Genomic DNA, 115,343 nt, shown 5'->3' with positions numbered 1-115,343 from the left:
TTGTAAGGAAAATGAACTTAAGCCTGACTTCATCACAAGACATCACTATACTATAGAGTTCCCTGAAGCTGATGGTCACTATGATTATTCAGTTCTCATGGACGAGGAAGCAGGATTTGCTAATCTTCAGTCTACACGCGATATCATAGACTCTTTTGACGAATATAAGGGACTTCCTATTCACATCACAGAATTCAGTTCCTCTTATACTCCAAAGGGTGTAATCCATGACACTAACTTAAACGCAGCGCTTATGGCGCGTCAGCTTTCACGTCTTGGAGATATGAACGAGTCTTATTCTTACTGGACTTTTGGTGACGTATTCGAAGAGACCGGCGTTCCATTTTCTCTTTTCCATGGAGGATTTGGACTTGTCGCAGCAGGAAGCATTCCAAAGCCTACATTCTGGACATTCAAGTTCTATACAGATCTTAAGAAGTTAGGAGAGGGCTGCGTATTTAAGAATGATAATGCTGTTATAGAAAAGACTGCAAAGGGATATGCCGGAGTCTTATTTAACGAAAGCTCCGATGAAAGCCTTGATATAAAGCTTAGCCTTGAAGATATTGCTAAGGGCGAGGATGCTGATAATGAATACACTCTGATTCTAAAGACAGTAAGCCCCAAGACTACTAACCCGCTTAAGCTCTGGCATGATCTAGGCGAGCCTGCAACACCGAATAGCGAGCAGACCAAGCTGATAAAATCTGCTGCTTTCCCGCAGGTAACATCAGACAGACTCACAGCAAGCGAAGGCAGTATCTCTTTTGACCAGACTTTAGATCCAGAAACAGTTGTTTATTTCGAGCTTTCTAAGTCTAAAGTTAAGTCCGACAGAGGTTATAGCTACGAAAGAACAATAAATACAAGATAAAAAGAAAGCCACTACCCATACAGATATGTTCCCTCTTACAGGATGTCCGGTAAAAGGTACATATCAAACCTGGATAGTGGTTTTTTCTTTTTTTAGCAACTCGCTTAAATCCGTTGAAGAGATGCAATCCAAGCCGTCACTGTTGTGCATCTAAAAGCAGCCTGATAGTTTTATTTTTTCTTAACAGTAATTGTCGTGGGAGTTATCTCTGTTATTGGATAGCTCATACCGTTTTCGTCAAAATCATATGTAACCACGAAATCAGCAGGAGCATTACTCAGAATGTATTCCTTCTGCTCATCGGTAACCGTCAACGAAACAAACATACCATACTGCATTGTGTCCTCCGATTGATAAAATTCACCGTTGATCACATTATCTTCATAGTATTCTCCTGAACAGTACCAGGTAAATTCATGCTTGTTGCCATCATCGTACTGAAGCTGAACGACTTCCTCTTTTTCAATGCTCACGACATTGTAGCCATTAAAGCAGCTATACTCATCAGGTCTAAGTCTTACCTTCAGGTTGTACTTGTATTCACAAGCATCTCCTTTTCTGGACATATCAGCCTCTGCAGTTACAATGACATCTTCTCCGTCAATCTCATATTCATAATCACTTATGATATAACTCAGCATTGGGCTGTAAAGATTCTGCGTAGCATCTATCTCATCATCGATATCCTGAAAGGAGATATATTCGCCTGTCAGTGAATACTGCATGTATTCAACCTGCTCTCTTGTCATTTTTTTGCCTTCAGCATTGATCTGCCTCTCATACTGAGGGCCATCATACATGCTATAGATAAATTCATTCAGGAATTCCTTTTTCCACCCATCACCATGGACGTATTCTGCATTGAATTCACTCCCTGTGGCAAGGATCTGAACAGCCCATAAAAGATCATCCTCAAGGACAAAGTTTTCAGGATATGAGTATTTGGTTACCCCAAGAGCCTGATAATCAAATTGTCCTGTCGTACCAGACTCACACTGATCTGATGTCTCCTCCTCACTCTGATCTACTGCTTCCTCATTAGTCTGTTCCTCTACAGATTCTGTGTTTTCCTGTACAGCCTCCATTACTACAGGCTGAGCATTATTGTTTTTCCCACACCCCAGCATCAAACAGCTTGCTGCCATTATTGCGAAAAAAGCCCTCTTATTACTTAAGTACATTTTCGTTCTCCTTGAAAATTCAAAGACATCACATAAATCTGGCAGAGATTAGCCTCATCCCAAAGAAGTGGGAAGACTTCGAATTCCTTAAAGCCACATCCAATGTAAAAAAGATTTGTTCTGTCATAATCTTCATACATTCCCATCTTTACCGTCTTAACCTGCATAAATTCAAAGCCCTCAGATCTGGCAACTTCTGAATAATCATAACTTACTTGATTTTGTCTTTCCCATGTATTGCACTACTATTCTGTTCTCAGGATGTACATCTGTTGAATACAGAACAAGAAGAAAAATCCATTCCAGAGGTTTCATAATAATATATACTATATCAGCCTGCCACTTTTTTCTGATCAATTTAGCAATGGGGAATCCATATTTATCATAAAAATTCCTCAATGCTTTGTGAAATCTCGGAGTCTTTTCCTGAATGACCTCTTCAAAAGCATTTGCTATACATAACTGTCTGTTTACGATTACTTCATGGCCATGTCTCACGCCTTTACGAATAGGCTTCACTACTCTCCTATGACCGCCTGCTGCAACAGTACAAAGATAATGCTCGTCATAATATACATTCGGGGGAGCCTGCCTCTGAGACAATACCCAGTCGCTTGTTTCTGTCCAGGCTTTTATGACTGAATCCGGAGCCTGGCCGAATACCACCAGCACCATAATAATTATTCCCAAAAGTGGAAACATAAACGCAATTGCAAATGCAGGCCAAAGCCTTGCGTTTTCAATAATTTTCTGTGAGATGGTCAAGATCGGTTTTTTATTAATCTTACTCATCTCCATCTTCATTGTATTCCATTCATGTATTTTTCTCTGGATAGTTCTTGCAGCAATTAGAATACAACATGTTGGAAGTATTAAAAGATATAAGATCAAACAATCTGACGGATCAAAATTAAAATTGAAAACCTGAATTGTAAGAACAATAAGCTGGATAATTCCAAGATACATTGCAGATATTGAAAACACTACTACCAGCGGTGGCAACTTCTCAATATGAATATATTGAAGTACAAAATATCCAATAAATGCAATTAAGAACACCATAAAAACTGTTAAGCCGGCCTTGCTATATATAGGAGTGTGCCTTTCGCTATTGTGTAATTGCTCTTGCCAATCCGAGTTCGTAACATTTTTTACAAATTCAAGATAAGCCCTTTCATAGATAATCCCAAGAAATAAAACTATGAGATCAACTATATACATACCTTTTATTTCACTGCCATTACTTTCATATGCAAGACCCAAGATTTCCATAATCATAAGTGATAATGGAAGAATAAAAAGTGCTCCCGCAAATGGTGATAATACTATACTTTTCCCAAATGCAACTATTGGATTATCCCGGCCCAATATTAGTAGATAAATAAAAGAAAGTGCAACACTAAAAAATAAAGATGCAGCAACCAAAGACCACATCGGATGCTTTTTTATAAAACTCATTTTTGTTTTTCCCTTTCACATTTTAATTTTCTTCTTCCGCCTTCTGGCTATCGCTAAACGCCATGATTACTATACTTGTTTTTATCCTCTTAACTTCTTTTTTATGACGAAACAATAATTATATGCGATAAAATGCATGACTTTCCCATAGTTAAAGTCCGACAGAGGCTATAGTAACCACAAGACAAAATAAAACCACTATCCTTGCAGATATGAACATCTGGATAGTGGTTTTTACTTTTATCTCTAAATATAACGCGCCATCGCATCTCTCACGAATAAACGCTTTCTTATTTTCCAAATACTCTTACTTAGGGATATAATACAGATGGTTATTCAATTCTCTTCCGCACTTTTCACATTTGATTTTTTTACAAATCCTTGGAACACTGTTGTTATTACGCATTTTCTTTTCAAGAAAGCATGAATCCTCTTCCGCCATTGGCATCATAATAATCCCTTCATGTTTATGCCCACAGTCTATGCACATCCATGAACTGTGTATTGACACGTGATAAGTATCCTCATATACATTAACCGGCTCCCACCTGCAAATCCATCGGTTTTCATGTAATACAAAAGCAAATCCTATCTTTATTTCTCTAATCGCAAATGTATTTCCCATCATATGTCGGATACGGTCATAGAAGCTTTCGTGTATCTCAAGTTTTTGAAGCAGTTCAACATCGCCCAAGAAGTCTTCATAATATCTCGGTGAAATGATATACGTCTTCAAACCATCTATTATAAGTTCCTTATCACAATATTCTGATATATCCATTCGTACACCTATGTCAATAAACCTGAAATCTATTATTTCTTTTAATGCCCTTCAATGTTGTCTGGAAAAGGAGCGTCACCATATACAGTTATAATATAGCTTCCGTCTTTCTTTTCCAGCTCACGATACTTATACTGTGCCGCAAATATACGATCCACATCATCCTCAGACATATCTGAGTTAAATGTGATCTTAGATTCGCACTCTACATGGTTACCTGTTCCGGTAGTATTTCCGGTAAAAGAGTATGTATCTATTATACTTGCATCTTCTATAGATTTCTCTATATATGCAATTAACTCTTTTGTCTGTTTGTCTGTTGCTGCATGATTGGCTATAGCACCGACTATTTCTATTACTATAAAAAGTGCTATAAGAATGATTGGAATTGACACTATCGTAATTCCTATTCGTACTAAAATCTTACTGATTGACGTTTTCATTGCTCTACTTCCTTGTCTCAAAATACTTAATTTTTACAGGTGAAGCATTATCAACCTCTACTATCCAAGTTATATCGATTCTTACTCATTGTTCGCTATATTCTTCTTTTATATAATCGTAAATCTTGTCCGAATCCGATAAAGCTAGGTCTGTAAGACCTTTTTCTCTCAGTAATTCATCAACCTCATCAGCGGCATTCACTAACTGATCTTGAGTTGTATAAATATCTTGTTTCTTTAAATACAGGACATAGTTAACATATGATTTGTACAGCTCAATCTTCTCTTCGCCCATTCCTGTATAGGTCCACCAATTGTAATAATCCATATATTCATTATCATACTGTAAAAAGTGATCTATCAGTGAATCTGTATCCAGATCCTGGCTTTTGGAAATATTATAGGCTCTTACGTCAAGGTAACATTCATCAGGATTAAAAACCGCTCCTCCAATATATGCTACAGCAAAATCACATCTTGTTACCTGTACTAATACTCCTGACATCCATGTACATACGGCATCATTTCCAATATCTAGTAACAAAGGAACAACTTCCTTAAGCTCTTTCTTTGGATACATGTACCTCTTATTGAGCTGCTGTACTGCGTTAAGATCGAATTGAACCACTTTATCAATTCTACTTTCTAAACTTAGTTCTTCAGACCTCGGTTGAACAGTTATCGTCGGAGAGTATAGATTGGGAGATAGAACCTTTCCAAAGAATGAATCTATTTGGTCATCATCAATAATATTAGGAACCGCTTTAACTTTTACATAATAAACATAACGATCATCAAACCTGCTTCCCTTGTCTGCTGATATATCTATGATTCCTCGTATTCCGGGAATGTTTTCAACCTCAATTGCAGCTTGTAAAAATGCAAATGCTCGTGTCTCCTGATTTGAAGCAAGTGCATATTCACTTGAATTATAGCTATAAGATATCTCAGCCTCTTGCATGTTGTTATATGCTGTAATAACGTAAGCTGATGCTATATGTTTTAATGCCTCACTAAGTCCATACGTTTTGGGCTTCAAAAATGAAAGAAAATATGAAGTATCTTTTATTCTAATCTGTCCAAGATTAAGAACTTGCTCTAACTCTTCATCTGTCATTTCGAACATCATATTTGAAAATGCCAAGTAATCTGTTGTAGTAACATCTGTTTTTTCATCGTGAAGCAACTGGGCCATATTATCCCAATTATATGATCCATCTGTATTCTGATAATAAGCCATGACATCTTGCTCAAGTGAAGAATCAAGTTGAGTATTTGAAAAAGTTTCATAATCCGCAAGATCATCTATAAACCATACAGCATCAATAGGACTATGTTCTCCATTTGTTGAAACGCAATGAGAAGTAAAAGCAAAATTTTGCCTTTCATATAGCTCCATAGATAGCTTACCAACCATTATTTTATTACGTTGTAAAAAATAAATGAAAAGTACTAGAGCTAATATTACAGTGATTTCTATAATCCTACGTATGTGCGTTGATTTTGAACGTTCTTTTTTCCTTAAATCCATATATTATCTCGCTAACATAATTATTCTTTATTCATCCATCAATCTACCATTATTGCTTTTTATATTAAGCGAATATCAACTATTGTTATCTTCGCTACTTTTTTGCTTCCTTCGTATAGATCATACTTTTCATTTTTATGAATCATATGATCTGGTGCATATGAAGCAAGGAAAGAAAACTCTATCACATCTGTCTTCTCAAAATTCGGACAAACAAAATCTATGCTCCAAGTCTCTGATTCAGTTGGCAGATCTATGATCGGGCAATAGCGTGTCGCTTCTGGCGGAATATTCTTTCTTCCGTCTTCTGAAATCCACGTTATTCTTGCAATATAATATTGTTTAGACATATCTCTTAATCCTATTAGATATTATTGATTCTTATTTTTTCTCTCATTCTTATACTTTATCTGTCTGACATATAGAAACGCTTCGTCCATACCTATATTTGTCTTTTGGTTCAGGATATCCGACGCGAGTAGATACTCACCAGATGCAACCGTATCCATCACATCTGAGATGTCTACCTTACTATCTCCAAAACTCTGTATTTTTGAAGATTTATCGTAGATATATTTCGAATGCTTTCCCATATTGGTGTAGTAATATAAGGGACTATCCGAATACATACCAAGTATTCCGTGATCAACCATGTATTCTTTTAGTAACTCGTATCCTTTTAAATAAAATGGAATCTTTAGCTTTTTACGATCAGATAAAAGAATTATCAGCATGGAATTGGCATACTGACCACAACTACCCAGATATACCTTTTTTACATCCCCCCAACGATATACCAGCTTTTTCTTTGTTGAAAGGATATGTATGATTCCTTCTGAAGATACTATGATTTTTTCGTTGATAAATACTAATACGAAATAAATACATAGAACTGTATATAAGGAAAACAACATGAGTACCCATTTTAAAATGTTTAGATCATATTTGAGTTCAAAGAATATGCATACCGGTAACAACAAATAAATTATCACCCAAGGTAGTATGTTGTAAATGCTTCTTTTGGTAACTGTGACCTTATCATCCATAAGACATAATCCACCATTCTCACCCGTTATACGGCTCCTCAATCTTGCCGTATTCGTCTTCATTATCTTTACAATAATGCTTTGAGGCAGGTGCCAAAATACATTGGTACCCACCTCATTTTTTTCACTCTGCCATCTCAAAGTGATGGATAATCTCTTTTTACAGATCAAAAGAACCGCAGCACTCGCCATCTTCTATGGTAGCTTTATCGATTTCTTCATAGGTGCTGGCATATAATACAACTACCTGTGTTCCATCATCTACGATTTTATAATATGTGGTCATATAATCATCATCAAGGAATATGTATTCGTCGTATTCATCGCCGTATCTGACTTCAATGCATTCATCTGCATATACCGGATTGAAGCCATTACCAACGATATAGTACTCGTCATATTCATTATCAGCGACTACTTCGATCATATGTAAATCTACTTCTGTATCATCGTACTCGCCTTCATATGCCATAAATAAGATTTCAGCAGCCTCAACAGCTTCTTCCTCATCAGTGATTACTTCAATATCAGCATTGTCTTCATCATCTTCGTCGTCTTCATCATCTTCGTCGTCTTCATCATCTTCGTCGTCTTCATCATCTTCGTCTTCATCTTCGGCATCTTCAAATTCTATTTCTTCATAGTCTACATCTGTATCTTTAAGATCCAGGAACTGCTGGCCTACTTCAAGCCAGTCATCCATATCAACCTCTTCCTCCTCTTCGTCATCAAGGTAGAACCAGTCATCTTCATCCATTTCGTCATTTTCATTTGCATCATACCATGAAGCAAATGTAGTCTTATCTTGTACACCGTCTTCATCAAACTCAGTAAACTCAAAAATTTCATTAAGTGGTGCACCACCCGGACGATAATAGAAGATTCCATGTAAGTCACCATCATCTATTGGCATATCATAAGAGCATCCATCAAAAGTAACATAAACAACATCATCGTCAGCTTTCAAAACATAAAAGTCGACTCTGTCCATTAAGCACAGCTCATCTTCACCATCCCCGTCTACATCTGCATACACATATCTGATTGTCTCTGACTCCCAGAAGTCACCGATAACAGCTTCTTCTCCATCAGAAAAAAGAACTTCTCTATCTCCGCTAAGTACTTCCTCATATAATTGTTCAGCGTTGTCTTCTGATTCCTCTTCTTCAGGTTCTTCGTCCTCAGATTCTTCATCTTCAGAATCCTTATCATCCTCTTTTTCTGAATCTTCTTTATCGTCTTTATTCTCTTCCTCTTTTTCATCCTCATCTTCATCAGACTCGGTCTGCTCTTCGTCCTTATCTTCAGAGTCAAGGCTCATTCCATTACCGCAAGCTGTCATAGATAAAGAGGCTACGATAAGCGCTCCAGTTAATAATTTTCTTAAATACTTATTTTTCATTTTTTGTCTCCTCATTTTTAGTCAAATATATTATAAGTAAAAATACTTTCATTCATAGTAAAGACTTATATCTTCCTTTACTACTCAGCTATCTCGAATTTAATCGTTATGTTAACGCCTGCATCCATAGTTTGGCTTGCAAGCTTTAATTCCTCTCCATTGTGAATTGTAAATGTATATGGTGCGTCTGCATTTAGGTTGATAGTCCCATTTTCATTTTTCTCTATCAGACCGCCTAAAGAGCTAATAACAACTTTATCTGAGCTTATCTTCTCAATTTTCAGCTCATAATTGCCATCAGTGTATATGATATCTTCAATGCCGGCGTTTTCGAATACTTCGGTGATTTCTTCCGGCTCATATCCTTCCATCGCACACCATTCATGATGAGTTACTGTTATTACAGTATTTTCAGAAATGCTAACTCCAGGATCTGATGGATCATCTTCACTGGCTACTTTGGGGCTACTGCAACCTGCAACAATACAGGCCATAAGAAGCATTGCCAAGATAGTAGAAATAAAGCCTGCCTTCTTTTTTGAATTCATGTAAATCCTCCGCTTCATTTAAAATGTCCTCAAAATCATAAATATAAACAAGATCACTCCGATCAAACAAAAGGTAAATAACAAAGTATTAGCTAAAGAAAATCTTTTTGTAACACAAAGAGCCGGGCGCTTCGGATCTATATATAAGTAGCACTTTTGGCCGATTTTATACTTCTTATTTTCAAAAGCTTTATTTTCATAATAATCCAAAAAATTCAATGGCTTTCTGGTAAAACACTGATTATTGTAGTTATACTGATAAACTGGGTGGTATGTATATGTATATACTTCCTTATACTTAAATTCTTTCTTTGGTTTGTATGTGTAACTGTACTTTGAATACCTCGATTCATGCGGAACAGCAACATGCGTAGTAACTTTTTTCCCTTTGATTGCCTCCAAATCTATAAGAGTCGCTTCAATTTTTTCCTTGCATGACAATGATATTGATACTTGCAAAATTATCACCAATACCACAAGTGACACAATTGCAAAAAGCAAAACAATAATTATACCTTTTTCACATATTTGCATTTCCATATAAAAATCCGTCCTTATCTTGGTCATTATATCTCTTTTACATAACTCTTCACTCTAATATCCCTCGAATCGACATTTTTACCCGACGAAATGCACTATTATCGCATATCCATGTATCTTTAAATGCAATAAAAAAGACCTGCCGCATCAACTACGACAGATCTTTCCAAAAGTCATATTTTATTTGATAAAAGAAAATGCTGCGAACTGCAGATGTCCATTACCTTTGAATGTGAAGAACAGATCGTGAACTCCGTCAGGGATCTCAATGTCTGCCAGAGTTTCCTGCCACTCATTGGCATATCCGATGGTAAATGAGCCTAATGGCTTCTCATCATCCCACTTTGTGCGGACTTCAAGTTCTCCTGTTGCATAACCCTTGGTGCATACTGACATCTTCTTTACATTCTTGCAATCAAAGTACTTGAAGCCTGCGGTTGCGCTGTTACGCATATTTGCAATATAGCCGTAATTAGCTACGCGCCATGAGCCGAAGTCAGCGATTACAGGTTCTGTGCCTCTTGGAGCTTCGATCTTGCAATCACCCGGCATCTTGTCGCCGCCTTCCTGAGTAAGTCTTGGGAAGCGGTCATCCATCCAACCTGTCCATGGAACATAGGTCAGATCTGTATCTGTAAACAGGTTACATGCGATATATGTAGGATATGTTCCCTCACTTCTAAGAGGATCAAGTCCGCAGCATGAAGTCATAGGCGCCTGCTCGAAAGTTCCGTCTTCTCTTTCAGTAAGCTTTTCAAAGCAGCCCTGTCTTGAATAGTTGGTTCCATTGGTATGACGATGATAGAAGATGTACCAGTCATCGCCTATCTGAACCATGCTTCCGTGGTTATTAGCACAGTAGAACATTGGCTTATCTGCAGGCTTGTAGCTGTCTATATTGAGGTCTCCGTTACTTACAAGTACGCCCTTATATTCAAATCCTTTAAGAGGATCATCACTTACAGCATAGCCAAGCTCATGGAAGAGCTGTGTTGAGAAGATGAAGAAATACTTGCCATCTTTTTTACGAATAGAAGGTCCTTCAAAGAATGCATGTCCGTCAAAAGATGTATCGTGGCTATAAGGCTCACCGGGAGCTACAAACACAGGTCCTTCCACGATAGTGAGCATGTCTGGTCCCAGTACTGTTCCCATTGCTCCGTGTCTTGACTTATCGCCAACTCCGCAGAATCCTGTATAGAGATAAGTTCTATCACCTTCTGTAAGGACAGCAGGATCAAACTGAGGTTCGTCACCTTCTTTTTCTCCAAGTCTTGTTCCATCCTCATAATGTACGTAGCCAAGGAATTCGTACTTACCTGCAGGCTCGTCGCATACTGCAACTGATACAAGTCCCCATGAGCTGAGAACATAGTAAAGGTAATATCTGCCATCAGGGCCTACTGTTACAGCAGGAGCATAGAGGTTGCCCTGGATATCCTTATTGGCAGGATCCTGGTCTTTGCGATAGATAACTCCTTCATAGCGCCATGCACCAAGATCATCTACAGGTGCTGAATAGCATACATAGTCCAGCATGCAATATACATCTCCATTAAACTTATCATGGGATCCGTATACATACACACGATCTCCAAATACATATGGCTCTCCATCCGGAACATACTCCCATGATGGCATATATGGATTTAACTTCTGTTCGAGATTGTTCATATAACCCTCCGCAAAAAATCGATACCTGATTCAAATATCAACAATTGTTTTAGTATATATTTGCTGGTACCAAAAAGTCTTAATGCTTATAACTTATTCCTTCTAGTGTGCTGGCTCATTCATATTTGATCAAATTACGAAGGAAATGGATTTATATACAAGGAATAAAATCGAAGGCAATGTAATCATTGGCGAGATTTTATGACGATGTAGATAAATTCATAGCCAAGTAATTTGATTAAATATGAACGAGTCAGTACACTAGTATTTTAAAAATATATTGTTTCGAATTCTTATTACTTTATGCGGAGAATATGTCATTATTTGCGGTCAATAACACTATTTCATAATAAAAATATCCTTTATGAACTTCCTGTAACTATTCCTCAAATGAATATCAATACTCTTTCCACAATATATAATTTATATCTTCAAGCCAGGTATTGCCGTTTGCTCTTACAAGATCGAGCCCTGATACGAAGACGCAGTATGCATCTACGATATCCTCCGTGTCATGCCCGGGCTCTATGCAGGTTGCGCAGGAACTAATGACATAAGGCTCGCCGCCTTCCATGCCAAGGTACATCATGATATGTCCTTCCATGTACACAGGAAGCCCTGGCGTCATTTCTGCCATGATGCTCTTTTTCTTGTTCGGAGTCATCACGCTGCACTCTATGCATCCAAGATCTGACCTTTGGGCGATCGCTGTGGCGTTTCTTGGAAGTTCAAATCCATAGCAGCTGTATACCTGACGTATAAATCCTGAACAATCATTAGATGAAAGGGATCCGCCGTAGCCGTAAACGCGCCCCAGAAACTTAAACGCCTGCCTGATAACACTCTCAGAAGTCATAGTCATAAAGCCCACATGAACATCCTTGGAAACAGGTATAAGTGTCTGTTCCATCTGTACATATCCATCTTCGCCGCGGTATGGAATATCGACTATATATGCTCCTATACTACTTCTTCCATTTATTGTCTTACCGCTAGAAGATGCCATTTTAGAATCATCATGTGATATATCATATTCAGATAAACTATCTTCTTCAGATGCACTATTCTTTATAGATCCTTTACCGGCATCATCAAGATTGCTATTAGAAAGCTTTACCCTCGTCCCCATAGGCAGTATCATCCCTGCTGAATATGTAGGAACCGCTGTTTCATCCATAACTATCTCACTGCCTGCTACAACAAGAAACTCCTCAGGCTGACATATACGTAGCCATTGGTCCTTGTCTGTACACATGGCAAGCGTTTCTTTTTTTACCCATCCAAGATAGGACCCATCAAGAACGAAATCCCACTCGCCGTCGCCACTCTCTCCCAGCACGACCACTCCTGTAAATGGCATAACTTCAGCGCTTATAAGGTCATTGAAAAAGATCTCGTCTGGGTCATCCGACACGAACTCATCACTTGGAAGCGTTTTGGCAACAGATCTTTCTATACAAATGGCATACTGCGGCACAACTGTCTCCGGTATATCCACATCTGCCTTCTCTTCTATATCACCATCCATCAACGCCCTGACAACATCCCCAGGAATACTGTCCGGAAGATCATACATGAAGAGCTTATAGTTCCTTGAATCTTCTTCGCTATAGTACTCAACATAAGATGGATTGTTATTGTTATAATCTTCGATCTCCTCTTGTGAAAAGAGCACCTCGCTTCCCCTGTCCCTAATCCAGAACTCAGGCGCAAGCATATCCACATCTGTTCCATCTATTGTCTGAACCAGGTCGCTATTATAGGTCTCACTTTCAAGGACAGTCTCTTTTTCAGAAACATTACTGTTTGCACTGTATACCTGAAATCCTGTAGCACCAAGAACAAGAGCAGCAATAGCACTATAGGCAGCAATATAAGTCTTTTTCCTCATCTTAAGTTCTCCTCCGCATCCTGATGCAATATCCGCATATCATAAAAAATGGAATTCCCGAATAACACCACAAAGAAGTTGAAAACGGCACAGGCTCAGCCATTCCCATCAAAAGTATCGCCGCTGCACCAATGCACAGATACTTCACAGACATGTTTTCTTTTTGGAAAAAGAGAGTTTTTACGCCAACCACGCACCAGTCAATTACAAGTATCATCCAGGTAATAAAACCCAAAAGCCCATGCTTTCTAAAAAGTTCCAAATAAGTATTGTGAGAATGAGGGGCTTTGATATCATGACGCCCTTCATAAATATTGATGATATTTTCCCTGCTAAGAGGTGAGATTCCAAGTAAAAAGCGCCTTAGCGTCTTTGTACACTGTCTGATACATGAAGCCCAGATAAGCGTCCTGTCAGACAGGGTTCCATCATCTTCTCCTATCTTCCTGACCACAAGATCTGAAATTGCAGGAATAGCCCAGTTTCTCCCCATGATCATGGCAATTCCTGTCATGACTATTCTATAAATATACGTTGGCAAAAGAAATGATCTAAGAACTATAACAAATACAGCTATTGAAAATATAAAGACAGCTACTGTTTTGACCACTTTTAGGCCTGTATTGATCAGATCCAGTTTTCTATACAAGGCTATAAGAGTGAAAATACATGCCACGAAGGAAACACCGATAGCCGCTGTTCTGCAGCCTGTAAGTCCAAGACAAAACCATCCTAATAGCAAGCCTATGACAAAGAACCATTTATATTTTTTACCAAAACTAAGAACACCAAACACTGCCACTATGATAAGTGATGCACTGGCGATCCCCATGCTGTTAGCATTGTTAAGGCCGCATAATCTCCCGTTCTTGATGCAGCCCTTAGCCATATCTACCCATGGATCTTCAGACAGCAAAAAGCGACTTGCATGGGCAAGGACATACAAGCACATCAAACTCATACCAGCCGTATATATTCCGGAAAAATAGGTGAAAACTTTTATTGGATCAGGCACGATCTGAATGATGAAATACATTCCAAGAAATATCATAAAGGTGCAAAAAAAGCGTGATGTAAAAAAATCAGCAGAAAGTCCCAGACTAAATATGGTCGAGATCCAGGACAAGACAAAAAACAAGGTAATAAGACAAGTATCAAAATACTGATACAACCGGCCATAGACGATGCCAACGATCATCAATAAAGCCCCTATCGGAGCCATATATAAATAAGGCCTTAAATCTCTTGTGCCCCAGATACCTTCGAAAGAATAGATAAGAACTATAACACCGATAAGCGCAACTACTACGCGCTGTAGTAACTCCCCTTTTCTTATAGCGGTTATCATAATAGAAATCCTTCCCCAACTAAATTGCATCCAAATTCCATTTAACCATAAAATAAGCCGATATGGAAGATGTTTGCTCCATATCGGCTTTAAGCATTCTTATTATGCATTTGTGGATTATAGTTCCAAGAATGCAGTTGTTACGCATTTCCTTGATCACCTTCATGTGATCAAATTCAGTGATTCAATCATTAGTACGGATAAGACTTGATGAGTACAAGCTTACCGCCATCTATAGCATAGCTTTCAGGGAAGCTGAAGTTAGTTCCTCCGATACTGAGGGCTCCGCATGTGCTTATGAATCCGTTTGAATCAACATAAGCATTGAGAAGTGTACCGATGAACTTAGGCTTTCCACTGTGGAAATCAATGATATAGCTGTATCTGTTATAGTCTGACTCAATGGCTGATAACATTACTACGCTTGTTCCGTCGCCATAAACGCTACTGGATATTCCATATACGATGCTCATATCGTAATCTGCTGGTACTTCCACATATGTAGCTCCGCCGCTTTCTGTCACATACCACAAATGAGCATTTTTAAAGCTTTCACTATTTGCAAGGTATTCTGTAGGATTATTGCCCTGTGGGATATTGACTGTAAGAGCGATACCTTCTTTGTCACCGTCATTATCAAAGTCAACAATATACATACCGTAGAGATAATCAGATGATTTCTCTGCTACACTCTTCTTGAACATGTTATAAAGTTCACCTTCACTTACAGCAAAGTTCTTATTGAGTGTATTCTGGGGCTGTGCAGCTACTCCAAGGTCTTCATATGATGAGAAAGTCTTAAGATCGACATCATAAGTTCCGTCAGGCTTTGTAACTTTTCCCATTCCTGTCTTAATTGAAACTTCAAAATCAACATTCACAGAGGTTGGATTAGCCGGTGTTCCATAAATAGTCGTATCATTGACTACTGCATGGATCTTGATAGTATCGCCAACCGGTGAATCGTAATTCTCAATAGTTACCTGTGAAGCATATTCTGTAACAAATACGTGGCAATATGTTGAAACTGCATGCTTAAAGCCTTCTTCTGACATGAGAACCTTTGTTCCATAATCAGGATCGGAATTGCTATAATCCGGAAGTGTGTAATCTGCCGGATCAAATGTAGTTGTATTCACAGATGGAGAAACATCTTCTGTTGTTGATGCTTCTATACTCTCATCAAGAATCGCAATTGCCTGTGGGCCTGAGCCGGTTTCTTTCAAGCCTCGAAGGTCAGTCGCAGACTCTCCGGGTTCTGTTTCCTGTATCATTGCTTCAGTTGCGCTTTGGGATGACTGGATTGATCCCCCCTGGCTGCTATTCATTGAGCCATCGTCTATTTCAGTAGAACATCCGCCCAGTAGCAGAGCTGCTGCCAGTACAGATACTGTCAATAATCTTTTTTTCATCATACTTTTTTCATTAACTCCTTATAGATAACAACTAGATATTTTAACATGAAGGCTGAGAATAATAACTCGAAATAATTACCGAATTTACTACAATAAATTGAATTTTTTTGTAGTAATCTTCTATCACCTCATGCGAATTCTTTCCTATTTGTTGCCATCTTTCACCAAATCAATTGTTTTCGCATTTTAGAGCGATAAAATTAGATTTATTGGGGAGGTAATCCATATATGAAACTACTTTCAGTCAGAAAATCTTTATCGGCAATTCTGCTGGGACTGACTCTTGTGTCAGGTTCGCTTGCAGGTTGCGCACAAAATGCAAAAAACAGTGAGGTATCAAACATGAACAAATCATCAAACGAAGGCATTTCAGAAGTTGCACAGGCTCCTTCAGCACAGGACAGCGTCGCTACAGAAGGGGGAATTGAAGAAGCAATAGATCTTGAAACTTCAAGCGTGGATGATTCCGCAGGAGAAGCTTCAGAAGAAGACTACGCAGACCGCGTTCCTACTGCAGAAATCGGAGACGTTGTACTTCCAAAGTACACTAACCTCAACACTAAGGAAGCCGGAACAATCGAGCGTATCACCTACACAGCCCACGACTATTTTGGTGATGGTGAGCCTGTGGAAAAAGAAGCTAATGTCTATCTTCCATACGGATACGACGAGTCAAAACAGTACAATGTGCTTTATCTCATGCACGGTATCGGCGGTGATGAAGATGAATGGGGAATGACAGGATCTACTTCACGTGTAAAGATCATCATGGACAATCTTGCATACTATGGTGATATAGATTCATTCATAGTTGTTACTCCAAACGGAAGAGCAACTGCTAATCACTCTAAAGACGGTTCTGACTATAACTCTTTCTATAGTTTCGGATCTGAGCTTAGGAACGATCTTATCCCATATATAGAATCACACTACAGCACTTACGCTGAATATGATGAGAACGGATATGACATGTCTGCTTCCAGGGAGCACCGCGCAATGGCTGGTCTTTCAATGGGTGGTATGCAGACTATCAATATCGGTATCGGAGAATGTATAGATCTGTTCGGATATTTTGGAGCTTTCTCAGCTGCACCTACAAGTAATACAGCTTCAGTTACAGCAAATCTCCTTAAGGACAACACATATCCTATTTACTATTTCTATAATATCTGTGGACTTCAGGATACAATAGCTCATTCTGCACACTCTTCTGCAGTCAAGGCACTGCCTGCACTTTGCGATCAGTTCGTTGAAGGCGAGAACTTCATGTGGCAGGAAGTAAAGGGCAACCACGACTTCGGCGTATGGTATCTGGGATTCTATAACTTTGCACAGATAGTGTTTAAGTAAAGGTATCGGGCATTCCTGAGGCTGGTATTAAAAAAATGATTTTCTTGTCATGATAGTTTTATAAAATTCAAGGCATGATATCTGGAATAATATATTCTGGGATTCATAAACTACAGGACGTAGTTACGACATGTTTAGAAGTTCATGGATGAACTTCTATGTCGGGAACTCGCTACGCTCAGACAGATGAATCCCAAGCAGAATATATTATTCCATCTATCAGGCTCTTGAATTTAATAAAACTCTCAAAGACAAGAAAATCATTTTTTTAATGCCAGTCTCAGGAATGTTCAAAGTTTCGGTAAGGTTCTATATTTGAAAGGCATCTAATGATTTATAGATGTATATCTCTTATGACATTTCCATCGAAATCAAGAATTGAGAATATATCGCCATCAAGGATTGCATAGCTATTGGGATTGCCGCCCTTAGGAATGGCTACAGATCCTGGATTTAGATGGTAGTAATATTCTTTAGAATCAGCGGTTTCGTTATTATGGTCGTCTTCTCCAAGCGGTAGCTTCTCGCATACTGGGAGGTGGGTGTGGCCATGAAGGAGTATATCGCCGGACATGATTGGCGGGAGGGTTTCTTCGTTATAGAGGTGACCGTGGGTTGCGAAGATTGTGTGGTTGTTAAGTGCCAAAATTGCATAGTCAGCAAGTACTGGGAATTCAAGAACCATCTGGTCGACTTCTGCTTCACAATTGCCGCGGACAGCCCACACGCGGTCTTTGATCGAATTCATAAGTTCTATTACTTTCTTTGGTTCATAATCTCTTGGAAGGTCATTTCTTGGTCCGTGGTAGAGGATATCTCCAAGGCATATCATGCGCTTTGCGCCTGATGCTTCAAATCTGTCCATCATCTTATCAGCCCAGTAATATGAGCCATGTATATCACTTGCAACAAAATATCTCATAAAAACCTCCTAAAAATTTTTATTTAAAAAAATCAACCCAGAAACTTTAGAATTCATGCGGGTTTCTCGGATTCTCAAATTCTTTTGTCAAAAATAATCTTTTTTATGATAGATGTGATGATTACTCTTTTGTTATTATACCTCATTTTCCACGATTTTTCCGACTAAAAGTCGTCTTTTGTCTCTCACCAACCTCTTCTGAACTTGGGTTCATATCCGTCATCTCTACCATCTCCATTGCATGAGATGACATTGAATCCATTTTTCTTTGCCCAGGCTTTCACATCATATTCCAGTTCAAAATCTTCAACCACCGGTTGGTAATAATCATCGCAGGTGCAATACTCTTCAAATTCATGGTCGAGGTACTTACATAGTTCCTTTTCATAAAACTTATAAATCGCATCTGTCGTAACAAATGGATTCTTTTTTAGCATACTCTTCAGACCATCTGTTTTCCCGGCTTCCTTAGTCGGCTTCAATACCATGTCCGCATCATAGTAGCAGTCCACTGTACCATTCCCTGCATCCCAGACAGAGCATCCTTCCCATCTGAAAGTATGCTCCTGTTTCAGGAACTCCGATAGCCCTTCACTGTCTTTTGCTTTCCACTCTGTCTTGTTTTCTTCCGAATAAAGTACACAGAAGATCTTTGACAGCAGATCCGACATCTTCTTGTTGAAACAGCATTTCTTCTGTATAGCCTTTGACAGTTCCTCAGGCTCACAGCCTTTCTCTGCATCGCTCACAAGCCCGCTCACCAGAAAACAAAGCATCGCAGCAGTAACCGCGTTGTCTGCTTCCATATATCTGTTCAGTTCTTTATAAGCATCATAAGGTTTCTCCAAAAGATACTCGGGTCCGTTTTTATCTATAAGTTTCTTCAAAAGCATGACAATTATCTCTGTCTGATCAGTCATCATTCTGCCTCTTCCTGGCCGGAGCCAAGAAACTCCAGTACTTCCTCATATGTCTTATCGCTCTTTAGGATTGCCTTTACAAGTTCATCCCTTCTGAGCGCATCCCGTTTGTCCAACAGATCACTAAGTCTTGCAAGAGCAGCATCATACTGTTTCTTCGTTCTGCTCACCTGTTCCTGTGCCTTCTCTATCTTAGTTTCAAGTGCATCCATCGATGTCATTCTAGCCATATCATCACCCTCCATCAATCTGCCATCTCAAGCATCTTGCTTATTTCCTGCGCCCTGTATTTTACATTTGCATCAGTAAGTCCAAATGCCTTGAGTATTGTCTTTTGCTTCGCTGTTATTGCATGGTCAAATCTGTATACCCCATCAAGCTGACGGGACATTTCGATTTTATCCAGCTCTCTTATTGCAGCAGGAACTGTCATGTAATTAGGCTTGGTAGCCATTTCCTTCATCTCATCCTTGAGATAGTTGTACATACGGTTTCTTATTATCAGCGCAACAAACTCGATGAAGATCTTAGATGTGGCTGATTCATCAGAACCAATCCTTAAGCAGTGATTGCCAAGGAAAGTCTTGTCTGATAAAAACAGTTTCTCGGATGCATCCCTCCCTTTATAGATTTCCAGCGCTTCCTTTGCTGTCATCTTTTCTGATGTGACAATAACAAAATATCCGCAAAGCTTAAGTTCCAGCTCTATAACAGGCATCTTTTCTTCAAAAAACACAAACTTCCTTGCTGAACTATCTGCTGTGTCCTTATCTTTCTTTCCAGTCTTCTTTGCATTCTCGTCATAGTGCAGTTCAAAGTATGTTTCCATTCCAGGTCCAAAATCCCTGAACTGATTTATATGACTGTTAAGAAAAGCCGTAAGCTGATTTATCTTCTTCTCTACGCCGGTACGTTCATCTGCTTCCAACGATGAACTGTGATACAGATGTATGTATCTTGGCTTTTTATCTGTCCCAAATAGTTTCTTCTCAATGGTCTTCCCATAGACCTGATAAGCAGGTATATTACACGATCTGCTCGTTTCAAATGATCCCTTATTCTCTAGCACCCATTTCTGTACAAGATCAGCCTTGCCTTTAAGCATCATGACAAAACTGTATCCGCTATCTTCAAGCTGATAGATGTTATCCTTACTAAAATATCCTCTGTCTAGAACAAATCCTATCTTCTTATATCCATAGCCCTTAGCCTTTTCCACAGTGCACTGGAACTGTGACATATCATTGATACTGCCGGGGTATATTTCGTAAAAAAGTGGCTCCCGGTTCTTTGTATCATAGGCAATTGCGTAGTTAAAAATATCCGTCTCTACATTTTCCTTTGAATGACCGACTTCTACTATCCTGAGGTCTCCAGCTTCACATATCTTAGATGTTGAATCGTATGAAAAATATATCCTCTCCCGGTGATTCCTTTCCGCATTCCAGTCGTTCTGGAACATGACACTGGTATCTGCATCCATAGTATTGAGGAACTCGCTGACTTTTGAATCACTATATATCCTCATACCTTCAGAAAAGAGAGGATGACTATAGGCATACGCAGGATAATGCTGGGCACGGTTATCTTCCTCAATAATTGAGTATGCCACAAGATCAAGAAACAGCCCCACATCCTTCCACGGAAGATATCTCCCTAGGATCTCAGCGAGCTTATATTCATTAACTATCTTCCTGATAACAACCCATGTACCGATCCGTAGCCCACAACTCCTTGATGATCTGTCCCTTTCTTCTGGGAGCTCAATGTCAGGGAAAAACTTGATGAAGTTTTCATTTGGCTGCATTATACGCTTATCTTCATCAGCAAGCTTTCCTATCGTTTTTCGCTTTACATCTGTATACTGCTTCTCAGTGCTATAGACTCTGTCATACTCAAACTCGACATATGTTGTGTTGCCTTTCGTCCTGAAAGTTATCTTTCCCTTTACCTCAGGCACCTTCACATAAGCATCCAGATACATGTGTTTTCCTCCTGTAGTTTTAGTCGGAATTCCTACTAAATATATTCTACCACAGGAAGCTATTTTCGGCAACAAAAGTCAGGCTCAAACGCGCATTTTTACTGAGTTTTTTCGATTTTCAAAGTGCCTTTTTTGAGGCGGAATCCCTTTTAGTCGGAAATCCTATGGAAATTCAGGTTATAGCGGACGTGCTTTGCATTTACCAATGTAAATGCTTACGCAAAATATGAATTTATCCTATGGCGCTAGGAGCCATGTGATTTTTCGGTCTCCAAAGATCATGGATAAATTAGGAAATGCAGGTAATTTATGAAAAGGTTTTCACAAAGTAAAAGACTTCAGAGTTTTATTCTTGCAGCAATGCTTAGCATGACACTTCTTGGTGGAAGCGTTGTAACAAGTATGGCTCATGAAGGCACAGATAGCATCACAAGTGATGTAAATGAAACATCAGATGAAAACACTGGATCATCTGAAAACTCACCTAATAACTCTACTACAGATGTAACTTCTACTGAAAATGACGATGCATCATCTGAAAATACTGTATCTAACTCTTCTTCTAACGAGAGCACTGTTTCAAATGATGCAGATGAAGTAAATTCAGATGAATCTGATAGTGAGAAGTCAGGTGAAAATAATTCTTCTACTGGCTCTACTGAAAGCGAAGATCAGACATCTGATGACAAAAAAGATAAGGCTTCATCAAACGAAGAATCTAACATCAGCACTTCATCAAGTGTTGATGTATCAAAGGCTGGCGAAGCTTCCTGGGATTTTACAAGCACAGGAATAAACGCTGCAATTGAGTACTCTGCAACTGCTAAGACTCTTTTCTATAATAATCTTTACATTGATGCCAGCGCCAATGGTGCTAAGTACAATGGAACAACTTCCAACGGCGCTAACGGCTGGGGACAGTTCAATGCGGGTACTGTTATTTATTTTGCAGTTCCTGCAAAATCAGTTGTCACTATTCTTTCATATTATTCTAATGAAAGCGAAATGACCTTAACTAATGGCGAAGAAGTATTAAAGCCTGAGATCACAGGTGATAAAAACCCTTTCACCTTCACATATGAATATAGTGGTGACGAGGCTGTAATCCTTAAACTTACTATCAATGAAGACAGCAGATATTTAAGAAGTCTTACAGTATCCAAAAAGGCTGAAGAAGTTGAAGAGCCTACAAATAACGGATACCTTGGCTATTTCTCTTTTCCTGTAGAGCACAAGTCATGGGACTTCACTGATTATGATAAGGCTAACCACACAAGTTATCAGAAAAATGCCGGAACATATGACGATCTCTACATCGACGCTACAGCAGGTAAGTTCAACCCTAGAGAAAACGGCGGCAAGGACGATGCTCAGGTAAACGACAAAACTCTTATCGTAGTTCCTTTCAACAGAGCAGGAACTCTTACAGTAAGCTATGTAGGCGACGGATCTTCTTTCCTTGCAGATGGAGAAACTACTCTCTCATCAGGTGACACTTACGAATACACAGGCTCAGGATATGGCTACGTAACTCTTCTTGCAAAGGGTCAGTTATATCTCTACAGCATTGAAATAACATATCCTGCATCAGCACTTGATGACAGAGGCAATGGCGAGATCCATGTATGGGATTTCGGTGGCAAGGCATCAGGCATAGAGGATTCTACTAATGAGATCACTATGAGCGATATCACCAGCATCAATTCTATCGGTGACTATACAGACAGCAATGGTAATGTTAAGGCATCAAGCGTAACATCAAACACATCTGTATCTTTTGGCGACCTTACTCTTCATATGGGCAAAGGCGACAGATTCTATACAGCAGAAAGTGTTGCAGGCAAGACATATCAGGCTACTTCCAAGAAAGGTATCTACACTTTCGAGGATGGCTACACATCAGCAGGTTATTACTATGGTAATGGTAAGACTTCTATGAAAAAAGGAGCTCCTACCGCAAGATATATCACTATTTCAAACGTTGAAGAAGGCGATACTTTCACACTCTATATGGGCGTAAAGTTCTCATCTTCTGCTACAAATACTCAGGAGACAGCTCACTTCAAGTCAGAAAACGGAAAGCAGGATGAGAGCTTCACTCTTACTTCAGGAGCTCCTGGCGTATATACATTCACTGCAACAGAGAATGGTACATACACTATTTATACAGAAAATACAAATGGCGGTAAGCCTGACTTCTACAGAATCGTTAAGGGCAAGGGAAGTGCAAATGTTCTTAAGGGAACAATAAGCTTTGACAACTGCGACGCTCTTAAAGACGGCTATAAGCTTCTTTTCACATGTACAGATGATGAAAATGTATCAGATGTATATGCTGATATCGATTACGAAACAAACCGCTATGCAGTATATGTTAAGGCTGGTCATTCTTACAAAGTAACTATTACAGGACCTGTCGGCTATACTGTAAGCGATGCTACTAAAAACGTTACAGCCGGTGAGACATCTCATGACATCACTATCTGCAAGGCAGCAACTGTGTCTGTAGCAGGTAAGGTATCAGGAATCAAAGAAGGCTATATCAAAGAGCACAAGTCCCAGATCACATTCACTGATTCTGAGGGAAATAAAGCTTCTGCAAAGCTTTCAGATGACGGTTCTTATGAAGGCATCAACATTGAAGCAGGCGTAACATATACAGTATCTCTTACAGACTGCCCTGATTACGAGATTGCATCAGGCAATGAGATATCTGTTTCTGAAGAGACAGAAGATGCTGATTTTGAAGCTCAGCTCATAAACACTTATAAGGTATCAGGCGGATTCATTGGTCTTCCTAAAGATGCAGACCTTGGAACACTTACTTTTGTAAATACAAAGGACAAGTCTGAATACGAAGCAACTATTCTCGAAGATAATGCAGGCTATGAAGCATCTCTTCGTGACGGAACTTATAAGGTTAAAGTATCTAACAAAAATTACGCTACTGCTACTACAGTTACTGTTGACAAAAAAGATACAGAAAAAGATCTCTTTTTTGCCAAGGAGAAATCTGACATAGTAGTTGGCGATGCCAAAGATGTATACGTTGGATATACAGATGGCAGAGACTATAATTTCGAGACAGTTCAGGATGCTATCGACGCTATCACTGACACAAGAACAAATGACAGCGACAGAGTTACAGTTCATATCAACGGAGGCACTTACAGAGAGCAGGTTGTTATCAACACTCCTAATGTAACTCTTAAAGCTGACGGCGATGTTAAACTCACATGGTACTACGGAATCGGTTATACATACTATAGTGCAAAGAACGGCTACTATGATGAAGAAGCTGCTTACAACAAGACTTCAAAGGGTACTGTTAGCAAGTGGGGCGCTTCAACTTACATAAAGAAGAACGCAACAGGCTTCAAGGCTGACGGAATCACTTTTGAAAACTCCTTCAATCTCTATGTTACTGACGAAGAGATCAAGGACGGCGTAACACTTAACACTTCCGCATACTCTGATTCAAAGGTTAATTTTGAAAGAACAAAAGGCGCTGATGTTACAAGTGTTGCTGCTACAGAGCGAGCTACAGCTCTTGCGATTGAAGCTGCTGATGCAGAATTCAACAATGTTACAGTACTTGGTAGCCAGGATACTCTTTATACAGGCCCAGGTACTCGCGGATACTTTACTAATAGTAAGATTTCAGGTAATACAGACTTTATCTTCGGATATGGTGACTGGTTATTTGAAAACAGCGAACTTCAGTTTGCAGGCTACAGCGATGGTGCCAAGAAGCACTCTTACATCACAGCAGCTAGAGGCGAAGGCGCTACATACGGATACCTTTTCGATAACAGCACAATTACTGGCCCTGATGAGGGTAAGACAATCGGCACAAGCTACCTTGGAAGACCATGGGATGAGCAGGCAAAGGTAACATTTAAGAACACTACTATTAAAGACTCTAATAATATAAAAGATGGCTTAATAAAGAATGCTGGCTGGTATAGTATGAGTGGCAGAGCGCCATATACTGTAACTTATAGAGAGTACAATACTATAGTTGAAAATAAGGACGGAAGCACGGTTGTAACTCAAGAGATGAGACTGGCAACAGATGGTGTAAATAAAAACAGCACTGTTTATGAATCAGAGGACGAACTTAACGAACTGGGACTTAGCCGTGACGGATACGCTAAACTCCTGGGATGGGAGCCAACTCTGATGAATGCGACTGAAGAAGAGCCAACTGTAAAATATCCTACTAAGGATCCTGCAGAAGATCCTACTGTTGAAGATCCTGCTGAGGAACCTACAGATAATCCTGCTGTTGAGAATCCTACTGAAGAAGATCCTACAGATGATTCTTCAAATGCTAACACTGGTTCATCTACTTCAAACGAAGGCTCTACTGAGGCTACTAATGGCTCAACTAATGAAAGCTCCGCTGAAGCTACCAATGGCTCTACAAGTGAGAGCACTGCTGAAGCTACTAATGATTCTACAAACACTTCAAATGAAAGCTCAACAGCAGTAGCTAATACAGACAACAATTCAGCTTCACAGAATGCTGCTAATACAGGAAGTGCTTCAAGCTCTCAGAATGATGTTACTAACACGACATCAACTGCTTCAGCTACTGAATCTGATAATGAGAGCGCCGTACTTGGTGCTTCAAGAGATCAGGAAACAGCTACTGTAAACAATAAAGAAGCTGTTTCTGACAGCAACACAAATGTTTCTGGAACAAGACTTGCATCAACAGGTGATGACACATCTATTCCAGCTCGACTTGCTATTATAATGCTTGCATGCTTCATGGTAGTCTTCATCATTGAAAGACAGGAACGCGAAGAAAAGCACGCATAATTTATAACCAAATCAAAACCAAGAAATTATGAAAAAGAGGTCTCTGGCATGGCAAAAGCCATGTTAGAGGCCTCGATTTCTTTTGACTAAACACTATCTAAAACTTCATTTTCCCACTCTTTATATATCTTCATTAAGCGTATATCTTCGTACTTTCCTGACGCAACTATCTTTCCCTTATCCATAATGTGAATTATGTCTGCATACTCAAGTAGTTTCGGATTATGTGTTGTATAAAGGACTGAAGAAGAACTTTTTATGAGATTCCCAAATACTTTTTTAGTAGTAATAGGGTCGAGGTTTGCAGTTGGTTCATCAGCTATCAGTATTTCTGACTTAGCTATCATTGCTCTACCGATTGCTACTCTCTGAGCTTCCCCTCCTGACAGGTTTTCATCGCCGTCTGGAAGTTTCTCTCCTAATCTTTCATCTCCTAGTTTCTTAAGGTCTGCCTGCTCTTCAATTTCGCATATCCCAAAGTCATCTTTTTCCAAAGTTCCATAAGATATATTTTCGTGAATTGAAACGGGGAATAGCTGCGGCGCCACTGGTATATACGAATAAACTTCTGCATCATTTTTCCTGACCCAGCCACTTGTTGGGGGTAGAAGATTTAGTAGTATCCGTAAAAAAGTTGTCTTTCCTGACCCGTTCTTACCAATAAGGGCAACCTTAGTATTTCGGGCAACAGTAAGGTCAATATTATCAAGTATATTCTTATCATTAACGCGGTAGCTTATGTTGCAAGCTTCTAAGATATTTTTATCATCGCATTCTTCAATATGATTTTTTGGACAGCCTATATATTTTAAGTACTTATCTAGAACGTATACGTTATCCTTGATTCCTGTCAGATCAGATGTCATCCATCCTGTATACTTTTTCATAATATTATATACAGAAAACATGGTTATGATTATTCGAACGCTATCCTCTTTTATCAAAAAGAAAGACGTTATCATAAGAAGCAGGTATACTGCTGCATCTGAAAGCCTCATCAGGTTCGATCTCCCCGCCTGTTTAAGAGCATTTTTCCTGGATTCATTTATATATCCATTAAATAAGCCGTCTATTTCCTGTACATTAGAATCATACTTACCATTAACGATATAGCTCTCAGTTCCGCTAAAAAGGCGTTTTACCGCTCCTATGATCTTTGATTTTTCTTTAAAAAGATGTTCGTTTTGCTTATTTATGGACTCGCTTCCAAGGCTTCCAATTGCCAGTTGCATAATGCTACCGGCAATCACTACAAGCGCCGTCCAACTGCCAATATATATGCACCAGATTCCCAGTGCTGCAAAAACTAATGCTTCCGAAAGAAACTGAACCAACTTGTACAGCATGCCAACCAGTGTATCAACCCTATCTGCCAAAAAAGAATACGCCTCATTACCATCATAGTTTTTATCTATCTGCGCCATGTTTGAGTTATACAAAGTATTTATGCACTTTTCGCGTATTGCTTCAATTGTAAGAAAATAAAATTTGCCATTGATAAGTTTATCAAAACGATACCTTACCGCTATAAATATTCCTGTGATCAAAAACCAAATAGCTGTGTACAAGGCCATTTTGCTATAGTTGCATCTTTCATATTGCTCCATCATTAAATTGATAAAAGCAGGCACTAATGCAGACTGTAATGAGATATAAATACTCATACCAAAAACGGCATAAATATATTTTCTTGTATCTTTATCCATCATCAGCGGGATACATGCTTTTCTTATTTTTCTTATCATACTGCTCCCTCCACGCTGCCTCTATCAAGAATCCTTCCCTGATCCATGTAAACAATCTCATCAGGGATATCAAAATAGTATGCCTGTGAGAAACCATAATCACAGTAGCTCCGATAGCTGATAACTTCTTTAGTTTCTGATAAAACGATCTTTCTTTTCCCGGATCTACCGCAGAAAAAGATTCATCCAGCAAAATAAGCTCTTTTGAGCTATATAGAACACTGGCAAATGCGAGCATCTGCCTTTCGCCAGAAGAAAGTGGATATCCTGACTGGTATATTTTCAGCTTGTCATCAATGTTATTTTTCCTAAAAACATCAAGTAGTTTGGAATCCTTAAGGGCACTGTTATATCTAGCTTCATTAAAGCTTTCCATCACAATATTTTCTCTAATATCACCTTCCATAAAAACGTGGCTTTGCTCTATGTAACTAGTCCTCTTAAAAAAAGACTTCCTGACTACTTTTGAAAGATCCGTATCATTCCAGTAAATACTTCCGCCGCCAAGCGGAATCAGTCTTGCTATTGCCTTAAGCATTGTGCTTTTACCGCAGCCGGATGGCCCCGCAATAACGTAGAACTTCCCCTTTTCAAATCTATAATTTATGTTTTTAATAATCTGTTGATCATCATAGCTAACACATAGATTTTTGAGCTGAAGATATCTGAAATCTTCATTTAGATCCAGCGTGCCCCTATCATCCGGCATCTGCTCAAACTTAGTGATCCTTGATGCTATGCTTTCAAGCTCTTTAAGCTGTATCATCTGACCTGGCAATTCAAATATTTTATTTTGAACATCATTCAAAGCCCTGATAATTGCAAGCATATTTGAAGGTGGCATAGTTCCTACGATCATAGAAGCAAAACTCATGCATAGTATTACCAGGGTAAACATCATATCCGCTGTCTCTTCTATAAGATATACTTTGAGCTGTGTCTCCCATGATTCCTCCTGCGCATTACAGAAATCATCATTTCTTTTCCTATGCTCAGAAATGATCTTATTTTTAGAAAGAAATGCTCTGATAACCTCCAGATTGTCCAAGGCTTTCCACAGAAAGTTAGTCCACACGCCATATTTTTCATTTATTTCTTCATTGTGCTTATATAGTTTAAGTTTGTTGTTTTTGTTTAAGATACTAAGTACAATGCTGGAAATAATGATCAGCAAAGTTATCCACACACTAATTGTCATTCCATAGATGATGTAACAGGGAATAGCCATAAATGATGAAAAAAGAAATGCTTTATTTATGAGGCTTCCCACATACTTTTCACTATCACCGTTTACGATCGATACCCTGTCGCTTGAACTAATATCTCCCCTGCTCCAGCAAACTAGGTTTGAGTTCTTAGCCATAAGTTTATCTGTAAGAGCAAGGTGAAGCTTTCCGCGCACATGCGCTGTCAGATAACCATTTGCATATTCCATTGCAAAAACTCCAATCATTACTATGACAAAAAATATGATGTTTATCTTCAACTTTTCAAGGTCATGGGATAATACGTCATTAAGCATTCGCCTGCAGATTTCTATGTTGGCAATATTTAAAACTTCAAATATGACCTGCCCCAACGAGATAAGCACTATTCCACTAAGCTCAAGTTTTACAGGGGTATTCAGAATTTTGTTTAAAAAAGTATCTAATAATTTTTTCATATAGTTACCCTATAATGCAGGTGCCAAAAGAATCTTTGACCCTTGCATATTCCTATTAAATCTTACATAAATTAAAAAAGGGAAATCTTTACTGAATCTGTCATTGACAGATAATTGTATATTGACGCCATTTTTACGAACCACGAAAAAGCGCAGTAAATGCGCGCTTTTCTTTATCAATGAGTCATATACAATTGATAGATATTAAAGATAAAGAATAAGAAACACTTTTAAACCTCATATATTACTAATAGATTTATTTTTCTATCAGTAGAGTTGAAATGCTTTTACTACAAGAATAAAATTATTATTGGTAGTATTTGTACCAAGTGACACTAATTATATCATATGGGAGGTTCTTATGGGAAGAAAAGTTGTACTTGCCGGTGCATGTCGTACCGCGATCGGAACTATGGGAGGAACTCTTTCAAATACACCTGCTCCTGAGCTTGGAACAGTTGTTATCAAAGAGGCTCTTAAAAGAACTGGCATTAAACCAGAGCAGGTTGATGAAGTATACATGGGCTGCGTAATTCAGGCTGGTCTTGGTCAGAATCCTGCAAGACAGCCAGCAATTAATGCAGGTATACCTGTAGAAGTACCTGCTACTACTATCAATGTACTTTGCGGATCAGGTCTTCACTGCGTAAACCTTGCTGCAAAGCTCATCTCCATGGGAGATGCTGACATCATCGTAGCAGGTGGTATGGAGAACATGTCAATGGCTCCTTATCTTCTTCGTCAGGCACGTTTTGGATATCGTATGGGACCTGCAACCATGGAAGATGCCATGATCACAGATGCTCTCACAGACGCATTCTATCACTATCACATGGGAATCACAGCCGAGAATATCGCTGAGCAGTGGCACCTTACAAGGCAGCAGCTCGATGAGTTCGCAGCATGGAGTCAGCAGAAGGCTCAGAAAGCAATCGCTGAAGGCAAATTCAAGGACGAGATCGTTCCTGTTGAAGTTAAGAAAAAGAAAGAGACAATCCTCTTCGATACAGATGAAGGCCCACGTGCCGGTGTTACTGCTGAAGGCATTTCAGGTCTTAAGCCTGCATTTAAGAAGGACGGCGGCGTTGTTACTGCTGCCAACTCTTCCGGTATCAATGATGCCGCTGCTGCCATCATCGTTATGAGCGAAGAAAAGGCTAAAGAACTTGGCGTTAAGCCAATGGCTACCTGGATCGGCGGCGAGCTTGCAGGTGTTGATCCTCAGATTATGGGTATCGGACCTGTTGCTGCAACCAAGAAGGTAATGGATAAGTGCGGCTACAAGATTGGTGATTTTGATCTTATCGAAGCTAACGAAGCTTTCGCAGCTCAGTCTGTTGCAGTAGGCCAGGATCTTGGCTTTGATATGGACAAGCTCAATGTTAACGGCGGAGCTATCGCCCTTGGTCACCCTGTAGGATGCTCAGGTACAAGAATCCTCGTAACTCTCCTTCATGAAATGGAGAAAAGAGATGCAAAGAAAGGTCTTGCAACCTTGTGCGTAGGCGGAGGTATGGGCGCAGCTGCAATTGTAGAACGTGAATAAGGTTTTCAGTCATAAGGTGTCAAAAGGAACTGTTGACACCTACCTCATAATATTAGTTTGATTAAGACAAATAATTCACATTAAAAACGCATGGAACTTTGGTAGATTATCGCTAAAGCTCCATGTGTTATAAAGTATATTTTAGCTTAACGTAGGCGAAAACCCACAGGCTTGCCTGTGGGATGAAGCCTTTACACTTAGGGTACATTAAAGTATATTATGCCTTAAGGAGTTAAAAGAAAATGACTGGTGAAGAATATAAGAAGGCTCTAAAGCAATACCATAAACTTTCTGATAGGCATATTTTAGTCGCTGAGACTGATATGCCTTATTCTGATGTGCTTAAGATTGTGATCCTTTCTGATAAAATCCGCAAGGCAGGCAATGAACTTGTTGGTCTTATGAGAAAGAATTATGATCAGCTTTTTCGAACAAAGAGGTATCGCAAACTATTATCCCTATATGGTAATACAGGAGATAAAGCTAAACGCAAAATTCTTGCTAATCAGCTTAATGAAATGCAGAAATCCTATAATGTCACATGGGATTACTGTAGAAAATCTATGATTCCAATAGGCAAAAAGTATGGTGTCGATGCTGTCTTTGCTCTGACCAAAGCTGAAGATGTTTGGCGTGGTATGGAAAAATGTCTGTATGGTAATGGCAGGACCATACATTTTTCAAAATATGGAGAACTGCCTTGTATCCGAGCAAAACAAATAAACCGTGGTATTCCTATATCCGTAAAGGATAATAGATTGCAGTTCAAACTTGGAAAGACAACTTTCGGGATACAGGCAGATGACAGGTTTCAAGCAGACGAAGTAAATGCTGTTTTAGCTTATCTTGCTGAACCTGAGATTATGGATAAAAAAGCTGTTAATACACTCATTAAAGATGCCTATTGTGTAGATACATACAGACCTTGCTATGCCACGCTCGTTTCCAAAATGATAAGGGGTAAATACCGAGTATATTTACACTTAACTATTGAAGGTAAGGCGAAACCGAAATACGATAAATATGGCAATCCCCGTCATAAATACGGCAAAGGTATGATAGGTGCGGATATTGGCACGCAGACCATTGCCTACACTTCTGATACAGAAGCAGGATTGAAGAACCTTTCGGAGCGTGGCAATAGTATACAGACTTCCGAACGGAAAGAACGTCTGCTCTATCGTGCTATGGACAGGTCAAGGAGAGCAACCAATCCACAAAATTACAATGATGATGGTACTGTAAAGAAAGGTCATAAGACTTGGAAATACTCAAATCATTATAAGAAACTGAAAGCCAGACATTCTGAATTATGTCGCATCAATGCTGTAAACAGAAATCTTGCAATAAAAGAGGATGTAAATCACCTGCGGAGTCTTGGAGATGTATTTGTTACTGAGCCTAAAAATGCAAGTAAGCTCATGAAGCGAGCTATGGAAACCACTAAGAACGACAAGGGTAGATTTAACAGGAAAAAGCGGTTCGGTAAATCCATAAAAAACAGATGCCCCGGAGGTTTTCAGTCAAATGTAGAGAAGAAATTCAAAGCCACAGGTGGCACATATATAGAAGTCCCGAATAACTACAGGGCTTCGCAGTATGACCATACAGCAGATGTTTATATAAAAAAGAAGCTGTCTGACAGATTGTTTAAACTACATGATGGAACTGAAGTACAGAGAGATTGGTATTCATCGTTCTTACTATACTGCTATGATCATATGACGCATGATATAGATAAAAACAAATGCAATACAAAATTTGAGGAACAATACAACAAAGAAAAAGCTCTAATCACTTGGATTAAGGCTAATAAACTTAAAATATTAAACAGTGGAATTAAAATAGCTTAACAACTTAATAATCAGGGAGATTGACTGTACTTCCTTGTTAAAAAGCAAAAATTTACCGCTAATGTGGTCGTTGGACTGCTTGGTAATAAAAGTCCTGATTAAAACAGATTTACACTTGTAACTCCAAAGTCTGAAAATGATGTACGATTACAAGCTACACTTGCCAATCAGAACCCTACGGGCTTGCCCGTGGGTACAGTCAGTATTTATATTCTAAAAATTTATCTATTTTCTCTTTTATTTTCTTATTCATTTTCTTGTTTATTATCTTATTTCTATTTTTTCTTACTAAAACTTTTACCTTTTAATTTATGATTCTCGACATATTAAGGTCATATCTTCTATTCTTTTTTCTAAACAAATGGATAATATCATCCGATAAGAATGTATATGGTATGGGTATTATTATTCTCAGCCTTGCAACACTTTATAAACGACCAAATGTAAGAGTAATAAAAGGGAATGGAGCTATAGAGCATATCGGTATTTTCTCAATCAATATCTATAAGCGTTTGAAGTAGCAATCGAAAGGAGCATTATGAAAAAATCACTGTTATCTGCTATTTTAACTGTTTCATGTATCTTCACGATGTCATGCGGTAATAATGGAACAACTGCCACAGATTCCGGATCCACATCAGGAGAATTGGCAGGAAGCCTTAGCTATGAATATGTCATTCACTATACCGATGGCACCGAGTCGGGCGTAGTCCGCTACGATGATGTGTCTACCATGCTCCTGGGACTGGACCGCGGTGATATTGATTATATTCCTCTGAGTAAGTCCGTAGCAGAATATATCGCTAATACTCAAGGAGATGGCAAGTATGTTGTAGAAACAGCTGATCCTTTGGAGAACTACTCTCTGGGCGTTGGCGAAGCCCATGTTGATCTCCTTCCTGCCTGCAACGCCGCGATCATCGCTATGCAGGAAGATGGGACGCTATCAAGTCTTCAGGATGAATATATAACCAAGATTATAGAAGGCGGTCAGCCTGAAGCAGTCACTTTTGAAACTGTAGATGGAAGAGATACATTAAAGGTCGGAGTAACTGGCGATCTTCCTCCTATGGACTATGTATCAGAAGACGGAACTCCTATGGGATTCAATACGGCAATCCTTGCAGAGCTTGGCAAGAGACTTGATATGAATATCGAGCTTGTAACGATCAATTCCGGAAGCCGCGCTGCTGCTCTTGTATCCGGAAAGGTTGATATGATCTTCTGGGTTCTGTCTATGGATTTTTCAAATGCTCAGAATCCTGTAAGACTTGAGACTATCGACTACATCATGTTCAACGGAAGCAAGCTCTTGCCTACAGATACAATTGCTACTGATTCTATATTTGCTGTTCCTGAAGGTGTATATATCAGTGAGTATTATTTCTCTGATAATGAAGCTATCTTAAGAAAAAAATAATAGTTCGTAAATCTGAATAATTGTAAAGATATAAAAACCACTGCCAATATCTTGTTTTTGTAATGATTGGCAGTGGTTTTACTATAGTAACCAAAAAGTATACATTTTTGAATCATAGATTCAAAAGTGCAGCAGTCAGATTATTCTGTATAAGTTATAACCTTTTTCCCTTCCACATGATCCTCGTTGTCAACATAAGTTGTAACCTCGGCTTTAAACTGACAACCTGATGCTGCTGTAAACGACACGCTTGATGCGCCTTCATCAGATGGTACATCTATTTCTTCTATTTTCGTCCATACACTTTTTTCGTCCTTGGCATATATCTCGACATGATATCCTATTGGTCTGCCATCTTGATCTTTAACCAGATCCCATGAGACAACGCCATTAGATAGATCATCAGACATTTCAACCTTTAAATTGGAAACAGAAGCAGGTTTTTTTACAAATTCAAATTCATAAGAACCATCTTCATTCATGTAAGATGTCATTTCTATACTATCCATAATGTCGCTTATGTTAGTGTTATTTGCGCTGTTATTGTAACTATCAGCAACAAGTTGATTGTCCCCATTAGTCGCCAAATAATTCGCCACGTTCTGCTGCGTTACGAGCGAATTCTGTTCTTGTGTCTGCCGTTTTTCATTCGGACTACCACTAAATACAACTAATAAGCTGGACATCTCAAAAAGAAAGAGAATAAACAAAAAACAAAAAAATCCTTTAGCGAAACCAAGACTGCCCTTATCAGAAGATTTATTTTTTCTATGACCTTCACCATTATTCCAAACATCATCAGCTACTGATGTATTGATATCCCGTTCCTCATCACGTCTTTTACTCCAGGGATAGATATTCTTTATGATTATATCAATAGGCACATCAACCTGATTTTGGTATACATGGCCTTCAATCTGATAACTTCTGATAAGTTCAAATTTGTTGACTATTTCCGGCCATTCTCCTTTGCTCCTTGCTTCTTTTGTATCAGGGAAAAGAAATTTGGCCAAAGTATCCCATACATTGTAGTCAAAGTCGGGCAGATAAGAATAATAATCAACAATAAATCTTGTAATTTTCGGATCAGGTTTATATTTCTTCTTGCAAAGAATTTTATACTTTTCAACTATATCACAACAAAAAACTCCCCAGTATGCTGTCAGGTTATTCTTATTGTCATAAAAAACAGCAGACTGTCTTAAAAAGATAAGCATCCACGTTTTTTCATCTTTTGATAAAAAAGACAGTTGTCTTACCTTTTCAACATATTCTGCAAAAAGAGTATACTCCTTAAGCTTAAGCTTTGGATCGAGAGAGTTTTCATTCTCAGGTCCCTCAGGTTCATCCGAAACTTCTACATCTTCAAGGTTGAAATTGATTTTCTGATTATATATCTGATCATCTGTCTTTATTTCGAAATGTTCAAAAGTGATCTTTTCCAGATCATCTGTCTTTATATCATGATGTTCAAAAGTAATCTCTTCCTGATCGTCAGATTTCACCTCATCTTTTTGACTGTAATCATCTTTATTAAAAGCTGATACCGATTCCTGATTATCAGAATTTTCTTCTACTACTTTTTTATCATCTATAGCTTTTTCTTCCAAGCTCTTATGCCTTTTGGCATAATTAATAGCTTCTTTATAGGCTGCCTTCAGATTCTTGAATTCTTCGGGATGTTCCTGGGGATGGTACTGTCTTGAAAGTTTTGCATATGCTCTCTTTATTGCTTTCTCATCCGTAGTAGATTCTATCTGTAAGATTGCCCAATAACCTTTATTCATACCTTACCTTTCACTCACGACAGAACAGCTTGCTCATAAAATATAGTCATGAATTCTTGTATGACTTTTGGAACGAAGTGACAAAAAGTCATACCTTCTCCCAATACTTATATTTCAGGATGAGGTAGACCGTAAATACTTCTTTCAATAATTTCTATTGCATTTTCAAGATTTTGCTTTGAAGCTTCGATTGCACCTGTATTAGCATTTCGCATCGCTCTCTGATATTCCTCCATAGCATTACCAAGAAAAATTCTCTGCTCCATATTGGATTCTGCAAAAAGCCTATCAGCTTTTTCCATAAGAAGACTCAACTTATTCCTGTTTTCTTTGGACTTACTCTTTAGTTCAGCGAGCTTCTTCCTTCTTGCCGCAAGATCTGCTTCTGATAATCCGCTGCTTTGCGCTATATCTTTGATCAAAGATTCATCCATATATTCAGACTCAAACTCAATTTCGAAAATACCATTTATATCATATGAAAATGTCACATCAACAGTAGCTTCACCTGCAGGTAACGGCTTAACTTTAAGCGATATCTTATCCAGGAGTTTATTCCTGGATGCAGTGTGGTATTCTCCCTGATATACGCTAAAAACGATCTTATCCTGCATATCCTTAATAGTCTGATAAGTCTCAGTTCTACTGCATGGAAGGATTTCATTCTTGTGGATAATCGGTGACATAACGTCATTAACTATCCCAACGCCAAGTGTAAATGGACATATATCTGTCAGAATCAGATCTTTGACATTGCCTGATCTTTGCTGTATTCCAGCCGCAACGCCCACTCCCTTACATACTATCTCGTCCGGGTTTTCATCAACGAGAAGTTTACCTCCATACATGGATCTTAGGAAAAGCTTTACAGCCGGCATTTTGGATGAACCGCCAACAAGGATTATTCCTGCAACATCATCAATTTCATCTTTGGTCATACCTGCATCATTGAAAAGTCTTATCATCACGCGTTTGATCTTTTCATAAATATCAGCAGATATATCAACCAGATGCTGAAGATCTATTCTATATACAATTTCTTTTGCAAAAAGATCCTCTTTATTCCTGGAAAATCTGAATTTATATTCCAGTTCGGATTCTGTTGAAAGTCTGATTTTAATAATCTCAGCATGATGGTAAATAAGTGCTCTCTGATAATCAGTCAGTGCCGGCCATATCAGGTCATTCTTGTTGCAGATATCAAGAGCTATAGCTTCATTAAAATCAGCTCCTCCAAGATGGTTATCACCTGATATTCCCTGAATTTCTATTATGTTTTCAAAGGCATCGACTAAAGTTACATCAAGTGTTCCTCCGCCAAAATCAAATACGATGTATTTCTCATCTTCATTAATATGACTCACATGATAGTACAGGGCAGCTGCTGATGGCTCATTTACAAGTCTGCTAACCTTAAGACCTGCTATAAGCCCTGCATTTCTTGTTGCAGCTCTCTGACTGTCTGAAAAATAAGCAGGTACACTGATAATAGCTTCAGTGACTTCCTGGCCAAGCTCTCTTTCAGCATCCTGTTTAAGTTCCCTTAAAACTATTGCAGAAAGATCTGTAGCTGTATAGGTTCTGCCGAAGGCATTATATGTCACATCTGATCCCATATTTCTTTTGAATTCCTGGAAGGTAGTTTCAGGATGTGTGATAAGTCTTTCTTTGGCAATCTGGCCCACAAAAGTGTCACCGTTAGATTCTATGCTGACAACTGAAGGCGTAAGATATTCCCCGAGTGAATTTTTAATCATCTTAATACCTTCATCTGTCCATGCACTGACCAGTGAATTGGTCGTACCTAAGTCAATTCCGATAATCATATTTTTAACCTCATAAATACTTTTTTCATAAAAAAAACTACTGTTAATGCGCTAGCAAAAACAGTAGTCTCATTATTCGCAGCTGGTGCGGATTTCTGTTATTTACTCACAAAAAAACATACCTTTTTAATACTTATTAAATATCAATCTATATAGCCTATAAGAAGTTTAAGTGTATTCTCAGCTCCGTCTCTATGGCTTCTCTCATAACCGTGAGAAGCATATACACCTGCGCCGATAAGACCATGCTTAACATCAAAGCCTGCACGAAGTGTAGCTTCTACGTCAGATCCGTAATGAGGATATACATCAACAGCATAGTCAGCGCCCATCTTCTTAGCAGCTTCTATAAGTCCCTTAACTACTGAATAAGCGTATGGTCCGCCGCTATCCTTGGAACATATGGATACCTGACGCTCTGTACATGTAAGACCTTCGCCGACGCATCCCATATCAACTGAGATTGCTTCTGTTACGCCTTCAGGAACTGATGCACATCCGCCGTGACCTACTTCTTCGAATACAGTTACATGTACATATACTGCACGCTTTGGAGTGATCTTGTTATCCTTAAGATACTTGGCATATCCAAGAAGTATACCTACGCTGAACTTATCATCAAGGAATCTGCTCTTGATATAACCTGACTTTGTGATACGTGTACAAGGATCAAAGCATACGATATCGCCTACGCTTATACCAAGTTTTTCAACATCTTCTTTAGAATTAACATCTTCATCAAGGACAACTTCGCAGGTATCAAAGGTTCTCTTGATATCATTGTACTCGCCATTTACATGGATAGAAGCGTTAGTAAGCTGGAATGTTCCTTCATAATCTCCGTCGAACTTAGTAACAATGCGGACATTCTCTGTCTCAGCATTGTTGGCATTCATTCCGCCAAGAGGTGTTACCACAAGACGACCAGTTCCCTTAATAGAAGAAACCATACCACCAAGTGTATCTGTGTGAGCTTCAAGGAAGAGACCATTCTTCTTGTCCTTGCCACCAAGCTCTACAAGTACTCCGCCCTTACCTGTAAATGAAGCTTTAAAGCCAAGTGCTTCAAACTCCTTCTTGACCCAGGCTGCTGCATCATCTGTATAGCCTGTAGGAGAGTCAATTGACAGAAGCTCCTTACTCTTCTCCATGATAAAATCTGTGTAAACTTTAAAATCATTTTTCTTTCTAGCCATTTCTAACACCTTTATTCTTTCTTAAGTTGTTTTTCAAAAATCTTTTTTCAAATACACTATACCATTTTTAACAAAATTATGAATTATTGTCACTTCGTTCAAGACGTCATAAATATCATTTGGCAGTCGTCTGTGTATTAGTTACTGTACAGCTTCTTCCATCTATTACGACATCGGCTATATATTCATTATCATAATCATTCCATGTAACCGTAAAGCTGTCATCCGAAATCCACTCAACCTCATACTCTGCGGCGTATCTGCCATGAATATCATCAATTTCTACCGCTTTTTTTGACGGCTTATCTCCTTCTACAGGATACTCTTCACCATCTTCTATAAATTCTAAACACAGGAAGCTTTCACCTTGGTCCATGGCTCCGGCAGAATCGTTGATACTCTCCACCTGATAGATTCCGCTTGGAGATACATACGTATCATTAACTCTTCTTGAATCTCCTTCAAAAATAGAACCTACAATAAAAAGAAAAGCCAAAGGCCCCAAAAAGATCAAGGGAATAATAAAAACGAGTATCATTCCACCAATAATTATTTTAGCTAATGCATTTAATGCTCCATTGTTATTCGTCATTATTCTAATACAATTAATCACCCAAAAGTGAAAAAACTATCCTCCAATTAAACCTTTTTTCCAATTTAGTTATTTATCTTGAGCCGCCTTCATAGCTACAAGCTCTATAGCTTCTTTGCCTGTCAGGTGTTCTATACTAATTTCATACATAACAACATTGGCATATGATCTTCTCATGTCTTCCTGAACAGCTTCTTCAGGAGAGAACTTCCTGCCTATGGCAAGCGCGGCTTCTTTTCTTAAGTCTTCATCTTCTATTATCTTAACTCGTCCAAAAGCTACTACGCTTCTAAAGTAATTGGTTACCTTATCCGGAACGACTTCATCCTTGTCGATAACGCAGAAGGATACCTTATCACTTTTAAGCATGGCATCATACTTATGACCTGCCTTGGCACCATGGATTATGATCTTACCGTCCCTATACAGATAGTTGATAGGAACTGTATACGGATAACCATCATCACCATTAACAGCAAGTACGCCTGTTTTGCCATTTTCAAGGATCTTGATTGCCTCTTCATCCGGTAGCTGCTGCCTGAATCTTCTCATCTTCCTGAACATAATAACCTCCACTTTGAGCTTGTATGATAGAGTAATCTTGCAACATTAGAACTTGCAATAATTATAATTTTTGTAGATTTATCCGTCAATTTACTCCTGATAGGTTATCTCTGATACAGCTGCCTCTGTCTTTTCACGCCACTCCTTTTCTTCCTCGTCTGTCATAACGCGGAATGTGTAGCCGTTTTCTTTACAGTATTCCTCGACATAGGAATCGGCAGGGGCAATAATTGTTCCATTTACACCATGCTCTAAGCAATCCAAATCTAGACTTTCAAATTCTCCGTCTCCAAAATAAAAAGTATCTCCATCAGATATTTGTGTACGGAGTATTGATATTGTATCTGGAATAAAAACTTTTCTTGGATCCACCTCATCCTTTGGAATGTAATCATCAAAACTCTTAACCCCTTTTGGTACCACAATGTCCTGATTGTAGTCTCCATTAAAAAAAAGTAATACACCATCTCCAACCACATAATATTTTTCATTCTTGTGTATCTCATATAGATTTGAATTATCAAAATCGTGTTTTCTCGCTTTTTTTAATGTACTAGGAAACTTTATATCTCCCAATCCAGGACAGTTAATAAACCAGCCACTTATTATTTCTACTCCTTCTGGAATTACGACTTCTTCTAAACTCTCGCATTCAGAGACACATACCTTAGCAACCATTGTTCCTTCTTCGAATTCAATTTTCTTTAAGTTAATGCACCCACTAAAATCCAAATAAGCACTATACTCTTTCGGTATCAAAACAGATGTAATATCTAAATTGTCTTTAAATGTATCATTATAAATATATTTCACCTCAAACAGCCCTATTTCAGTTGGGATAACCACCTCTTCGTCTCCACGATACCCATATATCGACAAAGTTTTTAGGTTTTTATCAATTAACACCTGATAATCTCCCACCCAATGTCTTTGAAAAATAAGCTTCGAGGCTAATAATACAAAACCAATGCAAACAGCAATTAACGATAATACAATCTTTATCTTTCTCATCATTTTTCCTCTTTATCCTTATAAAAAATATTAGAAATAAAATTTCCATTACTGTCTATAAGATACCAGTTTCCCTTTTTATACTCATACTTATGGAAAAAAAATAGTAGCAAAAAAAGTACAATTATTGCTATTGCACATATAATTATTTCTTTTTTCTTCTTCATTCTGTAGCTCTTAATTATTCATTTCTATACATTTATCATAAGCATCCATGTCCACTTTTGTCAGATCTAATGCCTCCAAAATTGTAGCTTTTAATACATTTTCAAACTACCCAATCCGACGAATTGAATATTTAATCCGACGAACGACATTTGTTATTAAACAAAAATCCCCCTTCCAGGCGGCACAAGATTTATTATTTCTCTTGTCCACCTCGAAGGGGGAATACTAATGCGTTAGCACTATATATCTTTTTACATAAGATCTTTAAAGAACTGTGCCTCGTCGTCATTGCACTGAGTTGCTTCAGGAAGCCTCATATTGCAGTGGAATACATGTCCAAGCTCTCCATTTGGGCTTGTATAGTATTTGCAGGTAAATGGTACAGAATTCCTGATCATAACTTCTGCCATCTTAGGAAGCTCATCCTTAAGGAAGTCTCCTGTTGCAGACATAAGGAATGATGGCGGATATGCACCAGTAATATAGTTACCTGCATTCATAACATCAAGGTCATCATCTGTAACTTTTTTGCCAAAAAGGTCATCCATGAGTGAACCCATGTTGTCATCAGCTTCTTTTACTGCCTTAATCTCAAATGCAGCGCAGTTAAATGCAATTCCCTTGAACTTGAATCTGTCTGATGCTGTAAAATCAAACTTGTCAGCATAGTCCTTGTTTGTAAGGAATGCAGCTGTAAGGCCGATAAGTGTACCGCCTGCAGAATCGCCTACACCAAAGATGTTATCAAGGTCGAAACCATATTTATCTTCGTTATCTACGATCCAGTTAATAACTGCACAGGAATCTTCAAGGCTTGATGGGAATGTGTATTCAGGCGCAAGTCTGTAGGAATAGCAAACTACTGCAAAGCCTCTCTGAGCAAGAGATGCTGAATAGAACTTGTATACTTCCTTGTCGCCATATACCCAGCCGCCGCCGTGGATTACAACGATGACAGGGAGCTTTTTATCTTCCGGAACGTCTCCCGGTCTGTATACATCAAGAAGCTGCCATTCAGGGTGCTGTCCTTTATCACCGTATTTGATATCACTGTATCTGATCACGTCTTCCGGAATTGTGAGTCCTGCATCTCTTGCAGCATCGCCCTTGGCGAAATTCTCTCTTATAAAATCACTTGCTTTTGACATAATTATTACCTCTACTTGTTATATCTAATTGTTATATTCTCTCGCTATTCTTAGTTTTATTCTGTATAGATCAATTATATGATTATACTCGTTTTGGTATTATTTTACCTTTTTTATCGTTTCTTCATCAATCAGCTTCTTATTTTTATCTGCATATCTCTACTTGCAGCCATGTATTTTTCAAAATATACACTTATCAAATACTCACTAATTTAACTTTGATTCTCAGACTTAAGCCATAGATCTCTTAGCTTCAAGGTCTCTCTGAATCTGGTCGATGTGCTTGTCAATGTTCATGATGATGCACAGTGCAAGTACTACCAGTGACAGGATTGCTCCAAAGTATCCATAACCAAATCGGATTGATGCAAGAGCAGACTCAGTCTGAACTTCTGCAGTTCCTACATATCCGCCGATTGCGATGATCCATGTGCAGATTGCTGATCCAAGACCGATACCAACTTTCATACCAAAGCTTGTGCAGCTGTTAACAAGTCCTTCAGAACGAACTCCTGTCTTCCATTCACCATAGTCAACTACGTCAGCTGTTGTAGCGAATATTCCTGACATGATAGGTCCTGTACCAAATCCCTTAACAATAAGGCCGAGTACTACAAGTGGAAGGTTAGAACCTGCTGCTCCGATGATGCATGAGCCTATAGCCATGATTGTTGCGCCTGTGATCATGAGTTTTCTTTTTCCAAACTTTGCAACAAGTCCGGGCATCATAAGATTTACGATCATAGCAGGTACAGTTCCGGCTACTGATGTCCATGAAAGAAATGCGATATTACCAAGTACGCTGTTGCAGAAATAGTAGGTCATAGAACCTGTTGTTACTACGTTGATGTACAGGAACATGAACATAAGTGCCTGAATGAAGAAATATTTGTTCTTAAAAAGTGCCGGAAGAGCCTTTGAAAGTGGAACTCTTTCTACTTTGACTGTTCCATCATCCTCAGCATCTACGTGCTCTCTTACTCCAAGGAAACACAGAACGCACATAACACATGCAACAGTACCATAGATAGCTGATATTGATCTCCAGCCGACGCTTGCTATAAGGTTAGCTGTGATGACGTTTGTAATAAGTGAAGTAACCTGAGTCATCACGAATCTGATAGAAGCTGTCTGAGCTCTGTCCTGTACATCAAGTGTCATACGGCTAAGAAGTGCATTGTAAGGCAGGTTGTTAGCTGTATAGATGATGCAGTTCTGGAAGATATATGTAAGATAGATGTAGATAAGCTTACCAGTTGCACCAAGTGATGCCGGTACGTTGAATATCAAAAAGAGTGATATTCCCATAAGTGGTGCTGTCCACAAAAGCCATGGCCTTGCTTTACCATATTTTGACTTAGTCTTGTCAACAAGTGCACCCATAATAAGATCAGTAATACCATCAAATACTCTGCATAGCAGCATCATGGTTCCTATAGCAGCTGCAGCAACTCCTACAGTATCTGTATAATATCCTGTGAGAAAAGATGATGCCAGAGCAACTATTACATTGGCGCCGCAGTCTCCGATTCCATAAGATAACTTCTCTGTGGCAGAAAGACGTACTTTCTTGTCCTGACTTTGTTCGTATATAGCTTCCATATGTTTCCTCCCTTTATATAGGGTCCTCGATCCGGCTGCTACTAACCTTTCGTACTGCCATTCTTGCATAGGCATGAGCTCTAGATCAGTAAGCCGCCGTATCACTCCTTGATGCCACCATAATGGCTATTATGAAGTCGGACCCTTAATTCCTTCTCTGGATACTAATATATTAAAAATTGATAATTTGCTCTTTACATTTCTTGCCAAAAAAATTACGTTTTCTTGACTTCCTTTATTTTTTCTATATATAATTGTCCATATTATGCTCAACATGATATCTAGATTGGGTTATCCAATTTAACACCAACAGCATCAGATATCATGAAGCATGCTAGTGTACTGTCTAATTCATATTTAATCAAATATGAACCAGCCAGCACACTAGTAATCCTGCATCGTTAACGCATTTAGTAACCAAACAGTTTTTTATAGGGAAAAATATGCCAGATTCAAGTACTCAAGACATCTCTTATGAAGTAGTCCATTACCATACTGAGATGCCTTTTAAGATATTAAATGTACACAAAAAAGATCTTTATAAAAACAAAGACCTCTCCACTGTCAATGATGTTCTGGATCACTGGCACAATGAGCTGGAGATAGTATATTCATATTCTAATGATGGAATTTATTATACAGACGGAATCCCTCATCCTATGGAAAGGGATCTTTTTATCATCGTTAACTCAAGAAGTATTCACAAGGTCATATCCAACAGGACAACTCCATATGATGATATGCCTGAGACACTGACTACCGTGCTTCAGATAAGTGATTCATTCCTTCGAAGCTTCATTCCAAACTTTGAAGACCTGTACTTCCTGCCGGTATTTAAAACAAATGAAGAAAGACCTGCTCAGATAATGAAAGATCTTGCAAGATATGCTGATGGAAAAGCTTTGAATAAATACGAAAATATGCGCCTCATCGGCCTGGTACATGAGCTTTTATATTATATCTGTAGAGATGACCTGACTCTTAAAGATATGGAAATGCCTAAAAAAGACAGAAAAAATGCTGATATTTTAAGAAAGATAATATCCTACACAGAAGATAACTACAGGCTGGATATAAATGAGATGTCTGCCGCACAGCACTTTGGATACTCTGCCAGCTATTTTTCCAGATTCTTCAGATCCAATATGGGAATAACCTATAAAGAATTCCTAACAAGAATGCGTATCAATTCTGCCAAAGATGCTCTTACAGGCTCTTCCAAGTCCGTTCTCGAAATAGCAATGGACTGTGGATTCTCAGATGCAAGAGGTCTTATAAATATGTTCAATAAATACGAGGGTATTACACCTCTTCAGTATAGGAAAAAATACGCTAGAGCAACGTGATTTTTTATTCGAGGACGTTTTTAAGGTATTTCATGAACTATCCAGGGACAACTATTTCATGAAATACCTTTTGATAACTACTTAATCAAATATGTTTGGATGATTACTTCATGAAATAGTCGATTGCTTTATTCATCTTCTCGATTGAATCTATATCGTTCTGAGCTACTGCCTCAACTATGCAATGATCCAGGTGCTCTTTTAAAAGAGCCTTACCGGCATTGTTGATCTCAGATTTGACAGCCGCTATCTGAACCAGAACATCAGCGCAGTCTTCGCCGTCTTCAAGCATACGCTTAACAGACTCCATATGTCCAATAGACTTAGAGATGCGGTTGATGATCTTCTTCATCTCTTTAGGATCATGGGTATGTGAATGTGAGTGACCATGAGCGTGGGTATGGCCTTCGTGATCATGATGCTGATGTTCATGGCTATGGCCCTCATGTCCGTCATGGCTATGTGTATACTCATTGCCATTTTCATCTATATGTGTATGAAATTTCTTTTCATTTTCTTTGCTCATATAACTAACCTCATGTCACGAGTGACCAAATGAGTTTGAGAATCTTTTTTCAAACTCCTAGATATACTTACTGCGTGTTTTCGGAATCATCTCCTGTTACCCCTATTATAGCAACAAAAAAGCCGGTAAAACCATACGATTTTACCAGCTTTTTTCATCTTTAAACCTGAATAAGGTCACTCAACCTTATCGATTGTTCCGTCCTTCTTGACGATCTCAACTGTGCATCCAAATCCGAATGCTGCGATGGCACCTGCGATGAATGCCCAAGGTGCAGCTGCTACACCTACAACGCCCCCGATTATTCCTACGTTGACAGGTAAGCTGAGAAGAATCTCATCTTTACGACGGATCTGAACCTTTGTTACATTGCCCTCTTCAACCCTCTCTTTGATCTTATCGATGATGTCCTTAACTTCTGCATTGTCCTTTTCAGGAGTAAGATACTTGATCGCATCTTCGACATTTCCTTCGGTTACTTCAAGAGCCTTCTTTGCTGTCTTAAAATCAACGCCTGTAGCGTCAATTACCTTTTCTACTGCTTCAAGTGTAATATCCATCTTTTTATCTCCTTTCACTATTGTATTGTCTGTGGATTATGTATGTTAAAGGAGTTTCAATTTTCGCTGATAATTACTCACCCAGGAGCTTTGCCATGAGCAGGTAACCATCTCAGATAAATATTAACTCCGCTTACATAATAATTGTATCATCTGAAATTAAATAAAAAAGGTGCAAAAAATGCGAAATAACGTATCTTAATTCGCTTTTCCTGTGTTTAACCAAGGCCGATTAACTTATTTGGGCTGATTTTTGGATTAATATACTCTTTCATCTATTATATCTTGAGATAATATAGTCACTTTATAGGTATTGCCATCGATCCTTGTAGAATAAACCGTCCTGTCTGCAGAAAACTGGCTTTCAAGCACGTAGCTTTCTTTTTGCAGATAGGTATTGTTATGAAGACAGGCTATGGTCTGTGTAAGGATAGGGCCATAAAGCGGGTTACACTCAGTATCTACCGCTATAGTCCCGTCTAATGTAAGCTCCAGTCCTTCCCTTGTGGAGTCAAAAGAAATGATCATTACTTCTCCGTTATTTATATCATTTCCAATCTTGTAGCCCGCATCCTTTAGCGCCTCAATGGCGCCATAGGCTTCGTTATCGTTCTCGCAGTATACAACATCTATCTTGTAGCCATATTCCTTTATCATCGACTCCATGACTTCACGGCCCTTGGCTTTAACGAAGTCTCCGCTCTCTGCCGCAAGAAGATTCCAGTTATCATGGGCTTCGACAGCATCCTTAAGAGCATTACTTCTACCGATCTGAGCTGAAGCCCCAAGAGTTCCCTGAATATCGATTATACCTATCTCTTTATCAATTCCTTTTTTATCAAGATAAGCATCAAGCCATGCGCAGGCCCTTGCACCTTCCAGATAGAAATCAGCCCCGATCCATGCGGTATACAGGGAATCATCTTCTACGCTAACTCTTCTATCCACTATGATAACAGGTATCCCCGCTTCCTTGGCTTCTAAAAGGGCTCCATCCCATCCTGTCTCGACTATAGGATCCAGAATGATATAGTCAACATCCTGATCTATGAACTCTCTTATGGCTTTGAACTGATTCTCCTGCTTCTGCTGTGCATCGTCATAAATAAGGTTATAACCATTTTCAGCTGTAAATGCCGATACAATAGAATTAGTGCAGGCAAGGCGCCAGTCGGACTCTGCCCCTATCTGAGAAAAGCCCACTGTTATGGCATCACCTGTATTGATGTAGATACCATCCTCGCTCAATGACTCTGAATCAGCAATGTCGTTAAAAGAAGTATCGAATGTGCCAGCCTGCGTTTCTGCATCATTGTTCAAAAGTCCATAATCCTGAAGAATGGATGTCCCTGAATCGCCACATCCACATATAGATGCTAATTGAATACTTAATATCGAAATAATTGATAATAACCTTCCCGCTTTTTTATTCATCAATTATCACTAAATCCCCTTTTCTACAGCTATTTTCCTGACTATCACACTGATAAATTATACCATGAATCTCTATAAGATGAGCGATCATTCTCTGCTCTCTCCACGATCATCCCCAATTTTCAATTCTCCCCATCTTTCGCCAGGCGATATAGTAAATTGCCTTATAGCATGTATGATCCAAAAGCGCAGATTCTACGAACATTGTTGACAAGCTTTTGGATCATACATACTATAAGGCCACGACAACACCCCCGGCCAGACGACCGGGGGATGATCATTACTTTGATTTTTTAGTTCTAAGCGTTGCTGCGATAGACTGAATTACAATGAAGAGGAACAATAGCGCAGCTGTAAGGATATTGGGCCAGGAGCTTGCAAGCTTACCATTGGTCTTAACAATAGATGAAATCGTTCCGTTGATAAGTACTCCGAAGAAGGAACCAATAACATTACCAACACCACCTGTAAGAAGCGTTCCACCGATAACTGCAGATGATATCGCATCCATCTCAAATCCAAGTGCTTGCTGAACTGATCCAGACATTGTATTAAGACAGAAGCATATGCCGCCGATAGAGCACAGGAATGATGAGAGAATGTATGTCTTCATCTTGATAAGCTTAACATTAAGTCCCATCATTGCTGCTGACTGGGCATTACCGCCTACTGCATAGAGGCTTCGACCGAATCTTGTGTATCTGAGCATCAGGAATATGAGGATCAGTACGACTAAAGCTATGATAACGCCTACACGTACGTATGGAGCCATGTACATTCCTTTACCATTAACATATCCGCCAAATGGAAGCTTGATCTTTATATTGGCTATGTCATAGAATGTCTTGTTCATCTGCTCTGTGATAGATACCTGCTCAGTACAGATAACTGCTGTCATACCTCTGGTAAAAAACATTCCTGCCATTGTTACGATGAAGGGCTGAATCTCAAGATAACCGATAAGGTAACCCTGTATTGCACCAAAGACAACGCCTATAACAAGTACAAGTATTATCATTGGGATTGCTCCGATTCCGTTCCTCATTCCTGTTGCAAGGAGCATACAGTCCATAGCAACAAGTCCGCCGACGGAGATATCGATTCCTGCTGTGAGCATTACACAGGTAAGGCCGCATGCAACGCAGATAAGTCCTGCATTCGTAATAAGGATATTGAGGAATGTCTGAAGGTGTGTAAAACCTTTATTTCCATAAGCTATACAACCACCTGCATATAAAACTACAAAAAGGATGATCGTAACTACAAGAAGGATTGTATGGCTATTTAAAGCTTTTTTCTTGGATACTGTCCCTGCGCTCATACTCTAGCCACCTCCTTTGCTGCATTTCTTTTCCTAAGATAAGCCTTGATAGGTGGTGACTGGATAGCAACGATTATGATAACGATGATCGCCTTGAATACAGGAGCCTGGTCTGTTGAAACGCCGAGGGCGTACAGTGTTGTGGTAATGGCCTGTATTGTGTATGCGCCTACGATAGAGCCTGCAAGTGAGAACTTACCGCCTCCAAGAGAGTTACCGCCAAGTGCTACTGCAAGGATGGCATCCATCTCAAGGTAAAGACCTATGTTGTTGGAATCGGCTGATGTGATTCTGGATGAGTTCACGATTCCGGCGATTCCTGCAAAGAGGCCGCAGATAACGTATGTAAGGAAGATGATACGCTTTGAATTAAGACCTGCAATACGGCTTGCCTTGGAGTTGATACCAACTGACTGGATGTAAAGTCCAAGAGCTGTTTTCTTAAGAACGATGGACAGTACACATACACAGATAGCTGTGATGATAACCGGAGTCGGGATCGGTCCAAGGAAACTTCCGAATATACCATAAGAACCATTTCTTATATAAACGATAAGGTCGTTACAAAGAAGAAGTCCTATAGCTCTTGCTGCCGAATACAGGATTAGCGTCGCAACCATGGGCTGAATGTGAAGGTGCGCCACAAGGAATCCATTGAAGCATCCGCAAAGACATCCCATAAGGAGACCTCCAAGGATTCCTACGAAAAGCGGAACTGCCAGCTCGTTGGTAGATGATACGCCATAGCCTGCAAGGAGCATACAGCAAAAAGATGCTGAAAGACTCATTACAGAGCCAACGGAGATATCAGTTCCCGCCGAGCTTGATACTACCAGCGTCATTCCGAGCGCCAGAATCGCAGCTTCGCTTCCCCTGTTTAAAATATCGATTATACGACCATACAGAATCGTTCCGTTACTGGTCGTATTCTGAAGTCTTATGATGAAGAATCCAAAAGGATTTGCGCCTGTTGCTGCGTCATGTATGATATTTACTGCCATTACAAGGATAAGTGCTATTATTGGAAGGAAAAGAGGTGACTTCCTGATCCTTGCAAGGAAGGATTCTTTAGTTTTTTTCTCATTACTCATTTTCCTTACCTCCCGCAATAACTTTCATAACGTGATCTTCGGTCAGATCATCGTCTATTTCCCCGACTTTAGCCCCATCTCTCATGATAACCATACGACTGCAGGTTCTTATCATCTCTGAGATCTCGGATGATATGAACATGATGCTCTTGCCTTCTTCTGCAAGCTGGAGTACAAGCTTCTGGATCTCTGTCTTGGTTCCTACGTCGATACCTCTTGTAGGCTCATCAAGGATCAGGAAATCAGGATCTGTTGCAAGCCATCTTGCAAGGATAACTTTCTGCTGGTTACCACCGGAAAGCTGCTTAACAAGCGTATCTCTGCTTGGTGTCTTGATCGACAGGATATCAATATATTTATCTGCGATCTCATTTTGCTGTTGTGGAGAAAGAAGTTTGAACATACCGTTCTTGGCCTGAAGAGCAAGGATGATATTGTCTTTGACAGACATATCTTCTATGATTCCTTCTGCCTTTCTGTCATCAGGAAGAAGGCCCATTCCTTTGTTCATGGCATCTATAGGCTGATTTATCTTAACTTCCTGGCCTTTAACCTTAAGTGTTCCGGTATTGGCTTTATCTGCGCCGTAGATAGTTCTTACAAGTTCGCTTCGGCCCGATCCAAGGAGGCCGCCAACGCCTACTACTTCGCCCTTGTGAATATCAAGATCGAATGGCTTAACGGTTCCTGTATGGCTAAGTCCCTGTGCACTTATGATGACTTCATCACTTCTCTTGCCTGCTGTATCGGATTTGATCTTGGCAAGATCATCAAAGTCTTTGCCCATCATGGCTGCAACAAGTTTAAGACGAGGCAGATCTTCTACCTTGTACTCACCAACAAGTTTACCGTTCCTAAGAACTGTGATCCTGTCACAGACTGCATATACCTGTTCAAGGAAATGAGTTACGAATATAATTCCAACGCCTTTATCTTTCAGCATTCTCATAAGACCGAAGAGCTTTTCAACTTCTTCGTCGTCAAGTGAAGATGTAGGCTCATCAAGGATGAGTACCTTACATTCCATATCTACAGCTCTTGCTATAGCAACCATCTGCTGAACTGCAAGCGAGTAATTTTCGAGATTCTGTGATACGTCTACTGCTATCCCAAGATCATCCATGAGCATAGCAGCTCTTTTGTAATACTGTCTTCTGTCGACTGTGCCTATCTTTGTAAGTGGTTCTCTTCCAATAAAAAGATTCTCTGCTACAGAAAGATTGGGGCAGAGATTAACTTCCTGGTATACAGTTGATATACCTACTTCTTGTGCATCCTTTGTAGAATGATTACGTACCGGGCCTTCTATTCCGTCTATATGTATTTCCCCTGCCTCAAAGTCATTGATACCTGTAAGACATTTGATAAGTGTAGACTTTCCGGCTCCGTTCTCCCCCATCAGCGCGTGAATCTCTCCTTTTCGAAGAGTAAAATCAACGTCCTCAAGAGCCTTGACACCGGGGAATGTCATACTGATACCTCTGGCTGTCAGAACAACATTTTCTTCCATGCGCGCCTCCCTAAATTAAAGTAGCCAGGGCCGGACCCGGCCCTGGCCAATGTTAAGTATATTAATACTGTGCTTCGATAACTGCGTCTGTAACTTCTGTCATTTCCTGTGCTACGCCGTTGATTGAGAATTCAACGATTGCATCAGGAAGAGCATACCAGTGCTCAGGCATGTATACTTCTGTCTCAGGTGTGCCACCGCTTATAAGTGTCTGGATAACTTCCTCAACTGTAGGAGCTGCAAGAGGGTTACACTCAAAGTCTGCTGTGATCTTACGAGCCTTAACTTCTTCAAGACCTGCTGTACAAGCGTCGAAAGAGATAAGGATTACATCGCCGTCAGGACCATATGTAACACCAGCGTTGTCCATAGCTGTCATAGCACCGAAAGCTTCGTTATCGTTCTGGCAAACAACTACGTTGAACTTGCCTTCGTAGCTCTTGCAGTATGATTCCATAACTTCCTGTCCGCCATCTTCTGTGAAGTCACCTGTCTGCTCATCAAGGATTGTCCAGCCATACTTGTCAGCTGCTTCCTTGAATCCGTCAGAACGTCCGATCTGTGCGGATGCGCCTGTTGTACCGGAGATAACAAGAGCGTTGATCTCTGTGATTCCGTTAGCCTCTGCATAAGCATTGAGCCATTCACCAGCTGCAAGACCTTCCTGCTTGAAGTCAGATCCAACCCATGCTGCATATTTATCAGAGTCATCAATTGTACGGTCGATTACGATTACAGGGATACCAGCTTCTTCACACTCTGTAAGAACTGTGTCCCAACCTGTTGAAACGATAGGATCGATGATGATATAGTCAACATCCTGCTCGATGAAGCTTCTAACTGCCTCAAGCTGTGCTGCTGAGTCATTATCGCAATCAACAAAGCTTAAGTTGTAGCCATTAGCTTCTGAGAAAACATCCTGACAGGACTTTGTAGAAGCTGTACGCCAGTCAGACTCATGTCCAACCTGTGCAAAACCGATATTGATAAGTCCCCCATCTGAGTTATCAGTATTCTCAGCGACTTCCTTCTCAGCTTCTTCTGCATTTCCTGCTGTATCAGTATTTGAGTTATCTGTCTGCTCTGTAGGTGTTGTATCACCGCCAGCAGGCTCTGTTGCTGTACCTGCATCACCTGACTGACAACCTGCGAGAAGGCTTACAACCATTGCTGAAGACATTAATGCACCAAGTAACTTCTTTTTCATTTGAACCCTCCTTCATACCCTTTCCGGGAATGTGAGATCAGCTCGCCCCACGCGACTTGATCTCATAAGATAATAGTTAATCAGTAACTGTTACCAATTGTATGGTATGGAGAGTTGAGATTCGATGCATTATTTTCGCTTTTAGTTTTATTATTTTATTGAGTTCGGAAAAAAGTTTGATTTTTTACGAATAAAGTTTCGAAATTTTACTAACTTAGGTTTCTCACATATAAAACAGCTAGGTTGTCGAGTATTCCTGAGGATGGTAGCCTATAAATGATTTTGGTGTCATGAAAAATATATAATATTCAAGGCATGATAGCTGGAATGATATATTCCGGGATTTATAAACTACAGGACGTAGTTACGACATGTTTAGAAGTTCATGGATGAACTTCTATGTCGGGAACTCGCTTCGCTCAGACAGATAAATCCCAAACAGAATATATCATTCCAGCTATCACGCTCTTGAATTTAATATATTTTTCAAAGACACCAAAATCATTTATAGGCTGCCATCCTCAAGAATATTCAAAGTTTTAGTTTATTTTATATGTGCGAATTTTAAGTTATTAATTCGAATTTTCCTTCGGGAACAATATTTTTACTATAGTGCCTTTGCCGTACTCGCTTTCAATTTTTAGGCCGTACTCTGGGCCATAGTTGAGTCTCATACGTTCTCCGACATTGGCCATTCCAAAGCCTGCGTTATCTTCTCTGGCTTTTTCAAGGCCATCTGCAAGGCGTTGAAGATTAGCTGTATCTTCGCTGTTCATGCCTATGCCGTTGTCTTCTACGTCTATCTCAAGGTCACCTCCTTGGTGGTGCATGGATATCTTGATGGTTCCGCCGCCTCTTTTATTCTTGATGCCATGATACAGGGCATTCTCAACTACAGGTTGGAGAGTCATCTTGATGATCCTGTAACCAAGGAATTCTTCGGGTATATCAATTTCATAGTTTAGTATGTCGCGGTATCTGAATCTCTGGATCTGAAGATAAGATTCTATGTGAGATATCTCCTGCTTGATTGTTATATAGTCAAGTCCGCCGGAGAGAGTTGTTCTGAAGAACCTTGAAAGCGATGTGACTATGCCTGTAACGTCGTCTTTGCGTCCGCCTTCAGACAGCCATACTATGTTATCAAGGGTGTTGTACAAAAAGTGAGGATTGATCTGGGACTGAAGGAGCTTGAGCTCAAGATTTCTTGAATTGATCTGCTCGCTCTTAACTTCTCCCACAAGTATATCAACCTCATGCGTTATCGCCGATGACAGGTAGATAACGAGGAATAAAACGAATATAAAGAAAAAGATAAAGAACATTCCGATCGCGCGGATAAGCTTTATACGCTCAGCTTCCATCGCAGATCTTATAAGTTCCATGCTACCGGCTTCGTAGTAGATATACTCGGATATTCTTTCCTGGATGAGCTCAGTGATGACGCGGATATCGTTATCGAGAGCGCTCATATTCACATCGTAAGCGCCGCCCTTTATTATGTTATTATTGATGTCATTACATCTGTTATCAAGGGTTGTAAGGAGCTTTAAAACACTTTCTGCAGATTTTCTGGCATTCTGGGAAGTGGAGCTTGTAACAAGCTTATCAAAGCTTTGCCTTACATTCTCTGTCATGTCGTCAGGATTAGTAAGGCCAAGCTCTTCATTGATCATATCTTTGGTAATGGATCTTGCAACCATCTGATAAAGGACAGAGTCATACTCTTCCCTGAACTCAAGGTTGTACTGGTTGGCGATGGCAACGTTAGATACGACAAGATTATAAGAATTACCAAAACGATTAAGAGTATATAATAAGAATACAGTGATAAGTGAAAACGGAATCAGCATGACAAGAACCATAACTGTCAGCTTCTTACCTACAGACAGACCACTTATCAGTTTTCCCTTCTGAACTTTTGTCATACATGTCCTCTATTCTTTTTCTCTGTACTGTCTTGGGCTTATATTCTGAGTCTTCTTAAAAATATAGCTGAAGTAATGAGGGTCTCTGTATCCAGTCTGGTAACCGATCTCGGCAGCTTTCATATCCGTGGTCTCAAGAAGCTCTTTAGCCTTGTCCATTCGAACTCTTGTAAGGAATTCAATGAATGTCTCTCCGGTTTCTTTCTTAAATACGGAACTAAAGTGATTGGGGCTTATGTTAACACTGGCCGCAACCTGATTGAGAGATATATCCTCATCGCTGAAATGCTCATAAATGTAGTTCCTGGCACCGTTAATAAGAGAGCTGTACCTTGAATCTGAAACCTTGTCCCTCATCTCAAGAGCTTTCGAGAGTATATCATTTATATATTCTTCTGTCCTTTTAGTATCATCAAGAGATGCCTGTTTATCACCTATATTGCCAAGCTTCTCTGTGATCTCGTCTTTTGAATATCCTATAGATTCAAGGAAGGAAACTACCGTGAAATACAGATCCACGCTGATATACTGTCTGAATATCAGTGATTCAAAGTTGCCTTTGCCTGTATTTTCAACAAAATCTTCTACAAAATGCTCAAGTTCTTCAAGACTTCCGTTTTTCAAAAAGCCTGTAACGATGCGTCTGTCCAGTTTTCCTATATCGATCTCGTCTATATTGATGCTTGCAGACTTTGCTTCATGCGAGTTGCCACCTTGTCCATCGAAAACCATGCTGGTATCGTACAGGAATCTGTGCGCAAAGGCTTTACTTGCAGACTCATAGCTTTTTCCAACTTCCCTTATCCTGTCTACAACTATGCCTCTACCTGCATAGTAATGGAGGCCTGATTTATCAGCCATCAGTTCTTCGAGATCTTTGAGGAGATTGTCCATGCTTTCGCCGGTTTGCTGTCTGTCTTTTCCCAAAACAAGGAATACAAAAACACCGCCAAGCTGCTCGTATACCTGGACGTTCTCCGCTTCATTATATTTAGCCCTTAGTTCCTTGGTGGCCTTTTCAATGCTTTCTGAATAGGATTCTGTGATCTCGCCCTCTTTCTGGTTTTCATCGCAAAGGCTCATCTGGAACATGACTATACCGTAGGCTCCTGCAGCAAGATTGATGCCAAGGCTCTTGCCCTTATCAAGAATTTCGGGCATCGAACGAACACCCGCAACAAGCTCCCTGAACAGCACACGCTTTTCAAGGATGCGGTTCTCTTCGCGTTCCTTCCTATATCTTTCCATAAACCTTTGCTGATCCTGCTCGGCTCTTATTCCATCAGACACCTTGCCGATGGCTTCGAGAAGCTGTGCCCCTGAAATGGGCTTCAAAAGATAATCGGTCACGCCTATGCCGATCGCTTCACGAGCATATTGAAAGTCATCATAACCACTTAAGATTATGATCCTTGTAGACGGAAGATCTTTTTTGATAAGGCGGCTTAGTTCAAGGCCGTCCATAAAAGGCATTCTGATATCAGTAATGACTATATCGGGCTTAAGTTCCCTGATCATGGGATATGCAAGCTCTCCATCGCCTGCTTCGCCGACAAACTCGTACCCTTCCGCGGCCCAGTTGATGTTGTTCCTGATACCCTCCCTCATTACAATTTCATCTTCAACCAAAAAAACGCTGATCATGTACTAACTCCCCCAAAACTCCCCTTCTCTTATCTTTAATTAATCAGCCAGAAGTTCCATAACCTTTATGACTGCTTCTGCCTTCTGGCACCCCTGATCTGCTGCCGTGTGGAGCCATTTCATGCTCTCTTCTTCGCTTTCCTTGGTCCCGAGGCTGTCATAATACTGTGCCAGTCTGTAGGAAGAAAGCCATAAGCCTTTCTCAGAGCAGCTTTTGAGTATTGAAAGTCCTCTGTCCAGATCTTTACTTGTCCCCCATCCGTTCATGTAAAGATCAGCCAGCTCATTCTGGGCAAAAATATCCCCTAAGTCAGCAAGTTTCTTGACTTCAACAAAGGATTCATCTACTAATTTTTTAAATTCATAGGAATCTATTTCATAAGCATAAGCTGTATTAAGCTTTGCAAGTATATCACCGGCGTCAGCCCCTTTATGCAGGAGCTTACCCGCTATAACATCATCAGGAAAATCAATATCGCCAAGACCCAGAGCGTAATAAAGCGCAAGAAAATACATTGCTCTCCCGTCGCCCTGTTCAGCAAGAGAAAGAAATATTTCAAAAGCTTCTTTTAAGTCACCTTTAATAAACATCTCTTCTGCGTTTTTCATACGCAAATTGTACCACATTCTTTGGAGGCGTGCTAGAAAATGTAAAAGGTATCGAGTATTCCTGAGGGTGGCAGCCTATAAATGATTTTGGTGTCATGAAAATTATATAAAATTCAAGGCATGATATCTGGAACGATATATTCTGGGATTCATAAACTCGCTTCGCGGGGGCAGATGAATCCCAAACAGAATATATCATTCCATCTATCAAGCTCTTGAATTTAATATAATTTTCAAAGACACCAAAATCATTTATAGGCTGCCATCCTCAGGAATAGTCAAAGTTTTAGTTTATTTTATATGTACTAAATTTGAGTTAATAAAAAAGCACTTTAGATTTCAGTAATTCCCTAAAGTGCTCTACTAATATGTTTATTGTTTCTATTGCTTCTGAAGTTGCTTGGCTATGATTGCACGATCTTTGCCTTGAATCTCCAATACATTCATGGCCTGCTCCAATGTCATATTCATATTGTCCATCAATGCAGCAACATGGCGAGCTTTAGTCTGCAATTCTCTCTCATCTGCAACTTTATTAGCTAATTTTAAAAAAGCTTCACTCATCTTCTCGTCCCCTTACTCCATTTATTTGAAACGCCTGTCTAAATATACATTACGACCAAGTGGTCTAATGAGAATGTAATTATTTTTAGGCCAAATCATTTTTGCTCCGTAACTCGTATTTTTCACGAGTTACGGAGTATTTTCATTTAAATAAATCATCTAAAACAATCTCATATGCCACAATGTCACTATTAGGATTCCTCTTAACGCCATAGGTCGTCACAAAGGTACACCTTAAATCTTTCTTGATTTTCTCAGATGCTCTAAACATCGACATCCTATCTTTAACATCTTTAGCATACTTAGGCGTAATGATGTACTCATCTGATGAGTATTTCATTTCACAGATATTTATAACATCATCATTTCGGTCTATGATCAAATCTATCTGTCCACCAGCCCATTCTGTTCCATCAGAATCAGTGAACGCCCTCTTGCTCCATGCATATGAATTACTAAGAATGCCCGTTATTCCTAACTTAGCCTTTATCTGTGGAATATGATTTAGACACACCTGCTCAAAAGCATATCCTGACCACGCATTCTTTTTCCCTGTTTTCCCCAAGTTCGTCCAATAATGCTCGTCAGTTCCTGAGTTTCTCCCAACAAATCTCAGATGAAATAGCGAAAACATATCCGTAAGCTGATAAACTTTAGCTCTTTGTTTCTTTCCGGGAGACATGTAACATCTTATAAAATCACATGCAACAAGGTTATTTAGTATCTTGGTAAGCTCTCCACCAGTTAATTTGCAATTATATGATATATCCTCTCTGGTAAGACCAATCATCTTTGTTGATATATACTCTATAACACGTCTATAGTTCATACTATCCTTAAAAAGCGAACGGAATAAGAAATCAAACTCTGTCTTTAATGGAGCGTTATTTGAAAAGAACAAGGTGTCCACATTTTCTGACAATGGCTTCTTGTTATTAAGCATATCAAGATAGTATGGGATGCCACCAAATATCATATATGTATCAAGGACAAGCTTTCTGCCATATTTCATTTTCTTGATATCATTCAGATACTGCTCCGTTTCTAGCAAAGTAAATGGAGCAAGATAGATAGGTCTGCTAACACGACCATACAATCCCCCTTTATCCCCTATAAATTTATCTACCATCCAAGTAGTAGCTGAGCCGCAAACAAACAATTTCAGAAGAGGTTTCTTACTCCTCCATCCATTCCAAAATGCAGAAAGAGCTGCCAAAAAATTACTCTTCGCAGTATCCATCCAAGGAAGCTCATCAAGGAACACAACCACACGATCTTTTTTCAGGCTAAGCAAATACTCCTTCAAATTATCAAATGCCTCAAACCAATCTTTCGCTTCACCAGACTTATCTTTTGTATGCCTGTTAAGTTCTTTTTGAAATTCTGCTATTTGAACCTTTGCAGCTACTTTATGTTTCCCTGTATAATCAAAGTCGAAGCGATCTTCCAATGTCTCACAAATCAAGTATGTTTTACCGACACGTCGTCTTCCATAAACAGCAACCAGCTCCGATTTTCCAGAATTATAGTATTCTTCAAGAAGTGCTATCTCTTCAGTTCTCCCAACAAGATTCTTACTACGCATCTATATGCCTCCTCAAAACCTGTATTCCACAAGGAAATTATACAAATTCCGTGTTAGACATTCAAGATATTTTTGCTCCCTAACTCATAATTTATTCGAGTTAGGGAGCAAAAATAATCTCGTATCAATATAAATTTAATCGGATGGTACTATGGGTATCATATAAAAATAAGCAGCACACCTCATTTTCAGATACGCTGCTTAATAAACAATATTATAATAATCGCTTGTAACTTCTGAATTAAAAATATAAGCCTCATGTAGTACGATTCAGTCAGGTGTCTATCTTTCATTTTCTAACAGCACTTTTATGCACTCTGCCGCATCCATGATTATTACTTAAACGTCGACCACAACTTTCCACAATCATTTGCAGCCTCATACAAAGTAATTCTTCCCATCTTCCACTTCTGATATACATCTTTAAAATTTAATAGTAATAGGTTCGGTCTTCTTCAAAACTTTACCCTTCTTGCCTTTGCAGCCGCTATTCCTTCAGCCTGCCTTTTTGTGAATTGTCTGATATTCCGTCTCTGCCACATATGAGGATAATGCCAGAATTAGATCACTGATAAACGTTCCAAGAAGGTTCTTTTCACGTCTTGTATCAAGAATGAGCATATCAATAACAACGTCTGCACCTCTTCTTCACACAAGTTTCTTGCATAATAGTCACAATTTCGATATTATATACAGGCAGTTTTAATATAGGATTTGAGGATTACAATGAGTATTTTAAATGTTGAACACTTGTCACACGGATTCGGTGACAGAGCGATTTTTGAAGATGTATCATTTAGACTTTTAAAGGGCGAGCATATCGGCCTTGTTGGAGCTAATGGTGAGGGTAAGTCAACCTTCATGAATATCATTACAGGGTCACTCCAGCCTGATGAAGGTAAGGTTGAGTGGTCTAAGAACGTTAAGGCTGGATACCTTGACCAGCATGCGGTTCTTGAAAGCGGCATGACTATTGGAAGCGTTCTTCACAGCGCTTTTGACCCGCTCTATCAGACAGAGCAGCATATTACTGAGCTTTATGAGAAAATGGCTGAGGTTGACGAAGCTACAATGACAGAATACCTCGATGAAGCCGGTATGCTTCAGGAATATCTGACCAATCATGACTTTTATATGATAGATTCCAAGGTTGAAGAGGTTGCAAGGGCTCTTGGACTTTTAGATCTTGGTCTTGATAAAGATGTTACAGAGCTTTCAGGTGGACAGAGAACTAAGGTTCTTCTTGGTAAGCTTCTTTTGGAGAAGCCTGATATCCTGCTTCTGGACGAGCCTACCAACTACCTGGATGTTGAGCATATCAACTGGCTTCAGCGCTATCTTCAGGAATATGAGAATGCTTTTATCCTTATTTCTCATGATATTCCTTTCCTTAATAGTGTTATCAATATCATCTACCATATGGAGGGCTGCAAGCTTTCAAGATATGTGGGTGACTATGACCACTTCCAGGAAGTTTATGAGATGCAGAAAGCCCAGAACGAGGCAGCTTACAAGAGACAGCAGCAGGAAATCGCCCAGTTAAAAGACTTCGTTGCAAGAAATAAAGCCCGTGTATCAACCAGAAACATGGCTATGTCAAGGCAGAAGAAGCTTGATAAGATGGAGCTCATCCAGAAGGCTGCTGAGAAGCCGAAGCCAGAGTTTAACTTCCTTACAGCTAGAACTCCCGGCAAGTATCTCTTTAAGACCAAAGACCTTATCATCGGATATGACTCACCTTTGTCCAAAGAACTTAACCTCGAAATGGAACGTGGTGGTAAAATAGTTCTTACAGGTGCCAACGGTATCGGTAAATCCACACTTCTTAAGAGTATTCTTGGTATCATTAAGCCGCTGCAGGGTTCTGTACAGCTTGGTGACTATCTTGAGATCGGATACTTCGAGCAGGAAACTGATCCTAACATTCAGACTACCTGTCTTGAGGAAATCTGGGAAGAGTTCCCTGGATTCAACCAGTATGAGGTACGTTCTGCACTTGCAAAGTGCGGTCTTACATCAGATCATATCGAGAGTAAGGTTAAGGTCCTCTCCGGTGGTGAGCAGGCCAAGGTTAGACTTTGCAAGCTTATTAATCATCCGTCAAACCTTTTGGTACTGGACGAGCCTACAAACCATCTGGATGTGGATGCCAAAGATGAACTTAAGCGTGCTCTTAAAGAATATCCAGGCAGTATCCTTATGGTATGCCACGAACCTGATTTCTATGAGTCATTCGCAACACAGGTATGGAACTGCGCTGAGTGGACTACTAAGACCATATAATAATGTCAGGAACATAAAAACTTTTTATGGTAAATCATTGATTCCATGTAGTAATATGTAAACCATGATACAATGGTCAAAAGAAATAAGATCATTTTTAAAAATCTAAATAGACAGAATAAACTTCGCACATATAAAAGTCATATATATCTTGAAAAATCATTGTTGATGACAGTTAGATAACCGTCATTCACAGTTTTTTCAATGTTTGATATGATTTTATATGTGCGATTTTTTTATAAATAACATCAAGGGGGAGCAAAAAATGAACTACATCTATGAAATGCCCGAAGAAATGCTGCAGGAAGCAGCACACAAAGGAAGTGTAGAAGTGCTTACATACACTTCACAGACTTACGATGAAGATGCAAAAACTCTTAATAAGACAGCTCTTGTATACCTTCCGTATGGTTATGATACAAATACTAAATATAACGTTTTGTATCTTCTTCACGGCGGCGGATGCAACCACAACTACTGGTTCAAGGATTTTCCTGATACAGTGACAATCCTTGACAATATGTTCGAAAAGAAGATCTGTGATCCTTGCATTATAGTAACTCCAACCTTCTACCATGATGAAGAGGATCAGCACACTCACGATGAGTCCAGATGCGAGAACTTCAAGCACGAACTGAGAAAAGACCTTATTCCTGCTGTAGAAAGTAAGTATGCAAGCTATACTGGTAGCGATGTATCAGAAGAAAATCTGATCAAGACAAGAGATCACCGCGCTTTTGCAGGACTTTCACTTGGTTCCATGACAACTTATCGTGCTGCATTCTATAACAACTTTGATCTGTTTGCTTATTATGGACCATTCTCAGGATGCTGCGGGCCATTCGGTAATCACGATATCGAAGTAGACAGAATCTGCAACACATTAAGCGGCGGTAAATCCAAGGGATATGACCTTAAGTTTATGTTCTGCGGCAATGGTGATAAGGACATCGCTTATGAAGAGCACAAAGACATCATGGGCAAGGCAGTTGAAAAGTCTGATCTTCTCGTTCCTGGTAAGAACTATGACTTCTATGTAATACCTGGCGGCGTTCATGATATTAAGGCTTGGCACCTTCATCTGTATCATGCACTGCAGGTGTTCTTTAAATAATTAGTAAATTACGAGCTAAAACAAAGCATAAAAAACGGGAAATGGCTTCAGCTAATGTGCCATTTCCCGCTTTTGGTTCTTATTCTTTTATTTCTTACATCTTACCGGAATATTTATCCAAATACTCCCTGGCTTTTTCATTTGTTAAGTTAAATCTTTTTTCCAATTTCTGGATTATAATTTCAGAAGATATTCCATCTTCTAATTTGTCTGTAATAAATGCTTCTATTCCTTGTTCTATGCCTTGTACAAAATTCCAGGATGTATAGAGTTACCAAAGGTAACTCCGTACATGTTCAGAAATACATGGATGTATTTCTATGTACAAATTTAATTATAGATCATGGTCTGGGCATAGTAATAGGCAGGCTTTGCTATTTATAAGCTAAATATGAGCAATTTATGCATAATAAAGCTATCTAAGCGATCAGCTCCCCCTATCAACTTGCTTTACTTCTTGGTATGACGTAAGGATCGCCTGTTTCTGGATCTGATATTATCGCGCTCTCCATTCCGTATATCGTGCGCATCAGCGAAGGTGTGATTATATCCTTGGGATCTCCCTCGGCTATAAGTTCTCCTTTTTTCATGGCAAAAATATGATCTGCATATCTGATAGACAGGTTGATATCATGAAGAATCGCAACTATTGTCGTCTTCCTAAGCTTATTGAGTTTTGCAAGGCAGTCGAGGATCTCAACCTGATAAGCTATATCCAGATAAGTTGTGGGTTCGTCCAAAAGGAGAATATCTGTACTCTGCGCAAGTGACAGGGCAATCCACACTCTCTGCCTCTGACCTCCCGAAAGGGAATCCACCGGCTTATCTGCAAGGTCTGAAACTCCCATTGCTTCCATAGCGCAGGCTATCGCCTCGTAATCAGCCTTAGACAGCTGTCCGAAGATGTTCTGATATGGAAAGCGTCCTCTAGCAACCAGGTCAGCTACAGTTATCCCTTCAGGAACTATAGGTGTTTGTGGCAAAAGACCTACCTGCTTAGCTAAATGTATAGTTGGAATCTCATATATTGATTTCCCATCAAGTAAGATCTGGCCTTTGCCTGGCTTAAGGAGTCTTGCAAAGCTTTTTAACAAAGTTGATTTGCCGCAGCCGTTAGGACCTATAAGAACGCTGAATTTACCTGCAGGAATGCTTATATTCATATCCTTTATTATTGTCTTATCATCATAGCCAGCCCACAGTCCCTGAGCTTTGAATTCATGGCTTATTGCAATGTCACTCATCAGATTTTTTCTCCCTTCTTGTTGAGATTAAGAAGTAAAAGGAGCAGATAAGGAGCTCCTAAAAGTCCTGTAACTACGCCAACAGGAAGCTTTTCGCTGAACAGATTTTTGCCTGCAAGTTCCGCAGCATATACTAAAAGTATACCCATAAGACCAGATACGACCATTGCATTACTGCCGTTTTTAGTGATCTTACCTGCAATTGGCCCTGACAAAAAAGCTACTGAAGCAATCGGACCTGTAGCCGCTGTTGCGCAGGCGCACAGCATAAGAGCGCATACCATACAGCAGATTCTTACAGCGCCAAGTGGAACTCCAAGAGTTGTCGCATATTCATCACCAAGCTGCATCATCCTAAGGTATCTGTTACAGAAAATAAGAAGGCCACTTCCTATAAGGCACATAATAACTATCATGGGTACATCTGACATCTGAGCAGAATTAAGACTTCCTCTAAGCCATCTAAGCGCAGTAGCCACGTCATATTCTGAACCCACAAGCAGCATCCAGGATATAAGCGCATTTAAGACTGCCTGCATTCCTATGCCGATGAGGATCATTCTGCTGCCAAAAGCTTTTCCTTTTCCCGAAAGAAGGAATATCAAAGCTGTCACTAGGAGTCCAGCCGCTATAGAAAAAACTGATGCTAAAGGCCCGCTTATTCCTAGTATCAAGATGCAAAACACTGCTGCCGCTGAAGATCCAGCGGATATGCCAATGATATCAGGGGATGCAAGAGGATTTCGCAAAAGACTTTGAAAGACAAATCCTGCTATTCCAAAAGAAAAGCCTGCAAAGCCTCCAACAATGAGCTTGGGAAGCCTTACACTTTTGATGCTATAGGCAGCTCCCTTAGTTTCGCCGCTAAACAGAATCTTTATAACATCTGTCAGCGAATAATTGGTATTACCAAGCATCATCAAAAGACAGGCCAGGACAGCAATCACTACTATCAGCGATACCACACATAAAGCATTACGTCTTTTTTGTACTAAATATATTTTTCTTAAATTATCTTCATAATTATTGGCTGTCATATACTCCTGGCCTTTGTCTTAAATACTATCCATATAAATATAGGTGCTCCAAGAAGTGCAGTAATAATGCCTACTTCAAGTTCTCCCGGTCTTCCGAGTACTCTCCCTGCTACGTCAGAGATAGTTAGAAGTGCCGCGCCGCCAAGGGCTGACATGGGCACTATTACTCTCATGTCGCTGCAAAAGATCTGTCTGATAACGTGAGGCAGCATAAGTCCCACAAAACCTATGGGGCCTGCAAGGGCTGTTACCGCCGCACATAGCAAAACTCCTGCAACCGCTGCAAGAAGTCTTAAGGGGCCAACCTTAACTCCAAGGGATATTGCCATCTCATCTCCCAGCAAAAGAGCATTTAGCCCTGGGGAGCATATAAGCGCAAGAAGAACTCCTATCACGCAAAAAGGGATAAGGAGTTTGACATCGTCCCAGGTAGCACCGCCAACGCTTCCAACCTGCCAGAACCTATAGGCTTTCATGACGTTGGAATCAGGAAGCATTATGGTATTGACCAAAGCTCCAAGCGCAGTCGATACTGCTGCTCCGGCAAGTGCCAGTTTTATTGAGCTTGCTCCGCCATACCCAACTGATGCTATTCCATATACAAAAAGGGCTGTCAAAAGAGCTCCGGCAAAAGAAAGACCGATAAGCCTTATTCCTGATGAAATGTTCAGATAAGCTATGCCTATTACCACCATCAGCGAGGCTCCAGTATTAACGCCAAGTATACTTGGATCTGCTATTGGATTTCTCGTAATAGCCTGCATCAAGGCTCCGGATACGCCAAGAGCAGCTCCTGCAAGAATCCCAAAGACTGTCCTTGGAATCCTTGCTGCGATAACTGCTGCTTGAAACGAATCCATATTTTTCCCACCAAAATATCCGAAGATATCAGCAATGGGTATACTCTTACTTCCATAGGCAACTGATAACAGCGCGCACACGGCTACAAGTATTATTTCTATGGTAAATCCTGTTATTAACTTATTATTTTGTTTTCTGAGCTGCTTCATTTAATGCTTCCAGGTAATCGTTAATGCAATATGGTATAGAAAGAACTGTAGGTGTACTTGCTGCTGCAAGGACATCATTGGAATCAAGAAGAACAAAAGCTTCATTTGCCACAGCTGGAATGTTGTCAAATCTTCCATCAGCCTTCATTGCTGTAACAAGTGACTCAGATCCATATGTGATGATAATATCTACATCGCTTAAAAGATCTGCATTTTCAGCACTTACTGTAATTGAGAAATCATCAGGATTCTCAATAAGTCCTGTAACGCTGTCAGGTGTTACAAATCCAAGGTCACCAAGGAATGCTGCACGTGGATCGTTATTAGTATAGATATAGAAAGTTCCAAGGTCATCCTCTGAAAGCCAGAAGAAAGCTACTCTTTTGCCCTCAAGATCAGGGTAATTTGCAAGTGAGTCACTAATAAGTTTCTCAGTCTCTTCAACAAGTGCTCTTCCCTCTTCTTCAAGTCCAAGTGCCTTGGCATCATTTAATGTCTCTTCCTGCCATGTTGTGGTCCATGGAATCTCAGGATATGCAACAACAGGTGCGATCTCGCTAAGTCTGTCATACTCTTCCTGGCTGATTCCTGAATATGCTGCAAGGATTACATCAGGGTTGCAGTCTGAGATTGCCTCGTAGTCCCATCCATCAGTGTCTTTAAATACATTGGGAGTTGCTCCAAGCTCTTCGTAAGCCTGTGCTGTCCATGCAAGGAGACCGTTCTCATCCCTTGGACCAAAATTGGCTTCAGATATTCCTACAGGAACTATTCCAAGTGCAAGCGGAACATCAGGATTGCCCCAGGCAATTGCAACTATATTCTCAGGCTTTTTCTCAATCACTGTCTCACCAAGACCATGTGTGATAGTAATTGGAAATGTCTGATCTGCATTATTAGCATCTACTAACACAGTGGTAGCATTATTATCTGCAGTATCTGCTGCGGCACTATCCTGCGCGCCACAAGCTGCAAGGCTAAGCCCCATCACTGCTGCGGTTATCATTGATACAATCTTTCTTTTCATAACGTCTCTCCTTAGCAAAAAATATATAAGCAACACGTTAGCAGTCGCTAACCCGAATATATTCTCATATAACTATCTTGTTGTCAATATAATATTGCGAAATTTAATTATTCACTTTGTTACATACTTTTGTTCTCTAGTAGCTCTATAAAACTTGAGGTAAGTAATGACTTAGGAAGTCCTGCCGGCAGGATATATCCAATCTCCATGTAATCATCTACCTTTAAGGGCTTTGCTATGATATTGGGTCCATTCAGTTCTTCGCTGATAATTCCACTGCATATGGTGTACCCATTCATTCCGATCAGAAGGTTAAAAAGAGTAGCTCTGTCACACACGATGATCTCCTTGTCACTGTCGATCGTGCTTAAGATTTCCTCTGCAAAGTAAAAAGAGTTATGGCTTCCCTGCTCATAAGAAAGCCTTGGATAATCCTTCAGATCATCCAAGTTGATTGATCTTTTCTTAGCAAGCGGACTATTTTTGCTGATAAAAACATGTGGTTTGACCTTAAATAGAGATGTAAAAGTCAGATTATTGTCTCGTAGCGTTTTTCTAATAACAGTTTCATTGAACTTATTTATGTACAATACTCCTATTTCACTTCGAAGGTGAGCTACGTCTTCAATAATGTCATAGGTCTGAGTCTCTCTTACGTGGAACTCATATTTATCACCACCATATCGCTTTAACAGCTCAACAAAAGCCTCAACAACAAATGAGTAGTGCTGGGCGGATACGCAGAATCTTTGCTTTATCTGCTTTTTGCCAACATATCTTTCATCAATAAGATTAGCCTGCTCTAGTACCTGCCTTGCATAGCCGAGGAATTCATCCCCTTCCGGAGTTATTTCTATTCCTTTTTTCGAACGACTGAATATTCTGATATGATATTCATTTTCCAGTTCTCTTATCGCAGATGTAAGGCTTGGCTGTGCGATAAAAAGTTTTCTGGCTGCTTCTGTTATATTTCCTGTTTCGGCTACGGTAACTGCGTATTGTAACTGTTTTAAGGTCATGGTCAGCCTCCTCTTTTTTACCAATATGTATTTTAAAATCAAAGATTCAAAAATGCAGCATTAAAGCCAATTGAGTTCGACTTCGTCGAAGGCTCTATTGCCAACCGATTCATCGAATTACGAAATCCGCAGTAAATGCGGATTTCTGATTCAAAGTTGCGAAAACAAATACTAATTAAATAATAGTATTTCTTGTCAGTATAACCTTATTCATAGATTAAATCTATGGATAAAAGTATATTTTTAGTATTTTACTCGCAAGCTTCTGGCGCCTATAATCCTCATCATAACGCGCGACGTATAACAGGAACCTGTATTAAATCCAAAATGAGAACCGCCTGATTCAATGCGACCAACATCAGTTGCTAATAATAATCACTATTACCCAAACAGGTCAAAGCTCTCTGCATAAGATAACACCAGCACAAAACCTGCCATATGCAACTAAAAAATTTTAAAGGAGACATAAAACATGAGCAAAGTACAATCCCCATACAGATACGACTTCGTTGGAAGTTTTTTAAGACCTCAGGCTTTAAAGGATGCTAAAGAAGACTTTAAAGCAGGAAAGATATCAGAAGCTGATTATGACAAGATAGTTAATGATGAGATCACTAAAGTCGTTGCTAAGCAAAAGGAACTTGGCTACCACGTGATCACAGATGGTGAGTTCAGAAGAACCTTCTGGCACCTGGATTTCATGTGGGGGCTTGAAGGTGTTGCACACGAAAACACTGGCGGCGGAGTAAGCTTTAACGGAGAACTTGCCCTTCTTGATGACACATATCTTGTTGGTAAGATAGCAGCAAAGCCTCATCCATTCGTAGAGTACTTTAAGTTCTTAAAGCAGTTTGAAGATGAAAATACTGTTGCAAAGTACACCATCCCGGCTCCTGCCCAGACTTTCCAGCAGATGATCATTCCTGCCAACTTTGAGACAACCCGTAAGTTCTATCCTACTAATGATGAACTGATCCATGATATAGCAGTAGCTTATCAGGATGTAATCAAGCAGTTCTACGATGCAGGCTGCCGCAACTTGCAGCTCGATGACTGCACATGGGGTGCAATTGTTGGAGATGCTGCCAAGCAACGCTACAAGGCTCTTGGAATTGACATTGAAGAAGTTAAAAAGCAGCTCCTTACTGTCAACAATCTTGCTCTTGAAAATAAGCCAGAGGATATGATCATCAACTCTCATATCTGCCGTGGTAACTATCATTCAACCTACTTTACAAGCGGCCCTTATGACAGCGTTGCAGATTACGTTTTTGCAAAGGAAAACGTCAATGCTCTTTTCCTTGAATATGATGATGCAAGATCAGGCGGCTTTGCGCCCCTTTCCAAGATCTCTCCTGACAAGAAGGTTGTCCTTGGCCTTATAACAACCAAGACTCCTGAACTTGAAGATAAAGAGGAAGTTAAAAACAGAATTTATGAAGCTGCCAAGTACATTCCTCTCGAAAGACTGTACCTCAGCCCTCAGTGCGGCTTTGCATCCTGCGAGATTGGTAATAAGCTCACCGAAGAACAGCAATGGGCTAAGCTTAAGCTGGTCAAAGAGATTGCGGAAGAAGTTTGGGCATAAACTTAAATTGATAAAAGAGATTCCTAATAAGGCTACAAATAAGACAAAACATCTCATAAAAATAAGTTCAATAATAAAAAAGTACCTGCGTCCAATATCATAAGCATATTGGATGCAGGTATTATCTGTTAAAACATGTTGTAATCAGTATTTAACCCAGCCAGTATAGAGATACTCAAGATTCTCGTAATTCTCATCAGCCTCATAAACGTGAACATAGTAATCGTAACAAGTGATCACATAATAAGTGAAAGTTGCATCACCATTTTCAGAAACTGTCTCAGGATACTTCAGGCAGATACTACGGCCTATAAAGTACTCAATGTCACTTTCAGATGATATAAATCTGTAATCTCCATTCTTATATAAATCTCTTAATGTATATTCATAACTGTCATTTAAAAAGAGGGAAAGTGTTCCTGAATTGCCATTATTGTCTTCCGGATAATAATAGCTGTCGAAGCATCCTTCAAGCTTTTCATAAAACTTATCCGAGCCATCATTTATGATCTTCTCCTGGCTGTAATCAAAGTTTTCACCTTCATAGATAGCACTATCCCGCATCCATTCAGTCTTAGTCTTATATCCCAGAATTTCCTTACGAAGAGCCTCAAACTCTTCCATGGTTATCTTCTCGTCTTTAAATGTAAAGTCGCTATCCTGATCATAGTAGTCGAAATCGTTGTCCCAATACTCCGCACAAAGATTAAACGTTTCAACTACTTCACCATCTTCATAACGGTCAAAAATATGAATCTGTCTGCCGCCATGAGAAGTATCAGAATGAACAATATATGTCAGATTTTCGTACTGTGCATAACTAAGTGTACCGGCTGTTCCCTCTCCTTCTGCAAGGACATAAACCTTGCCATCTCTTGCATCCAGATACATTCCGCCATATGGGCCATTAAGGATAAGCTCATTCTCATCGTCATTATCAAGATCTACAAAACAGTCATCATCATATGAATAACTCTCCCAATCATCTTCTTCATGTGGAAGATCTGAATATTTGAAAGTACGCTCGGTTCCATCTTCGTAAATACTAGTAGCTTCGATCTCATCATCAAGGAACTGTTGTAACAGAGTTTCTGTGTCAGTAGCTTCTACCTTTTCATCATCTTCTGTAGCCTCATCTGTTGTTGACGCTTCCTCTGATTCTGAAGCTTTATCCTTAGCCTCTATATCTTCACTTGCATCCTTGTTGGATTCATCATTTTTTTCTACTTCTGTACTGGCTTCTCCTGATGATAAGCTAATACCTTCTGATGAGCAGCCAGTCATCATGGCAGTGCTTATTATCAGAGAACATGCTAATAATTGTTTGATCTTCATTTTGTGCCTTTCGTAGTATATTACTTTTTGAATACTTATTACAAAAACACGCAATTGCTGCGTGTTTTGCAATTAAAAATGTATTTATTATAATACCACCATTACTCTCATTTAAGAAGATATCCACAGATATATATATTGGTTACTGTGGTTTCATCTTCCTTTTCTCCTTCAACCATGATTGAGGTTATAATGAACTTATATCCTTCCTCGGTTATATATTCCTGTTCGATACTAACTGACAGTTCATGATCTGAAGCACCCTCACTATCTTTTTCTATAAGCGTATCTACCATATCCTTAATATCCAGTGTTGCCAGCACTTCATCAGGATTTTGTCCATAAATGTAAACTGAACTTGTATCAATCCCCTCATCATCCTTAATATTATTGCTGATAATATAGACAGTTTCTACATCAGATGTATCTATTTCATCGACTTTGTAACCTTTTACATCAATATAGAAATTATTATGATGGGAATAATAATAATACGAACTGTAATCCAAAAAATACTTCTGATCTTGCGAAAGACTCTTATCCAGATACATCTTGCCAGATTCGCCGCCCTCGCGCCATATTACCCTATAAGCATCCCTAGCCTCTTCTATAACGGTAGCACTGGCATCATCTCCAAGAGACAGATATTTCTCTATCTTGGATTTCTGAGAAACTAAAACTACACTGCTTACATTTACAAACGGAACGATCAGAGTAACTATCGCCAGTATAGATAGGATGAAAAGTGAATTTGCAACAATATCTTTTTTGCCAAAAAATCTGATCGCATATAATACCATGTATACTAATTCGAATATTATAAGCATCATTCCAAGATATCTGTCTGTTGTAAAACCATACTCAGATATTCTAAGCTGCAGGCACATTATCTGAAGTACTATAAATGGGATAAACAAAAAGGGCAGAATTCCAGCGATTTTCCTGAAAATGTTATCACCACAACTATATCCCATAGTCCAGACACCTATACCAAAAACAAATAAAGTCATAAGGATTCCAAACACTTCATTCGACGGGAAGGTCCATGTAATGATTATCTTGAACATATAGATGTAGATTATTACATACGCAATTGATAAAAGAGATACAAACACATAGCCAAGAATAGCTTTACCAAATTTGCTGATCTCATGATCTGTATCAGAAATGCCGACTATAGCGCAAGGATATGCTACAAAACCAAAGATAAAAAGAATTACTCGATCCATAACGTAATAATTCCACATAATATGTATGAGCAAACTGTCGATTATCTCAATAATAAGTATTGAGCCTATCAAAAGTATCACACACAGCAGTTCTGCTTTCATAACCCCGCAAAAAGCCTTTGCGACGTACATTTCAAAAGATTCTTTGCTCTTTTTATAACAAAAGAAAATAATGAGACAAAGGTACAGGATCATAAGGCTTGTATATAGTCCGCCAAAAAAGCCTTGGGCTGTAAAATGGTAAGCATCACCATAAGTAATATAAGAAAAATCCACCCCGTCAGATGCTACATTTAGAATTGAAGTAACGACGCCTGCAATCATTATCACTACAAACAATATTATTTTTTTAATATTGTTAGCTTTGTGATAAAGATGTATGCTCTCACATAAAAGAGCACTGATAGACGCTGCAAACAGGATGGCATAAACATACTTCAAAACTGTAAGCAGTAACTCATGGTCTTTTTCACTAAGGCCGCAGAACACCATTGCAATAATTGTAAGTATAGCAGCCAAAGCTATAGATACTGCATGCTCTGTAATAACCTTCGATAATCCTTTTTTCAGCTTTTCTACTATTTTCATGAAAACGCCTCCTGTTTTTTCTCCTTATAAGAGAAAAGCGGTGCCAATTCTCATTGCCACCGCTTTTTAAGTTTTCAAAAAGTTACATCAACATGATTGTTTCAAATAACTAATTTACTTTTTATTCAGGAATTAAATAACTGTAGTATTACTTACGCGTTGATCTTGCTGTCAACATATCTGAAGCCATAATACTGTGTTTCAGGTTCTTCAATTCTGGATTCGCCGAGTACTGTTCCGTCTGATTCTACTGCTCTTGCAGGGATTACGATCTGCTCTCTTGTGTGAAGGTTAGCAGCATCGATATAGCTTACGTTAATTGTAAGGTCAGGACGCTTGTCGATCTCTTCGATAACGAAGTCTGCAAAGCTTACATATTCTCCTGCATCGATCTCTACTGTTGAACCGTAAGCAGCTTCTCTGATAGCCTTTGCTGCGTTAAGGTTGAACTGATAGTAATCATTAACAGGTGCTACTGTAGATACCTCTGTTGAAGATTGTACGCCGCTTGCATCTACTACTGCAAGAACTGTTTCATTCTCGTTAGAAGAAGGCTCAACACCAGGCTGAACCGGCTCAACTACAACTTCTTTTTTAACTGCATCGTATTTTACCAGATAAATTGTACCATAGTTGTAATAAGATACAGGATAATCTGTGCCATTTATAGTTTTATAAGAATATGAACTTTTGAGTGTGATATTAATTGTCCATGTTCCATGCTCAGCATCGTATTTCAAAGCTACTTTATCAATAGCATCGAATGTACCAAGCTGAGGATCAACATATGCAACTGCGTTTGCAGGATCGTCACAGTCAGTAGCTACAGGAACTGTAACAGCCGCTTCAATATTCTTACCATCAAGAACTTCTGTATTAGTAGAATTTAAAGATACAAAATATATAGTAGCCTCAGCTGACTCCTCATCAGCTTCAAGCGGAATTTTATTGTCTGTAGTATTAGCTATTATCTCTGTTCTTCCCTGAAGAACATCTTCATCTTCAAGTGAAGAATCGGTGATTGTTATATGAGCATTCCCTTCTGCCAAAGGATCTATTGGTGCTTCTCCTTCTTCTCTGTCATCAGCATACTCTGTAGCCAGCTTCTGATTTTCGGGATCTACATAGCGCTCTCCCATTTCGATTTCCTCTGCTGTCTCTTTTGCAAATTCATCCATATCAGATTTAGTATATTCCTCATATATAGCTGTCTCTGATTCTGTCTGCTGCTCATCAGGATTTCCAAGTATTTCCTTTTCATTTTCTGTAGCTGCCTGCTCATCAACGGTTACTACAACTGTAGTCTGTTCGTCACATGTGCATACTCCGCCTTCGGCAGCAAATGCTGTCATTGATCCCCCAAGGGTCATTGTCATTACTGTTGTTGCAATCATGAGTCTTTTTAAAATTGCTTTTCTTTTTGTCATACTTCCTCCAATAAAAAAATAAGATAGTATGTCAGTTTTAATCACTTAACCATCCCTGACACGATCTCCATTTTATCTTAAAAAACAGGGACTTTTTAATATAATGACGAAACGACAATAATGTCCGACGAAATGCATTTTATTTTCCTGTTGCTTTTATTTATGGGATGGTGTATATTGTTTGTGTCGGAAAACGTTTTCCGTAAACTGGAGGATTTCTATGAATTTAGGAGCAATATACCACCGCACATCAGATCAGTACTGCTATAGCCTTGATACAGGCAGCCTTGTTATCAACATTAAGACAGGCTATGATATCGATCACGTTTACATAATCCATGGTGATCCTTATGATGCCGGCATCATGGGCGGATGCGAAAGATGGAGCGGCAAACGTGAAGAGATATACTTTAAGAAGAATCTCAAAGATCATATATGGTGGACTACTACTCTTTTCCCTGAATATAAGAGATGTAAATACTACTTCGAGCTACATTCAGGCGATGAATGCATGTACTACTTCGAGGATGGATTCTATACTGAGGAAGAGATGAATCAGGATGGTAAGGCGCTCTCCTACTTCATAATGCCCTGGATGAATCCTTGCGATGTATTTGAGACTCCATCATGGGTTAATGATACAGTCTGGTATCAGATATTCCCGGAGAGATTCTGTAATGGTGACCACTCAATTGATCCTGAGGGGGTACTTCCATGGGAGTACAAAGAGGTTGGTTTTAAAGACTTCTACGGCGGAGATATAAGGGGTATCCGTGACAAGATTCCTTATCTTAAGGACCTTGGTATAACCGGAATATACCTTAATCCTGTGTTTGAATCCAAGTCCAATCACAAATACAATACCAAGGATTATAAGAAGGTCGATAGCCACTTTGGTACCAATGAAGACCTGCGTGCACTTGTAGATGAAGCTCATGCTGCGGGAATCCGTGTCATGCTGGATGCGGTTTTCAATCATACAGGTTCCGACCATCCTATGTGGCTTGACGTCCTTGAAAATGGCAAGGAGTCTAAATATGCCGACTGGTATATGGTAAATAAGTGGCCCATAGAGACAGGACGCGATACCAGAGATGGACGCTTTTACTCTTTTGCCTTTGCAGAGCATATGCCTAAGCTCAACACTTCTAATCCTGAAGTTGTGGACTATCTGCTTGATATAATAAAGTTCTGGATCGAGACTTTTGATATAGACGGACTCAGATTTGATGTTGGTAATGAGGTATCACACTCATTTTTAAGAGCAGTAAGATATATGACAAAGCGCATGAAGAGTGACTTCTATCTCCTTGGTGAGATCTGGCATGACTCTATCACTTGGCTTCGCGGAGATGAGTATGACTCTGTCATGAACTATCCTCTTTCCAGCGCTATATCTGACTTCTGGATCTACAAAGATAGAGATAGAAGCTCCTTCGAATACGACATCAACAGATGTTTTACCATGTACTACTCTCAGGTTAATGATGTACTGTTCAATCTGATGGATTCACACGATACCAACAGGCTTCTTGATAAAGTTGGCGGCGATATAGATGTGTTCTATCAGCAGCTTGCGATCCTGTTCACAATGCCTGGAAGTCCTTGTATCTACTACGGAACAGAAGTAGCTATGGAAGGCGGCTTTGATCCTGACTGCCGCAGATGTATGCCTTGGGATGATATCGATAAGGGACTTAAAGCTAATGAGCTTTCAACAATGAAGTCCATTATCTCCATGAGAAAAAATACTCCTGCCTGCAAGAGCAGGAACTTCCACTTTCCGAACGATATCGAGAAAGACCGCGTGATTTCTTATCTTAAGATCGATGAAACAGGAACTATTGCTGTATATCTTAACTGTGAGGATGAAGCTGTTACTATTCCTGTTAAAGAGGGGGCTGAAGTTCTTTTTGCAAGGAAATGGGATAAAGATGGTGATGCGCTTAGCGGAAAGCTTGAAAGTAAGGGCGTACTGATCATGAAAATGTGATAAAATTAGCTATTGGTATTAACATATTCCCATAGCATTAACGATCAGGTAAACGCATATGACAGATACACAAAAAAATCACGTTAATCACAATATTAATTTGCTTAGGATTATAGCTTGTTTTGCTGTTATCATACTACACACATCAGCTGAGCATCTTTTTGATGTTAAATACGGAACATTTGATAGTTTAATTTTGAATTTGGGACATGGCATAACACGTTTCGCAGTAACCTGTTTCTTTTTAATCTCAGGGAGCCTTTACTTAGATAAGAGCTATAAAATAAAAGATAAAAGAAAATATTTTATGAAAATAGTACACTTTATTTCTCTATATTTCTTTTATGCTATATTTTATAGCGGTTGTGCACTATTGTTTTCCAAGCAGCTTGGTATGAACCTATTTAATGATATTAAGTTGATCTTAGAACATGCAATTTTAAATCCAAAATATCATTTATGGTATTTACCTGCTTATATAGGTGTTTTATTCGCAATCCCAATCTTAAAAAAATTTATTGGAAACGATGACGATGGGCAGGAAAAGCCGATCATCAAATATGCATTAGCTTTCGTATTTATCAGCATGATTTTTACCAGTCTGGAATCTTTTCAAATTGGTTCTTTAAATAAAGCTATGGACTTCCTTCAGCTTTTTACAATAAATGGATTTGCAAAATGGGCAGGTGTCTGTCTTCTGGGCTATTATATCTATAATCATGTTAATAAAAACTACAAAACCGTTTATTTCTTAATAATTGCTCTTTTTACCCTTTCTTTATTTGCATCGTATTTTTATTTTGATAGGATAGAAACGACATTTTATGAAAATCTAAGAATACAGACAACTCTTTTTTCGTGTGTAGTTTATGATTTTTTTGTAAATCGTATCAAAATAAATCTTACAGATAACTTATTATATAAAATCGATTATTTGGCCAGTCTGACTTTGGGAATATACCTGATACATCCTTTCTTATTAAATATTTTTAATGAGATCGGATTCAGTACTATAATGTGCAATAGCGCACTAGCACTTCCCCTAGTTGCCGCAACTACATTTGTTCTTTCAACAATCCTTGTTGCTATTGCAAAAAAGATTCCGTTTTTAAGAAAACTCGTAACATAAAAAAGAAACAGCTCCATTTATAGATGCTTCTATAAATGGAGCTATTTGTTTTCTTGATTTTCACTTCATATAATGAGGTAGGTGTCAAAAGTTCCTTTTGACAATTCCTTCTAGAATTACTCTTCAATACTAACAAGATTGATCTCGAAGTTAAGTGCCTTACCAGCGAGCTCGTGGTTGGCATCAAGTGTGATTGTCTGGTCATCCTTGTCCTTAACTACAACAGGGAATGCTCTTCCCATAGGATCCTGAAGGAATACCTGCTGACCTACGCTTAAGTTCTCAGATCCAGGAAGTTCTGAAATATTAAGTGTGAAGATGTTGGCTGCATCACGTACGCCATAAGCCTCTTCTGGCTCAAGGTGAATATTTACAGTCTGACCAACTTCCATCTCAACAACTGCCTTATCAAAACCAGCGATCATCATGCCTGTACCGCAGATGAAGTCGAGTGTCTGGCCTCTGTCATAGGATGAATCGAACTGTGAACCGTCATCAAGTGTTCCCTTATAGTGAACGCTTACCTTCTTACCTGCGTTAGGACCTTCGAAAATAACAGGTCTTGGGCCACCGCATCCGCCGCAGCCACCACAGCCGCCTTCGCTTGCACAACCGCCGCACTCTTCATCGTCACCACATCCGCCACAGCCTTCGCCATCGCCGCATCCACCGCAGCTTTCTTCTTCAGTGCCGTTGCCGCAACCGCCGCAGCCTTCCTGAGACTCTGAAGCTTCTTCATGATGTCCGCAGGCATGCTCTTCGCCTTCTTCATGGTGGTGATCACAGTTAACGCCCTTAGATTCAAGCTCTCCGTTTAAATATGCATATACAGCAGCATCAGCATCTCCTTCTGCTCCTGAGATTACTTCGATACCTGCCTGAGTAAGAGCATCAAGTGCTCCCTGTCCAAGTCCGCCGCAGATAAGCTTTTCAACCTTCTGCTCAGCAAGAAGTCCTGCAAGAGACTCGTGTCCAAGGCCTTCGTTACCAATAACAGTACTTGCAACAACCTTGTCATCTTCAATCTCGTAGATCTTGAACTCTTCAGTCTTTCCAAAATGCTGGAAAATGTCGCCACCGGCATAAGTTACAGCTAGTTTCATTATCTTTAATCTCCTATCTTTTTCTATACATATTATCTTTTTCAGTATTGTCCTTGCCTGCCATACGATTATTCAAAAAACGTTCATTATGCAGTGCATCTTTGCTATTTTACTATGAAACGTCAAGTTAGGCAAACTATACATTAAAACCTATATTTTGCGCAAAAAATACCTGCCTCCAAAGACAGGTATTCTATCATATGTACGATGGTACATAGTTTTCTATGTTCAAGAAGTAGATTTTCCTATTTCTTTATACTTCTTTCTTACCAGCTTTCTTATACATCACGTACATCTCAATAGCCAATACTATTATAGATACAGGCAGTGCAATCACAAAGCTTCTTGTAAATCCCGCAATGATATATCCTATAGCAGAGGCCACTATTACAGGTATCTGGTACTGGATCTGTGAGCTGACATGATCGATATGATTACAGCCTGCTCCTGAGCTTGACATGATAGTTGTATCAGAAATCGGTGATATATGATCTCCTGTAACGCCTCCTGCAAGGCAGGCTGCTATTCCTATCAAAAGGAGCTGCGGGTCCGTTGCAAGCATCGCAACCGTAACAGGAACCATAATAGCAAAGGTTCCCCAGCTTGTTCCTGATGAAAAAGATACAAATACTGAAACAAGGAACAGGATCAATGGAATAAAGGCATATGCACTGCTTGCTCCCTGCATTACAGAACTGATGAACACATCAGCGCCAAGTCCTGCGATCATTCCTTTAAGTGTCCATGCAAGAACCAATATCAACATGAAAGGAACCATCAGAGTAGATCCTGTAGGGATGCATTCCATATAGTCTTTAAAAGACATGACTTTTCTTGGAAGATACAGACATGCACAAAACAGTATCGTCATAAGAGATGCAAACACCAGGCTCTTAGCTGATTCGCAATTTGCAAAGCACTCTATGAGAGTCCTTCCGCCATTAAGATATCCTGTATATATCATAGCCGCGATAGCAAGGACTATAAGGAATATCATTGGAAGCAAAAGATCTATGACCCTGCCTTTCATTCCTGCAGTCTCAGACATATCTCCTGCTCTTCTTCCGGCGCTGGAATCAGGTTCACCATTTTCAACGGCTCTTTCATATTTTTTCATAAGTCCATAATCAAAGCCTGCAATGGATGTTCCAAAGACCATGATCAAAGTCAGTATTGCATAGAAATTGAATGGGATCGCACGTACAAACATACTAAAACCATTAATATCATAATTTTCAGGTATATATGAATTAATGGCTGCAGCCCAGGAAGAAATCGGCGCAAGTATACATACAGGCGCAGCTGTCGCATCAATTATATATGCAAGTTTGGCCCTTGATGTCTTGAATTTATCAGTGACAGGCATCATTACAGAGCCTACTGTAAGGCAGTTGAATCCATCATCCATGAATATAAGGACTCCCAGAAGACTGGTTGCAATAAGCGATGACTTTTTATTCTTAAGATTTCTGTACGCCCATTCACCATAAGCGTAGGTGCCGCCACTCATCTGCATTAGCCTTACAACAATGCTTATAAGTATCAGGAAAATGATGATCGTCAGATCTACATTGGAGACCATGGTATCAAGAAGGACTTCAAAAGCAGTCCATGGGTGCGGTCCCGCCATAAAGAATGCACCTGTCACAACACCTACAAACAGTGCAAGATACGCCTGTTTAGTTACAAGAGCCAGTATTATCGCTATTATTGGTGGAAGAAGTGATATCCATGTACCGTAGGCCATATGATTTCCCCCCTTATTGTAGATGTATTCGCTTCACACTTAAAAAAGTTATATTTATTTAATTCTATTATATTGTGCTCAATTTTTCAATTAATATACCACTTATTTTTGTGACATAATGAGCTTTTTTTCTAAAGAAATGATGTTATATAATATAATTTAAGAAGGTGTACAGCCCTCTGTCCCCTTATTACAAAAGTATTGCAACAGTTCTACAAAACTCTCGCAATCCCGATCATCTAAGATTAATAATAGCTTAATCGGCATAAATAAGCTATTTTAGGAAATGATACAGACCTAAACTATTTTACGCATTAAGGAGGCTATAATTATGGCAAAAACAGCAATTGAAGAAGTTCGCGATTTCCTGCACGAGGCTCAGACCTACTATCTCGCAACAGTAGATGGTGATCAGCCAAGAGTAAGACCTTTCGGAACTGCAGAGATATTTGAAGGTAAGCTCTACATTCAGACAGGCAAGAAAAAAGATGTTTTCAAACAGATCGAAAAAAATCCTAAGGTTGAGATTAGCGCATTTAAAGGTGGCGAATGGATTAGAGTTGAGGGCAAGCTCGTCTATGACAACCGCATCGAAGCAGAAACAGATATGCTTGAGAAAAATCCCGGTTTAAAGAACATGTACGCCCCAGGAGACGGAAATACTGCTGTTCTGTATTTCGATGGTGGTAAGGCTACCTTCTCATCCTTCACAGCGCCTGCGCGCACGGTAGAATTCTGATGAATAATCAGCTACTAATCGGCGTACTGGTACCTTTTCTTGGAACTGCACTCGGTTCTGCCAATGTTTTTTTCATGAAAAAAGAACTGAGTGAAAAATTAAGCCATGCACTTGAGGGCTTTGCTGCTGGTGTCATGGTGGCTGCATCCATATGGAGTCTTATAATTCCTGCTATGGAACAGTCTGAGGGGATGGGTAAGCTTTCATTCATTCCCGCTGTTATAGGATTCTGGGCTGGTATACTGTTTCTATTGTTGCTTGATGAGATCATCCCTCATCTTCACATGAACAGTGATGAGCCTGAAGGTCTTAAATCTAATTTTAAGAAGACTACAATGATGGTACTTGCTGTTACACTCCACAACATACCTGAAGGAATGGCTGTAGGTGTTGTATATGCAGGATGGATGTCAGGAACTAACGGTATCACTGCTGCAGGAGCTCTTGCACTTGCGCTTGGTATCGCTATCCAGAACTTCCCGGAAGGCGCGATAATATCAATGCCTCTTAGAAGTAATGGCGAGTCACGAATGAAAGCCTTTGTAAGCGGCGTTCTTTCAGGACTTGTAGAGCCAATTGGAACAATCATCACTATACTTCTTGCAAGCCTCGTTGTTCCCGTACTTCCATATCTTCTGTGCTTTGCAGCAGGAGCTATGATGTATGTTGTAATCGAAGAGCTCATTCCTGAGATGGCATCAGGTAAACACACTAACGTAAGCACGATTATGTTTGCGTTTGGATTTACACTTATGATGACTCTTGATGTAGCACTTGGATAAACTTAAAGCAATATAAAAATGACTGCACATCACTGTGCAGTCATTATATTTTTTCCATTTCTTTTTGATGTATATAAAAGATCATCTGCGACCTTGTACAATGTCTTATAAGAATAATCGGTCTTACCATCCAGGATAACAGCTCCCATAGAGAGGGTTATCTTCTGTTTATGTTTGCGATAGAATCTTGTCCATCTAAGTCCGCTTCTAATTCTGTCAAATCTTCTCTGGATCAGTTCTTCGGAAAAGATTCCTTCTGCAAAGCCTACAAATTCATCTCCGCCAATTCTCATCAGAACATCTTTTTCTCCGGAAGATTCTGTAAGGATACCTGAGATATCTTCAAGGACCTCATCACCTGTGTCATGACCGAAGGAGTCATTAACGTATTTAAAATTATCAACATCTATAAGATAGAAAAAGCCCTTGCACCCCTCTTCCAGATATTGAGAAATTCTCTTTTCTCCACCTACTCTGTTAAAAAGGCCTGTCATTCCATCATGCTCCGACTGGTATGCCAGTTTCTCGCCTCGCCTTACATTTTCGATTTGAATTTTTAGTACATATCCTGAAATGATTATTGATACAACAGATGTTACAACCAGATGAGACCTTATATCCACTACCGCAGCCCCATCGTTAAAAATATCGAATATTATGCCATCGGTAAGAGCAACAATCCCCAAAAAGCTTCCAATTCTCACCGGCCTGTCCAGAATCAGGCACGGAATAGCGCACAAAAGAAGAAGAGACGTAAAGCCCTGTTCATCGGGATCATAATATGCATCTATTATCGATGCGAATAAAAGTATCGGAATGATAACAAGATAAAAGAACAATGTGGCATTCTTAAATGGCCTGTCCTCCCCATGGAACTTAAGAAAGATGCGCAGAGCTGCAAAATAAAGCATGATAATTACAGACTCCATGCTCCCCTCATAGTCCCCAACAATAGCAAAATAGATAACTGCTATAACAGGAAGTGTCGCCCCCATCATTGATAGCTTACTGATACGCTCATAATTCAGTTCATTTATTTTGTCATGATAATTATTAAAAACATCATCATCTTTAGTGAATAGTTTTAATATTTTCATAGGATTTGTGTCCCTCTTATCAAGCATCTATAACAGTATATCACTAAATTCATATACTGTATCCCGTTTTTCAAAACAAAATTTATTTGATAATTAATAAAAAACTTTAATTCTGAAATTATTTACATCTCCAACAGGACTGTTTTTCCTGATGTAATCCTGCAGAAGATCCGGCATTTCCTCAGTACTATTTCTGATAACGCGGCTTTCACCTATCGCTTTATATCCACCTGTTCCTGTCGCCCTGTAATTACTTGTAACAAGAGTATATGTTCTGGAATCAGACAGCTCAGAACCATCAAGCATGACCATCTTAACTACTCTGTCTCCCACAGGACGTCTTAAGTCAAACTCATAGTCAAGGCCTGCATAGAAGTCATAATTGTAATGCTCAACCTTGGGCTTTAAGAACTCTTCTGAAACCTGGGGCTTACCATCTACCAGGGTAAAATAGGATGCCACGCGTTCAAGTGAATCCTTAATTGTCTGCTTGGTTACTTCTACCACAAACACAGTATTAGCGAAAGGATATACAGCGCATACATCTCTTATAGTTATATCTTTTTCAAGTCCAAGCGGATCATTACCAAGACTCGTGCAGGAAAAATCAGCTCCGCTCCATTCAAGCTGAGTCTGGTTAAATATAGCTGCAAGTCTGCTTCCATTAAGCGCTGCATCAATCTTTTCCTCAGGGATTATAGGCTCTTTTAATGATCCTATCGGAATATCAAGCCAGCTTTGTACGTCTTTTTCAAGAGGAAGCATCTTGTTATAAACTACTTCTTCATGTACATCGCCTGTACTTACAAGCTTTGATGTGATCTTAAGATCATCTTCTGACTTAACTGCCTGCATTACTATATATTTCTCTGCCTTAGCAGGAGGCTGAACAGCAAATGTTCCATCGATCACAAACTTCTCATTTGCTATGTGCTGATGTCCAGTAAGAAGGATATCCCAGTCCTGCTCATGAGCTATCTTACATCCGATGTTTTCAGTAGTATCAGACATCTTCTGGCCTGTTGCTGGATTCTCCTCAAGGCCTCCATGATAGATAAGTACGGTAATATCGCACTTATCTTTGATCTCTTCAAGAGCTTTCTTTGCTGCAACAAAAGGATCTGTAACCTTGGTCTTTGCAATATTGTCTTCCTGTTCCCATACATTGACCCAATCGGTTACAACGCCTGAAATACCAACCCTAAGACCGTTTTCAAGTGTTACTATCGCAGTCTTTTCGAGCTTAAGCTCACCTCCAAGGTCCTCAACGTTAGCGCAAAGGCATCTGGCATTCATAGCTTTAATATAATCTCTTATAGCCTCATAACCAAAGTTAAAGTCATGATTACCAAGAGTATAAAAATCAAGTCCCATAGCATTAAATGCTTCTGCTATCGGGTGATAGGGATACTTATCAGCATTAGCAAGATAATATTGTGTAAGAGGTGTTCCCTGAAGTGAATCTCCGCCATCAAGAACAAGTGTATTGCCATCCTTTGTATACTCAGTTGCGATATTCAAAAGACTTGCATTACATGGGGCGTTTTTGGCATAGTCAATTGGATAAACATGACCATGTGTATCTGATGTATATATGATATTTAATGTACGTAAATTGTTATCCATAAATCTCTAACTTTCCATTTTCAATAGTATAAAAATCGCCATACTCCGGAAGAATCCTGCATCCTGCGTGGTCTGACATGACCTGCTCAGGTCTGAAGGAATGAAGCGGAATAAGTGTACCCGGTTCAATATGATCGATCATGTAACGAATGTAATAAGGCCTTGAATGTCCGCCTGTTCCCTTGTGTTCATAATTTATGGAAAGCTGTTCCATAAGATCATGAAGCTTTTTGTAGGATGGATCATAATCTCCTAAAGGAGCACCATCCATATGAACATATAAAGAAAGAACATCTTTTAACTCTATAAGCTCATATACATGTTTATAATCCTGCTGAAGGACATATTTTGAAGGCTCTGTTAAAAGATCCTGTCTTGTAACTTTGGTCCATGAAGTGTCTATATCAAAGCTGCATTCATCCAGGTTCTGAGCATAAACACTTATCTCATCTTCAGGATAAAAAGCCTTAACATATTCTGCCTGAACAGGCTCAAGGACAAGAGTTCTTCCTTCAGCCTTACAAAGGGATATCAGTCTGTGAATCCTTTCAACATTTCTGTTGTAATTATTGATAACGATAAGTCCCTCTTCTTCACGGATCTTATCGTGCATATATTCCTGTACGACCTCTTCTGTATTGCCCATATCTTCAGGCTCTTCGAGGCTTAACATATCTATATCATCAAAGCTTGCTGTAACGCCCTCTGTGATCATTACATCAACGCCATGGCATTTGTCTGCAAACGCCTCAGTAATGTCTCTGTGAAAACCATGGAACCTGTAATCACCTGTGTAGCAAATGCTTCCATCAGAAGTCTTTATGATAAATCCACATGCGCCTTCAACGTCATGATCTATTCTTACTACTTTGACCGTGATATCTCCCACAGTAAAGCTCTGATCGTAATCTATTCCTATACAGTTTTCGTGTTCTCTTATTTCTACTTCGCCGGTTCTTGCCAAAGCTCTGTAAAGCTTCAGAGAGTCTGAGCTCATATATACCGGAACACCCTTATCAAGCATTCCAAGTCCGCCCATATGATCTATATGCATGTGGGAAATAATAAAGAAATTCTCCTTGGTATCTTCAGAAAAAGACTTAAGCGAAAGCTTATGAGCTGTCTTATCATCATAGATACCGTCCATAGGTGTGAGAATACCTAAATTGACATAATAATATGCCATATCATCCGGAGCACAGCTGACCTTATTGTCTATAATATCAGCATTGGCAAAACCAAAATCAAACATACATCTGGCGGTATCAGTCTCAACTACTACAAAAGTTCCGCCAATTTCACGAAGACCGTTGTAAAATCCAAGTTTTGTCATAAAAACCTCCAATCTCCACCCCTTTGATAATTATCTCCAGAGCAAGATATTTATTTTATCACAATAACAAGAACGTGCCAACATGATAATTTTATCCTGATTCTTGTAAATAAGCTTATAAATCTGGATTTTATATCAATATAATACACCTTTTTTGTAAGTATACCGTCATAAACATTACGCAATAAGGTCAAAAAAAAAAGCCGGTGCTTACGCACCGGCTTAAAGTATTACTTATTATTCAGATCTTATCAGAACCGAGTTATCAGAACTGAGCATTGATCTCTTCTACAAGAGCATCAAGAGCATCCTGAGGCTCTGTCTCGTCAAGGATAAGCTCTTCCATCTTAGCTGCTACAGCTGTTCTAACATCGTTAGAAGCATCGTAAGCTGCAAGTGATGTGAAGAATGCATCTGACTGCTCGTAAGCAGCTGTAGCTGTTACGTCACCAGCCATGAATTCCTGGTACTCTGCTGACTCATAAGCAGATGTTCTTACAGGAAGGTATCCTGTTCCGATTGCCCATGTTGTTGTAGACTCTGCAGATGTAAGGAACTTCATGTACTCGAATGCAGCAAGCTGCTTGTTAGCATCCTGTGTGAACATTACAAGGTTTGTACCTGCGCAGTAAGCAGCGCTTTCCTTGTTTGAAGGAACAGGGCAAACACCAAGTTCCCAACCATCAGCTGTGATGTAAGAAGCACCTGTTGAAGAACCGATGTAACCAAGCATTGCCTGTGCAGAAAGTACGTTTGAGAAGTACTTGTCTTCACCAACAAGACGAGCATATCCGTTGTTGTAAAGGTCCATGATATATGTCATTGTCTCAAGACCACCATCAGTATCAAAGAGAGCACCTGTACCATCTACATAGCTCTCACCGTTCTGACGAAGAGAAGCTTCTACGAAACCTGCAAGGTCATCAACACCCCATGCCGGGTTGCCATACTTCTCAACATAAGCTTCACCGATTGTTGTAAGGTCTTCCCATGTCTTAGGAGCCTCTACTCCAAGTTCATCAAGAACTGTCTTGTTATAGAACATTACATATGTTGACTTATTGAAAGGAAGAGCGTGAATGAAACCGAACTCGCTGCACTCGTTACGATAAGCCTCAATGATATCATCATAGTTATCGAAATCGTTCTCTACGAAATCTGTAAGGTCTACAACCTTGTCAATGTAAGGATTGAGCCAGTTGTTGTAAGCCTGAGCCATATCTGGAAGTCCGTCAGCTGCTGCAGCTGCCTGAAGCTTCTGAGAAAGATCACCATATGAACCCTGGTTAACAAGTGTTACTGTGATTCCGTACTCATTGCTTGAATTGAACTCATCTGTAAGCTGAGTAAGAACTTCTTCCTGAGTATTTGACATTCCATGCCAGAACTCGATCTCGCAAGACTCGATTGTCTTCTCTACAGGAGCAGCATCTTCTGTTTTCTCTTCCTTAGCTTCTTCCTTGTTCTCTTCCTGAGTTGACTCTTCGTTAGCTTCTTTAGAAGCTGCTGTATCTGCATTAGGATCAACCTTCTGTGCACAGCCTGCAAGAGCACTTGCTGCCATCACTGCTGTAAGCAATGTTGCAACGATTTTCTTCTTCATAATACGTATCCTCCTTTGTACCGAATACCGGTAATTGCGCAGAATTATCTGCATTAGTATAGTTAACTTGCCTTTAGCAATTTACTACCTTTAGTTAGTACATATCTTGATACTGATGAAGCTATAGAACGTATCTAAAATATAAACAATATGATATTTTATTATCCTTTAAGACCTGATCTTGTAACACCCTCAATAATATATTTTCTAAGGAAAAGATATATGATGATGATCGGCATTACCAGAATACATGAAGCAGCCATGATAAGCTGATAATCAGAACCTGCTTCAGACTGGAACTGAGTAAGTCCATTGGACAATACTCTCATGTTAGGATCGTTAGTAACAAGGAGTGGCCACATGAAAGCATTCCAGCTACTGATAAAGTTAAGAATACCGATCGTAACTACTGCCTGCTTGTTCATAGGAAGCATGATCTTCCACATGAACTTCCAATCAGAACATTTATCAACCTTGGCTGCCAGATAGATAGCATCCGGAACCTGCATGAAAAACTGTGTTAAGAGATAAATATAGAATACACTTGCTATCCACGGGATTATAAGAGCGCCATAGGAATCGATTCCCATGATCCTTGTCTCACCGATCTCAAGCTTCATGTTGTAAACAGTAATATAGTTTGTAATTACAAGCATTTCGCCGGGAATCATAAGTGTAGCCATAAGAAGAGAGAAAACAAGCTTCTTGCCCGGAAAGTTAAGTCTTGAAAATGCAAATGCTGAAAGAACTGTAGTAATCAAAACGCCAAGAGTACTACATACAGCAACTATGATCGTATTGACAAAATATCTAAGGAAAGGAGCTCTGCTCCATGCCTCCTGATAGTTGCTCCACTGAGGATCCTTAGGGAAAAATGTTGGCGGTATAGCTGTGATCTCTGATGCTGTCTTAAGTGATGATAAGATCATCCATACAAAAGGCATCACAGTAATGATCGCGCCAAGTATAAGAATTGTAAATTTCAATATATCCAAAATAATATTGGACACTCTAGTTGATTTCATGATACCCCTCCGTATCGAGTATGTGTTTCAGTGCCGGGCTTAGCGGCTCATAAGTTTGCGAACCAGTTTCTGAACCATTGTAAATGCCAGAATGATAAAGAAAAGAATAACTGCTGCTGCAGCTGCTTCGCCATACTTAAAGCTCTGATAGAATTTCTGCCAGATATAGTAAACGACTGTTATAGCACTGTTAGCTGGACCTGCCTTGCCGCCGTACAGTGAATATACTTCGTTATATACCTTGAATGCACCGATGATTCCCATGATATAGGAATAAACGATCATAGGAGCGATTCCCGGAACTGTGATGCGAAGAAATACTCTCCATCTAGGAGTTGAGTCAACCTTGGCTGCATCATATATTTCCTTAGGAATAGTCTGAAGACCTGCAAGAAATACCATGATGTTAAATGCCATACTCTTCCATACTGCAAAGATGATAAGTGCAGGAAGAGCATATTTAGGCTTATTGAGCCATTCAATGGGTTCAAAGCCAAAGAAACCAATGATGCTGTTTAAAAGACCATATCTACTGTTGTAGATCCAGCTCCATACAATACCGATAGCAATAACACTGGTAACGTATGGAAGGAAATAAATGGTCTGAAAAAGACCTTTAGTTTTTTTGGTGCCATTGATCATGGCTGCAATTAAAAGTGAAAGAACTATAGAACAGGGCACAACTACAACTGAATAGATAGTTGTATTGGTAAGAGCCTTGTGGAATGTCTTATCAGAAAGTACTTTCTGATAGTTCTCAAGACCATAACCTGTAAAAGTATTGTGGATCATATCATAATCCAGCATGATACTCATGCTGAACGCCCTGACAAGTGGATACAGTGTGAACACTGTAATTATAATTAAAGCCGGCAACAGATAAAGCCAACCCTTCATGCTTTTCTTTTCCATAAACGATCTCCTAATTCGGATAAAAATATTAATCAGAACTTACCGATAACTTTGTCATCTGATCCAAATAATAAGATTGATGATTCTCTTACTGAGAATTCAACTGTATCGCCTGTGGTTATGGACTGACCGGAATGAGTGATAGCACGAACATCTCTTCCTGCCATGTCCAGGTGGAGCAGAAGGTCTCTGCCGATCATACGTACTGAATTAACTTTGTATTTGTGATCATCTTCTCTGTGTGTAAATGACTCAGGACGGATACCAGCCTTATATGTACCGTTCTTAACATCAACACCAGTTCTTAATACAACATCGCCGCATTTAATAGTGCCGCCAAGAACTTCAACATCAATGATATTGATCTCAGGAGTTCCAAGGAATGTAGCAACAAAGCGATTGCAAGGATTAAGATACATGCTCTGTGGAACATCAAACTGCTGAACTACACCGGATTTCATAACTGCGATCTGATCTGAGATACTCATAGCCTCTTCCTGATCGTGTGTTACGAAGATAGTTGTAATACCAACTTCCTGCTGAATTCTTCTGATCTCTTCTCTTGTCTCAACACGAAGCTTAGCATCAAGGTTTGATAAAGGCTCATCAAGAAGAAGAACCTTAGGCTTCTTAACAAGAGCTCTTGCGATAGCAACACGCTGCTGCTGACCACCTGAAAGCTCGCTTGGTTTACGCTTAAGCAGAGTATCAATCTGAACAAGCTTAGCCATTTCATATGCCTGCTGGCGTGCCGCATCCTTCCTAACCTTACGGTTGATCAAAGGGAACATAATATTATCTTCTACTGTCATATGCGGGTATAAGGCGTAATTCTGGAATACAAGACCTATTCCACGATCTTCAGGAGCAACCCTGGTTACTTCCTTATCGCCAAAGAAAATTCTACCTGTTGTAGCCTCTGTGAGACCAGCCAACATAAAAAGAGTTGTAGACTTTCCGCATCCGGATGGTCCGAGAAGTCCAACAAGCTGTCCATCTTCTACCATCAGATTCATATTGTCTACAGCTTTAAAATCGCCATAAGCCTTAGTAAGGTTCTCTATTCTGATATTCATTAAGTGTATCTCTCCTGCTATTGTTATTGAAATATATTCAGAGCTATTTATTATTATATTAATGGACACCGAAATTCAATATCTAGTGTCCATTTTCAGCACATTTTACAATAAAAGAGCACTTTTTTTTACAATATAATAAATGCTTTTTCGTATTATCACGTTAACGCTTCTACGCGCAGCAGTAGGGCATGAAGCAGGCATTTCGTCATACATTTTTGCCTGTTCATCAGTATTTTATCAAGCTTTTCCGATATATATTATAGTACAAATTAAGAAAAGAATGAAAAGCTATTCTTTTCGATCGCTAATCATGTATAATATACAGCGTATGAGTTTGTATGAGGGAGTATTATTATGTTTGCAGCATTTGTAATTAAGTTTATCATATTTGGATTTTGCGGATGGCTCTGGGAATCTGTCTTATATACCATTTTATCAGGTAAGCCCGATAACAGAGGTTTCCTCTACGGTCCCATCTGCCCTATTTACGGATTTGGAGCCAATATAGCAGCCGCTTTATTCGGATCACTGGTTGGTAATCCTTTTAAGCTGTTCTTCGTATGTATGATAAGTTCAGCAGCACTTGAATACATCACTTCATTTGTTTTAGAGAAGTTCTTCGGTGCAAGATGGTGGGATTATTCAACTATACCGCTCAACATACACGGAAGAATCTGTCTGTCCTGCTCGATCGCATTCGGACTTGCAGGTGTGATCCTCCTTCCGGGAGCCATTATTCCAATCATTGAACATGTTGATGCTATTCCTACTGAAACAGCTTCTGTCATAGCTATAATCCTTGCAGGTTTCCTTGGTGGAGATACATTCCTTTCGATCAACAACATAATCGACCTTAATAAACTTATGGAAGATATAGAGCATGAAGCAGTTGAAAGAAAAAATGCTGCAGGCAAGTTCATTGAAGAGCACGGCGGCAATGCAATAAAAGATGCCGTTATGAAAAGAGTACCCAAGCTTTCACGTAAACAGACTTATCTTATCAAGAATATTTACAGCTTCACATCTGAGAACAAGGAAAAGATAATCAGACTTCTTAAAATCTCAGTAGGATACCCTCTTGAACCGATAAGCTCTAATACTACTGAAAAGAGTGATAATTAACCACATACCTGTCACAGATACAATACTTAGAAACTTGTAGTTAAAAGATCATTTATCACATTCAAAGATAAAACTCCGAAACGTCAACATACGCTTCGGAGTTTTTATTTATGAATACAGATTACATCTTACGATCATTTGCACTGAGCTACTACGCCAAGTATATTTCCAGCACAGAACTGAACATCGCCAAGACTTATCCTGCCTTCGTTAACACCGCTTATGATATCATCTACGTTCTGCTTACATCCAGGCATCTGTACATCGTTACCAGCTTCGATACAAGCCGGGCTTGATGCGCAGTCATATTTAACATTCTCAGGTGCAAGACCTATAGAACGAGCGTCCTGACTTGAGAACCAGTCTGTCATTACAAAGCCCTTGAATCCCCATTCATCGCGAAGTGCGCCCTGAAGAAGGTCTTTGTTGTTGGCAGAATGTATACCATTTATAAGGTTATAAGATGTCATAACAGAAAGAGGCTGTGATGTCTTAACTGCAATCTCGAAGCCGCGGAGATAGATCTCACGCATTGTACGCTCAGAAACATGAGCATTGTTGTACATACGGTTATCTTCCTGTGAGTTAGCTGCAAAGTGCTTGATGGTTGTTCCTTGTCCTTCAAAGCTCTGGACACCCTTAGTATCTGCTGCTGCGCATGAACCTGAAACAAGCGGATCTTCTGAATAATACTCAAAGTTACGGCCGCAAAGAGGGTTTCTGTGAATGTTCATACCAGGAGCAAGCCACAGATGAATGTGGAACTGCTGCATTTCTTTACCAACCAGATGACCCATTTTCTCAATAAGGTCCATATCCCATGACTGAGCAAGAGTTGAAGCGATCGGAATAGCTGTACAATACTGGTAATAGTCTATAGCATCTTCAGGTGTATCTTCAGGGAAAGGATTTACTGACATACCGAATACTTCGCCGCCGGGAAGGATCTTGCCATCTTTAGCCACTTTAAAGTGAGGCTGGAGTCTGAGTCCTGCAGGGCCATCAGCATTGATAGTAGGAATGATCTTTCTATCCGGAATTCCAACAGTTTCTCCTGCTGCACCAACAACTGATCCTGAAGCTGAACCTACTACGTTACTTGCACTCTTGTCATAAAGTCCTACGCAAAGCTGTGCCATCTCCTCAAGAGAAAGCTGTGCAACTAGCTCTTCAAGAGTAGCTCTACCTTCGTGTACGTCGTCCATTGTAAGCTTCTCACCAGAACGCTTATCTTCAAGAACAGGTCTATTCTCCTGATACTCTATCTTCTCAGTTACGAATAAAGCACTGCTAAGTTCTATATGCTTAAGGCCACTTGCATCTTCTTTTTCCCTCTTAGGAGCATGTATCTCGTCAACGGCTTCATCAAGACCAAAGAGATTCTTGCACTGAACTGTTACCACATCGTTATCAAGTGAAAGAACTGCTGCAGCTGTTACGTTGTCAGAGCTGTTACCTGCTCTTACGATATATTCACCCTTTTCAAGAACATATGCAGCTCTTGTTATGTCATAGGAGGCCATGCTTACTGTATCAAATGAAACTGTAACAGTTTCTTTCTGGCCGGGCTCAAGAAGAGAAGTCTTAGCAAATCCTCTAAGCTCCTTAAATGGCTTTTCGATAGCACCTTCCGGAGCTGTTACATATACCTGGATTACTTCACGTCCGGCATATTCGGAGCCTGTATTTGTAACTTCTACAGATACATTTACCTTCTTCTCATCAGCAGTTACATCTTTAACTTCGTAGGCAAATTCAGTGTATCCTTTACCATATCCAAAAGAGTATGCAGGCTTTATACCAAAAGTATCAAAATATCTATAACCTACATATATACCTTCTGTATAATATTCATCATCAACATTGCCATTATTGTGGCTGAATGTTTCTGATGATGGATAATCACTGTAATTTTCAGCCCATGTATCAGTAAGCTTACCTGAAGGAACAGACTTACCTGTAAGAACATCAGCAACGATATTACCGCCGATGTTACCCATCTGGCCTACTATCATAACTGCGTTTATTCCCTCTGTATTTCTGAGAGGCTTAGTATCGATCACTGCGCCTGTATTAAGAAGGACGATTGTCTTTTTATAGTTTTCTGCAAGGAACTTAATATTGGCAATCTCTGCATCATCAAGCTCGTAGTCCTTTTTAACATTGAATCTGTCAGCACCTTCACCTGAATTTCGGCTGATAACATATATAGCAACGTCTGTATCCTTAACATCTGTTATAAGATTCTCATCAGGACTTACGAATGGTGTGGAGAACATGATCATGATAGGCGGAACATGCTTCTCCTGCGCCTTTTTGTTAACATCATCCATGTACTTACTTTCAGCATCTGAAAGTATCTTGTCATATTCATCAAGCCAGTCTTCTGACACAACATCAAAGCCTTCAGCCTTAAGACCTTCATAGATATTGATAACTTCTCTTGAGTTAACATCTCCTGATCCTGTACCACCCTTAACTGTGTGTCTTGCACCGCTTCCGTATAATGCAACTGTTCTTTCCTCTTTCTTAAGAGGAAGTGTTCCATCATTTTCAAGAACGACCATGCATTCTCCGGCAAGTGATCTTACAAGTTCCTGATTCTCCTTCTCTAAAGCTGTAACTTCATCAGAAGTAAGCGCGTATAATTTCCCCATATTACAGTAACCTCCTGCGTTTCAAACAATTTCTCTGTTTTTATAACGGAACACGTGTCCCGTTTTGATAAAAAGATTATCGCACACAAAATGAAAGATTGTAAAGGGGGAATTGAAAATTCCTAGAATTTTCAATTCCTAGAATTTTCAATTTCCAGAATTTTTAAAAAATCCCCCACAAATTTTACAAATTTTACAATTCACATGGAATATATAAAAAAGCCAAGCGCTTATCTCACGGACTATTGAAATAATCCATAAGTTGCGCTTGGCTTTAATTTCTTTTCATTCTTTTTGTTTAAAGATCTGTATCAAAACTTTTAATCAGCTGATCAGGAGCTTTTCATCATGAGCGCTGTGCTCATCATTCTGCAAATGCATATAATACTCTTCAAGTTCACGCCTGCATCCTACAAATACACTCAGCATATTAGGATCAAACTGACTTCCCATACCTTCGATCATGATCCTTGCAGCTTCCTCATATTTGATAGCTTTCTTGTAGTACCTCTGGCTGACAAGTGCATCATATACATCGGCAATAGCCATGAGTCTTGCTTCAAGTGGGATCATCTCACCTACAAGTCCCTCAGGATATCCTCTTCCATCCCATCTTTCGTGATGATATCTGGCTACATTGTAAGCAACATCTACGAAATGTTTTTCCTCAACTCCTTTTAAAATGAGGTTAACGAACTCGCCACTCTTGATGGAATGAGTCTTCATGATATTGAACTCTTCTCTTGTCAGATCTCCGGGCTTACATAAAATCGAGTTTTCAATAGTGATCTTTCCGATGTCATGCATAGGTGCAGCTCTGACAACATCTTCTGCAAATTGCTCTGAAATATGATATGTGCCCTGTTTCTTGGCTTCATTAACAACTATCTTGATAAGGTCACTGGTTCTTTTAACGTGACCACCTGTATTGTTGTCTCGGTTCTCCACCATGTTGGCAAGACCAAGAACAACCTTTTCCTGAATACTCTTGATATTCTCAGTCTTCTGGTCAACTTCCTTATTGAGTGTATTGTTATAGTCCTTCATGACCTGAAGAACCTTCTCTTCTTCAGTAACGTCTCCTATATCAAAAAGATACCCCTGGATCTTACCATCTTTTCTTATGGAAAATTCGGAGATCTCACACTGGCAGATCTTGCCGCCGCAGTTGAACTTTTTGATATTCCTTATATCTCTTCTGTAATCATCTATCAGACTGTAAAAGATCGATCTAAGCTCGCTTTCTTCAGGAAGCTTGTCATCAACTATCTGTTTTTTCAGTTCTGGAAGAAAATCATAGATCTTGTTGTTGCAGCTAAGAAAGTTTTTATCAAGGTCAAAAGCGGCATAACCCTTGGTTCCATGATACTTCTGCTGTTCAGATATAAGACATGCTATGTCATGGGTATGCGCATGGTCATAATTAAATGCTATCAAAATATCTGCAGTTGCATAAAGGGCCGGAAGATTGGAAAAATCAACATCAAGGACCGCTTCAACTATATAAATAGCAATTCCAAGTCCCGTCAAAAGTGAAAAAAGTGCAAGGGTTCTTCTTGAGTATGTACCTTTTTTGACAACTGCAACGATCATGAGCGCCAGCATAATTCCAAGCATGAACAAAAGATAGATCCAGTGAATGATCTTTAAAGGACCGTTGACCATTTTGGTCGCTGTACCCATTCCAGTGTCGATCAGGGTAATGTTCTTATAATACAGATCATTGTTTAAGCAAAGCCATATGCCAAACAAGTGAAGAAAAGCCGTTCCATAAGCCAGTATCTTCATCCATGATTTTACTGTCAGACCAACAAATCGCATTATATTGAATATAACAACTGTCAAAAGAACTGTACTATCAAGGTACAAAAAGCAGAAGCATATTTTTGCCCCTTCAACAGTTGTAACCCTCGTCTTAAGCCAGTATCCAAGTATTACGACAGGAACCAGTATCACAAGAGTCCAATAGTAAATATCAATATTCTCATAATTTTTCTGCGCCATAAAAATAACTACAAGCGCGGAAATGATAAGAAGTATACCATAAAAGGACGTAATCATTTACCAGTCTATCTCACTTTCTCTAACGCTATATTTCCCAATAGGACTTCGATCAACTATTTCCTGATCTATTTCAAAATAGTAGTCATTGCCATTGTCGTATGTATCAGAAATATTCAGCTCTGAACCCATAGCTTTAAGCATTCCTTCCACAAGATCTATACTGATCTCATTTTCTTTTTCCTTAGGAACACCATTATCAGCTTCCATATATTTGCGATAAAACTTGATTCTTTCATCAGGTCTGTTCTTTGGCTCGATCTCCTTGACAGAAATGAGAAGGTGAACCTTATCTTTATCAACAACCTTACCAAAAACACCAAGGCGTAATCCACCAGTCTTATTACGGCTGATAAGATACATGATCAGTGTAATAAGAATCTGCTTAAGTCTGACAGAATCTCCATTCATTTTATCCGGAATCGTGTCTGTGATATCTGTCTGGTACTCCACCCCTTTATATTTCATTCTTGGCCAGATAAGTTCATATATTTCATCAAGAAACGCACTTAAAGAGTATTCCTCTGGTGAAAGTTCAAGCTTTCCTACTTCCAGATTGGAATAGTCGATCACGCTGTCAACTTCAGCCATAAGTACTTTGCCGGAACTGATGACTGACTTGGCAAAAGAAGTGATATCGTCATCATTGCTGCGTTCAACTATCAGATTGGTCAATTTGAGCATAACAGTAATAGGAGTCTTGATCTCCTTTGAAATGTTTGCAAGAAAAGCACTCTTAACCCTGCTCTCTGATTCTGCTCTTTCAACCTTCCTTAAGATCTTATCGATCTCTTTCTTTTCCTCACTGATCTGTTCAGCAGTAAAAAGAACCTTTTCAACAGGTCTTCCGGAACCAGCATCCATATTGATAAATCTGATCCTGCTCCAGCCAAAATTTTTACTGATATATTCAATAGATATACTATTCCTGTTTTTCATCCTCTCGGGGAGAGTTGTAAGATCACCAAATTCAAGCAAAGGTTCAAGATATGACTCTGCTGCATCAAACTTATACAGATTCTTGAACTGTTCATTGGCTCCAAGGTTCTTGGGTCTGTCCTTATCCATACCTTCCGGATAGCTGACAGGAATAATAGTATCCTCCAAAAGATCTACTATATAAATAATGGTATACAGGCCTGACATACTGGAAAGACCTGACTTACGAAGTTCGAGTTCTCTCTCAGCCTTTTTGTAGACATATAATGCCGTAATGTACATACCAAGGGTAAAAAATCCCCATACAAGAAGCAGACCTATTATCAAAAATACAGGGCCTTCGTAATAATTTCTGTGGAAATAGTAATAGAAAGTGTAATCAGAAAGATCTACGCTCTTATCGTAATATAAGATAAAGCCAACTACGGTTTCATCTCCCGGTTTAACAGGGACTTCACGCATGTTTTCTTCAGGATAATAGATTATGTAGTCGCCTTCTTCAAGAGGGATCAACAGATCTGACTCATCAAAAAAATGTTCAAGCTCTATCTCGTCTTCAGCATAATTGGCGAGGTTAAGAGTCTGTATTTTCTCTTTATCTGTTCCTACGTGCTGATGAACTTCAACATCTCCGTTCCAGAACTGGTTAAGATAGCATGGCCCTTTGATATTGATCCTAAGCTTCCAGTCACTTATAGCGCTGGTAGATCCGTTAAAAATGCGGGCATCAGATATGATTCCATATAGATCCATCCCTCTCTTGATCCAGCTTGATGTATTATTGCCTCTGAAGTGGATGTCCATAGAGGTCTGGTCAGACATTTCATCGGTCATTTTTGAATCCTTGCTGCTGAATGTATGCAAGGTTGAATTATAAGTAGAAATGCTGATGTATTGGACTATAGTACACAATACCAATAGTGCAAAAATTATTATTAAAGCTGTATGTATCCTCTTTTTGAATCCGGAACTCATGGCACCCCTCTATGTCATAAAGTCTTATACCTACAACAAGCTCTCCGTACACTGCGGAGAGCTTACCATAGTAATACATCATAATAATAATTGATAATTTGTTATCAAACAAGGAGTTATCAATATTTCGTGTTATTTCGTTATTGAGCAAAAGGTATCCACCGCAAATTTTTCCCAAAATCCGCATCTTTCGCCATTTTACGCACAAAAAAACAAGTGATGTTTTTCACACATCAAATCGTATGTAATGGGAAAACTTTTCGAATTTTTGCTAATAACATGATACAAAGAATGTGGACGTTTCATAGAAACGGAACAATTCAGACGTCATGCGGTGGATAAAAGTTTTGAAATTATATACTTATTGTATGGTTTGCTTTTTATTAATATAGCATACTTTACCTGCATATGCTTAAAAAATAACAAAACAGCTCTGACCATTTTGGGTTTAGGCCAGAGCTGCTTTATCTTTACTATAAGTTACAATCTGAACTGCTTTATAAGTCCTTCAATCCTGTCAGAAGACTCGGATACTGCAACAGCACTTCCATCAACTCCTCTGGAGTTTTCTGCAACCTGTTCAGCACTAGATGCAAGTGTTGTAGCTGTAGCACTTACTTCCTCCGTGCTGGCTGACTGTTCCTCAGAAATAGCTGCCATGGAAGTTGCGATCTCATCAACATTGCCGACTTTGGCGATCATTTCGCTTACAATATCACTGGTCTCATCAAGACTTCTGAATATCTCTTCAAAGGTTTCACCTGCTGTATTAACAGCTTCAAGGTTTGCACTGATCTCTTCCATATTGGCCTGGGACTTTTCTGAAAGATCATGGATCTGTGCTGTTATATCCTTAATGATCTCGGCGATCTGAGTTGTTGAATCTGCACTGTTATTTGCAAGCTGTCCAATCTCTGAAGCAACAACAGCAAATCCTTTACCGGCTTCTCCTGCTCTTGCAGCTTCAATTGATGCATTGAGAGAAAGAAGATTAGTTTCTGATGCAATAGAATTGATCATCTCAATAATAGAATTGATCTTATTAGCAGATTCTCCTACCACAACTACTACTTCGTTCATTTCTTCCATTGATGATGAGATATTGGACATTCCTTTTTGAACTATTTCCATATCTCTTTGACCATCTCTAGCCTTGGTAACCAGACTACTCATAGTCTCTTTGGTCTGATTACTCTTATCAGTTAGGTTACTAACTTCCTGTGCCAGTGTAGTAGCCTGTTCTGCAAGCTCTGTAACAGCATTGGCCATATCATTCATAGCTTCCTGGATCTGCTGCATTGCCTTGTTCTGTTCATCAGCCTGGGCATTCAGATCACTGGATGCATTCTTACTGTTATTGGCCTCTGTTGCAAGCTTTCCTGTAACTCCCTTAAGCTCTGCAAGGGTATCACGCATCTGGTTAACATAGTCGAACATGTTGTTGTTCATAAGGCCGATCTCGTTAACATTGTCTCCGCCTTTTTGGATATCAACAGTAAAGTCTCCATCTGCGATCCTTGTAATATTGTTAGTAAGTGAGCTTACTGGCTTAGTGATCATTCTTGTGATGATATTGAGCATGATGATAGCCATAATAAGGATCATTACAGCTGCCATAATAATACTTATCATGATGAATCTATTAAGTGATGCCAGAACCTCAGATACTTTTACAAAAGAAACAAGGTACCAGTTTGTTCCTTCTACCTGGTCAAATGCAACATAGTAGTCATATCCATCTGTTCCATGAATTGTTATGATCTCATCCGTTCCACCGGAACTTGTAATGCTTGCCACCTGCTGGATAAATCCATCATCAGGATAATCTGAAACATCTTTTCCTATCTGGTCCTCCGCCGGTGAAGCTACCATAGTAGTACCAGAGAACATCATTGTTGCACCTGTGCCAAGAGGTTTAAATGCACTGGTTGTCTTAGAAATATTATTGAGTACAATGTCTGCTGCAATAACACCGCTCCTACCATCTTTAAGTGTTATCTTTCTTGAGATAGATGCAACCATTTCCTTACTGTTAGCATCTATTGAAGGCTCATTAACAGTCATTGTGCTGTAGTTAAGGCCTTCTATATACCATGGTCTTTGTGTAGGATCGTAATCATCTTCAGGCACCCATCCCGAAGCATCTATATAGTCTTTATTGGATAATCCAATATAAAATCCAAGCTCAGTCTCAGAAAACTGTGACATACTAAAGCCATAGATATCCACTATTTCCTGATCGTTTTTAAAATCTGTAGATTCAATAGTTTGTGCAAGGCCTTCAAAATATGATGTGATCTTTTGGACCTCTCCACTGGTTTCAGCAGCATTAGCCCTTGCTTCCTCCGCCAAAGCTTTCGTAGCGAGATCCTGAATGACAGATTTTGCACTGATAGCGATAAATGTAGTTACTATCGCAATAGCCAAGGTCATGATCGGCACGATGACCAGCAAAAGCTGCGCGCTGATATGCTTTCCTTTTTTTGATGTACTACTAGTTTTTTTAGCCATGGGCACCCTCCTTGATAAAAAAAGAAACAAAAACCCAATTACGATATAAGCCTTACACTTATATTTCGGATTTGAGCTTTTGTTTCTTTATATCTCGAAGATAAGCTCTTTCTTATTAACTCGGTAAATATGGCCAAAATTTTATAAATGAGTAGCGATCCTTATAGTTGCTACTCATTTATTATCGTTACTATTTAGTTATTAAGTTCACTCAGCATCTGCGCCACAGTCTTGCCATATACAGGGTGTCTAAGCCATGGTGCGATCTCTGCAAGGGGTCTTAGTACAAAATCGCGTAAATGCATCTCAATATGCGGGATTGTAAGATCCGGAGTATCAAGTACAAGATCATCATATAAAAGGATATCAAGATCAAGTGTTCTTGGGCCCCAGTGGATTATGCGCTCGCGGCCTGCTTCTTTTTCAATCTCATGGAGCTTATCAAGAAGCTCTTCCGGAGTATATAAAGTCCTTATAGTCATAGCGCTATTAAGAAAGTCATCCTGCTCAACGCCGCCATAAGGCTTAGTTACTATATAAGAAGCCACTTTAAGAACTTCAGTGTCAGGAAGCTCTCCTATGCTACGAACAGCATCATCAAGATATTTCCTGGAATCTCCAATGTTACTTCCAAGCGCTATAGCAACCTGGTGCCAGCCTCTGTGAATCTTGACACTTACGGTTTCAAGTGGAAGGCCAATAGGTGCACCTGGCTTTTCAATTTCTATATCTATCTCCTGAACAAGGGGATTTTGTATGAGGAGGTGCCTTGAAAGTTCTTCTGCCGCCCTTTCTATAAGCTTATAGGTATTAGCTGTCAGAAATTCTGTGATCTGATGACATACTGTGCCATAGTTTACCGACAGGTCAAGGTCATCAGAAAGCCCGGCTTTCCTTGTGTCTACATAAAGCGTTGCATTAACCACGAACTTCTGTCCAAGCTTATTTTCTTCCGGATATACTCCGTGATTAGCAAAAACTTCAAGTCCCTTTATACTTATCTTATCAAATACACTTTTGCTCATTGAGAATTGCCCTCGTCATTTCTATTGCGCGTTTATTTTCTTTAATATTATGGACTCTGACCATAGATGCGCCCTTCATAACGCCCATTACTGTTGTTACTAAAGTTCCTTCTACTCTCTGATCTGAAGGAAGGTCAAGAGAAAGACCTATCATGGATTTGTTGGATGTTGCAAGAAGTACAGGATATCCAAGCCCTATCAGCTCTTCAAGTCTGTTTGTAAGGATTAGGTTCTGCTCAAGGTTCTTGGCAAATCCAATTCCGGGATCAAGGATGATCTTATCTTTGCTTACGCCTGCTCTTAAAGCTATATCAACTGAGTCCTGTAAATCTTTGATGACATCTTCTATATAATTAGTATAATCTGTATCAGGTCTGTTGTGCATTAGGCAGCATGGAACGTCGTAACTTGCAGTCAGTTGCGCGATTTTTGTAACTATGCTGCTTCCGCCTGCATTGACTGAGCCACTTATTTCATTACTAAGATCATCTTTAGAAAAAGAATCTTTAGTAAGTCCATCTCCATAGAACTTCTCATATCTAAAGCCCCATACGTCATTAACAAGGTCTGCTCCGGCTTTCAAAGCCTCTTCTATTACATCAGCCTTGTAACTGTCGATGGAGACAGGGATATCAAATTCCTTTTTGATCATCTCTATGAAAGGTACAACTCTGTCAATTTCTTCCTTAATTGATATCTGCTCATGTCCGGGTCTTGTAGATTCTCCACCAACATCAATGATATCAGCGCCTTCTTCTATCATCTGAGCCACATGTGCTCTTGCGCTATCCAAATTGTTCCACTTACCTCCGTCAAAAAAGGAGTCCGGTGTAACATTGAGGATACCCATTATATAGCATTTATATTCTGAGGCAGCGCCGCCTCTTAAATCAAATTCTCTATTACCGATCTTCATGTCGATTCCTCCATTAGAATTGCCTAAGTTGTCGCGTATTCCTGAGGATGGCAGCATATAAATGATTTTCTTGTCATGAAAATCATTTATATGCTGCCATCCTCAGGAATATTCAAAGTTTTAGTTTATTTTATTTATGCAAAATTTCAGTTATATATTTATTTCAAGATTACGTTTATCCATACTCCAGTTGCATTCATCTTGAGCTTTACACATGAAGCACTGGCGTGACGCCTTGTCTGCTATATAGATTATTTCTGAAAGCGTCATTTTATCAGATAGTTTACCTGACCCTCTATGAGACATGATAGCCACAATTATAAGATCAATCTCATCATCATTAAATCCGCATTCAGGTAGTATACAACGTGAAATATCTGCACTTGCCTTATCATGAGGAGTTCCATTTTCGTATTGCTCATCTCTTCCTATATCATGTAGAAGCGCTGTAGCATATATGATTTCTCTTGATATCCCAAGCCCCTTCTCCAGATTCATAATATAAGCAATCCTTGCAACATCCATAAAATGCTCAAAGGTATGCCGGCAAAAGATCCTGTCTGCTTCTAGTTTTTGCAGATTTCCAAAATGTTTTTTATAAAGAGGATGTTCAAATATCTTCTGGCATCTGGGAAGCGTATCTATTTCAGCTTTTCTGATCATATTTATCCCTATTTGCTGATCTGATTCTTTAAGAAATGTATTCTGATCTAAATCTTCAAATCATCTGATTCACTATCTTAAGATAATTTGAATCAATATCTTCCGCCTGCTTTTATCTACCTATCATGCGATAAAAAGTATCCTGGAGATCTTTATTATTTTCAAAATCTCCTCTTGTCACAACAGTGACTGTCTTAGTTCCAGGCTTACGAATTCCACGCATGGTCATGCACATGTGCTCTGCTTCTACAAGGACCATGACTCCCTTTGGATGAAGCTCTTTGACAAAAGCATCTGCTATCTGGGCGGTAAGTCTTTCCTGAACCTGAAAACGCTTTGCAAAGCAGTCTACTGTGCGGGCAATCTTACTAAGACCAACAACCTCTCCATCAGGAATGTAAGCAACTGTCGCTGTTCCATAAAACGGAAGCATGTGATGCTCGCAGAATGAGTAAAGAGGAATATCCTTCTCTACTACCATATCTGAGGTCTCCACATGGAAGCGCTTGGCAAGGTGCTCGGCAGGGTCTTCTGAATAGCCTGCTGCCAGCTCATGATACATTCTTGCGATTCTGTCGGGAGTTTCTAAAAGTCCCTCTCTGTTTATATCTTCACCTATACCCTCGAGTATAAGTCGTACGCCTTCTTTAATCTTATTATCGTCCAAAACAGCCTCCAAATCCTATAGATTCTTATATTTCCAAATCTATATCAATTAAATCCATTATTATTAATATAGTAATCATCCAACAAAACTCTCATATCTGATCAGTATCAAATCTCTTTCAAGATAAGCTTCCTGACTTCGCCAATATAATACAGTGATCCAAAAGCACATATAACATCGTCTTCCAGAGCATTATGAAGCGCCGCATCAAGTGCTTCTTCTACACTTTCATGAGAAACTGCATCTGCTCCAAGCTCTTTGAAAGTATCTGCAAGGTCCCCCGCAGAAAGCGCCCTGCTGTTAGGCGGCGTGATGGTATGGAATATCTTTCCAATAGGAGCTATCTGTGCCATCATGCTCTTATAATCTTTATCTGCAAGAACACCTGCTATAAACACGATCTTCTTATCTGGGAAAAGGCGCTTAAGACTTGAAACAAGTACCTTTATTCCGTCAGGATTATGTGCTCCGTCTACGATAACCTTTGGGTTATCCTGTAAAAGTTCAAATCTGCCTTCCCAACAAGTATTACTTAAACCTTCTTTAATAGCTCTATCTGTTATCTGATCAAATCCTTTACTTTGCAGGATAAGTGCAGCAGTTATAGCAAGTGAAGCATTTTTTATCTGATATTCTCCAAGTAATCTAATATGATATGATTCACTCACCTTATTACCGGAATTAGAAAAAGTGTCACTAAAGGTATCTGACTTATTATCAGAATCTATCTCATTTCCAACATAAGGGCTATCGTTATATAAAATCCGATTACCAGAAGCCTTACTGTTATCAAGTTCAAATATAAAATCCTGCCCCGTAAGGTCATACTTTACAGCCTTGTCATCCTTCGGCTTACCTGATACGTATAACCTGCAGCCTCTTTCATCTGCGACCTTCTTGAACACTTCCATAACTTCCGGCGCCTGGTCGTATACAACAACGTCGCCGCCTTCTTTCATGATCCCGGCTTTCTCTCCTGCTATCTCAGGAAGGGTGTTGCCAAGGTACTGCATGTGATCAAAGCTTATAGACGCGATGACTGCTACTTCCGGCACCTTTATAACATTAGTTGAGTCCATCCTTCCGCCAAGGCCGACTTCAAGTACTACAAAGTCGCACTTTTCATGCTCATAGTATAAAAAGGCAATGGCATTGACCTGCTCAAATTCTGTAGGAACAGACAGTCCGTCCTCTGCCATGCTGTCAGCAGCATCTTTGACCTTCTGGGTAAGCTGCGCCAGAACTTCCTTGTCTATTTCTTTGCCGTCAACCTGTATTCTTTTTGTAAATCTGTCAAGAGATGGGGAAATGTAGATACCGGTTTTATACCCTGCTGCCATCAGGATATTAGATATAAAGGCAACTGTAGAGCCTTTTCCATTAGTTCCGGCAACATGGACATACCGTAGCTTGTCCTGAGGATCACCAAGGCGCCTCATAAGCTCTTTCATCCTGTCAAGGCCTAAGTCTATGCCGAACTTCTCGATTGATTCAATGTAACTTAGAGCTTCATCATAGTTCATCATATGCAATAAAAAAACCTCCTTATGCTGCTCGTCCTTTGGCTACATAAAAAGGTATATTGCTAATCCTGTGGTATGTAGCAGCGGGATGCGACTTCAAAACCGCAAGACATGTCTTTTCGTCCAAGTGACAACTCCCTGTTCACCTGGCACTTAACGCTTTGAAATCTACTCTGCATTTATTATTATTTGACCAAATGGTCTTTGGCTTCTTCGCCACTAATACTACTATTTTTTTTACAGAAGTTCAATATTTTTAGAAAAAATTAACGATCATGAAACTTTTGAGCTGTTTCCCTTACTTCATCTTCTACCGCCATAAAGGCTCTGACAATGCGGGGATCAAAATGGGTTCCGGATTCTTCACGAATGATGTCCATTGCTTGTTCAAAAGAAAAGGCCTTTTTATATACTCTTTCAGAAACAAGCGCATCAAATACATCTGCAATAGCCATGATCCTTGCAGAAAGCGGTATTTCTTCACCTTTAAGCCCTTCAGGATATCCTGTTCCATCCCATCTTTCATGATGATATAAAGCTATATCACCGGCAATTTCAAGATAGCTTGCTTCAGTTAAGGATTCTATGAGTTCATCTATTATCTCTTTGCCATAGACAGAGTGTTTTTTCATCACTTCAAATTCTTCCGGAGATAGTTTGCCCGGCTTATTAAGGATCGCATCAGGAATCTTGATCTTACCTATATCGTGCAGAGGGGCAGACTTAATAACATTGTCAATGTAATCATCATCCAGGATACCGGAATAAATTCCCATCCTTCTCATCTGATTCATAACAATGAGAGTATACATTGATGTCTTCCTTATATGATCGCCTGTTGATTCGTCTCTGTTTTCAACCATATCAGCAAGGATTATGATAAGGTCAGACTGCATCTGCTCGATATATTCAGACTTTTGGCACATCTTGCCAAAGCTTTTTACACTGTCTTTAGTAACCTGGATAAAAGAATTATAGAGTCTTTCTATCTCATCGCCGGTACGAATATCAAGCTCTGCCATACGCTCAACATTAGCTTTTCTTGCTTCTTCGCTATCATATCTAAAGCGCCTTGCTGTAGCTACCATAGAATCAACCGGGTAGACAACCCTGTATCTTGCTGTCCACAGACCGGTTATTATGACAACTATTATTATTCCTGAGCACATGATAAGAAGACGTACCATAAAATCTCTGGTGTATTTTTCAAGATATTTCATGGATACATCAACGCCTGCATAGCACGTAGTCTCGCCTTTGGAATTATAGACAGGTGTATATGCAGAAAGGAGCCAGCCATAAAAGCTATTTGATTCAACAGGCTCAATTTCTTTTCCCTCAAGAAGATCTGTGATATAAGGTACAAAGGCCTCACTATATTCCATTATATCTCCGGGCTTTGAAGCTGCCATAGCTTCAGTATCAAGGTCAAATACAACGTGGCATCCATCCGGCATCATCTTATATACATAAATGTATTCAATATCATCAGAAATCGCTCTGATTTTCTCAAGTTTTGCAACTATTTTTTTATATTCTCTGCTCTTGCCCTCACTCTTAATATAATCTTCAACCCAGTCTCCATCTATATTGCTTGCAACCATCTTCGAAATACCAACAGCAAGGGTGCGGTGTTCATCCTTGGTCTGGCTTACAAAAAGAGAACTTGCCTCATAGGCAACTACAACAAGAATTGTCAGACAGGTCATTACAAGCGACACCGCAAAAGCATTGTTTATCCTGGTCTTTCTGGTCTCACTGTTATTGATCTTGGCAAGTTCATCGCTATTAACAGGCTTTTGAAGCCAAGCATATTTTTCAAAGTAATCTTTGACGTTCTGTGGAATGATCCTTACTATTCCAAGAGCTATCAAAACATCTATAAAAATAAATACGATAGATGACGTAAATACGATAATAAAAGCTTTGGCAAATATGCTTATAGAAAGAGAACCAATAAATGAATAGAAGGGATTGATCTCAAAAAGATCAGGGTCGGTATGTCCTGCTCCGCTTTCTATCAGAAATGTAACAAGCGAATTGATAACGGCATTCAAAACAAGATATGATGCCATGCCAAGCTTTTTATTAAGCAGTCCCTTTTTATGATAATGAGTAAGTAAAATAACACAAAGAATATTTACGATACTATAGTAGATATAAGCCGAATAAAACATCGATGTCAGTAGCTGCGTAATAATAACTACCCATACGCTCAGAAAATATCCGGATAAAATGGCAATAACCATAGACCCGGCAAGACCCAGGATTGGTATCATTCCTATTTTCATAGAAACAATATTTATTATGAAGTTGAGCAAAATAATAGGTATGATTATAGCCAGAACTTTTAACCTGTTTTTTATGACAGCTTTATTCATATACCATCATCCTACGTATTCTATCGTTTCTGAAGTTTCGCGGTTTCTCTCACTTCATCTATAGCATCTATAAAAGCTTTTACAACATCCGGATCAAAATGTGTTCCTGACTCTTCCTGAATGATCTCCACAGCTTTTTCAAAGGTAAATGCCTTTTTATATACTCTTTCAGAGATAAGAGCATCAAATACATCCGCAACAGCCATTATCCTTGCAGAAAGTGGTATATCTTCTCCTTTAAGGCCTTCCGGATATCCTGTGCCATCCCATCTTTCGTGATGATATAGAGCTATATCCCTTGCAACCTCAAGGTAACTTGCCTGAGTAAGCGACTCTATAAGCTTATTTATGATCTCGCCGCCATAAGCCGAGTGAAGCTTCATGATCTCAAATTCTTCAGGAGTAAGTTTTCCAGGTTTATTAAGTATTGAATCAGTAATTCTTATCTTTCCTATATCATGAAGAGGTGCTGACTTATATACATTATCTATAAATTCATCTGTAAGAATGCGTGTATGCATCCCCTCTTTTTTCATCTGTCTCATGATTATAAGCGTATACATGGATGTCTTTTTGATATGATCACCAGTTGATTCATCCCTGTTTTCAACCATATCTGCAAGGATGACGATGAGATTAGTCTGGACCTTCTCAATGTAATCTGACTTTTGCTGCATGGTACTAAAGCTCTTCATACTGTCTTTAGTGACCTGTAAAAAAGAATTATAGAGTCTTTCGATCTCATCGCCTGTGCAAATCTCCAGATCTTCAAGAAGTTCAACGTTAGTCTTTCTGGCTTCTTCGCTATCATAATTAAAGAATCTGGCACGTTCCACCATGGATTTAACAGGATAGATGATCCTGAACTTAGCTATCCAAAGACCTGTAACTATGATGACTATGATGATTCCAATGCACATGATCAAAAGGCGTATAAAGAACTGTCTTGTATAGCTTGACAGATATTCCATAGAAATATCGCATCCTGCATAGCATACAGTTTCGCCAAGCGAATTATGAACAGGTGTATAAGATGTTAATAGCCAGCCATAATAATCATCGGAAACAAAGGTCTCAATTTCACCTCCTTCTAAAAGAGTTGGAACATACTTTTCAAAAGTCGGGTCAAATGGGACAACTTCACCAACATCTGCTGCTTCCACTTCATCTGTATCAAGGTCAAAAACCACATGGCATCCATCCGGCAATATCTTGTAAACATAGACGTATTCTATATCATTAGAAACATCTCGGATGGCTTCAAGCTCTGCTACTATCTTTTCATATTCCGGCCCCTGGCCTCCGCTTGCAATATACTCGTCTATCCTGTTTCCATTAACGATCCCTGCTATCATTTCCGATACGCCAACAGCAATTTTTTCATGCTCCTGCTTGGTGTGATTGATAAAAAGACGTGTTCCAATTGCTGCTACAAACAAAAGAACTGTAAGACATGTTGAAATAATAGCTATGATAAATACTGTTTTTGTGGATATAATCCTGGTCTTTGTCTTCTCAAGACGCTCAAGCTCATCATCGTCTATGGGCTTTTGGAGCCATCCAAATTTCTTCAGGATATCTTTGATATTATCAGGCAATATTTTAACTATGAGAAAAGAAAGCAAAAGACATATTACCTGTGAAGGAATCGCAGTCACGAGGATGATAAGCGATGATATGGCAAGCATTCCCAAAGGGGAAGGTGTAACATCGTTTACGATAATGTTACTCTCAAGCACAGTTTCATCTACTCCGCCGGTCTCTATAACGATAAGTGTACTTACGACTGCGCTGATCAAAGATGTCAGAATGATATAGCTTAGAATTTTAGACAGCTTCTTAAAATGTCCCTTTTGGGCATAATACGCCGTAACAATGATGATAAGAATATTAATAAGAGAATAATTAAGAAAATCATTTATAAAATAGCTTAAGATCAGATTGCTTATAAGAACAACCCATACAGCCGGCATATACCCAGCCAAAATAGCTATAGCCATCGATCCTGCTATAGCTAAAAGTGGCGGAAGCCCTATCTTTATACATATAAACCCAAGAAGCAGGTTTAGAATAATAGTAATGATAAATACCATTATTCCGATGATCCATCCGTTTTTATCGCGATTTTTCATAAGTATGACCCATGAAACAGCTTATTTTTTCCCTGCAAAATATGTTTAAAAACCCCTGAACAAATACCTACAAATTGTATATCGACATATACATAATAATTTTCAGTTCTAAATTATATTTTTGATTTATTTTAAGGGGTTAAATAAAGACGCAAAAAATAAGAAATTATTGTCATTAAATAATAAGATTGCAGTCAGTATCTGGTTTATATTGAATTTAGAATCATCTTATGGGAGGTTAGCAAAAATGGGATTAAAAGAAAGACCCGTTGTCGAGACACTGTCTGATGGCGGTAAATATTGGGAACATGAATTCGAAAACTATCACTTAACGGCTTATGTGCCTGTAAATGATATCGATAGCAAAGCTAACGACTATACTTTCAGAGCACCTCTTCTTCTGATATTTGAAGAAGACAAAAGAACTAAGGAAGATGCTGTCGCATTTGCAAAAGAAAGCGGACTTGAAAAGATCGCTGCAAAGTATGATACAAGCGTACTCTTCATATATCCTACCTGCGAAGGCGGCTGGGACAATGCTACAGATGAGCTTTATAAGGAAGTTATCTCTTATGTAAAGATGTATCCTGTTTATGAGGATGGCATCGTTGAATGGGATGATTTTATCAGCAAGCAGTTTATGGGCTACTACATAAGAGGCGCCATCTTCAGAGCTGATATCTACAGCTATGGAAAGTCCGCTGATTATGTGGCCAAAAATCTTTTGAAGACTACTGATGGTCAGTATCTCTGGGGACCTGGCGAGATCACACCTTCCATGTGCTCTATGGAGAGACTTAGCGTAGTTCCTGAAGTTTCAAGAAAAGACATTGCGATTCTTAGCGTTGGTAATTCTGCAGAAGTTAACAATGCTTTCAAGGGCTGCGAATATCTTCTTGTTAAGGACAGCGCTGAATATGAAAAGGACTTTAACTCTTTTGTCAAAAAGTTCAAGAGATGGTGCGGCAATATGCAGATCGAGCCTGATTTTGAAGAACTTGGCATGAATGAAGATGTTGGAGTTATCACAGTTAAGACATCTACTGATAACAGGGGTATTTACAAGGATACTACTGAGCACAAGATCGGTTATTTTGCATGGTACAACAAAGAGATCATGGACGGATCCAAAGTACCGCTTGTACTTGGCTTCCATGGCGGCGGAGATACAGCTATGTTCCTGACATTCGTATCAGGATGGTATGAGGTTGCTCATAAATACGGCTTCCTGTACGTAGCTATCGACAATCATCTTGCTGTATCTGCAACAGAGGTTATCGAGTTCATCGAAGGCCTTAAAAAGAGATACCCTATCGATGAGCACCGTATCTATGGCACAGGATTCTCAATGGGAAGCGGAAAGTCATGGGATATGTTCCAGGAATATCCTGATGTATTTGCCGGTCTTATGCCTGCAAGTGCTCTCTTCCCAAAAGGACAGAATCTCTTCTTCGAGGATATCGGAGACAGGATCAATACAACAGTTTCTGTTCCGCTTTTCTATTCAGGCGGAGAAGAATCTCCTCTTCCTGAGCTTCCATGCCAGGCTAAGCAGTGTATTGAAAGAGTTCAGTATGCAGCTAAGGTCAATAAGTGCAAGGAGACTTTCGAGGATGTCGACTTTGATAAGAAAGACAGCTGGGAAGACAAGATTTATGGCAAGAAGGGTGACCGCGTAGAAGTATTCCACGATGATACAAGGGATAGCGATCTGACTATCCGCTACTTCGATAGTGAAGACGGTGTATGCCGCACAGCTTTTGCAAGTATCAGTGGTCAGCAGCATGAGTGCCGCCAGCACACATGCGAGCATGCATGGGAGTTCATCTCACAGTTTAGAAGGTAAGGGTTACCCGGAAGGTAATGCCGCCCCGTCCTCGCCCCTATTCATTTGGGGCGAGGACGGGGCTCTCTACGTTTTCGGGTAACAAAATGAAGCGCACTAGTTCAACCCCAATACAGCCAGCATGGCAGCATACGCCTCCTGCACATATGGAAGTGTTGAAATGTATATCACTGATATTAATATTCCGGCAATCATCATCATCTTATTTACATACCCTTTGGATGAGCAAAGGTTGAAGCTATATCCTTTTTTCATGGGCCAGAATATCTTTTCACGCTTTCTGTTAAGAAGATCTATTATCAGATGTGATGCATAGCCAATTGTGAAATACGGCGTTACTTCAGGGAATATTATTCCTACACATGATGATAATAAAAAAAGTGCAAGTAGCGAATGCATAAATGATCTGTGAGGCTGCCTCATCCCAAATACACATAGCAAAATAAAAGCGAGGCTCCCTGTCATGATCCGATAGAGGTTACTATCAGCAAGAAGTCTTCTGTATATACCAATATGAAAATTGTACTCTATTATGATCACAGCTCCCAAAGCCAGTGAAGCCGCTACAACTATCTTGTCAGCTTCCTTATGGGCTGTAGATGTTCCTGAATCAATGTCACTTATTACTCCTCCTATAGCTGCAGCTCCGGTTCCTGCTACTACAACAGGTAATGATTCCGGTCTTAAGGCTATAAGTGCAGTAGCTATTCCTACAAAAAAATGTGTTCTTCCAAGCATATTTGTGCCTCCTTGTGCTATTATCATGATGTCTATACACGATTATGCTTTATGTCTTATTTGTGCCAGATTGAAGAATCTGAGCGATAATGGCGTCAGCTTCACCATTCTATCAAATGATCACTAAAAAAAGAAGCGACTTGTTATATAACACATCGCTTCTTTTCCTTTTGCTTTGACCTCGGTCACAATTTAGATAATTAGTATTATTTATTCATAGTAGCCGACTTCAGCTTCATAGATTTCATCTGTTAAACCTACTGCCTGTCTAGCGTTTCTCATTGATTCTTCAGCCTCTTCTTCTGACACAATTGTATTGCTACATGCTTCGTACAGTTCTTCAACTCGGTTATATAAATCTTCCGATTCATCGTTTCTTTCAATTTCTTCGCCATCTGGATCAAACAAAATAAGGTCATACATGTAATGAGGCGCAGAATAGCTATCAGAGAAGGAATATGTTGAATATTCGATGTTTCCAATTTCATCAAACTCCCCGTAAACATCATCGGGGAGGCTTACTATTAGTGTTTCATCTCCGTAGCTTCTGCTGCATCCACCAAAACCTTGCGAATAAAGGTAATGACAATCACCGTTGGCATCTATGTAATAGCAGCTTCCCCAATGGTTTAATCCGTCTATATTCCAGGTATAGCTGTAGTAGCCATTTTCAAGCATTTCATTCCATTTATGCTCTCTGGAATCTCCAGTAAAGCATATATATAGCTCGCCATCTATGTTTTTGAGAACATATTTAGTAAAACAATACATGGAATATTCGTTTTGAACGAAAAGCTCATATTCTCCGTCAAGACCACAATCTATATATGTGCAAGTTGTTTTTACATATTCTGAGTAATCATTTTCATTTAAATATACTTCTTTTAACTCATCAAAAGAATAGCTGTTTCCTTGTTTCAAGGCGCTTTTGAAAATCTTATTTTCAGAAGTATCAGATTCCGGATCCTTATAGATAGCTGTAGCTTTTCCTTCCAAGAAGTCTCTGTAAAGCTGCCTGGATTCTTCATCAATATCACTATAATCGAGCAAAGAATCATTTACGGTTATTTCGATGTTGTCCGATACAGTTTCGTTTAACTCTGAAGCAGAGTTTTCAGGTATTAACTCTTCCAGATGAAGACTAGTTTCATCCGCAATAGAATCGTATGAATCCTGAATAATATCGAGGGTCACTTCTTTGAATATATTACTAGATTTAAAACTCTCATCACAGTTATAGAATGCCATTCTGATAAGTCCGGTAAAAGAATCGAAGGAAACATCATTTCCATCTTCATCTGCATACTTCACAGTTGTATATTCAGTAGTTTCAGAAGAAATAAGCTCTGAAGTAATGGCATTATCATTTACAGATAGCTTAAGATAACTGGTTTTACCGCCTGTAGCTCCGTATACTTCGTAATCAGCGGCAAGATACAGGCCATCATTATCTTCTGATTCAAAGCCAGCTAATAGTAATTTACCGTCAAGTTTAGGATCATTTGTCAAAATTTTTGTGATGAAATCCGGTTCCGAATCATCATAGGCAAGATTTGAGGTATCCCACATGATAACGCCTTTTTCATCGTCATATTCATAGACAAGGCTTGTAGAAAATCTGCCGCTTCCGGCAAATCCTGATGCGAAAATCTCAATATTGCCGTCATTATCAAGGTCTGTTACAGCATATCCATATTCATCGAAGTCAATTGTATCGCCACCGGGAATCTTATAACATCCATCTGCAAATTCCCAGGTCTGCCTGTTGTCATAAAGGGTCTGTACCTGTGATGCATATTCTGCGTCAGACTCATCGTCTGAGCTACTATCTGATTCACTATTGTCTGTCTTACCGCTTTCAGTTACAGCTTCATTTGGCTTATTCGCCTGGCTATTATCGTCTTTATTATCTTTATCGCTACATGCAGACATAATGGTAGCTGATATTAATAGCAGTGCTACTAATCTTTTTTTCATGCCAATTCTCTCCCCTTATCATCCTGGTTCTTACAACCAAAACTCCTTGATATACTCCTGATCATTTTCAAAAATATCAGGCTATCTTTCCCAAATTTTGGATAATATCAGATTCATTTCTTCATGTTCGATTCCGGAGTTCATATCAAAGATTTCATATGTCTTGCCAGAAGTATCATCCATAATCTTCCTGGATCCCATTATTCCTTTACAATAAACCTGTGCAATGTGAAGGACACAGGTTCTGCAGTCATAAAGGTCTACAAGTACATTTGCAGGCCGTATATCACTTACATCTAATTCATCCAAAAGATATAGAAGCGTGTGATGTATTATTCTAGCTGCTGCCTTTCTTGTAATGTAATCGTCAGGATGGAGATAATCCTGGTTGTCTATTACCTGCATTTTATAGGCTTCTTTAAAAAGTTCATCGTCTGGCATTGTCTCTCCACCAACGTGATCATCTTTCATAATGGAAAGAGTAAATTCTCTAACTGTAACGTTCATATTTTTCCTTATCTTTCAATTCCTTGAAATCTCAATTACAGCATTATCATCGC

Annotated in this window: 91 protein-coding genes and 1 riboswitch (2 of these 92 running past the window's edge); of the genes, 16 read left to right on the top strand and 75 right to left on the bottom strand. The window is 39.4% G+C overall.

The genetic code is table 11. The features are described from left to right. On the top strand, nt 1-874 hold the 3' portion of the coding sequence (locus WAA20_RS05260) for a glycosyl hydrolase (protein ID WP_073389945.1). Its footprint begins 665 nt before the window's first position; only the last 874 of its 1,539 coding nucleotides appear in the window; its start codon lies off the left edge, out of view; the stop codon is at nt 872-874. A gap of 170 nt (nt 875-1,044) precedes the next feature. Here WAA20_RS05260 and WAA20_RS05255 read toward each other — a convergent pair whose 3' ends face one another. The 15 genes from WAA20_RS05255 to WAA20_RS05185 all read right to left on the bottom strand — a co-directional run bounded on the left by WAA20_RS05255 (nt 1,045) and on the right by WAA20_RS05185 (nt 16,132). Further along, on the bottom strand, nt 1,045-2,055 hold the full coding sequence (locus WAA20_RS05255) for a hypothetical protein (protein WP_073389947.1): 1,011 nt from the start codon (nt 2,053-2,055) through the stop codon (nt 1,045-1,047). After that, on the bottom strand, nt 2,046-2,222 hold the full coding sequence (locus tag WAA20_RS05250) for a hypothetical protein (protein WP_207649308.1): 177 nt from the start codon (nt 2,220-2,222) through the stop codon (nt 2,046-2,048). The genes WAA20_RS05255 and WAA20_RS05250 overlap by 10 nt, the downstream gene beginning before the upstream one ends. A 37-nt stretch (nt 2,223-2,259) precedes the next feature. Next, nucleotides 2,260-3,513 carry a DUF6688 family protein gene (locus WAA20_RS05245; RefSeq protein WP_073389948.1) on the bottom strand — a complete coding sequence of 418 codons (1,254 nt, stop codon included), beginning with the start codon at nt 3,511-3,513 and terminating at the stop codon, nt 2,260-2,262. A 307-nt stretch (nt 3,514-3,820) separates the two neighbouring features. Beyond that, nucleotides 3,821-4,294, bottom strand: coding sequence for a hypothetical protein (locus tag WAA20_RS05240; RefSeq protein ID WP_073389950.1), 474 nt, complete (start codon nt 4,292-4,294; stop codon nt 3,821-3,823). A 41-nt stretch (nt 4,295-4,335) separates the two neighbouring features. After that, the gene (locus WAA20_RS05235; protein ID WP_139263856.1) at nt 4,336-4,737 is read right to left on the bottom strand and encodes a hypothetical protein; all 402 of its coding nucleotides are present in this window, start codon (nt 4,735-4,737) and stop codon (nt 4,336-4,338) included. 85 nt (nt 4,738-4,822) lie between these two features. Then, nucleotides 4,823-6,268, bottom strand: coding sequence for a hypothetical protein (locus WAA20_RS05230; protein WP_139263857.1), 1,446 nt, complete (start codon nt 6,266-6,268; stop codon nt 4,823-4,825). Between the two features lie 59 nt (nt 6,269-6,327). Next, a complete protein-coding gene (locus WAA20_RS05225; protein ID WP_073389954.1) occupies nt 6,328-6,618 on the bottom strand; it encodes a hypothetical protein in 291 nt (96 codons plus the stop codon). A 21-nt stretch (nt 6,619-6,639) separates the two neighbouring features. Then, nucleotides 6,640-7,485 carry a hypothetical protein gene (locus WAA20_RS05220; protein ID WP_139263858.1) on the bottom strand — a complete coding sequence of 282 codons (846 nt, stop codon included), beginning with the start codon at nt 7,483-7,485 and terminating at the stop codon, nt 6,640-6,642. Continuing rightward, a complete protein-coding gene (locus tag WAA20_RS05215) occupies nt 7,475-8,716 on the bottom strand; it encodes a hypothetical protein (protein WP_073389957.1) in 1,242 nt (413 codons plus the stop codon). The genes WAA20_RS05220 and WAA20_RS05215 overlap by 11 nt, the downstream gene beginning before the upstream one ends. Before the next feature lie 80 nt (nt 8,717-8,796). Beyond that, complete coding sequence (locus tag WAA20_RS05210; protein WP_073389959.1) at nt 8,797-9,264, bottom strand: hypothetical protein; 468 nt, start codon at nt 9,262-9,264, stop codon at nt 8,797-8,799. 18 nt (nt 9,265-9,282) lie between these two features. Continuing rightward, on the bottom strand, nt 9,283-9,831 hold the full coding sequence (locus WAA20_RS05205) for a DUF3592 domain-containing protein (RefSeq protein ID WP_073389960.1): 549 nt from the start codon (nt 9,829-9,831) through the stop codon (nt 9,283-9,285). A gap of 153 nt (nt 9,832-9,984) precedes the next feature. After that, on the bottom strand, nt 9,985-11,478 hold the full coding sequence (locus tag WAA20_RS05200; protein WP_073389961.1) for a family 43 glycosylhydrolase: 1,494 nt from the start codon (nt 11,476-11,478) through the stop codon (nt 9,985-9,987). Between the two features lie 397 nt (nt 11,479-11,875). Beyond that, nucleotides 11,876-13,369 carry an NlpC/P60 family protein gene (locus WAA20_RS05195; protein WP_073389963.1) on the bottom strand — a complete coding sequence of 498 codons (1,494 nt, stop codon included), beginning with the start codon at nt 13,367-13,369 and terminating at the stop codon, nt 11,876-11,878. Between the two features lies 1 nt (nt 13,370). Next, nucleotides 13,371-14,717, bottom strand: coding sequence for an O-antigen ligase family protein (locus WAA20_RS05190; RefSeq protein WP_073389964.1), 1,347 nt, complete (start codon nt 14,715-14,717; stop codon nt 13,371-13,373). Nucleotides 14,718-14,908: 191 nt separating this feature from the next. Beyond that, complete coding sequence (locus WAA20_RS05185) at nt 14,909-16,132, bottom strand: hypothetical protein (protein ID WP_073389966.1); 1,224 nt, start codon at nt 16,130-16,132, stop codon at nt 14,909-14,911. 228 nt (nt 16,133-16,360) lie between these two features. On the opposite strand from WAA20_RS05185, the gene WAA20_RS05180 reads away from it, so the two are divergent. Continuing rightward, entirely contained in the window at nt 16,361-17,482 is a 1,122-nt protein-coding gene (locus WAA20_RS05180; protein ID WP_073389967.1) for an alpha/beta hydrolase-fold protein, read from the top strand. Nucleotides 17,483-17,816: 334 nt separating this feature from the next. Here the strand turns inward: WAA20_RS05180 and yfcE are convergent, their stop codons facing one another. The 4 genes from yfcE to WAA20_RS05160 all read right to left on the bottom strand — a co-directional run bounded on the left by yfcE (nt 17,817) and on the right by WAA20_RS05160 (nt 21,308). Next, on the bottom strand, nt 17,817-18,404 hold the full coding sequence (yfcE, locus tag WAA20_RS05175; RefSeq protein ID WP_073389969.1) for a phosphodiesterase: 588 nt from the start codon (nt 18,402-18,404) through the stop codon (nt 17,817-17,819). 185 nt (nt 18,405-18,589) lie between these two features. Then, nucleotides 18,590-19,324 (bottom strand): hypothetical protein, encoded by a 735-nt coding sequence (locus tag WAA20_RS05170; protein ID WP_073390582.1) that lies wholly within the window; start codon nt 19,322-19,324, stop codon nt 18,590-18,592. Continuing rightward, nucleotides 19,324-19,554, bottom strand: a complete 231-nt coding sequence (locus WAA20_RS05165) for a hypothetical protein (protein WP_027206638.1) — start codon at nt 19,552-19,554, stop codon at nt 19,324-19,326. Before WAA20_RS05165 ends, WAA20_RS05170 begins: the two co-directional genes overlap by 1 nt. Nucleotides 19,555-19,568: 14 nt before the next feature. Beyond that, the gene (locus tag WAA20_RS05160) at nt 19,569-21,308 is read right to left on the bottom strand and encodes a transposase (RefSeq protein WP_073390584.1); all 1,740 of its coding nucleotides are present in this window, start codon (nt 21,306-21,308) and stop codon (nt 19,569-19,571) included. Between the two features lie 309 nt (nt 21,309-21,617). Between WAA20_RS05160 and WAA20_RS05155 the strand changes: the two genes are divergently transcribed. Continuing rightward, the gene (locus tag WAA20_RS05155; RefSeq protein WP_073390510.1) at nt 21,618-26,135 is read left to right on the top strand and encodes a pectinesterase family protein; all 4,518 of its coding nucleotides are present in this window, start codon (nt 21,618-21,620) and stop codon (nt 26,133-26,135) included. 86 nt (nt 26,136-26,221) lie between these two features. Here the strand turns inward: WAA20_RS05155 and WAA20_RS05150 are convergent, their stop codons facing one another. Both WAA20_RS05150 and WAA20_RS05145 read right to left on the bottom strand, forming a co-directional pair. Continuing rightward, on the bottom strand, nt 26,222-27,880 hold the full coding sequence (locus tag WAA20_RS05150; protein WP_073390508.1) for an ABC transporter ATP-binding protein: 1,659 nt from the start codon (nt 27,878-27,880) through the stop codon (nt 26,222-26,224). Next, complete coding sequence (locus WAA20_RS05145; RefSeq protein WP_073390507.1) at nt 27,834-29,543, bottom strand: ABC transporter ATP-binding protein; 1,710 nt, start codon at nt 29,541-29,543, stop codon at nt 27,834-27,836. The genes WAA20_RS05150 and WAA20_RS05145 overlap by 47 nt, the downstream gene beginning before the upstream one ends. 361 nt (nt 29,544-29,904) lie before the next feature. On the opposite strand from WAA20_RS05145, the gene WAA20_RS05140 reads away from it, so the two are divergent. The 3 genes from WAA20_RS05140 to WAA20_RS05130 all read left to right on the top strand — a co-directional run bounded on the left by WAA20_RS05140 (nt 29,905) and on the right by WAA20_RS05130 (nt 34,362). Further along, a complete protein-coding gene (locus tag WAA20_RS05140; RefSeq protein WP_073390505.1) occupies nt 29,905-31,089 on the top strand; it encodes an acetyl-CoA C-acetyltransferase in 1,185 nt (394 codons plus the stop codon). 242 nt (nt 31,090-31,331) lie between these two features. Then, nucleotides 31,332-32,942 (top strand): hypothetical protein, encoded by a 1,611-nt coding sequence (locus tag WAA20_RS05135; RefSeq protein WP_338802351.1) that lies wholly within the window; start codon nt 31,332-31,334, stop codon nt 32,940-32,942. Between the two features lie 538 nt (nt 32,943-33,480). Then, nucleotides 33,481-34,362: a transporter substrate-binding domain-containing protein gene (locus tag WAA20_RS05130; protein WP_073387275.1), complete on the top strand. Its 882-nt coding sequence runs from the start codon at nt 33,481-33,483 to the stop codon at nt 34,360-34,362. A gap of 140 nt (nt 34,363-34,502) precedes the next feature. Here the strand turns inward: WAA20_RS05130 and WAA20_RS05125 are convergent, their stop codons facing one another. From WAA20_RS05125 to WAA20_RS05085, 9 genes are all read right to left on the bottom strand, one after another. After that, nucleotides 34,503-36,149 (bottom strand): DnaJ domain-containing protein, encoded by a 1,647-nt coding sequence (locus tag WAA20_RS05125; RefSeq protein WP_073387276.1) that lies wholly within the window; start codon nt 36,147-36,149, stop codon nt 34,503-34,505. Between the two features lie 107 nt (nt 36,150-36,256). After that, nucleotides 36,257-37,975, bottom strand: coding sequence for an Hsp70 family protein (locus WAA20_RS05120; RefSeq protein ID WP_073387278.1), 1,719 nt, complete (start codon nt 37,973-37,975; stop codon nt 36,257-36,259). 143 nt (nt 37,976-38,118) lie between these two features. Then, on the bottom strand, nt 38,119-39,171 hold the full coding sequence (locus WAA20_RS05115) for a M42 family metallopeptidase (protein WP_073387279.1): 1,053 nt from the start codon (nt 39,169-39,171) through the stop codon (nt 38,119-38,121). 115 nt (nt 39,172-39,286) lie between these two features. Beyond that, nucleotides 39,287-39,763 (bottom strand): hypothetical protein, encoded by a 477-nt coding sequence (locus tag WAA20_RS05110; protein WP_338802350.1) that lies wholly within the window; start codon nt 39,761-39,763, stop codon nt 39,287-39,289. 69 nt (nt 39,764-39,832) lie between these two features. Beyond that, a complete protein-coding gene (locus WAA20_RS05105; RefSeq protein WP_022757945.1) occupies nt 39,833-40,327 on the bottom strand; it encodes a pyridoxamine 5'-phosphate oxidase family protein in 495 nt (164 codons plus the stop codon). Between the two features lie 90 nt (nt 40,328-40,417). After that, nucleotides 40,418-41,338, bottom strand: a complete 921-nt coding sequence (locus tag WAA20_RS05100) for a leucine-rich repeat protein (protein ID WP_073387283.1) — start codon at nt 41,336-41,338, stop codon at nt 40,418-40,420. Further along, nucleotides 41,338-41,505, bottom strand: coding sequence for a hypothetical protein (locus tag WAA20_RS05095; RefSeq protein WP_167562702.1), 168 nt, complete (start codon nt 41,503-41,505; stop codon nt 41,338-41,340). Before WAA20_RS05095 ends, WAA20_RS05100 begins: the two co-directional genes overlap by 1 nt. Nucleotides 41,506-41,757: 252 nt before the next feature. Continuing rightward, the gene (locus tag WAA20_RS05090) at nt 41,758-42,654 is read right to left on the bottom strand and encodes an alpha/beta hydrolase (RefSeq protein WP_073387284.1); all 897 of its coding nucleotides are present in this window, start codon (nt 42,652-42,654) and stop codon (nt 41,758-41,760) included. Between the two features lie 231 nt (nt 42,655-42,885). Further along, a complete protein-coding gene (locus WAA20_RS05085) occupies nt 42,886-44,256 on the bottom strand; it encodes an MFS transporter (protein WP_022759691.1) in 1,371 nt (456 codons plus the stop codon). A 443-nt stretch (nt 44,257-44,699) separates the two neighbouring features. Between WAA20_RS05085 and WAA20_RS05080 the strand changes: the two genes are divergently transcribed. Then, nucleotides 44,700-45,602: an AraC family transcriptional regulator gene (locus WAA20_RS05080; protein WP_073387286.1), complete on the top strand. Its 903-nt coding sequence runs from the start codon at nt 44,700-44,702 to the stop codon at nt 45,600-45,602. A 103-nt stretch (nt 45,603-45,705) separates the two neighbouring features. Here the strand turns inward: WAA20_RS05080 and WAA20_RS05075 are convergent, their stop codons facing one another. From WAA20_RS05075 to WAA20_RS05015, 13 genes are all read right to left on the bottom strand, one after another. Continuing rightward, nucleotides 45,706-46,128, bottom strand: coding sequence for a metal-sensing transcriptional repressor (locus WAA20_RS05075; protein ID WP_081373791.1), 423 nt, complete (start codon nt 46,126-46,128; stop codon nt 45,706-45,708). 176 nt (nt 46,129-46,304) lie between these two features. Further along, nucleotides 46,305-46,688, bottom strand: a complete 384-nt coding sequence (locus WAA20_RS05070; RefSeq protein WP_073387288.1) for a DUF4342 domain-containing protein — start codon at nt 46,686-46,688, stop codon at nt 46,305-46,307. A 258-nt stretch (nt 46,689-46,946) separates the two neighbouring features. Beyond that, a complete protein-coding gene (locus WAA20_RS05065; protein WP_081373792.1) occupies nt 46,947-48,122 on the bottom strand; it encodes an ABC transporter substrate-binding protein in 1,176 nt (391 codons plus the stop codon). A gap of 280 nt (nt 48,123-48,402) precedes the next feature. Then, a complete protein-coding gene (locus WAA20_RS05060) occupies nt 48,403-49,443 on the bottom strand; it encodes a sugar ABC transporter permease YjfF (RefSeq protein WP_073387289.1) in 1,041 nt (346 codons plus the stop codon). Next, complete coding sequence (locus WAA20_RS05055; RefSeq protein WP_073387291.1) at nt 49,440-50,534, bottom strand: ABC transporter permease; 1,095 nt, start codon at nt 50,532-50,534, stop codon at nt 49,440-49,442. The genes WAA20_RS05060 and WAA20_RS05055 overlap by 4 nt, the downstream gene beginning before the upstream one ends. Beyond that, complete coding sequence (locus WAA20_RS05050; RefSeq protein ID WP_073387292.1) at nt 50,527-52,044, bottom strand: sugar ABC transporter ATP-binding protein; 1,518 nt, start codon at nt 52,042-52,044, stop codon at nt 50,527-50,529. Before WAA20_RS05050 ends, WAA20_RS05055 begins: the two co-directional genes overlap by 8 nt. Nucleotides 52,045-52,105: 61 nt before the next feature. Then, nucleotides 52,106-53,251: an ABC transporter substrate-binding protein gene (locus WAA20_RS05045; RefSeq protein WP_073387294.1), complete on the bottom strand. Its 1,146-nt coding sequence runs from the start codon at nt 53,249-53,251 to the stop codon at nt 52,106-52,108. A gap of 572 nt (nt 53,252-53,823) precedes the next feature. After that, nucleotides 53,824-55,179, bottom strand: coding sequence for a sensor histidine kinase (locus tag WAA20_RS05040; RefSeq protein ID WP_073387295.1), 1,356 nt, complete (start codon nt 55,177-55,179; stop codon nt 53,824-53,826). A 9-nt stretch (nt 55,180-55,188) separates the two neighbouring features. Beyond that, nucleotides 55,189-56,823: a response regulator gene (locus WAA20_RS05035; RefSeq protein WP_073387297.1), complete on the bottom strand. Its 1,635-nt coding sequence runs from the start codon at nt 56,821-56,823 to the stop codon at nt 55,189-55,191. 39 nt (nt 56,824-56,862) lie between these two features. Beyond that, nucleotides 56,863-57,432, bottom strand: coding sequence for a tetratricopeptide repeat protein (locus WAA20_RS05030; RefSeq protein ID WP_073387298.1), 570 nt, complete (start codon nt 57,430-57,432; stop codon nt 56,863-56,865). Between the two features lie 381 nt (nt 57,433-57,813). Next, a complete protein-coding gene (locus tag WAA20_RS05025) occupies nt 57,814-57,996 on the bottom strand; it encodes a hypothetical protein (protein ID WP_073387300.1) in 183 nt (60 codons plus the stop codon). Between the two features lie 142 nt (nt 57,997-58,138). Continuing rightward, nucleotides 58,139-59,581, bottom strand: a complete 1,443-nt coding sequence (locus WAA20_RS05020; RefSeq protein WP_073387302.1) for an ATP-binding protein — start codon at nt 59,579-59,581, stop codon at nt 58,139-58,141. 495 nt (nt 59,582-60,076) lie between these two features. Beyond that, entirely contained in the window at nt 60,077-60,202 is a 126-nt protein-coding gene (locus WAA20_RS05015) for a hypothetical protein (RefSeq protein ID WP_338802344.1), read from the bottom strand. Nucleotides 60,203-60,307: 105 nt separating this feature from the next. Here WAA20_RS05015 and WAA20_RS05010 point away from each other — a divergent pair, with 105 nt between their 5' ends. Beyond that, complete coding sequence (locus tag WAA20_RS05010) at nt 60,308-61,864, top strand: ABC-F family ATP-binding cassette domain-containing protein (protein ID WP_073387303.1); 1,557 nt, start codon at nt 60,308-60,310, stop codon at nt 61,862-61,864. A 265-nt stretch (nt 61,865-62,129) separates the two neighbouring features. After that, nucleotides 62,130-62,978 carry an alpha/beta hydrolase-fold protein gene (locus tag WAA20_RS05005; protein ID WP_073387305.1) on the top strand — a complete coding sequence of 283 codons (849 nt, stop codon included), beginning with the start codon at nt 62,130-62,132 and terminating at the stop codon, nt 62,976-62,978. Nucleotides 62,979-63,418: 440 nt separating this feature from the next. Here WAA20_RS05005 and WAA20_RS05000 read toward each other — a convergent pair whose 3' ends face one another. The 5 genes from WAA20_RS05000 to WAA20_RS04980 all read right to left on the bottom strand — a co-directional run bounded on the left by WAA20_RS05000 (nt 63,419) and on the right by WAA20_RS04980 (nt 68,315). Beyond that, nucleotides 63,419-64,222 (bottom strand): ABC transporter ATP-binding protein, encoded by an 804-nt coding sequence (locus WAA20_RS05000; RefSeq protein ID WP_073387306.1) that lies wholly within the window; start codon nt 64,220-64,222, stop codon nt 63,419-63,421. Next, a complete protein-coding gene (locus tag WAA20_RS04995; RefSeq protein WP_073387308.1) occupies nt 64,222-65,259 on the bottom strand; it encodes an iron ABC transporter permease in 1,038 nt (345 codons plus the stop codon). Before WAA20_RS04995 ends, WAA20_RS05000 begins: the two co-directional genes overlap by 1 nt. Next, nucleotides 65,256-66,269, bottom strand: a complete 1,014-nt coding sequence (locus WAA20_RS04990) for an iron ABC transporter permease (protein ID WP_073387309.1) — start codon at nt 66,267-66,269, stop codon at nt 65,256-65,258. Before WAA20_RS04990 ends, WAA20_RS04995 begins: the two co-directional genes overlap by 4 nt. Continuing rightward, entirely contained in the window at nt 66,244-67,296 is a 1,053-nt protein-coding gene (locus WAA20_RS04985) for an iron-siderophore ABC transporter substrate-binding protein (protein WP_073387311.1), read from the bottom strand. Before WAA20_RS04985 ends, WAA20_RS04990 begins: the two co-directional genes overlap by 26 nt. Nucleotides 67,297-67,415: 119 nt before the next feature. After that, nucleotides 67,416-68,315 (bottom strand): LysR family transcriptional regulator, encoded by a 900-nt coding sequence (locus tag WAA20_RS04980; protein ID WP_073387312.1) that lies wholly within the window; start codon nt 68,313-68,315, stop codon nt 67,416-67,418. Nucleotides 68,316-68,787: 472 nt separating this feature from the next. On the opposite strand from WAA20_RS04980, the gene WAA20_RS04975 reads away from it, so the two are divergent. Next, nucleotides 68,788-69,903 carry a 5-methyltetrahydropteroyltriglutamate--homocysteine S-methyltransferase gene (locus WAA20_RS04975; protein WP_073387314.1) on the top strand — a complete coding sequence of 372 codons (1,116 nt, stop codon included), beginning with the start codon at nt 68,788-68,790 and terminating at the stop codon, nt 69,901-69,903. 144 nt (nt 69,904-70,047) lie between these two features. Here the strand turns inward: WAA20_RS04975 and WAA20_RS04970 are convergent, their stop codons facing one another. From WAA20_RS04970 to WAA20_RS04960, 3 genes are all read right to left on the bottom strand, one after another. Further along, the gene (locus WAA20_RS04970) at nt 70,048-71,238 is read right to left on the bottom strand and encodes a hypothetical protein (RefSeq protein WP_073387315.1); all 1,191 of its coding nucleotides are present in this window, start codon (nt 71,236-71,238) and stop codon (nt 70,048-70,050) included. A 107-nt stretch (nt 71,239-71,345) separates the two neighbouring features. Then, on the bottom strand, nt 71,346-73,055 hold the full coding sequence (locus WAA20_RS04965; protein ID WP_073387317.1) for a DUF4153 domain-containing protein: 1,710 nt from the start codon (nt 73,053-73,055) through the stop codon (nt 71,346-71,348). Nucleotides 73,056-73,207: 152 nt separating this feature from the next. Continuing rightward, nucleotides 73,208-74,482 carry a hypothetical protein gene (locus WAA20_RS04960; RefSeq protein WP_073387318.1) on the bottom strand — a complete coding sequence of 425 codons (1,275 nt, stop codon included), beginning with the start codon at nt 74,480-74,482 and terminating at the stop codon, nt 73,208-73,210. A gap of 220 nt (nt 74,483-74,702) precedes the next feature. On the opposite strand from WAA20_RS04960, the gene WAA20_RS04955 reads away from it, so the two are divergent. Together WAA20_RS04955 and WAA20_RS04950 are read left to right on the top strand one after the other, a co-directional pair. Further along, nucleotides 74,703-76,475 carry a glycoside hydrolase family 13 protein gene (locus WAA20_RS04955; protein WP_073387319.1) on the top strand — a complete coding sequence of 591 codons (1,773 nt, stop codon included), beginning with the start codon at nt 74,703-74,705 and terminating at the stop codon, nt 76,473-76,475. 58 nt (nt 76,476-76,533) lie between these two features. Beyond that, nucleotides 76,534-77,604, top strand: coding sequence for an acyltransferase family protein (locus WAA20_RS04950; protein ID WP_073387320.1), 1,071 nt, complete (start codon nt 76,534-76,536; stop codon nt 77,602-77,604). A 116-nt stretch (nt 77,605-77,720) separates the two neighbouring features. Here the strand turns inward: WAA20_RS04950 and WAA20_RS04945 are convergent, their stop codons facing one another. Then, nucleotides 77,721-78,707: an FKBP-type peptidyl-prolyl cis-trans isomerase gene (locus tag WAA20_RS04945; protein WP_073387321.1), complete on the bottom strand. Its 987-nt coding sequence runs from the start codon at nt 78,705-78,707 to the stop codon at nt 77,721-77,723. Between the two features lie 253 nt (nt 78,708-78,960). Beyond that, complete coding sequence (locus tag WAA20_RS04940) at nt 78,961-80,454, bottom strand: Na+/H+ antiporter NhaC family protein (RefSeq protein ID WP_073387322.1); 1,494 nt, start codon at nt 80,452-80,454, stop codon at nt 78,961-78,963. A gap of 331 nt (nt 80,455-80,785) precedes the next feature. On the opposite strand from WAA20_RS04940, the gene WAA20_RS04935 reads away from it, so the two are divergent. Then, nucleotides 80,786-81,193: a pyridoxamine 5'-phosphate oxidase family protein gene (locus tag WAA20_RS04935; protein WP_330393624.1), complete on the top strand. Its 408-nt coding sequence runs from the start codon at nt 80,786-80,788 to the stop codon at nt 81,191-81,193. Beyond that, nucleotides 81,193-81,975, top strand: a complete 783-nt coding sequence (locus WAA20_RS04930) for a ZIP family metal transporter (protein WP_073387323.1) — start codon at nt 81,193-81,195, stop codon at nt 81,973-81,975. The genes WAA20_RS04935 and WAA20_RS04930 overlap by 1 nt, the downstream gene beginning before the upstream one ends. A 29-nt stretch (nt 81,976-82,004) precedes the next feature. Here WAA20_RS04930 and WAA20_RS04925 read toward each other — a convergent pair whose 3' ends face one another. The 7 genes from WAA20_RS04925 to WAA20_RS04895 form a co-directional block, all read right to left on the bottom strand. Further along, entirely contained in the window at nt 82,005-83,072 is a 1,068-nt protein-coding gene (locus WAA20_RS04925) for a GGDEF domain-containing protein (protein WP_073387324.1), read from the bottom strand. Between the two features lie 93 nt (nt 83,073-83,165). Then, nucleotides 83,166-84,698 carry a bifunctional UDP-sugar hydrolase/5'-nucleotidase gene (locus tag WAA20_RS04920; RefSeq protein WP_073387326.1) on the bottom strand — a complete coding sequence of 511 codons (1,533 nt, stop codon included), beginning with the start codon at nt 84,696-84,698 and terminating at the stop codon, nt 83,166-83,168. Then, a complete protein-coding gene (locus tag WAA20_RS04915) occupies nt 84,691-86,031 on the bottom strand; it encodes an MBL fold metallo-hydrolase (RefSeq protein WP_073387328.1) in 1,341 nt (446 codons plus the stop codon). The genes WAA20_RS04920 and WAA20_RS04915 overlap by 8 nt, the downstream gene beginning before the upstream one ends. A 265-nt stretch (nt 86,032-86,296) precedes the next feature. Further along, nucleotides 86,297-87,634: an ABC transporter substrate-binding protein gene (locus WAA20_RS04910; protein ID WP_073387330.1), complete on the bottom strand. Its 1,338-nt coding sequence runs from the start codon at nt 87,632-87,634 to the stop codon at nt 86,297-86,299. A gap of 161 nt (nt 87,635-87,795) precedes the next feature. Next, nucleotides 87,796-88,659, bottom strand: a complete 864-nt coding sequence (locus WAA20_RS04905; protein ID WP_073387332.1) for a carbohydrate ABC transporter permease — start codon at nt 88,657-88,659, stop codon at nt 87,796-87,798. 39 nt (nt 88,660-88,698) lie between these two features. Then, complete coding sequence (locus WAA20_RS04900; protein ID WP_073387333.1) at nt 88,699-89,571, bottom strand: carbohydrate ABC transporter permease; 873 nt, start codon at nt 89,569-89,571, stop codon at nt 88,699-88,701. A gap of 32 nt (nt 89,572-89,603) precedes the next feature. Continuing rightward, the gene (locus WAA20_RS04895; RefSeq protein ID WP_073387335.1) at nt 89,604-90,647 is read right to left on the bottom strand and encodes an ABC transporter ATP-binding protein; all 1,044 of its coding nucleotides are present in this window, start codon (nt 90,645-90,647) and stop codon (nt 89,604-89,606) included. Between the two features lie 357 nt (nt 90,648-91,004). Between WAA20_RS04895 and WAA20_RS04890 the strand changes: the two genes are divergently transcribed. Continuing rightward, nucleotides 91,005-91,772, top strand: coding sequence for a putative ABC transporter permease (locus WAA20_RS04890; protein ID WP_073387336.1), 768 nt, complete (start codon nt 91,005-91,007; stop codon nt 91,770-91,772). A gap of 134 nt (nt 91,773-91,906) precedes the next feature. On the opposite strand, the gene WAA20_RS04885 is transcribed toward WAA20_RS04890, so the two are convergent. From WAA20_RS04885 to WAA20_RS04835, 11 genes are all read right to left on the bottom strand, one after another. Next, complete coding sequence (locus tag WAA20_RS04885) at nt 91,907-94,429, bottom strand: glycoside hydrolase family 3 C-terminal domain-containing protein (RefSeq protein WP_073387338.1); 2,523 nt, start codon at nt 94,427-94,429, stop codon at nt 91,907-91,909. A 324-nt stretch (nt 94,430-94,753) separates the two neighbouring features. After that, nucleotides 94,754-96,490, bottom strand: a complete 1,737-nt coding sequence (locus WAA20_RS04880; RefSeq protein WP_073387339.1) for an HD domain-containing phosphohydrolase — start codon at nt 96,488-96,490, stop codon at nt 94,754-94,756. Further along, nucleotides 96,491-98,263 (bottom strand): HAMP domain-containing sensor histidine kinase, encoded by a 1,773-nt coding sequence (locus WAA20_RS04875; RefSeq protein WP_073387341.1) that lies wholly within the window; start codon nt 98,261-98,263, stop codon nt 96,491-96,493. Between the two features lie 621 nt (nt 98,264-98,884). Next, the gene (locus WAA20_RS04870; protein WP_073387342.1) at nt 98,885-100,915 is read right to left on the bottom strand and encodes a methyl-accepting chemotaxis protein; all 2,031 of its coding nucleotides are present in this window, start codon (nt 100,913-100,915) and stop codon (nt 98,885-98,887) included. Between the two features lie 194 nt (nt 100,916-101,109). Further along, entirely contained in the window at nt 101,110-101,940 is an 831-nt protein-coding gene (folK, locus tag WAA20_RS04865; protein ID WP_073387344.1) for a 2-amino-4-hydroxy-6-hydroxymethyldihydropteridine diphosphokinase, read from the bottom strand. After that, nucleotides 101,921-102,856: a dihydropteroate synthase family protein gene (locus WAA20_RS04860; protein WP_073387345.1), complete on the bottom strand. Its 936-nt coding sequence runs from the start codon at nt 102,854-102,856 to the stop codon at nt 101,921-101,923. Before WAA20_RS04860 ends, folK begins: the two co-directional genes overlap by 20 nt. 150 nt (nt 102,857-103,006) lie before the next feature. Then, nucleotides 103,007-103,519 (bottom strand): HD domain-containing protein, encoded by a 513-nt coding sequence (locus WAA20_RS04855; RefSeq protein ID WP_073387347.1) that lies wholly within the window; start codon nt 103,517-103,519, stop codon nt 103,007-103,009. A 112-nt stretch (nt 103,520-103,631) separates the two neighbouring features. Continuing rightward, nucleotides 103,632-104,186, bottom strand: a complete 555-nt coding sequence (gene folE, locus WAA20_RS04850) for a GTP cyclohydrolase I FolE (protein ID WP_073387348.1) — start codon at nt 104,184-104,186, stop codon at nt 103,632-103,634. A gap of 107 nt (nt 104,187-104,293) precedes the next feature. Further along, on the bottom strand, nt 104,294-105,712 hold the full coding sequence (locus WAA20_RS04845) for a folylpolyglutamate synthase/dihydrofolate synthase family protein (RefSeq protein WP_073387350.1): 1,419 nt from the start codon (nt 105,710-105,712) through the stop codon (nt 104,294-104,296). A 76-nt stretch (nt 105,713-105,788) separates the two neighbouring features. After that, a riboswitch (THF riboswitch) is annotated at nt 105,789-105,887 on the bottom strand. Nucleotides 105,888-105,975: 88 nt separating this feature from the next. Then, nucleotides 105,976-108,000, bottom strand: a complete 2,025-nt coding sequence (locus WAA20_RS04840; RefSeq protein WP_338802325.1) for an HD domain-containing phosphohydrolase — start codon at nt 107,998-108,000, stop codon at nt 105,976-105,978. A gap of 110 nt (nt 108,001-108,110) precedes the next feature. After that, on the bottom strand, nt 108,111-110,222 hold the full coding sequence (locus WAA20_RS04835) for an HD domain-containing phosphohydrolase (RefSeq protein WP_073387352.1): 2,112 nt from the start codon (nt 110,220-110,222) through the stop codon (nt 108,111-108,113). Between the two features lie 247 nt (nt 110,223-110,469). Here WAA20_RS04835 and WAA20_RS04830 point away from each other — a divergent pair, with 247 nt between their 5' ends. Continuing rightward, on the top strand, nt 110,470-112,068 hold the full coding sequence (locus tag WAA20_RS04830; protein ID WP_073387354.1) for a hypothetical protein: 1,599 nt from the start codon (nt 110,470-110,472) through the stop codon (nt 112,066-112,068). Between the two features lie 96 nt (nt 112,069-112,164). On the opposite strand, the gene WAA20_RS04825 is transcribed toward WAA20_RS04830, so the two are convergent. The 4 genes from WAA20_RS04825 to WAA20_RS04810 all read right to left on the bottom strand — a co-directional run. After that, nucleotides 112,165-112,806 carry a metal-dependent hydrolase gene (locus WAA20_RS04825; RefSeq protein ID WP_073387355.1) on the bottom strand — a complete coding sequence of 214 codons (642 nt, stop codon included), beginning with the start codon at nt 112,804-112,806 and terminating at the stop codon, nt 112,165-112,167. A 210-nt stretch (nt 112,807-113,016) separates the two neighbouring features. Continuing rightward, entirely contained in the window at nt 113,017-114,783 is a 1,767-nt protein-coding gene (locus tag WAA20_RS04820; RefSeq protein WP_073387357.1) for a hypothetical protein, read from the bottom strand. A gap of 81 nt (nt 114,784-114,864) precedes the next feature. Continuing rightward, nucleotides 114,865-115,290 (bottom strand): hypothetical protein, encoded by a 426-nt coding sequence (locus WAA20_RS04815; protein WP_073387358.1) that lies wholly within the window; start codon nt 115,288-115,290, stop codon nt 114,865-114,867. Nucleotides 115,291-115,305: 15 nt separating this feature from the next. After that, on the bottom strand, nt 115,306-115,343 hold the 3' portion of the coding sequence (locus WAA20_RS04810) for a hypothetical protein (protein ID WP_073387360.1). The gene runs 700 nt beyond the window's last position; 38 of the gene's 738 nt are visible here — the last part of the coding sequence; its start codon lies beyond the right edge, outside the window; it ends in the stop codon at nt 115,306-115,308.

Origin of the sequence: Butyrivibrio fibrisolvens, from assembly GCF_037113525.1 — a bacterium.
In the GTDB taxonomy this organism is placed as follows: Bacteria; Bacillota; Clostridia; order Lachnospirales; family Lachnospiraceae; genus Butyrivibrio; species Butyrivibrio fibrisolvens.
Note: the sequence above shows the minus strand (reverse complement) of the source record. Positions and strands in the feature narration are given on the sequence as shown.

Excerpts from the sequence above, each read along its gene's own strand:
- WAA20_RS05060 (WP_073387289.1), bottom strand. The coding sequence starts at position 49,443 with ATGAGCGCAGGGACAGTATCCAAGAAAAAAGCTTTAAATAGCCATACA.
- WAA20_RS05150 (WP_073390508.1), bottom strand. The coding sequence starts at position 27,880 with ATGATAAGAAAAATAAGAAAAGCATGTATCCCGCTGATGATGGATAAA.
- WAA20_RS04840 (WP_338802325.1), bottom strand. The coding sequence starts at position 108,000 with ATGAAAATAGGAATGATACCAATCCTGGGTCTTGCCGGGTCTATGGTT.
- WAA20_RS05075 (WP_081373791.1), bottom strand. The coding sequence starts at position 46,128 with ATGAGCAAAGAAAATGAAAAGAAATTTCATACACATATAGATGAAAAT.
- WAA20_RS05240 (WP_073389950.1), bottom strand. The coding sequence starts at position 4,294 with ATGGATATATCAGAATATTGTGATAAGGAACTTATAATAGATGGTTTG.
- WAA20_RS04925 (WP_073387324.1), bottom strand. The coding sequence starts at position 83,072 with ATGAAAATATTAAAACTATTCACTAAAGATGATGATGTTTTTAATAAT.
- WAA20_RS04855 (WP_073387347.1), bottom strand. The coding sequence starts at position 103,519 with ATGATCAGAAAAGCTGAAATAGATACGCTTCCCAGATGCCAGAAGATA.
- WAA20_RS05255 (WP_073389947.1), bottom strand. The coding sequence starts at position 2,055 with ATGTACTTAAGTAATAAGAGGGCTTTTTTCGCAATAATGGCAGCAAGC.
- WAA20_RS05045 (WP_073387294.1), bottom strand. The coding sequence starts at position 53,251 with ATGAAAAAGAAGTTACTTGGTGCATTAATGTCTTCAGCAATGGTTGTA.
- WAA20_RS05000 (WP_073387306.1), bottom strand. The coding sequence starts at position 64,222 with ATGAGTGACATTGCAATAAGCCATGAATTCAAAGCTCAGGGACTGTGG.
- WAA20_RS05235 (WP_139263856.1), bottom strand. The coding sequence starts at position 4,737 with ATGAAAACGTCAATCAGTAAGATTTTAGTACGAATAGGAATTACGATA.
- WAA20_RS04985 (WP_073387311.1), bottom strand. The coding sequence starts at position 67,296 with ATGAAAAGAAAGATTGTATCAATGATAACCGCAGCAGTGATGGGGCTT.
- WAA20_RS05210 (WP_073389959.1), bottom strand. The coding sequence starts at position 9,264 with ATGAATTCAAAAAAGAAGGCAGGCTTTATTTCTACTATCTTGGCAATG.
- WAA20_RS05040 (WP_073387295.1), bottom strand. The coding sequence starts at position 55,179 with ATGACAAAAGTTCAGAAGGGAAAACTGATAAGTGGTCTGTCTGTAGGT.
- WAA20_RS05080 (WP_073387286.1), top strand. The coding sequence starts at position 44,700 with ATGCCAGATTCAAGTACTCAAGACATCTCTTATGAAGTAGTCCATTAC.
- WAA20_RS04995 (WP_073387308.1), bottom strand. The coding sequence starts at position 65,259 with ATGACAGCCAATAATTATGAAGATAATTTAAGAAAAATATATTTAGTA.
- WAA20_RS05195 (WP_073389963.1), bottom strand. The coding sequence starts at position 13,369 with ATGAGGAAAAAGACTTATATTGCTGCCTATAGTGCTATTGCTGCTCTT.
- WAA20_RS04880 (WP_073387339.1), bottom strand. The coding sequence starts at position 96,490 with ATGATTACGTCCTTTTATGGTATACTTCTTATCATTTCCGCGCTTGTA.
- WAA20_RS04930 (WP_073387323.1), top strand. The coding sequence starts at position 81,193 with ATGAATAATCAGCTACTAATCGGCGTACTGGTACCTTTTCTTGGAACT.
- WAA20_RS05205 (WP_073389960.1), bottom strand. The coding sequence starts at position 9,831 with ATGACCAAGATAAGGACGGATTTTTATATGGAAATGCAAATATGTGAA.
- WAA20_RS05160 (WP_073390584.1), bottom strand. The coding sequence starts at position 21,308 with ATGTATCTGGATGCTTATGTGAAGGTGCCTGAGGTAAAGGGAAAGATA.
- WAA20_RS05030 (WP_073387298.1), bottom strand. The coding sequence starts at position 57,432 with ATGAAAAACGCAGAAGAGATGTTTATTAAAGGTGACTTAAAAGAAGCT.
- WAA20_RS05125 (WP_073387276.1), bottom strand. The coding sequence starts at position 36,149 with ATGAATAAAGGTTATTGGGCAATCTTACAGATAGAATCTACTACGGAT.
- WAA20_RS05225 (WP_073389954.1), bottom strand. The coding sequence starts at position 6,618 with ATGTCTAAACAATATTATATTGCAAGAATAACGTGGATTTCAGAAGAC.
- WAA20_RS05100 (WP_073387283.1), bottom strand. The coding sequence starts at position 41,338 with ATGAGAAAGATAAAGATTGTATTATCGTTAATTGCTGTTTGCATTGGT.
- WAA20_RS05110 (WP_338802350.1), bottom strand. The coding sequence starts at position 39,763 with ATGACGAATAACAATGGAGCATTAAATGCATTAGCTAAAATAATTATT.
- WAA20_RS04965 (WP_073387317.1), bottom strand. The coding sequence starts at position 73,055 with ATGAAAATAGTAGAAAAGCTGAAAAAAGGATTATCGAAGGTTATTACA.
- WAA20_RS04990 (WP_073387309.1), bottom strand. The coding sequence starts at position 66,269 with ATGAAGCAGCTCAGAAAACAAAATAATAAGTTAATAACAGGATTTACC.
- folK (WP_073387344.1), bottom strand. The coding sequence starts at position 101,940 with ATGAGCAAAAGTGTATTTGATAAGATAAGTATAAAGGGACTTGAAGTT.
- WAA20_RS04845 (WP_073387350.1), bottom strand. The coding sequence starts at position 105,712 with ATGATGAACTATGATGAAGCTCTAAGTTACATTGAATCAATCGAGAAG.
- WAA20_RS04895 (WP_073387335.1), bottom strand. The coding sequence starts at position 90,647 with ATGAATATCAGAATAGAGAACCTTACTAAGGCTTATGGCGATTTTAAA.
- WAA20_RS05035 (WP_073387297.1), bottom strand. The coding sequence starts at position 56,823 with ATGATCAGCGTTTTTTTGGTTGAAGATGAAATTGTAATGAGGGAGGGT.
- WAA20_RS05145 (WP_073390507.1), bottom strand. The coding sequence starts at position 29,543 with ATGAAAAAATTATTAGATACTTTTTTAAACAAAATTCTGAATACCCCT.
- WAA20_RS04870 (WP_073387342.1), bottom strand. The coding sequence starts at position 100,915 with ATGGCTAAAAAAACTAGTAGTACATCAAAAAAAGGAAAGCATATCAGC.
- WAA20_RS05140 (WP_073390505.1), top strand. The coding sequence starts at position 29,905 with ATGGGAAGAAAAGTTGTACTTGCCGGTGCATGTCGTACCGCGATCGGA.
- WAA20_RS04875 (WP_073387341.1), bottom strand. The coding sequence starts at position 98,263 with ATGACCGATGAAATGTCTGACCAGACCTCTATGGACATCCACTTCAGA.
- WAA20_RS05165 (WP_027206638.1), bottom strand. The coding sequence starts at position 19,554 with ATGGCTAGAATGACATCGATGGATGCACTTGAAACTAAGATAGAGAAG.
- WAA20_RS04920 (WP_073387326.1), bottom strand. The coding sequence starts at position 84,698 with ATGGATAACAATTTACGTACATTAAATATCATATATACATCAGATACA.
- WAA20_RS05215 (WP_073389957.1), bottom strand. The coding sequence starts at position 8,716 with ATGAAAAATAAGTATTTAAGAAAATTATTAACTGGAGCGCTTATCGTA.
- WAA20_RS04905 (WP_073387332.1), bottom strand. The coding sequence starts at position 88,659 with ATGAAATCAACTAGAGTGTCCAATATTATTTTGGATATATTGAAATTT.
- WAA20_RS04820 (WP_073387357.1), bottom strand. The coding sequence starts at position 114,783 with ATGAAAAAAAGATTAGTAGCACTGCTATTAATATCAGCTACCATTATG.
- WAA20_RS05005 (WP_073387305.1), top strand. The coding sequence starts at position 62,130 with ATGAACTACATCTATGAAATGCCCGAAGAAATGCTGCAGGAAGCAGCA.
- WAA20_RS04915 (WP_073387328.1), bottom strand. The coding sequence starts at position 86,031 with ATGACAAAACTTGGATTTTACAACGGTCTTCGTGAAATTGGCGGAACT.
- WAA20_RS04955 (WP_073387319.1), top strand. The coding sequence starts at position 74,703 with ATGAATTTAGGAGCAATATACCACCGCACATCAGATCAGTACTGCTAT.
- WAA20_RS04980 (WP_073387312.1), bottom strand. The coding sequence starts at position 68,315 with ATGACCTTAAAACAGTTACAATACGCAGTTACCGTAGCCGAAACAGGA.
- WAA20_RS05020 (WP_073387302.1), bottom strand. The coding sequence starts at position 59,581 with ATGCGTAGTAAGAATCTTGTTGGGAGAACTGAAGAGATAGCACTTCTT.
- WAA20_RS04830 (WP_073387354.1), top strand. The coding sequence starts at position 110,470 with ATGGGATTAAAAGAAAGACCCGTTGTCGAGACACTGTCTGATGGCGGT.
- WAA20_RS04815 (WP_073387358.1), bottom strand. The coding sequence starts at position 115,290 with ATGAACGTTACAGTTAGAGAATTTACTCTTTCCATTATGAAAGATGAT.
- WAA20_RS04960 (WP_073387318.1), bottom strand. The coding sequence starts at position 74,482 with ATGACAAAAAGAAAAGCAATTTTAAAAAGACTCATGATTGCAACAACA.
- WAA20_RS05155 (WP_073390510.1), top strand. The coding sequence starts at position 21,618 with ATGAAAAGGTTTTCACAAAGTAAAAGACTTCAGAGTTTTATTCTTGCA.
- WAA20_RS04900 (WP_073387333.1), bottom strand. The coding sequence starts at position 89,571 with ATGGAAAAGAAAAGCATGAAGGGTTGGCTTTATCTGTTGCCGGCTTTA.
- WAA20_RS05170 (WP_073390582.1), bottom strand. The coding sequence starts at position 19,324 with ATGACTGATCAGACAGAGATAATTGTCATGCTTTTGAAGAAACTTATA.
- WAA20_RS05050 (WP_073387292.1), bottom strand. The coding sequence starts at position 52,044 with ATGGAAGAAAATGTTGTTCTGACAGCCAGAGGTATCAGTATGACATTC.
- WAA20_RS05090 (WP_073387284.1), bottom strand. The coding sequence starts at position 42,654 with ATGTCAAAAGCAAGTGATTTTATAAGAGAGAATTTCGCCAAGGGCGAT.
- WAA20_RS04950 (WP_073387320.1), top strand. The coding sequence starts at position 76,534 with ATGACAGATACACAAAAAAATCACGTTAATCACAATATTAATTTGCTT.
- WAA20_RS05250 (WP_207649308.1), bottom strand. The coding sequence starts at position 2,222 with ATGCAGGTTAAGACGGTAAAGATGGGAATGTATGAAGATTATGACAGA.
- WAA20_RS04835 (WP_073387352.1), bottom strand. The coding sequence starts at position 110,222 with ATGAAAAATCGCGATAAAAACGGATGGATCATCGGAATAATGGTATTT.
- WAA20_RS05200 (WP_073389961.1), bottom strand. The coding sequence starts at position 11,478 with ATGAACAATCTCGAACAGAAGTTAAATCCATATATGCCATCATGGGAG.
- WAA20_RS05130 (WP_073387275.1), top strand. The coding sequence starts at position 33,481 with ATGAAAAAATCACTGTTATCTGCTATTTTAACTGTTTCATGTATCTTC.
- WAA20_RS05115 (WP_073387279.1), bottom strand. The coding sequence starts at position 39,171 with ATGGCTAGAAAGAAAAATGATTTTAAAGTTTACACAGATTTTATCATG.
- WAA20_RS05135 (WP_338802351.1), top strand. The coding sequence starts at position 31,332 with ATGACTGGTGAAGAATATAAGAAGGCTCTAAAGCAATACCATAAACTT.
- WAA20_RS05010 (WP_073387303.1), top strand. The coding sequence starts at position 60,308 with ATGAGTATTTTAAATGTTGAACACTTGTCACACGGATTCGGTGACAGA.
- WAA20_RS04885 (WP_073387338.1), bottom strand. The coding sequence starts at position 94,429 with ATGGGGAAATTATACGCGCTTACTTCTGATGAAGTTACAGCTTTAGAG.
- WAA20_RS04890 (WP_073387336.1), top strand. The coding sequence starts at position 91,005 with ATGTTTGCAGCATTTGTAATTAAGTTTATCATATTTGGATTTTGCGGA.
- WAA20_RS05085 (WP_022759691.1), bottom strand. The coding sequence starts at position 44,256 with ATGGAAGCTATATACGAACAAAGTCAGGACAAGAAAGTACGTCTTTCT.
- WAA20_RS05105 (WP_022757945.1), bottom strand. The coding sequence starts at position 40,327 with ATGTTCAGGAAGATGAGAAGATTCAGGCAGCAGCTACCGGATGAAGAG.
- WAA20_RS04945 (WP_073387321.1), bottom strand. The coding sequence starts at position 78,707 with ATGAAACTAGCTGTAACTTATGCCGGTGGCGACATTTTCCAGCATTTT.
- WAA20_RS05180 (WP_073389967.1), top strand. The coding sequence starts at position 16,361 with ATGAAACTACTTTCAGTCAGAAAATCTTTATCGGCAATTCTGCTGGGA.
- WAA20_RS05245 (WP_073389948.1), bottom strand. The coding sequence starts at position 3,513 with ATGAGTTTTATAAAAAAGCATCCGATGTGGTCTTTGGTTGCTGCATCT.
- WAA20_RS04860 (WP_073387345.1), bottom strand. The coding sequence starts at position 102,856 with ATGAAGATCGGTAATAGAGAATTTGATTTAAGAGGCGGCGCTGCCTCA.
- WAA20_RS05190 (WP_073389964.1), bottom strand. The coding sequence starts at position 14,717 with ATGATAACCGCTATAAGAAAAGGGGAGTTACTACAGCGCGTAGTAGTT.
- WAA20_RS05120 (WP_073387278.1), bottom strand. The coding sequence starts at position 37,975 with ATGATTATCGGAATTGACTTAGGTACGACCAATTCACTGGTCAGTGCA.
- WAA20_RS05065 (WP_081373792.1), bottom strand. The coding sequence starts at position 48,122 with ATGAATAAAAAAGCGGGAAGGTTATTATCAATTATTTCGATATTAAGT.
- WAA20_RS04935 (WP_330393624.1), top strand. The coding sequence starts at position 80,786 with ATGGCAAAAACAGCAATTGAAGAAGTTCGCGATTTCCTGCACGAGGCT.
- WAA20_RS04825 (WP_073387355.1), bottom strand. The coding sequence starts at position 112,806 with ATGCTTGGAAGAACACATTTTTTTGTAGGAATAGCTACTGCACTTATA.
- yfcE (WP_073389969.1), bottom strand. The coding sequence starts at position 18,404 with ATGAGATATTTTGTTGCAAGTGATATACATGGCTCATATTACTGGGCT.
- WAA20_RS04940 (WP_073387322.1), bottom strand. The coding sequence starts at position 80,454 with ATGGCCTACGGTACATGGATATCACTTCTTCCACCAATAATAGCGATA.
- WAA20_RS05055 (WP_073387291.1), bottom strand. The coding sequence starts at position 50,534 with ATGAGTAATGAGAAAAAAACTAAAGAATCCTTCCTTGCAAGGATCAGG.
- WAA20_RS05015 (WP_338802344.1), bottom strand. The coding sequence starts at position 60,202 with ATGCTCATTCTTGATACAAGACGTGAAAAGAACCTTCTTGGAACGTTT.
- WAA20_RS05070 (WP_073387288.1), bottom strand. The coding sequence starts at position 46,688 with ATGGATATTACACTTGAAGCAGTAGAAAAGGTAATTGACGCTACAGGC.
- WAA20_RS05095 (WP_167562702.1), bottom strand. The coding sequence starts at position 41,505 with ATGAAGAAGAAAAAAGAAATAATTATATGTGCAATAGCAATAATTGTA.
- WAA20_RS04975 (WP_073387314.1), top strand. The coding sequence starts at position 68,788 with ATGAGCAAAGTACAATCCCCATACAGATACGACTTCGTTGGAAGTTTT.
- WAA20_RS05230 (WP_139263857.1), bottom strand. The coding sequence starts at position 6,268 with ATGGATTTAAGGAAAAAAGAACGTTCAAAATCAACGCACATACGTAGG.
- WAA20_RS05185 (WP_073389966.1), bottom strand. The coding sequence starts at position 16,132 with ATGATGAAAAAAAGATTATTGACAGTATCTGTACTGGCAGCAGCTCTG.
- WAA20_RS04970 (WP_073387315.1), bottom strand. The coding sequence starts at position 71,238 with ATGAAGATCAAACAATTATTAGCATGTTCTCTGATAATAAGCACTGCC.
- WAA20_RS05025 (WP_073387300.1), bottom strand. The coding sequence starts at position 57,996 with ATGAGTGAAGCTTTTTTAAAATTAGCTAATAAAGTTGCAGATGAGAGA.
- WAA20_RS04910 (WP_073387330.1), bottom strand. The coding sequence starts at position 87,634 with ATGAAGAAGAAAATCGTTGCAACATTGCTTACAGCAGTGATGGCAGCA.